Source organism: Methylibium sp. (assembly GCF_965279545.1).
Classification (GTDB): Bacteria; Pseudomonadota; Gammaproteobacteria; order Burkholderiales; family Burkholderiaceae_C; genus Methylibium.
Genome location: NZ_OZ257250.1, coordinates 1519149 through 1632208, shown reverse-complemented (window position 1 = coordinate 1632208; position 113060 = coordinate 1519149). Strand labels below are relative to the sequence as shown.

The window sequence follows — 113060 nt, the reverse complement described above, 5'->3', positions numbered from 1 at the left end:
AGAGTAGCGGGCGCGCCATCGCGACGCGTGCGGAAGCAGTGGAGGCTTGGAGGCACCTGGGCCAGGCGCTGGCTATGTCTGGGGACGTGGCTGACCGAAACCTCGCGAAGTCGATCGCTGCGTTCGTTAGGGACATGCCGTCGACGCCGGCTGCAGAACTGCGGAGGCAGGCGCCCGGGCCCATGCCGCAGGTCAAACCGGCCGAGATCGGGACGCGCCGCTGAGCCTAAGGTCGTGCGGCCGGCCAGGAGTCAGTCGCTTGAGTTGGTAACGAAGATTCGCATCAATCGAGAAGTTGCAAAAATAGTTTGCCACCGCGCGTCTCTTTCAGTTATTATTACGGTATGGCGTTTGATGCAATTAATGTCGTTCTGGCGGAGGTCGCCTCGTTGCAGGCCGGCTACCCCTTCCGCACGACAGTCGAAGAGGTCGTGAACGGCGATGTCCTGGTCGTGCAAATGAAGGATGTCGGGCCTGAAATCGGCGTCGACTGGGCCAGCGCGGTCCGAACTCGCCTTGCCGGCCGCAAGCAGCCTGACTGGATCCAGGATGGCGACATCCTCTTCGCTGCCAAGGGCGCCCGGTTCTACGCTGTGTGTGCTGGAGCGCCGCCAAGTCACGCCGTGTGTGTGCCGGCGTTCTTCCACCTCCGCGTCCATGCCGCAGCTCAGGTCGACCCTCATTTCCTGGCCTGGCAGATCAATCAGTCCCCTTGCCAGCGTCAGCTGCTCCAAGCTGCCGAGGGCAGCAGCCAACTCAGCATTCGCCGGCCCGTGCTGGAGCAACTCGCGCTCTCCATTCCCGCGGTCGCAGAACAGCGTCGCATCGTCGCCCTGGCCGAACTGGCGCAGCGGGAGCGCCGAACGCTGCAGCGACTCATCACCAACCGCGAACAGCAGCTTCAGGCCATCGCCGAAGACTTGAGCGTGCCCGCAACCCATCCCCGCATGCAGGACCAGAAATGAATGACCTCGTTGTGAACAAGACAAGCGTGAGCCAGGACGACATCAACGGCGCCGTCTGGGCCGCGTGCGACACCTTCCGCGGCACGGTGGACCCCAGCATCTACAAGGACTACGTCCTGACTATGCTGTTCCTGAAGTACGTGTCGGATGTCTGGCAGGACCACTACGACAACTACAAGCAGCAGTACGGCGACCACCCCGAGCTGATCGAGGAGATGCTCAAGAACGAGCGCTTCGTGCTGCCCGCCAGCGCCAGCTTCTACGCCCTGCACGCGCTGCGGCACACGCCGGGCAACGGCGAGCGCATCGACAAGGCGCTGCACGCCATCGAAGAGGCCAACCTCGGCAAGCTGCGCGACGTCTTCCAGGACATCAGCTTCAACAGCAATAAGCTGGGCGACGAGCAGCAGAAGAACGACATACTGCGCCACCTGCTGGAAGACTTCGCCAAGCCCGAACTGAACCTGCGCGAGAGCCGCGTCGGCCAGCTCGACGTGATCGGCAACGCCTACGAGTTCCTGATCAAGAACTTCGCCTCCACCAGCGGCAAGAAGGCCGGCGAGTTCTACACGCCGCCCGAGGTGTCCACGCTGATGGCGCGGTTGATGGACCCGCAGCCCGGCGACGAGATCTGCGACCCCACCTGCGGCTCAGGCTCCCTGCTGATGAAGTGCGGCCGGCTGATCCGCCAGCGCACGGGCGCGCGCAAGTACGCGCTGTACGGGCAAGAGGCCATCGGCAGCACCTGGGCGCTGGCCAAGATGAACATGTTCCTGCACGGCGAGGACAACCACCGCATCGAGTGGGGCGACACCATCCGCAACCCCAAGCTGCTGGACGGCGCGGCCAGCCTGAAGCACTTCGACATCGTGGTGGCCAACCCGCCCTTCAGCCTGGAGAAGTGGGGCTTCGAAGGCGCTGAGGCCGACAAGTTCAGCCGCTTCCGGCGCGGCCTGCCGCCGCGCACCAAGGGCGACTACGCCTTCATCCTGCACATGGTCGAGACGATGAAGCCCGGTACCGGCCGCATGGCCGTGGTGGTGCCGCACGGCGTGCTGTTCCGCGGCGCGGCAGAGGGGCGCATCCGCCAGAAGCTGATCGAAGAGAACCTGCTGGACGTGGTGATCGGCCTGCCCGAGAAGCTGTTCTACGGCACCGGCATCCCGGCCGCGGTGCTGGTGTTCCGAAAGCAGAAGACCGACGACAAGGTGCTGTTCATCGACGCCAGCCGTGACTTCGAGGCCGGCAAGAACCAGAACCTGCTGCGCGAAGCCGATCTGCAGCGCATCCTGGACGCTGCCGCAGCGCGCCGGCCCGTGGCGCGTTACGCCCACCTGGCCACGCCCGCCGAGCTCGCCGAGAACGACTTCAACCTGAACATCCCGCGCTACGTCGACACCTTCGAGGAAGAGGCCGTGATCGACTTGATGGCTGTGAAGCGCGAGCGCGAGCAGCTCAAGGCAGAGCTGGCGCAACTCGAGCTACAGATGGATGCCTACCTGAAGGAGCTCGGCTATGAGTGACGGCCAGCCTGTGGAGCGCAAGGGCGCCGTGGCGGCGGAAGCGAGCGCAGCCAACATGGACGACATCGCAGAACTAGAGAAGACCGAACAACCGCTTGCGATGAAGGGCAAACATGACGCTGCCTGAGGGATGGCGATCCAGCACGATCGGTGCGGAAGCGAGGTTCCTTTCGGGAGGGACCCCCAGCAAGGAGAACTCGAGTTTCTGGGGTGGCAAGTTCCCATGGGCTTCGGCGCGAGACATGAAGGCCTTGTACCTGCGGTCTACCTTGCTAGGGCTGACAGACACGGGTCGGACTGCCTCGGCGGTTGCGCCCGCGAACTCCGTACTCGTGCTGACCCGGGGCATGACGTTGTTGAAAGACCTTCCGGTGTGCTTCATAGAAAGGGAAATGGCCTTCAACCAAGACATTAAGGCATTGCTGCCGAAGGGCTCGTTGGACGCCCGATTCCTCGCGTACCAACTGCTCGCTCGTAAGAACGAGATCCTTGACCTTGTAGACACGGCCGGCCACGGCACTGGCCGCCTTGATACCGAGTTACTGAAGGATGTTGCCTTCTCCGTGCCGCCAGTCGGCGAGCAGACTCGTATTGCCGACGCTCTGTCCACATGGGACAGGGCAATTTCGAAGGCGGAACAACTGCTCGCGAACCGACGAGTGCAATGGCAAGGCTTGCTGGCGCGTTGCCTGAGCCTTCCAGCCGCCAATCCCGACGCGCGCGGTTCAGCCGACAACGGTGGCTTCCCGCCCTCGGTGCAGCCTGGAATCCCCAACCTGCCTAGCGCGCCAGCTGGGTGGTCCAGGACACCCCTTGGTCGCCATCTGACCGAAGTGCGCCGGCCCGCACCGTTGAATCCGAACGACACATACCGGCTTGTGACGGTGAAGCGTTCGCGCGGTGGCGTCGAGTTGCGCGAGAGCCTGACTGGACGCGAGATTAAGACACCTACACAGTTCTACGTCCGCACCGGCGACTTCCTGATTTCCAAGCGGCAGATCGTGCACGGCGCTTGTGGCATCGTGCCCGCCGACTTGGACGGCGCCGTCGTTTCCAACGAGTACGCGGTGCTGAACAGCGACGGGCAGATCGATCTGCGCTTCCTGCGCTACCTGTCCGAGTCGCGCTACTTCCAGCAGACCTGCTTTCACTCGAGCATCGGCGTGCATGTCGAGAAGATGATCTTCAAGACCGAGCGCTGGCTGAAGTGGCCGTTCAACATTCCGCCGCTGCCCGAGCAGCAGCGCATCGTCGAGGTGCTGGACACCGCGAGGCGGGAAGTGGAACTCATCGCGGCCCAGATCGAGCGGCTCAAGCAAGAGAAGGCCGCGCTGATGGCCGACCTGCTCACCGGCAAGCGCCGCGTCCGTCTTCCTGCCGCCGAGGCCACGCCATGACCGCCGCCGCACCCAACTCGAAGGAGCAGTACGCCGCGCACTTGCCGGCCCTGCACCAGCTGTGCAACCTGGGCTGGAACTTCCTGACGACGGCCCAGGCGCTGGCGCTGCGTGGCAGCACGCGCGAGGTCATCTTGCGGTCCCGCCTGGTCGAGGTGCTGCAGACCCGGCGCTACGAGTACAAGGGCCAGTGGTACCCGCTGTCCAGCAGCGGCATCGAGCAGGTGGTGCGTGAGCTGTCGGCGGTCAGCTTGGCCGAAGGGCTGCTGCCAGCCAATGAGCGGCTGTACGGCAAGCTGGCGCTGGGCATCACGGTCACCGAGTTCATGCCCGACGGCAAGAAGCACCAGCCCACCATCGCTGTCATCGACTGGGCCGACCCTGCGGCCAACCGTTGGGATGTGACCGAAGAGCTGGAGGTGCTGTCGGCCCAGGGCACGCACCACCGCACACCGGACGTGGTGTGCTTCGTCAACGGTCTGCCGCTGGTGGTGATCGAGGCCAAGCGGCCCGAGTCCACCCATGGCGGCAAGTCGATGGTGGCCGAGGGCATCAGCCAGCACCTGCGTAACCAGCGGCCCGATGAGATTCCGCAGCTCTTCGGCTACGCGCAGCTGCTGATGGCCGTGAGCCAGACCGAGGGCCGCTACGGCACCACCGCCACGGCTGCCAAGTTCTGGGCGCGTTGGCGGGAGGAAGAGTTCGATACGGCCCACCAGGCAGCGGTGAAGAACGCACCGCTGCCGCCGGAGGTTCGCAGCCGGTTGTTCGAGGGCAAGCCTGCCAGCCTGGCGGCGTACTTCGAGTCGCTGTGGTCCCACCCCATGGAACCCACCGACCAGGACCGCCTGCTGTGCAGTCTGCTGACGCCAGCCCGCCTGCTCGAGTTTCTGCGGAGCTATGTGCTGTTCGACCGCAAGGTGGGCAAGATCGTCGCGCGCTACCAGCAGTTCTTCGGCATCCGCGCCTTGCTGGCCCGCATCCGGCAGGTTCGGCCCGACGGCGGGCGCGAGGGCGGCGTGGTCTGGCACACCACGGGCTCGGGCAAGAGCTTCACGATGGTGTTCCTCACGAAGGCGCTGCTGCTGGTCGATGCGCTGGCCGAGTGCCGCGTGGTCGTGGTGACGGACCGTGTGGACCTGGAAGGGCAGTTGTCGTGCAACTTCATCTCGGGCGGCGCTTTCGGCTCGGCCATCGCGTCACAGAAGGATGGTGAGAAGAGCCGCGCGATGACTGGGCGCGACTTGGCCAGGCGCATCGGCAGCGGCACGGAGCGCATCACCTTCACGTTGGTGCACAAGTTCAACTCGGCGTCCAAGCTGCCGGAGTGTCGCAACGACTCGGCCAACCTGATCGTGCTGGTGGACGAAGGGCACCGCAGCCATGGCGGCGAAACGCACGAGCGCATGAAGAAGGCGCTGCCCCGCGCGGCCTACATTGCCTTCACCGGCACGCCGTTGCTGAAGGACGAAAAGACCTCCAACAAGTTCGGTCCCATCGTGCACGCGTACACCATGCAGCGCGCGGTGGAGGACGAGACGGTGGCACCGCTGCTGTACGAAGAGCGCGTGCCCGAGCTGACGATCAACGAAGAGGCTGTCAACCGCTGGTTCGACAAGATCACCGCGGGCCTGAGCGACGCCCAGCGCGCCGACCTGAAGAAGAAGTTCGCCAAGAAGGGCGCGATCTACGGCGCTGCGGGCCGAATCGAGCTGATTGCCTGGGACATTGCCACGCACTTCAGCGAGAACATCAAGGCTCTTGGCCTGGGCCTGAAGGGCCAGGTGGCCACCGATAGCAAGCTCGACGCCATCCGCTACAAGAAGGCGCTGGACGACACGGGCCTGGTCACCAGCGCCATCGTGATCTCGCCGCCCGACACGCGCGAAGGCAACGCCGAGGTGGACGAAGACACGCTGCCCGAAGTGCAGAAGTGGTGGAAGCAGACCGTGCTGGCCAGAGGCTTGGACGCCGAGACTTACGAGAAGCAGGTCGTCGGCGACTTCGGCACCGACGACGGACCGGACCTGCTGATCGTGGTGGACAAGCTGCTCACGGGCTTCGATGAGCCGCGCAACACCGTGCTGTATATCGACAAGCCGCTGAAGGGCCACAACCTGATCCAGGCGGTGGCGCGGGTGAACCGCCTGCACGACGACAAACGCTACGGCGTGCTGGTGGACTACCGTGGCATCCTGAAGGAGCTGGACACAGCCATTCGCGCCTACCAAGACCTGGAGACACGCACCCAGGGCGGCTTCGACGTGGCCGACATCGAGGGCCTGTACCGCAACTTCGGCACCGAGTACAAGCGCCTGCCGGCGCTGCATGACCGCCTGTGGTCGTTCTTCAAGGGCGTGGTCAACAAGCTCGACCGTGAGCAGTTCCGCCAGGTGCTGACGCCGAAGTTCGTGACGGCGGCTGATGGCGAGGAGTACGACGAACGCCAGAAGCTGCGCGACGACTTCTATGCGGCCTTGACCGAGTTCGGCCTGTGCCTGCAGACGGCGCTGTCCAGCCGCAGCTTCTTCGAGGACAAGAGCTTCTCCGAGGCGCTGATTGCCCGCTACAAGGGTGACCTGCGCTTCTTCACCGAGCTGCGCCAGACCGCCCGCCGTGACGCGATGGAGACGGTGGACTACAGCAGCTACGAAGAGCAGATTCGCCGGCTGGTCGACAAGCAGGTGATCGGCAAGGAGGTGCGCGAGCCCGACGGCGTGTACCTCGTGCACCAGCTCGGCCGTTCCGAAGACCCCGAGCAGTGGTCTGAAGAGAAGACGCGTAACGAAACTGACCTGATCCGCACCCGGCTGCGCAAGACCATCGATCAGGAACTGGCTGAGGATCCGTATGCCCAGAAGGTGTTCGGCGAACTGTTGCGCCAGGCCATCGCCGAGGCGGAGGCCATGTTCGACCACCCGCTGAAGCAGTACGCGCTGTTCAAGGACTTCGAGGATCAGCTGGCCGCGCGCAAGACACCGGGCGTGCCTTCGGCGTTGGACGAGAACCCGCACGCCAAGGCCTACTTCGGCGCGATTCGGCTGGTGCTGGGCGACCAGGCCTGCGATGCCATGGACGCGGCAGCGCAAGCCAAGTTGATAGAGCACGCGGTCGCCATTGACGGGGTCGTGCGCGATGCGGTGGCCGAGCACTCGCTCAACCCGCAGAACATCGAGGCCGCGATCCGCAAGGGACTGTTGCCGATGCTGTTCAGCGCGCTGGGCCTGGAGAACGCGCGCCAGGTGGTCGAGCAGGTGATTCAGATCACCCGCATCGGGCTGAGCCGGTCATGACGGAGGTAGCCCGCGGGTTGGCTGGGGAGCAGCGCATTCGCTATGGCGACGAGATCATCCGCTTCCGCGTGCGCGTTCAGCCTGATCGGCGCTTGCCTCGTGTGGCGATCCACGTGGAGCCGGATGGAAGGGTGCTGGTGGACGCACCCAGCGGCGCCACGCCCGCGAGCGTGCTGGCGGCTGTGCGCAAGCGGTCGCTCTGGATCAGTCGGCACATCGAGGCTGCGCGTGTAAGGCATGACGGCTTGCAGGGGCGCGAGTACGTCAGCGGAGAGTCGCTGCTGTATCTGGGGCGACGCTACCGGCTGAAGGTGGCGGTGCAACCGGCGGCGCAGGTGCACGCGGCACTCCGCGGCGCCTACCTTGCAGTGACGGTACCCCAGCGGGCGCCGGAGCCGATCCGCGATGCCCTGGAGGCCTGGTACCGGCAACGGGCGAGGGAAGTTCTTGCGCAGCGCCTCGAGGCCGTTGCCGCGACCTTGCGATGGGTGCGCAGCGTGCCTGAGATGCGGCTGCGAAGCATGACGGTGCAATGGGGCAGCTGCTCCCCGGCCGGACGCATCACGCTGAATCCGATGTTGGTCAAGGCACCCCGTGAGTGCATTGACTACGTTGTGCTGCACGAGCTCGTCCACCTGCTGCACCACAACCACAGTCCGGCGTTCTATCGAACCCTGGACCGGCACATGCCCGCGTGGCCAGCCTTGAAGAAGAAGCTGGATGGTATGGCCGAAGACGTGTTCCGTACCTGACAAGAGAAGGGAGTCTCTATGGGTGTCGCAGAGTGGTTCTCGGGTTTCTGTACGGGTTTGAGGATCGGCCAGGAGCAGCGGGCTTCGGTTGGAGGCCGCACGGGCCGCATCGCGGGGCAGCTGAATCACGACTTTCGGGGTCTCGACTCCAAGACGGCGAATCGCTTCTATGTCGGCTCCTACGGCCGCAGCACGGCCATCCCATCGGTGAGTGACGTCGATCTGCTGTACGAGCTGCCTGCGGCGCTCTATGCCAAGTACAACGCGTACGCCAGCAATGGCCAATCGGCGCTGTTGAGTGCTGTGCGTGACTCGCTTCGCAACACGTACCCGACATCGGCGATCGCTGGCGACGGCCAGGTCGTGGTCATCAACTTCAACGACGGGATCCGGTTCGAAGTACTGCCCGCGTTCTTCAATCGGGATGGCGGGTACACATTTGCAGACTCGAACGGCGGCGGCACCTGGCGCGCCTGCAAGCCAAAGCAAGAGATGGAGGCATTCTCGAGCCGCAATGTCGACTGCAATGGCAACCTGGTCGAACTTGCGCGCATGGTCCGAGCATGGCGCGACTACAACAACGTGCCGATGAGCGGAATGTTGATCGACACCTTGACGTACCAGTTCATCGCGGGCTGGGCACATCGGGACAAGTCGTACCTGTACTACGACTTCATGACACGCGACTTCTTCAACTACCTCGCCGGTCAGGACACCTCGAAGACGTACTGGTTGGCGCCCGGCAGCGGTTCCTATGTCTATCGACAGGGGCCCTTCGAGTACAAGGCGAGGCAGGCAGAGCTCAGGGCGTTGGAGGCAATCGTTCATCAGAATGCGAACCAGGATTGGTCCGCCAAGCAAAAGTACCGGGAGATCTATGGAACCAGCTTCCCCAGCTAACGCAGCCGCCATGACCTCTCTGGAAGGTCAACTGCGCGAGATGTACGGACGCGCTGCGTACACACACAAGACGCACGAGAAGATGGCCGATGGGTACATCCAAAGGTACAGGCGCATCAAATCAGTGGAGATCTGGCTCTCTGCGCTGGCGACGGGCAGCCTGCTTCTGGCCGTGTTTGGTGACTCGCGCGAAGGCACGATTGCGGGCGCGGTTCTTTCCACAATCCTGCTGGGTCTCACGCTCTACTTTCGAGAAGCGATGCTCGGCGAGCAAGCGCAGAAGCACACGGTCGTCGGCTCGAAGCTCTGGGGTGTACGCGAGGCCTTGCTGAGTCTTCTCGTGGACATGCACGATGGACGTGCCGTCGAGGAAGTTCGAAGTGAGCGAGATCGGCTGAACCAGCTGTTGGAGGAGATCTACAAGGGGGCTCCCCGCACCGATAGCAGGGCGTATGAGGCGGCCCAGAAGGCGCTCAAGGCGGACCAAGAACTCTTCTTCACCGACTCCGAGCTGGATCACATGCTGCCGCAGCGCCTCAGAAGCCAAAGCAAGTAGAGAACAGTGACCAGTCGATCCCCACGTTGAACCGCGAGTGGATTCGAAGGAGCTGGATGAAACCGCATACCTCGATCCTCGGGCCCTCACGATCGAAGACGACCTTGCCATCGGCGTCGACTGCCATGCTGCCGCGGAACGTAGCCAGCAGCGGATTCGCCGCCGCGTTGCCGAAGCAAAGCATGTCAATGTCCGGCTTCGCGGCCGTGCTAGAGTTAGTTTGGACTCGCGGACAGATTTTTTGCCATGCTTCATGGCATGTGAAACTAATGTCCGGGGATATGCTCCTCGGCGTCCCTCGTGGTTGCCCTGCGTTCTCGCTGAGCATCCGTGCGATCGCGTAAGAGTGTCCGTGGGTCCGCTTTCTTTCGCTGCCTTCGCGCATGTCCCAACTCAAACAGCTAAGGGCAGCAACCACGCTCTCTGACGTAGCCCGGCTCCTTGAGATCAAGCCTGGGATGCTGTCTTTCCTGCTGTACAAGAAGCCGAAGGCCGCCCTGTACGCGAAGTTCGACGTCCCGAAGCGGCACGGCGGCACGAGAGAGATTTGGGCACCGGACAAGGACCTGAAGCTCGTTCAGCATCGCCTCGCGAACCTGCTGCAAAACTGCGTTGAAGAGATCAATGCCGCGCGTGGGCACGTCGAGGATGGCAAGCGCCACGGCGTTGCGCACGGGTTCAAGCGCAAGCACACGATCATGACCAACGCGCGTGTGCACGTGACGCGCCGGTACGTCTTCAACGTGGACTTGCACGACTTCTTCGGTACGATCAACTTCGGCCGGGTTCGAGGCTTCTTTCTGAAGGACAAGAACTTTGCGCTTCAGGAGAAGGTGGCAACCGTGATTGCACAGATCGCATGCCATGAGAACAAGCTGCCGCAGGGCAGCCCTTGCTCGCCTGTCATCTCGAACCTGATCGGCCACGTGATGGACATCATGCTGGTCCGACTGGCCTCGGCAACAGGCTGCAGCTATTCGCGCTACGCCGACGATCTGACGTTCAGCTCGAACAAGAGCAAGTTCTCATCGCGCGTCGCGACGCAGGACGAAGACGACAAGGACCTATGGCTGCCAGGTCAAGGCCTCAAGCGCCTGGTTGCTAAGGCCGGCTTCAGCTTCAACGACAAGAAGACGCGGATGCAGTACCGGGACTCGCGGCAAGAGGTGACGGGCCTCGTCGTGAACCGGAAGGTCAACGTTCCCGCGGCCTATCGCTACACCGTCCGTGCGATGGTGGACCACGCCCTGAAGAAAGGGGCGTTCGAACGCATCTTCAAGAAAGTGGACACAGCTGGCGTCGAGACGACTTTCAAGCAGCCCGGGACAAACCGTCAACTCATCGGCATGTTGTCGTACATCGATCAGGTCGACCTCTTCAACCGCAAGCTCCGCGAAGACAACGGCCTCGAACCGCACGACACCTCGGGGCGAGCTGATCTGTTCCGCCGGTTCCTGTACTTCGATGCGTTTCACGCGCTCGGATCGCCGGTCATCGTTTGTGAAGGTCCGACCGACAACATCTACCTCCGGCATGCGATCAAGCGACTGGCACCTACTTACCCGATGCTCGCTGCAGGAACACCGCCGAAGCTGAGCGTGCGGTTGTTCAAGTACGGGCAGCGCCGAACCAGCGAGATCACGCAGCTCACCGGAGGGGTGGGTGGGCTGTGCCATTTGATGAAGCACTATCACGCGGACTTCACCAACAAGATCAAGGCACCAGCCCCGAAGTACCCCGTCATCGTTCTCGTCGATAACGACGCAGGCGCGAAGGACATCTACGGCGCGATCTCCGGCATCACCAAGAAGCCGCGCCCGACTGGTACCGAGCAGTTCATCCACGTCGTCGGAAACATGTACGTTGTGCCCACGCCGTTGGGTGCCGGCGGCGCCAAGACAGCGATCGAGGACTTCTTCGATGCGAAGACTCTCGCGGAGACGCTCGGCGCGAAGACCTTCTCGCGAGCCCCGAAGATCGACGATACGAAGCACTTCGGGAAGGCGGCGTTCGCGCGCGAGATCGTCGAGAAGAAGGCCGGGTCGATCGACTTCAGCAGGTTCTCGGAGATCTTGGACGGTGTGGTCGCGGTCATGGCTGACTACGCAAAGCGCCACCCGTCGATGCCGTAGGGCTGGCTGGCATCCTGCGCGCAGCAGATCGGGGACAATTTTGGCGCTGAGACGATCTTGCGCCGGTTGAGCGCTTCCTCGCCGAGCCGATGGCGGACACCGATGCATGAAAACTGAGACGTGTTTGTGCACGATTGGTTGGTCGCCCATCTACACAGCGCTTCGCCATGCGCGAGCGACAGGGCTCCACTTCGACTCGAAGCCACTGCCGAGGCTGCACGCGGCGATCGCCGGATTGAGGAACACGGCAAGGGCGTCAACCACCTCTTCGAGGCTAGTCCATTGAAGGTCTGCCTTCGTCACGAAGGCCCGCCACTGCTGGGCCTTGATCGGGTTCGATGAGAACTCGGCCGTCAGCGCAGCGGGCGTTGATGTCGGCAGCGATGTGTTCCGCCTTACGAACGTCGCGCGTATGGCATCCACCAGCGTGCTCCCTTCGAGCGCCGATGTTCTGGCGATGACTGCAAGGTCGAAGAAGTCCTTCATCCGGCTGTTGTTCATGCCCAGCACGACCATCGCGTGGAGCTTCTCAGCGATCACCGTATATACGGGATACGCCCGCAACGATGGCGCTGCCAGGTCATCGAGCAGGGTGGGGTAGGTGACCGTCTCGGGCGCGGGCGTGATCGCGTCGCCGAATCCAATGTCCACCTGTACTGGCAGGCGTGCACTGCCGATGAACGCGGGAATGGCCAGGCGCAGTCCGCCGTAGACGTTGTCTTCGCGGATCGGCGCGATCCGCATGCCCGCAGTCTCGTACCGGACGCCGTCGTCCGCGTCGATTGAGCAGATCGCGGTGAACGTGCCGCGCAGCGTGTCCGCGTCATCCGCGCCGAAGCCCAGCAGGTCGGCGTCCTTCGTCGGTCGGTGCGGCGTGTCGTACCAAAGTGCAAACAGCAGCGCGCCCTTGAGCACGAAGTTGCCTGCATGCGGGGACACTGAGAGCCGGTACAGCAGCCGCTCGATCGCAAAGCGCGAGAGCAAGAGGTTGTAGTTCTCGCCAGTGCTCCGCGACCGGTTGAGCAGGCGGGCGAGCACCGACGCTGACCGGTCTGCGCTCATCCCGTCATTGCCTCCAGGTACGGGCGCATCACATTGGTCATCCGGTTGACCTTGGCGTAGCGCCACAGGTCGTCCATCGTCACCTTGCGCTGCTGCCACGCTTCGCGCAGGGCTTCGAGCGCCGCGTCGAGGCCCACCTTGCTGCGCAGCTTGAAGCAATCGGTGATGGTCTTGGCCAGGCTGTAGACGCGGACCGGTGCGCCGTCGAGCACGACGGTTTCGATGCCCTCGGTGAAAGCCTCGCCTGACAGGCGGGTGACGCGCAGGGCAACCTGGACGCCTTTCGGTGCGTGCGTACCGGCCGGCAGCGCGATCCAGACCTCGAAGGGAGCCTGAACACCGATGCCGTGGATTTCCAGGGCAGAGAGAAGGCACACCACGGCCTTGGGCGCTAGCCGGGTCACCTCGATCACCGACTGGTGCGCGCTCGGTGATCCCTTAACGCCGGTGTAAAGCCCGCGGCCGACGCGGCGGACTTGGCCACGTGCAGCCATGCGCGAGACCGTGCGCGCAGGAATACCGTGTGCGGACAGCTCGCGCGCGGACACGGCGGGCTGCTTCGAGGCGAGGCGCAGCAGCTTCTCGGCATGGCTTTGGGCAGGCATACCGGTATGGTAGCAAAATGCACTACTTACTGGCAAGTAATGCATTCTATGGTCATCCAGCATGGGCTGGCCGGGTTGTCCGCTGTGCGTGCGTGGGCACCGTCCTGGGCGAATGGTTGCGCGATGGAGGGAAAGTAGGCATCGGCTCGCCAGATCGACGCCACTTCCAGAGCGGTGCGACACCAGGGGCGCCAGTCTCAGAGCCCGGCGAGGCCTCGTCGAGGCCTGCGGGAACGATGAACAGCATCGGCGCCGAACCTTCGCAGTCGGTGAGCGCAGCGCTCGCGATCCCATTGCACCGCCCGAGGTTGTAGTGCAGGCCCTTCACGAACGCGCGGTTCTCGCCTACGAGCCTGTCCAGGAGCTGCTTCTCGAACCCGTCCTCGACCGGCAGCCATTGCCGCGTCACCGGCATCAAGCACAACTCGTTGATCGCCGGAACGCCGGCACTGCTCACGCCGAAGGTGGCGATCATCACCATGTGGATGTCGTCGCTGGCGCCCCACAACGCCAGTTCGGGCTCGAAGCGGCGCCCGAGCCTCCGGTAGAGCTGCTCGTCGATCGCGAAGGCCTGGTCGGGCATGTGCTTCACGATCGCCTTGAAGCCGTAGCGTGCCGGCACGATCTCCTTGACCTCGCAGATCAGCAGCATCAGCTGCTGCGCTTTCCCGGGAGCAGGCACGGCGGTTTGCCACTGCGCCAGGCGCCGGGCGTTGATCGCGTCACGCTCTTCGATGGAAAACGGCTCCGGCACGTAGAGCCGGGCACGTAGGGCGTCGCCGCGGGCGAGCTTGTGCTCGGCTGCGTGAAGCAGGTGCCTTCGTACCGTGGCCCATGTTCGCTTTCCGGCGAAGCCGGGATGCCAGCGCGTCAGCTCGGCCTGGTCCCAAAGGTAGTGCAGCAGGCCGCGAAGCGACAGCTTGGTGCCGGTAGAGGAAACGCTGTCGCCCTCTCCGCCAGTGGGAGGGATCGTTGACCGGCCGGGCATCTTGGTCAGCGGGAAGTCGAGCTTGAGCGTCGTCTCGCCCGTGGCCGGGTCTTCGGTGATCGCGCTGCCCAGTACCTGCCCCAGGCCGGAGAACTCGGCCGGCGGTTCGTAGGAAGGGCAGTCGGGCGCGTGGTGGCTTCCCGTGTCCGGCATGCGCTTGACAATGTAGCCCTCGCCGAGGCGCGCCACGTACATCTCGACGCCGTCGACCCGGCACATGCAGCGGGGGCGCTGGTGGGCCGCGTGGGCTTCGGCGACGGCATCTGCGAATCCTCGCGACCCGATCTCGAAGCGCCGGTCGGCGAGCTCGTAGACCGCAACCGGTGCTGTGATGCCATGAGCCGAAGTCTCCACGGGCGTGGCCTCACCGCACGGGTGCCGGCGCGGCGCGGTCGCGCGAGCGCTGCATCTCGGGCGTCGGGACGACGACAGGGCGCTGCGACGGCGCCGCCTTGTCGTAGACCTTGACCTTGGGCACCTGGCCGTCACGGATGCGTTGCGCCAGCTTCTCGGTCGCGGCGGCCATCACGGCCGCGCGCTGCTTCTCCGGCACCTTCTTGGCGACCAGCACCGCTTCGATGGCGGCGAGCACGGCCTTGCGGCCACCGCCGCCGCGGGCGGATGCCTTCTCGGCTGGCGCTGCCGCAGCACCTTTGCTCGCATCCCGGGCAGGTTCGATGCGGTTGACCTGGCGGGCCTCGCGCTCGCGCTTGAGCACCTCCAGGTCACCGCGGTTCGGCTCGTAGCCCAGGGTCTTCACGCCGCGCACCGACGCCTCGAGCCAGACCATGCGCTTGAAGTCCTCGTTGCCCGAGACGCGCAGCGCCTTCCAGTTGCGCGCTTCAGCCACGTCGACCATCGAGCGCGCAACCGACGGGCTGTTGGTGTCGGTGGCCAGGCGGAAGGTCGACTCGGTGAAGGCCACGCGCGATGTGTCGCCACGGAAACGGTACTCGGTGCGGCCGATGGTCACGTCGCCCATCGTTACCGGAGCCCGCTTGATGATGTAGCGCTCCATCAGCGCCGCTTCGAGGCGCGCGACGAGCACGGCCCGCTCGGCCTGGGCGTCGATCTTCGCGACGGCCTTGGCACCGACCTGTTCCGGCTGCGCCGTGGCCTTGCTGGCACCGGTTGCCGGGGCGGCGCTTGCGGCCTCAGGCACCTCGTCGCGTGCTGGACCCGGGTCCAACAGGCGCTCGGGCGGCGCCGGACGCTGCTCATCGCGTTGCCACGCGCCGTCGACCTTCTGGATCGGTGTGCGCTTGCCGTCTTCCGCCACGGCGACGAAACGAGTGCTGCCCAGCTGGTCCGCCTTCGCGACCATCTCGGGAAAGGTGTTCGCGCGGTAGGTCACCTCGGCGAAGGGGTCACGCAGCTCGTAGCGTTCGCCGGGTTCCTGCTCCGGCGTCTGGAACTTCGCGATGGCCACCGGCGCATGGTTCGCGGGCTCGACGGTGCCGCCTTGGGCCGGCGCGGCCTGGCGGACGGGGGTGTTGTCTGCATCCATGGCGACCTCGCGATGTTGGGTTGGAGATGGCTCAGGGCTGGGCGACGGCTGTCGCGCTCAGCGCAACCGGTAGCGCGCGGTACAGCTCGATCTCGACGCGGCGGTTCAGGCCGCGGCCTCCGGTGCTGGAGTTGTCGGCCACGTGGTCGCCGGCAGGCTGGTAGGTGGCGCGGATGCGTGCCGGGTCCACGCCCGCGGCCACCAGGTAGTCGCGAACCGCCTCCGCCCGCTCCCGGGCGATGCGGCTCTCGGCCGACGCGTCGGTGGTGCCATCGGTGCGCCCGCGCAGCAAGACCAGCGGCGACGCCTTCGCATCTTCGACAAGGGCCGCCGTGACCTCGGGCGGGATGGCCACGCGCGTGCTGCCGAAGTCGAACCGCACGGTGAAGACGCTGTTGGCCTTGACCTGCTGGGTGACCGGTGCCTGCATCGCGGCCAGCAGTTGTTGGCGTGCCGCCATGCTGGCCAGCGTGGCAGCCGTGGTTTCCGCGATGCGGCTGGACTCGGTGGCGAGAAGGCGTGTGTTCTGCAGGTCGTTCTTGCAGACCTGAAGCTCGACGGCCATCTGCGAGTTCACCGGTCGCTTCTGCGACTCGTCGACGGTCGGCGGCTTCGGCGGCGAACTGCACGAGGCCGGGGCGAAGAGCCAGAGCACGAAGGGCGTGAGGGCGATGCTGGTTCGCATGTCGTTACTCCCAGGTCTAGGTGATGTCGGCGCGCTCAATGGTCGACGGCTCGGCGATCTGTACGCCCTCGTCGCCGAGCAGGACACCATCTTCGTCAGCGGCAGCCTCGATCGCACCGCCGGCCACGGCAACGCCTGGCCGAGGACCGACGATGAAGTCGAGGACACCTTCGGCGACTTGGCCGGACTCGCCGTCGACGAGGTCCGGAAGCCGGCTCATGTCGTAGGCCAGTTGCTCGTAGTCCAAGCTGTCGCTTGGTCCCAACTCGTCGTCGGCGTAGCGCCAGCGCTCCTGCACGCGGGCCAGGTGAAGGTCCATGTTCATGCGCGGCACTGCCGGTGCCGGCAGCAGGCGCGAGGTGAAGGCCTTGTCGCGGTAGTAGCGGATCTTCTCGCCCAGGATCGGCTTGCAGTTCTCGAAGATCACCACCAGCCGCTCGCTGCCCAGCTCCTTGAACTCCTGCGGCAGCAACAGCGCGCGGCGCTGCTCGCTTTCGTTGCGGCTGACGGTGCTCGACCCATGGCCGCTGAACGACCGGCTGCGCCCGCGAGAGGTGGCGCGCTCGGTGAAGTGGCCGAGCATGGCGCTGTACTCGTCGGCGTCGCGCTGCTCGCGCGGCGGGTAGAGGATCTGCAGGCCGTGGTTGGTGGCAAAGGTGCGGGCTTCCTTGTCGCCGTAGACGGCATCGAGCTGCGACATGGCTTGCACCACGGTCAGCAGCCGCAGGTTGTAGCCGGCCAGGAAGGCGGCGGCGTTTGTGATGACGCCTACGCGGCCCATGGCCGTGAACTCGTCGTTGACCAGCAGGCACTGCACCTTCAGCGTCAGGTCCTGCTCGGGCAAGTGCTGGGTGTTCAGGCTTACGAGCTGCGAGAAGAAGAGGTTCAGCAGCGGCCGGGCGTTGGCCAGCCGGTTCGGAGGGATGCGCACGTAGACCGACATGCGGCGGCGACGCACGTCCTCGAGCAGGAAGTCATCGGCGCCGGTGGCCGCATCCACCACCGCATCCGCAAAGATCGTCAGCGGCGCGTTGAAAGTGGCGACCACGCTGGACAGCGTGTTCTCGGAGTTCGACAGCAACCGCTGCAGGGCATCGACGCACTCGTCCGACAGTGGATTGCCTTCCTCGCGGCGCTGGGTGATCAGTCCACTCAAGTGGTCCTTCAGCGACCGACCTTTGCCCGAGGACTGGCGCAGCATCTCGCCGATGGTGCGCGGCAGCGCGGGGGTTTCGAGGAGAACGAGGCCCAGGCCCAGGAACAGGTTACGAGCCTGGTCGTTGAAGAAGGCTTCCGACGAGGTGCCGCCGCCGTCGTTGGGGAAGAAGACCTGGCCGACGGTGAGCAGGTCGCCGACGCGGTGCAGCGGGCTGCTGCGCACGGCTGTCAGCGGGTTCCAGCGGTGGCTGCGCGCGTCCTCGTCGAACGGCGAGAAGGCATAGACCGCCTGCCCGTGCGCGGCGCGGTAGCCGGCCGTGATGTCGTAGTTCTCGCCCTTGATGTCGAGAACCACGACCGAGTCGGGCCAGTTGAGCAGGTTGGGGATGACGACGCCGATGCCCTTGCCGCTGCGGGTGGGTGCGGACAGCATCACCGAGAGCTGGCCGGGCAGCGACAGGAACTTGCCCCGATGGCGGCCGATGAGGATGCCCGGCTGCCCGTCGCCGCCCGTGAGTCCCGCGCGATCGACCTCGGCCGGGCTGGCGAATCGGGCATCGCCATACAGCGCCCGGCGCGGCCTTGCCGCAGCGACCAGGCCGGCCGGCAGCAGGATCAGCAGGCCGATCCCCGAGACGCCGATCGCGAGCTGCAACTTCTTGCGCAGCTGGGCATCGCCTGCGTACAGGTCCCAGTAGTGGACGATGCTGGCGAACTGCGCCTGCTTCGGGTTCGCCTTGTTCAGCACCAGGAACAGCACGCCGGCCAGGTAGACCGCGGCACAGGCCAGCGCGGCGTAGCCGATTACGGCGAAGGCGCCCGCCGCGACCTTGCGCCCAGTGGGCCAGGCCGAGAACGGCAGGGTAGCGACGCTGCTCATGCCGCGGCCGCCTGCTGGTCCCAGCGCCCGAGCCGTTGGCGCCGGGGTTCGTAGAGGATCTCGGAGATGAAGCGCCCGCGCTCGTCGCGGTCGAACTGCACGATCACGTCGACCACGACGCTCAGCAGCCACTTGATCTCGTCCATGCGCAGGCCGCCGCCGGCGCCGGTCTCGCGGATCATCAGCGACATCTGCTCGAAGGCCAGCGCGCAACTGCCGGCATGGACGCTGGTGATGCTGCCCGGGTGGCCCGAGGCCGCGAGGCGCACGAAGTAGAAGCACTCGTCGCCGCGCACCTCGGCCAGGAAGATGCGATCGGGCTTCATGCGCAGACAAGCTTCGAGCAGCGACTTGGCCGTCACGCGGGCCGTGCCCTGGGCATCCTTGCTGTAGAACAGGTGAACCACATTGGGGTGGTTCGGCAGCGTCAGCTCGGCCGTGTCCTGGATCGTGATCAGGCGCTCGTGCTTCGGCACCTCCTCCACCAGGCCCTTCATGAAGGTGGTCTTGCCCGAGCCAGTCTTGCCGCTGACGACGATGGTCTGGTGCTTGCGCACCGCCAGGCGCAGGAACTCGGCGTAGCGGCCGGCGTCCTTCAGTTCGACCAGTTCTCGCTCGAAGGGCAGCAGCTCCGCGTTCGGTGTGCGCGTCACGGTGGCCGTGCGCTCGAACAGGCCTTCACGCTCGAAGTCATCGAGCCGCTTGATCAGGTGCGACGGCTTGCGCACCGTGATCGACACCGTGCCGCGCGGCACGGCCGGTGGGATGACGAACTGGATGCGCTCGCCGCTGGGCAGCGTGGCCGAGAGCAGCGGCCGTTCCTGGTTGACCTGCTGGTCGCAGAAGGTGGCCACGGCGGTGGCCAGCGACAGGCAGCGTTCCTGCGTCATCTCGGGCGCCGGCACGGTCTGCCAGCCGCGCACCGTTTCGACCAGCAGTTCGCCGGGCCGGTTGATGCAGACCTCCAGCACGCCGGGCGCATCGAGTTGATCGCGCAGTGGGCGCAGAAATTCGACGACCGACGTGGCGTCGCCGCACCAGCCTTCGCCGAGGTCCTCGTGTTCGCAGGCGTGCTGGTTCATTGCGTGCCCTCGCGAGCCGGTGCGGTGGCGGTAGGCTTTAGTTCGTACACCGACGAGAAGTCCACGTCGCGCGCGACGTAGATGCCGACGATGCCGCCCTGGTTCTGGTAGATCAATGGCGGGATGTTGATGGTGCTGTCCAGCACCTTCTCGGCCAGCTTGCTGGTGCTGGCGGTTGTCGAGGGCAGGACGAAAGTGTTGGCCTGGCCGCTGTTGCCTGTTTCGTTGGCCTGGTTCTGGATGATCAACTTGACCGAGTCGTCGATCAGCGACAGCAGCATGGCTGCGCCGATGCGCTCCCCCCAGCGGTTGTCGACATAGCCGTCGATGCCCGACTCGCCGAGCTGCCCGGTGCCGGGCGAGTCGATGTCGACGGTCACGCCCAGCGGTGTGCGGATGCGGGTCCACAGCACCGGAATTCGCACGGTGCCTGGCCGGACCGAGGCAATGCGGTATTCGCCGTCCATGTGCGAACCGCGTTCGATCAGCAGCACGCGGCCGTCGTCGCTGAAGACGTTGCGCTGCACCTGGCAGCCGACAAGGCCCGACGTGGCGCTGATCACCTTGGTCTTCAGCGCGCAGGTGAAGGCGGTGCCCTTGGGCAGCGTGAGGCTGCGGTTGCCGAGCATCGAGGCCGCCACCTTGGGGGTGGCGGACCCCTGAAGTTGTCCCCCGAACAGGCCGCCCCCGGCAGTGGGCCCACCGACGAGTGCAGTGCCTGCCATCGAGGGCCCGCCGAGAAGTGCCCCTGAAGGCATGGTTCCGGTGGCTTGGCCGGTCGCCAGGGCTGTGGTCTTGGTCAGGCTGTCGAGCATCCCTTGCAGTTGGCGCTGATAGCCCTGCAAGTTGCGCGAGGTCGCCGCGGTGGGATCGTTGGGGTCGGCCGCATCGGGCGTGGCTGTTCCCTCGATGACGGGTGCCGAAGCATCCGCCCTTCGAGTTGAGACCCCTTGCGGCTGCAGTGCGCCCGGCCGGGTCGTGACCAGCAGGACAGGGGCGTCCTCGGGAGGGATCAGCTTGGGGCCGCTCGACGCGGGTGCCCCCGCGCCTGTGCGACGCACGCCGATGGGTTCGGCCAGATCGTCGGCCGTGGGCGTCAAAGCGGGGATGCGCGGCGCAGCGGCCACTGCTGCACTGGCGGTCGGTGCTGGCGGCATTTCGAGCTTGCGCGGCTCCGACGTGGCAGCGGTGGGCTTGTCTCGCACGAGCTTGGACTCTTCGTCGGCCTTCTTGCCGCTCGACGCGAAACGCTGGACCGTGAAGGCCGCGACGGCCATCAGGGAACCGATCAGCAGGGCCACGGCCAGCAGCCCTTTCTTCGACATCGAGATGCGCCGCCGCGCCGCGACGTTGGGGATGCCGTGCTCGCCGGGCAGCGGCGCGATCGTGTTGCCGTCGGGCTCTGGGTGGGCCGCCAGCTCGGGATCACGGTCGCGTGGGTCGTTCGGGTTATGCGTCATGGTGTCGCTCCCTTCCGCGCGTCGGCACGGGTGCCGTCGGCCTTGAGCACGCGCTGCACGCCGGGCACGGTGGTGCCGTCGCCTGGCGGCTTGCCGTCCAGGTCGAAGGCCTCGTTCCACAGGCCGACGACCGCCGAGCCTGCGCGCAGCATCAGCCGCCGACTGACGCGGTCCACCACCAGCAGGTCGTCTTCCATGCGCGCGTTGACAATCGTCTCGCTGCCGTCGCCTAGCACGTGGAACACGGCCGGCACCTCGCGGTTGCCTGGGAAGCGCAAGTAGGTGAAGCGGCCGTCGTCGTAGACCAGCGTCGGCACAATGTCTTGCGAGCCATTGCCCTCAGCGATCGAATACTGCGTGTTCATCACCTGAGGCTTGGCTTGCAGCCGCTCCGCAACGACTTGCTGCGGTGGAGGTGGTGGCGGCACGGCTGGCAACGCGACCAAAGCTGCCGCATCGCGCACCGCGAGGCGCGACGCTGGCGCCACCCGGGCCGGCGCGTTGATCACGAGCCGGTACACCGGCGGCTTGGGATCACGATCGTCCAAAACGACGAAGCGGAACGAATGCGTCCGGCGGTCGGTGACAACGGCCAGGGTGTTCGCCGCGCTTGCCGAACTCTTGGCCTTGACGAAGAGATTCCGCCCGCCAGGCTGCGCGGCCACGCACCAGGCCGCGTCGGCCTTGGTGCAGTCACCACCCAGGCCGGCTGCGACCTCGGTGATCGACTCGTCGGGGCCCAGCACCACCAGCGTTACGACGCCGCGCTTGACCGGCACGGTGACCACCGCACGCGGGTCGTAGACCACCTCGCGCAGGCGCGGGTCAACGGCTTCCGGTGCTGCCGTCGCGATGCCGCACAGCGCTGCACAAGCGAAGGCAGCCAGCCAGGCCAGCGGCTTCATGGCTTGGCTCCCGGTACAGCCGTGTTGATCTCGGGATCGGACCGGTAGGCCGTGACGACGAACCCGAACGGGTTCTCGAGCCGGTCGCGTTCCTTGGCCAGCACCTTGGGTTGGTACTGGAAGACGACGCTGGCCACGTGCCGCGTAGTGACCTCGGGCAGGTTGCGGTCCGTCAGCCGCACCACCTTGTCGTAGGTGACCGTGGCCTCGCCCTTGTTGCCGGCGCGACCGGACGCGGCGAGGCGCACGCCGACGACGTTGATGCGCCAGTCTTCGGCGGCGCCGATCTTTTTCTGCAGCGCGCCGTCGCCCTCGAACTGACGGTTGAAGTCGGCGAACACGGCCGGCACCGCCATGCGTGCCACCTGGTCGAAGTCGCGCTGCAGGAACATCCAGCTGTAGCCCTCGCGTGCGCGGACGAAGGTGGCGAGGTTGTGCTTGTCGAGGGCTTCCATCGGCGGGATGGTTTCGACAGCCAGGCGCTGCTGGATCGTGGCCTCGCCAGTGACCCGGTCCACCACGATGGGGATCTCGACCACGCGCCGCAACGGGCCCTGGACGAACACCGCGGCGATGCCGATCAGGCCCAGCACGAAGCCGGCGATGGCCACCCCCCAGGCCCGGCGCTCCGAGCGTTCCAGCATCAGCGCGCGATCGACTTCCCACGCACGATTAGCGTTGATCGCGCTCGTCTCGGCAGCCGTCTTGCCGGCATCGCGCGAGCGATCCGGCAATGCAGCGGCTCTTCCTGGCGTCAGGACGGCACTCATGGGGGACCTCCGTGGGGCTGCGCCGGGGAGGCGGCGCAGCGGGTCAGGAATTCGGGCGTCAGGGCAGGTAGTCGGCCACCTTGCCCGTACGAACGAGCATCTGGTACTGCCGCTCACGCTCGCGCGACCGGGCGATGCGCTCCTCGCTGTCGGCCATGCCCTGCAGCATCTGCACCTGGGACATCTCGTGCGCCAACAGCGCGTTTTCGGCGCCGATGCGAGCCTGGATCTCCTGCACCGCCTTCTGGTCGGACGTGGCGTTGATCTGGCCCATCAGCGACTGGATTTGCGACAACCGCCCGGCGGCCGATTTCATCGCGTCCTGCAGCAGACCCTTCTGTTGGTAGGGCTGGGCGAGCGTGGCCTGGCAGGCGGTGCGGGCATCGCCGGCAAGGTCCATGCAGTTGTAGAGCATGCCCGCGTCGCGCAGTGCCTTGGCCGTGCCGTTCAGGCCCGAGTACCCCGACGTGTTAATCGCGTTGAGGTAGGTGTAGGCCTCAGCCGGTACGTAGTTCTTCAGCATCGGGTTGTTGAACACGTTGCCTAGGTTGCGGATGCCGTTGATGCTGTTGAGCTGGTCCTGCAGCTGGGTGATCTGCTGGACCTGGTTGCTGATCTCGGTGACATCGTTCAGGACCTGCAGGATGGTCTGGATCAGGTTGGCGATGTCGATGACGGGGATGCCCTGTGCGCGGGCGCTCCCTGCACCGAGGCTTCCGGCAACGAGGACAGCGGCGGCAGCGGCCTTCAGACGAGTCTTCATCTCACGCTCCTTCAACTGGTTGATGACTACGCTCTGCCGCGCAGCGCGGCGAGCTTGTAGGCGGCGGTCTTCACCGCGCCGTATCCCTGTCGGACCACAGTCCCCGCGCCGGCGGCCATGGCACCGGCTGCGCGCCCCGTGGCAGTGGCTGCAGCGCCCGTGGCGTGGCCTGCGGCGTAGGGCAGACCGGCACCGGCACGCACGACTCCGCCGGCTGCACCCGCGGCACCGGCGCCCCTTGCAGCGGAGGCGGAACGCAGGCCCGAGACCATCATGGCGTTCTGGATCATCTGGATGCCCTGCTGGACGGCGGCACCGCCGGTGAGTGCAGAGGCAAGACTCGGCGCCTGGAAGCAGATGATGGCCATGAGGATCATTAACACGCAGTAGCGCGTGGCCTCGCCCAGGACGTTGAAAGTGCCGCCGAGGAACCCACCACCGTCGATGATTGCCTTGAACATGGCCGCACCCATGTACGTGCTCAGGCCGAGCGCAAAGAAGGCAAACCAGGTGAGCACCACGGAGTTGAGAACCATGGAGAGCCAGCTGTCGAAGAACCTGGCCGTAGGTCGCCACGCGAGGCAGAGAATGAAGAGTGGGCCAATCGCGATCACGAATGTGAGGAACAGCTTGGCCAGCGTCACCACGAACAGCCCGATGCACAGGAAGCAAACTGAACCGATGGAGAAGATCGCTGCGGCCAGCACGAGATCGAGGCGAAACATGCTGGCCTCTTTCATGATGTCTGCGACCTGGGCGCTGGCGTCGTCGTTGAACTTGTCGAGCAGCACGTAGGGCGTAGAAACGGTTGCTGGATCAACCCCAGTTGGAACGAAGGTCGACGCAACTCCCATGGCCAGTGCATTGGCGGTGTCCGACACGTTCGAGATGTAGAAGCCGGACTGGAGCGAAAAGGCCAAGACCAGGCCGATCTTGAAGACCTTCCACATGAAGATCGGCAACGTCTCCGAGACCTCGTTGCGCAACACGGCCCAGCCGTACAAGGCGACCCATATGGTCATCGCTGTCAGCGCGATCGGTGCGATGGCAGTCATGAGGGTCGACACCACGCCCAGCACGTAGGTGCTGAGGATGGCGTCGAACTTTGCACCGACCCAGGCAAACATGGCATTGACCTCCTACTGAACAGCGTCGAACGGCAGGTTGGCGGGTGGCCGCGCAAACATGTTCACGCACTTGCTACCCAAGTCGGGGAACTGGCATTGAAGCCAGTTGGTCCCGGACTTGACCACCCAGAGGCGAGACAGCTTTGTAGTTCCATACGTCGACTTGCGGCATGTGCCCGGCCGCGCATAGGCCTCGGTGCACTCGACGAGCCCTTCGTTGGTCTCGACCATGTGCCACGGGCCCGCGTTGCATCCCGCATCGGCGTTGCAGGGCTTCGTGCTTCGGATTGGGCCGGTGGCCGGGAGTGGTGCAGTCTCGACGCGCTTGGTCCCATCGGGCACCACCTTGACGGCCTCGTTGCCCTTGACGAACTGCGCGCTGGCGGTGGTGGCAGCGAGTGCCAGCGCGACCAGCGCGAGGAGATGACGAACAGCTTTCATGCGGCTCTCCGAGAGGTGCGAAACCTCCGATCCTGAACCTCACGAAGCAGCACGGGAAGCCATTGAAACGGATCGTTGCCATGCCGTTCGCGCACGGCGTCGAGCAGGGCCACGTTGTCGGTGGTGGCCGAGAGCACGGTGATGAAATCCTCGAGCCCGGCCAGGTCAAGCTCGCAGATCGCGCTGGAATGACCCTGCTTGACCAGGAAGCGCCGGCCGCCCTGCGCGCCGAGGCTGCGCACGATGTCGAATTCGGCCTGCGTCAGGCCGAAGCCGTCGATGTATTCCTCGCGCACCGCCTCGGGGTTGGCGAGGAAGATCTTGGTCACGCTCTGCTCGATCATCGTGCGGCCGATGGGATGGCGAAGTACGTCGGACGGGCTCTGCGTGTCGAAGATGCCCAGCCCGTTCTGCTTGCGGATCGTCTTCTGCTTCTGCTTGGCGAAGTCGCTGAAGATCTCGTGGTCCAGCGCCTTCCAGAACTCCGAGATCACGTAGATCAGGCGCTCGCCGTTGACGAGTTCCTCCATGACCTGCAGCAGGTACATCATCACCGGCGTTCGGACCTCGGGCAGGTCGAGGAACTCGGTGGTGTCGAAGCCGATGACGCTGGCCGCGTGCAGGTCGAGCAGGCGGTCGTCGGCCTGGTCGAAGACCCACCCGAGCGCACCGCCCTGGCACCAGCGGCCGAGCCGCTCGAACAGGCTGTTCTCGCCCGCCTTGGGCAGGTTCTGCCGCACGGTCGAGAAGCGGCGCAGCGGGGCCGGCATCATCGCCACGGCCTTGACGGCATCGGCGATGGCACGCTCGTCGGCCGGCAGCAGCGGCATGGCCGGTGTGGCGATGCAGGTGCGGATCAATTGCTCCCAGAACTGGATGCGCGCCGGTGTCGGGTCGCGCTGCAGCGGGTTGCAGCCGGTGGGCTTGCCGGCTTCGAGCGTGAAGTAGCGGCCACCCAGGGCTCGAATCGCGATCTCGCAGCCGCGGTCCAGGTCGAAGAGAACCATGCGCGGCGCCGGATCCCACTTGCGCGTGAGCGTCAGCAGGAACATCTCCAGCGTCGTCTTGCCGACGCCAGTCGAGCCGATGATCAGCGTGTTGCCCGGTAGCTTCTTGTCGGCGGAGTCTTCGCCCTCGGGGCTGCTGTGCAGGTTCAGGTAAAAGGGCTGGCCCGAGGGGGTGCGCAGCAGTGCCAGCGCCTCACCCCAGGGGTTGCCGTCGCGTTTTCCTCGCGCGAAGTTGTGGCCGCTGGACAGCGCTGCAAAGGCGCGGGACGACAGCTTGGCATCCCGGGGCCGCCACTGCCAGTTGCCGGGCATCTGGGCGAACCAGGCGGCATCGGCCACTAGGTCGACAGGCGACATCTGCAGGCTGGAGGCTTCGCTGACAGCCCCGATGGCCTGCGCCGCCCGGCGGCCGGCATCGGCCACGTCATCACCGAACACGACCAGACTGTAGTGGTACTCGCCCATGCAGAACTGGCCGTCGCCGAGTTCGTTGAGGGCCACGTCCATCTCGGCAATTTGGCTGGCGACCACGTCGTCGCTGGCGATCAGTTGGTCGCGCTGCAGTTCCAGCGCCCGCATGGCCTCTCGCCGCGGCAGGATCGAGAAGCTCTGGGTCTCGATGAACTCGCTGGCCTCGTAGAGCAGCGCGTTCAGGATGCCCGGCTCGACGGCGTCGGCGTACTCCTTGATGTCGACCAGGGCCGCGTAGCGGCGTTGGTCGCCCTGGCGCAGCTCGAGCTTGTCGCCGCCGAAGGACAGGCGCGTCGTCGGAAGTGTGCGATACAACGGGCCTGCAACCAGGGGGATGGCGCGCCAGCATCCGTTGACGAGGTAGCCGAGGAATTCGGCCACCTCCGAGTAGCTCCGCCCGCGCCGCTGCCGGGTGCCGAGCAACCGAGGTCCAAAGCCACGCAGCACGCGCCCGACCAGCGCCGAGCGCTCTTCCATGACTCGCACCGCATCGGCCTGCGCGTCAGCGATGATTGCGCGCGTCCGCTGGGTCGATTGCAGCGCGCGACTCATGCGCGAGGCGTTCGGCCGGTACACGAGGGTCAGATAGAGTTCGTTGCTCATCATCCGTCGCTCGCCCAGCTTTGCCTGGTAAGCGCGCGAGAGATCGCGGGCAAAGCCGGGCTGCGAGGGATCCTGCAGCGCATCGCCGACGAAGCGGTGCAGCCGATGCGTCCATACGGCCCACTGGCCGCCCGCCAAATTTCGCAGCAGGCTGCAAAGCGCCTCGTGCCGCTCGGCGATGAGGTTCTCGTCCGAGCATTCGAACGGAACGCCCTCCAGCCGCCAGACCCGTAGGTAGTCGCCGCCACGGGTGATCACATCGTGGGGACCGACCAGGGACGAGAACGGCACGAAGCGTGCGAGCGGGTTCTCGGTCCGGGCCTGGGCCCAATGCCGCGGGCGAATACCCCTTCGCGCGAGGCGGGCCGTGGGCCCATTGCCATCAGACATGCCAAGCATCGTGGGCTCCTCGGTAGAGGGTCGGCGCATAGCTGCGCGCACGCCAGAAGCGGCGGTTGCGGTCACGCAGGCGCAGCTTCAGGGCGACGAACATCTGCCTGAACCGCTGGTCGTCCTTGGTCGTCACGAAGCGCATCCATGCCAGCGCGGGCAGGAGGGCTGCGACCACGGCCATAGCGATCCACCAACTCACCAGCGTGCCGCCCCACAGGATCAGTAGCATGCCGCCACCGAACAGCACGACCAACGGCACGAGCGGGATGCCCAGCTTCATGGCGGGCCGGGTGGCACCCTTGTAGATGGCTTCGGCTTGCATGGTCTGGCCTCGGGGGGCCGTCAGGCGACGATGTAGCTCGCGAAGGCCGCCGCGCCGCCGATCAGCGTGCCGCCGATCAGCACATTGGCCACGTCCGCCAATCGGGCTCCCTGGAAGATCATCTTGAAGCCGGCCCAGATGATCGCGATCGTGACCACCGCGATCGAAATCGTCACCAGGATGGCGTTGACGTTGGTGACCGTCGTGTTGATCTTGTCGAAGCCTTGGGCAGTGACGATTGCGGGAACGATCGCAGGCAATGCCGTTGCAGCGGCAAGGCTGCGGCGACGGTTCGGAGCGGTTTGCTTCATGGTGACTCCTTGGGCATGGCGAAACTCGGTGAAGGCCGCGCGGCAGCCGTGGCCACCCGGCGCACGTAGCCGTGCTCGAAGCCGGTGACGAAGTTGCCGCTGTAGTAGCAGGACAGGGCCTGACGCAGCACCGGTTGGGGGACCGATTGCGCGGCGCCTTCGTGCGGCACGACGCGCGTGAAACATTCGACGAGCACCGCCTGCATCGCAGCGAGGTTGGCGCAGGGATCAAAGGCGTCTTCGGTGCTCAGGCCCAGGCGCTCGAAGTTGCGCACGTTGATCTGCGCAAGGCCGAGGCTGAAGTTCCAGCCGCCGGCCTGCAGGGCCCGAGCCGTCGCAACGGCCTCTGCCCGATGCCGCGGTTGCCTGACCAGGGCACCGCCGACCACGCCGATCGCGTACGGGTTGAACGCGCTCTCGACGGCGACCAATGCCCGGGCCGTGCCGACATCGACTTGCGGGGCGCAGGTCGTGGCCAGCGCGAGGAACAGCGTGATGTCCATGGCCGGCCTCAGGGATTCGGGTCTGCTGGCACCGTTGGCGGCCACGAGGCCAGCCACGTGGCGTAGTCATCATCGAAGCGTGTGTCCCAGGTGCCGAGCTGGGTCTTGGCGGCTGGACTGAACTCGGTCACCGAGTCACCGGCCATGCTCCACCAAGTGCGGGCGAACGGAGCGCCGTTGATGGAAACGGACACCGCGCCAGCGTAGTCGCAGGAGTAGATCGGTCGACTCGGGCCTTCGAAGACGCGGGTGTACTGCGGCGGGCAGTTCGACGGCGCGCGCGCCCACGCGTGGCTTGCCGTGTTGCCGGCACCGGCCATCGCGCACGTCGGAAACGGTTTGCCTCTGGCCAGGTCCCTGAGCACCTGGTGGATCGGCGGCACGCACTGCGGGATCGAGCGCCAGCTCGGCGCAGCGAAGCACAGCAGCACGAGGCAACCGTCGACCGCCTTCGCCGGCATCGGGGTCCACGTGGTCACGAAGGTGACGATCGCGAACAGCGCCCTTGCCGATGCGCTTGCGACAAGGTCGCTGCGGGCGCGAAGTCGATTGGCTCGACCCTGCGCGTGGTCTGGATCGGTCAGGAGGTTCATGGCGTCTGATCCGGGTGCAGGTCCGATTGGAGGAGCTTCACTCGACGCCTCGGGTGGCGCCGTGAGGAAACTCTAGGATCGAAATCGCCGAGGCCATGTGCTGGATTCGGGGCCGTTTCTAGCAAGTCGACAGCGGTCAGGCGAGCTGCCGGCCCCCATGACGTCTGCTTGCGCACGCGTGGGCCTGCCACCGATGCATCCCGGCCAGAGCAATCATCGAGGCACTTGCGGCAGTCGATCAGATGAGCCCGTAGAGCTTGCCCAGCCGCACGGCGTCGCGACGATTGGCCACGCCCAGCTTGCCGTTCAGTCGCTGGAATCGACAGTCGATCGTCTTCGCTTCGGTGTGCAGCGCGACGGCGATGACCTTGCTGCTGTGGCCGTGGGCTTCGTACCGAAGCAGCGCGAGGTCGCCATCGGTGATGTGTGCGCGTGCGATCAGCGCCCGCTTGAGCCGCTGATGCCACCAGTCGTGAAGTTCCATCGCCAGGCCCCGCAGCAGTGGCTTGACATAGGCGAAGCCATCGTCGTCGAAGTAGCCGGCAGTCGCGGATCCGATGCACAGGACACCCACTCGCGACTGACCTGCTGACGAGGGGGCGGGAACGATGACGGCCGACCGGAAGCCATACTCGGCGGCAGCCTCGACGACGATCCGTTGGCGGGATTCGTCGGGCGCCATGTCGCTCGTGCGAATCGGGTCGCTGGACTGCATCGCATGGTGCAGCCAGGGATCGTCGGCGCACCAGCCATGACGCGCGTATGCGGCGCCCCACAAGGGGTTGCAGGCCAGCAAACACCGGTACGACGAGAGTGTCGCGTCATCACGGATGAAACTCGTGAACGTCGCCTCGTCGGCACCCAGCCGTTCGATCGTCAACCTGAGCAGCCCGATGGCTTCGGCTTCATCGGCTGCCACTCCGATGCGCGCCACTGTTTCGCAAACCTGTGCAGTGCAGTCCACCGAACGCGTGCGTTCGAGCAGACTGAGCGGCTCACCGTTTGGCGCGCAGGATCTCATCACCGTGACGCCGCAGGCGGCTGTACAGGACAGGGTGGTCGAAGCGAACCGGATCGGCTTCGCACCAGCGCAGGAAGCTGTCGATGCTCTCGAACACGATCGATTGCACGATGTGCGCATGAAGGGGGCGGCGCTGCGTGCGCTCGACGTAGAGGCCTGCGGCGGAAGCCTTCAGCACGAAGGCGAGGGCGCCATCGTTGCTGGTCAGCGCGAGCTGATCGGACCGATGGCGATCCGTGGCCTCGACCACCGCGGCTGCTTTGGCCGAGCCCAGCCGTTGCCGTCGCGCGTGCAGCACCGCTGCCTTGGGGCCGAGCGGTCGTGCCGCATCCGATGCCTGGGCCCGGCGTGGGCGCCGGCGCATGGCGGACGACTCCGTGGACGGTTTCTGCTCGGGGTTCATTCGTGTTGCCATCCTTCGCTGGAGGCGTACGAGCGCTCTGCGCGCCGGCAATGCGTTGACTTGTCGCAGAGATCGGCGCACCGAATGTCGTTGAGAAGAGTGAATGAACTCATCTTGCGCACTCCCGATATCCCATCGCACCCAGGGTAGCGGCTGCGAAGCCGCCATGGCTGAGTCGCTGCGTCGGTCGTCACAGGTCCGACGGTCAGGTCAGCGTAGAGAGGGGGCCAGCAAGCTGTCAACGATTTGCGCCAGCCGCGGCGAAAACTTGCCTCGCTGCAGAAACGCTAAACGGGCGCGTCGCACAGCTCGATGGGATCCGCTCCTGCCTTCGCCTGGCTCTTTCAAGCCGCGCGGTGGGCGCGGCTTGAAGCCGGTCGCGAGTCCGGCCGCACCCTATGCGGTGGATTCCAGGGCTGCGCTTGCCATCAGCGCAGCGAGCAGCGACATGGCCTCGTCGGCTCTGGCCGCGGGCACGAACAGGTGGTCGTGGTGGTAGGCGGCTACCGCGTTGCAGGGGATGCCGGCCTTCGCAAGGCCGGCGGCCACCGTGGCGAGGAAGCCGATGGCTTCGAGTGAGGAGTGAACCATCAAGGTGATGAGCCTGGCCTCGAACACATGCGGCACGTCCGCACGGTCGGCCTGGGATCGCTCGACGATGGCCGTCAGACCTTCCGTCTCCCTGAAGGTGCAGATCGGACTGATGCCTGGTGGGAGGCTGAAGTCCGCAAAGCTGCAATAGACGAATCTCTCCGGGTGCAGTTGCGGCGCCATGTGGCGTTGCAGTCTCGCCAGGTTGCATTCACCAATCATCCGACGTCCTCCTAAGGCGGCTCAGGTGTCATCCGGCTTGTACTGTTGATTATCGTTATTCGCTGGCGCTGCGAAGCGCCGCTCGGACACCGCAACCCGGTGCGTCGGCGGGCTGACGGCGTCACCCGCCGCCGGCATGTTTAGCGAAGTTGCCGGGCCTGCAAAGTTCCTAAACGTGGTCGGACGGGACAGATCGCCTGATACGGTTTGGTCCGAGATGGAACTTGCGGGTCAACCGACCTCACGGTTTCTGCACCAAGTCGCGTTCGGCGTGTCGAGCGGGAAGGGAGTTTCCAGAATGGATCCGCATTCGGAAGTCCTGGCGGACCTGGCTGAGCTACGGTCCCAGTTGCGAAACCGCGGCGGTGCGCACCGCGACCTGCTTCGATTGAACCCGGTGCGTCCGTTGCTGGACCTCGGCGTCGACTGGCTCAGCATCCTCGCCAGTGTCGCCGTCGTCCTCTGGCTGGGCCCCTGGTTGGCGCCGCTGGCGGTGTGCGCGATCGCCAATCGACAACGCGCCCTCGGGAACATCCTGCACGATGCAGGTCATCGCAACCTGTGGCGCGACCGAAGCCGCAATGACCTGTTGGCGCGCGCCCTGGTCGCACCATTCCTGTTTGCGAGCCTGACGAGCTATCGGGCGACCCATTTCAAGCATCACCTTGCGCTCGGGGACCGCCGCAACGACCCGGACTTCCTGCCCATCCAGGCCCCTCCACCACAGCACTGGCTCGGCAGCTACGGGCGCAACCTGTGTTCATGGCGCGCCTGGTCGGGCTCCGTCACTGGCCATCTGGCCGCGCGCGACGTGCGGACTTCGAGCAAACTGTTCATCGTCGGCTGGTGGGGCGTCGGGCTGGCCTTGATGACGGCATTGACGAGCAACTCGTTCACGACCGACTTCGTGTCCCTATGGTTCGTGGCCAGGGCGACGGTCTTCCACCTGATCACGACGTTTCGCGAGATGTGCGACCACTTCGGATTGCGGCCCGGGGGTGTCTTCACCTACACCCGTGACATGGCCAGCCACAGCTTCTGGCGTCCGTTCTTCCACCCGCGCAACAACGGCTACCACCTGACGCACCATCTGATGCCGGCCGTTCCCTACTACCGGTTGCCGGCAGCCCACCGCCTGTTCCGCGAGACGCCGGCATACCGGTCCAGAGCACAGGTCTGCCATGCCTACTTTTCGGGAGAGGGTGCAGTGACCCGCGCTTGGCAGGCTGGGGCGCGCAGATGACGCAGCGGGTGCTGGGCAGCCTGCAAGTGGCGGCTTTGCTGGTCTCGGCCAGCTACGGCATCGGCTTTCTGTTCGGCTCGGGCGAACTGGCGATCCGGCACGGAATGGCCGGCAGCGTTTACGGGGTCGCGACGGCACTCGGGATGCTGGTCCTTGCCTTGTTCGCCAAGAAGCTCTGGACGGCCGGCGTTCCGGTCTGGGACCTGTTCGGCCAGGCCTATGGCCAGCGGATTCAACGCGTTGTCGCGCTGCTGTCCCTGGTCTGGATGGCCGGTGTCCTCGCCGCGCAGATCCAGGGCGGCGTGGCCGTGGTCCGGTTGCTAGGACTGTCGGGTCCGTTCGGCTGGGTCGTGGTCCTGGGGCTCATCTATGCGGCCTCGCGCCTGGATCTGAGAATCGTGTCCGGTGTGTTTGCCATGTGCCTGCTGGCGAGCGGCTTGGTGCTCGCCTATGCGCTATGGGCCGCCGATGGGATGGACCGCTACGTCCACGCCGTGCCGGCGTTTGTGCGCGACCTGGTGACCTTCAGTCCGATGAGACTGGCAGCCATGTCACTGGCGGTGAGCATCCTGGTCTGCACCGGGGCCGACTATCACCAGTTCGTGCTCGCGGCGCGCCGCCCCTCGGCCGCGATCGTGGGCTGCATCCTGGCCGGTCTGGGCCTGATCCTGATCGGTTTTTTGCCGCCGACCGTCGTCGTGGCCATGAGCCGCGCCGGCGCGCTTGACGGTCTTGCCGACGCCAAGCAGGCGGTGCCGTTTCTGCTGGCCCGGATGGCGGGATCCATCGGCCCGGGGATCGACAAGCTCATGCTCGTCGCACTGTCGGCGGCGGCCCTCGGTTCGGGTGCGGCAATCCTGCGCGCCATGAGCAGCGCGCTCGCATCGGCGCTGCCCGGACAGCGCCGAGCGTCGCATCCGGCGCTCGCGACGGTGGCCCTCGCCATCGGCGCCAGCGTCGCTGCACGTGAGCAGGGCATTGTCGAGACGATGGTGTCGGTCAACGTCATCTACATCGCGAGCATCGCTGTCACCTTTGCGGCCTTGCTTCGAGGTGCGGTGATGCCGAGCGCCCAGGCCGGCGCCGTCATGGCGGCGGGGTTCTCGCTATCGTTTGCTGCTTACCTGGCGGGTTGGGCCGGGTGGCTGACCGACGGCGCCGATGTGATCTCGCTCGGAGGTGGGCTCGGCGCGTCGGCGGTGGCTTACCTCGTCTGGCCCGGCAGTGGCCTCATCGGCGTCTCCGGCTCTCGACGCTGACGGTCGCCGTGGTACCGGGCAGAGGGTGGCCCCGAGTGCTCCGTGGGCAGGAGTTGACGGCGGGCCTCGCTCACGACCAAGGTGGTGATCTCGCGTGCCAGGGATGGTTCCAGGTCCCAGTGATGCCAGTACAGGTCGACCATCACGGGCTCGTCCGGTGCGATGTCGACCAGGCGCCCATCGTCCACCAGCGAACGGGCCTGCGAGTTGGGCACGAGGCCGTAGCCCACCCCCATGCCGATGCCTTCCAGCAAGGTCAGCGGGGAGGGCAGGTAGTGTCTTGCATAACTCTCGATGGAGAAGCCGAAGCGCCGCTGCAGGAACTCGTCGTGCAGCGAGTCCTTGCGGTTGTAGAGCACCGCTGGCGCGGCGAGGACGGCCGGCACGGTGAGACCCTCGGGGAAGAACTCATGCGCAAACGCCGGATTGGCGTAGCAGCGGTACTCCATGGCGCCGAGGCAGTCGGCTAGGAAGCCGGCGGCGGCCCGCGCGCCGGTGGAGATGCAGCCGACGACTTCCCCTCGAGCCAGGCGAGCGGAGGTGTGGTCCTGATCGTCCGTGACGACCTCGAGCGCGACACGGCGCTCCAGCAGCAGTTTCTGGAGCACCAGGGGGAACCAGGTCGCCAGCGAGTCCGCATTGACGGCGATGGCCATCGACACGGGAGCATGGGGCTTGGGCGTCGGCATCAATTCCTGCAATGCCGCGCCTTCGAGCATGCGCAGGGCCTTGACGTGGCGCAGCAGGATCTCGCCCGCCGGCGTCGGGGTGATCGGCTTCTCGCGCAGCAGAAGTACCGTTGCCAGCGATTCCTCCAGCGCCTTGATGCGCTGCGATACCGCACCCCGTGTGACGTTGAGTACGCTGGCCGCGCGCTCGAAGCTCTGCTCCTCGGCCACCGTTGCGAACGTCTCCAGCTGATCGCGATCGAGCATTTGAGTCCCTCCCGGAGTCGCAGTGGGTGTATGCCAATGCGTCCCTCGATTCGGAACGCCGATGCTGTCGTTGTCTACCAGCGGGGTGTATCGAGCATGTGACGATGGTTACCGTGTGGTCCACCTGCGGGACACGGTGGGCGGTTGGATGCATGAGGGCCCCGCCTCGCGGGCCCTGGCCATCGGCCGCTCTTCGGGATGCCTCCCTTCGATCGGCCGCAATCCGCGTCGGACTCGTTGAGTCGCCGCGCATTCGCCGCTCGCCTTCCGTGCGAACCGTAGCGCCGCGCGCGTGGGCGCCAGGGCCTTTCGCGGCATAAACGGCGGCCTTCCCGCCGCGGTTTCACTCTGGCGGGCCCCTGCCATTTATTCCACGCTGCCCTGGCGCCCGCGCTGCAGCGCGGCGCTGTCGGTCACGCACGGCGACCGACGAATGCGGGGCAGAACTCAGCTCAACACCGCACCAAACGCCGAGGGATCAACAGCCGAATCCGGCTCCCTCGGAAATTAGGGCAGGTGCCGTTGATGTTGGAAGGGCCACCAGATACTGACACCAATCGAGTCGGACACGAAACGTGCGGGGACGAGGGCATCGAGGACGCAAGGGCTCGCGGGAAGGCGCTGCTGCCGGCGGCGTGGCGCTACCCGCCAGGTTGACAGGATCAGGCGGGCGGATTGAAACGCCCGCCAACATCAAGGGGAGGTGAATCATGTGGCTGCTGCTTGCACGGGCGCCACCAGCAGACGTGCCGTACTGGCCCGGCCGGCGCTGGCTTGCGGCTGTCGATGCACTTGCGTGGCCACTGCTGTGGGTGCTGGTGTTCAGCCACGCACCGACGCCGGTGGGCGTTGCTGGGCCGTTCGTGGCTGCGACGGCGGTGCTGTGTACCTTGGGGCGATTGCGCAGGGCGCTGTGGGCTAACCATCGCTACCGGTTCACGACCTGGCGCTGGGGTCGGATCGTGGCCGGTTTGCTGTTGCTGGGCGTGGTGCAGAAGCTGATGCTGTCGGCGTGACGGTGTCTCTGGGTGTCGCACTGCCGAAGCGAGCCGGGTCGTGCAGCGGCGCAAGCGTATTGCGCCACACCTTGCGTCGCCGACTGCGGGGGTGCTTGGTTGGGAAGGCGTACCGCGGTCGGTAGATGCCGGCTCGGCTGTGGCCGAGTGGGCTGCTGCCGGTTCGATGGACGCCGATCTAAGCTTTTCGAGCTTTCTCGAACTCTACCGGGCACCCATGCCGAGCTCTTCAAGTGAAGTTGGAATCCGAAGCACCTCGCATGCCGCGTTCGCCAGCGTGATGCAAATAGCTCTAAGCAAGGCCCATTTGGCTGGCACGCGCTACCGCTGCGCCGCGACTGCGGACGCCTAGCTTGCTGTATAGATTGTGCAGATGCCATTTGACGGTGGCCTCTGAAACCAGCAGCGCATCGGCCAGCGTGCGATTGTCGAGGCCCGATTGCAGCAGTCGCAGCAGTTCCACCTCGCGGCCGGTCAGCCGCTCCGCCCGCTCCTTCGGGACGTCAGCGACCGTGATTGAGCCTGGTCGAGGGCTGTGGGATTCTCCTCGCAGATGGCACGCGAGCCACGTCTGGAGCTCGAGCTTCTGTCGCAGGTCCGCAGCCGCTGCATCCGGCCGACGTACGATGATGGACTCGAGAACGGGCAGGAGCGCACGTCCTGCCGTGACGATCGGATAGGCATGGAACTCCGCAGCGGCTGAAGTCAACGCGCAATCGAGCTGACGTGCCGCTTCCTTCCGCTGGCCGCCGTTCCAAAGCGACACGGCGCGATTCGCGGTGACGGCGAGGAAGAAGCCACCGCGAGTCTCTGCGCCGCGGGCCTGTTGCAGCAGCGTCAGCATGCGCGTGGCGGAGCGCGGATTCTCTTCCGCAATCCAGAAGCGTGCCTCGAGCAGCTTTAGAGCGTCGCGCTGCGTCCGGAATATGCCGGTACGGTCGGCAGCGTCGCCTCGCAGCTTTGCTCTTTGTGCCGTGTCGTTGGCACCGGCGATGTCGCCGGCCGTCAACTGCAGCGAGGCCTCCTCGATCGATAGCGCAAAGTACAGGCGGAGGTGCTGCTCGCGCAAAGCTGCATCCTGGCCCTGCTGGAGTATCTGGCGCGCAAGGTCGAGATGACCCAGGTGCGCGTGCAGCCGCGCCTCGTTGCGCACTGCGACGAGTTGTGGTTCCACCGGACCGAAGATCTCCTTGAAGGCCCGACCGCCTCCAATGAAATTCGGAGCTTTCTCGAAGTCGCAACGCTGGATAGCGATTTCGGCATTGAGCAGCGCCGCAAGACCCGCCACATAGCTCTTCTGGCCCAGCCCGAGCCCTTGCGAGTCTTGCTGGACACGTTGGCCGAACCTCTCGGCCTCGTAAAGCCGACCGAGTTCGACATCGACCAGGCCGTGGAGAAAATCGCCCCAGGCAGAGAGATACGCCGCGTCTGCGCGATGTCCGTACTCATGAGCCGCCACTGCCGCTTCCCTGCTGCGCTCAAAGTCGCGCTTTGCGAAATAGCCGTAGCTCAGGCAGTTGGAGAGTGTTGCGATAAGGAATGGCTCGGTTTCAGGAACCTTTGGGCGCAATTCGGTCGCGCGAGCTAGGCAGTCCTCGATGTCGTCCGCGCAGGCATGAGTGGCTGCCTGCAAGTTTCGGGTCCAGAGCTCGAAACGGTCTCGCTCGGCCTCCGACAGGTCCCAGCGATCGGGGTGGTTTCCGGAAAGTTCGGCCAGGACCTGTTGCGAGATTTGCATGGCTCGAGCGGTGTCGCGCGAAAACGCGCAAGACCAAGCGTGACTCAGGAGGATCTCCGGCCGGCGGCCGTGAAACTCCGGCGGCAATCTGCGCATCCAGTCCAAAACGGTGTAGTGATCGCCGCGAAAAAGCGAAGCGGTCGGGGCATGTCGGGCGATGAGTATGGCCGCCTCATCGAAATGCTCCGCGTCCAGGGCGTAGCGGATGGCTTCTGCCGCCTGCCCGTTCGCTTCGCACCATTTCGCAGCCCGGTGACAGATCTGACGATACTCGTCGGGCTCCGTCCTTCGGAACTCGCTCTGGAGGAACTCCGCGAACAGGTGATGGTATCGATACCACTGGCCGTCGCGATCCAAGGCGATCAGGAAGAGGTTGGCCCGGCCAACGTATTCCAGCAACTCGTCGCTATCCGGCTGACCGGTTGTGTCTCGGCAGAGGTCCCGGCACATACGACGCAGGGGTGAGGTCTTCAAGAGAAACGAGCGCACGGATTCCGGTTGGGCGTGTATCACACTCTCAACCAGATAGCGGGTCAGATCCCGGTCACGGCCGGAGAAGGTCTTGATCAACTCGCCCGCCGGACCCTTGTGCCGGCGCAGAGCGAGCGCAGCGAGTTGCACGCCGGTAGGCCAGCCCTCGGTCGATTCGAGCAAAGCGCCAAGGTCTTCCGGTGACAATTCAAGTCTGTGATACCGCCTCAGGAATTGATCTGTCTGAGTCGTGTCGAAATAAAGCTCCTCTTGGCCGACTTCGGTCAGTGCGCCAGAGACTCGCAGCCGAGCCAGCTGCAGCAGCAAGCTTGAGCGACTAGCAATCACCAGGCGCATGGTGCGCGGGAGGTGCGTGATCAGCTTGTCGAGAAAACGCAGAGTGCGTTCGTCGGTAATGTGTTGGAAATCATCGATGAACACGGCGCCCGTAGCGGCCACGCTGGCAAGGCGACCCACCAGGCGATCGAAGAGCCGATCGAAATCCCGGACGGGGTTGGCCTCCAAGGCGGTTAGCTCGTCTCGTGCGAACGAGGGCTCGATCGAGTTGAGTGCGCTGATGAAGTAGATCGCGAACGTGGCGGGGTCGTTGTCCTCAGCTTCCAGGCTCAACCAGCACGTGCCGATCCGGCGTTCCTCGAAGGCTGAGTGAAGTTGCGTCATCAGGGTTGACTTGCCCGAGCCAGCTGCCGCAACGATGGCGGTAACCGAGCTGTGGCGTGCATCGTCGACCTGCTTGGCGATCAAGGACTCTCGAAAGATCGCACGCGGGTCTTGAGCTGGCGGGACGAGTTTGGTCGCGACCAAGCCATCCAACAGCAGCCCTGCAGCCGATGTCGACATATCCCGCCTCCTTCCGGCAATGTGGGGACACATCTGATCCCCGTCCATGATGTGCATCCATCTGATCCCGACACGAGGCAGTTTACCCAACCTTTGGTGGGGGAAAATGGCATAGATGGCGGCCTTTCGTTACAGGATGCCCCATCGAAAGATTGGTTTTTTACAGAGTGCCATGCGGACAATTGGAGGCATGCGGCGAATCGATCGCGGCCTTCGGCCCGGAGTCTTTCGGGTGTAGAGGTACTACATGGCACTGCTTGATTGGATGGACGGGCCGGAGACCACCAGGAACTGGATTCCTGAACTTTTGGAGGTGGATCGCCAATCCCCGCTGGGGATGTCCGGCGGGTTGGGAGCGCTTGGCCTGCCACGTCCCGAAGCACGTCGTGCATCCCCTTCGGCAATCGGGATGCCCCTTGGTATTCACGTTGGCTTGCCGCAGGGTCTCCCGCCGGCAGCTACGCATCCGCTGCACTTGATCGATAGGCTGGTGGAGAAGGCTTTGCGCGATGCGGGAGACTGGCAAGGGGCCTTCCATGACCAGGTCGACGATCGTTCAATCCGCCCCGCCCGCTTGATCCGCGCCGTACTGCTGCAAGGTCTGTATTCATTGCGCTGCGACCACCAGCTGACGGAACAGCTTACCTACAACCTGCTCTATCGCTGGTTTGTTGGCTTGAACATTGACGATCCCATCTGGGATGCGGCGGCTTTCGCGCAAGCCCGCAAGGCCTTGCAAGGTTCCGCCGCCGGCGGAGCGGCATTTCGCAGCGTACTGAAGCAGGTGCGTGCGGTGGCCTTGCTGTGGTCCGTGCATTTCAACGTCGACGAAGGCTTCTTTGGTGTGTGGCTCGGACCGATTTCCCCACCGGTCCGCAAAGATCTTCCGCCCATCATTGCTGAGCAGACGGAAGCTTTGAGCGCCGCAGGTATATCCGTCATGCGAGGCTCGCGCAACAACCGGCTCGACAAGGCGCTCGCGGTGATCCTTCGACGAATCGGAGATTCCACCCTGACACCCGACGCGATCGCGTCAGAGGTTTGCGTGTCTAGACGCGCGCTCTATTCCTTGTTCAAGGAGCAGGGACTGACTCCGACCAAAGCAGTTCGCGATATTCGGCTAGAGCACAGTAAACGGGTTCTGTGCGACCCAGGGCAGCAGTTTCGCAAGATCACCGACGTTGCGCTGGACTTTGGTTTTGGTGACGTTGCCACGTTTTGCCGTCAGTTCAAGCATCGCTATGGGCTGTCTCCGCGAGATTTCCGCGCCACGGCATCCAGGCTCCAGGGAGGGGGTTGAACGACCCTGGGCCGCTGTCGGTCTGCGCAGCAGAGACAGCCATTCGTGGTTGCCGACACCGAGTACCTCGCTCATCAGGCCTCGACCATGCAAAAGTCGGACTTCGGTGCTCCGCAATCCCGGCAAGTCCAGGACTCGGGAATGTCCTCCCAGCGGGTGCCCGGCTCGATTCCCTCCTCCGGTAGGCCCAGAGCTTCATCGTATTCAAAGCCGCACACGAGGCAATACCACTTCTTCATCACAGTTCCTTCTCGGTGGGCTTACTTGCCAACCGAGCTGCCCTGCATGGGCAGGGTCGAGAGTTGGCTCTTGAGGTCATGCGAGCGCTTGACAAGGTACTGATGAACGGCTTCCACGTCCTCGAGCGTCAGCACATCCATCATTGCCGGCATGCCCTGGGATGCGTAGGCGCCTGCGAGGATGCCGGCGAATATCCGGTGCTTCTCCGCAGTGAGATAGCGCAAGTCGGGCAGTACGGAGCCCGCGATGGCATTGGGGCCGTGGCACATGCCGCAGTGGCCGTTATAGATGCTGCGGCCCCTGGCGACGGTCTCGTCGTCAGCCTTGAGCGCTGGCGGCTCTGGCAGTGTCGTGGGCGCGTCATTCGGCGGTGGTAGTGTCGCCATGCCGCCGAGCTTGTAGGTCAGGACACGGGCTTCCGGCCTTACTTTGGCTGGTTCGGAGAGCCCGCCGAGGATGACCGGAAACGCACCGCCCCAGCCCGCTGCGACGCTGACGTATTGCTCGCCTTTTATTTCGTATGTGATGGGCCCGGCCATGACACCAGTATTGGCCCGAGTCTCCCAAAGCTTCTCACCCTTCTCGGCAGAATAGGCGACGAATCGACCGTCGGCCGTGCCTTGGAACACGAGGCTACCCGCAGTACTCAGCGTGCCGCCGTTCCAGACGGTGACATAGCTCTGACGCCAAACTTCCTTTTGCGCGATGGGGTCCCAGGCCACGAGATGGCCCTTGTGAAGATCGACGATGCCCTGAAACTCCTTGGGATTCTCGGGGAACGCGATAGGCTGGGTTCCCATATGCCAGTTCCCTTTGCCGGAATAGGTCTGCGTCGGATCCGGCACGAACAGCGCGGCTGCTTCCTGCATCGGGATGTAGACCAGCCCGGTCTGAGGGTTGTAAGACATGGGCTGCCAGTTGTGCGCGCCCAGTGGTCCGGGCGAGACCAGCGCGGGTTTGGTCTTCCAGTCCGCTTCCGGGTTCTCTACCGGGCGGCCGGTCTTCATGTCGACGTGCGAGGCCCAGTTTGCCGGCGCGAATTTCTCCGCCGACAGCAACTCGCCCGTGACGCGGTCTATCACGTAGAAGAAGCCGTTCTTGGGTGCCTGCATCAGCACCTTGCGCACGCCCTCGCCGATCTTGAGATCGGCGAGGATGATGTGCTGGGTGGCGGTGTAGTCCCAGGTGTCGCCGGGCGTGGTCTGGTAGTGCCAGACGTATTCGCCACTGTCAGGCCTGAGCGCAACGATGGACGAGAGAAAGAGATTCGCTCCGCCGCCCGGGCTGCGAATGTGGCGGTTCCAGATAGAACCGTTGCCGACGCCGATATACAGAAGATCAAGTTCGGGATCGTAGGCCATCGAGTCCCACACCGTGCCGCCACCACCAAACTTCCACCACTGCTCGCCCTTCCAGGTGGGCAGTGCGATTTCCATGGCCTTGCCTTCGGCCGATTGCGTCGGGTCGCCCGGCACCGTGAAGAAGCGCCAGAGTTTTTTGCCGTTCTCGGTGTCGTAAGCAGTGACGTAACCGCGCACGCCAAATTCCGCGCCGCCGTTGCCAATAATCACCTTGCCCTTGATGATGCGCGGCGCGCCGGTGATGGTGTAGCTGCGGGTTCTGTCGACAACAGTGTCAACTTCCCAGGCTCTTGCGCCGGACTTCGCATCGAGCGCGATCAGGCGGCCATCGTAGGCACCGAAGTAGACCTTACCCTTCCATACAGCGACGCCGCGGTTGGCCACATCGCAACAGCCGTCACGGTCCTTGTCGCGCGGAACCTTGGGATCGTACTTCCACAGCTCTTTGCCCGTGACAGGATCGAGTGCGCTGACGATGGAAAACGCGCCGCTCACGTACATCACGCCATCGACGACGATGGGTGTGGCTTCGGTGGCGCGGTCCACATCGAGCTTGTAGGTCCACGCCAATCCCAGCTTGCCGACGTTGTCCTTGCTCACCTTCTTCAGCGGGCTGAAGCGCTGTTCACTGTAGGTGCGACCGTGGCTCATCCACGAGCCGGACTCCTTGTCTGCGTCAGCCATGCGCGCGCTGTCCACATCTGCAGCCATTGAAGCAGCAGCCGGTGCCGCGTCGGCCGATGACAGCTTGTCTACGTTCCTATTGCTGCTGACGCAACCGCAGAACATCGCGCAAGTCACCGGCAGCGTGAGGAGGGACCGAAACGTCATCATGCTTTCCTGAGAAAATGCTAAAAATTTCATGCACCAAATCTCCCTTCATTTCCACGTACGTTCGAGCGAAGTAAGGTCCCGCCGAGCGGCACCTTGGTACTGCATCCTCGGCTGCACCTGCGCGATTCGCGCGTTCCTCTACGGGGCGATCGGCCGTCGGCCGATCAGGGACTTTTGGGGCATCAGGTCGGTATAAGTGTCGCGAGCGAGATGGTCTCGTCCACGAGCTGCGCCGGATCGACCAGGGACCCAGCCGCCACCAATTTCTTCGCGATCAGGAACTCCTGCGTTCGGTTGACGGTGGTCGCGGCGACAACCTTGCCATCGCGAAGGCAAAATGCGGAAAAGTTGTGGCCCGCTGCGATGTCGCCGCGCACCACGAGATGGTCGAATCCCTCGGCTATGCCAACCATCTGCAGCTTCAGGTCGAACTGGTCCGACCAGAACCATGGCACGGCGCGATAAGGCTTCGCTTGACCCATCATCACATGGGCGGCTGTGCGCGCCTGCTCGATCGCATTGGGCACCGATTCGAGTCGAACGCGACGGCCAAGGAACTCGTTCGGATGGTTAGTGCAGTCGCCGGCAGCGTGTACATGCGGATCCGCGGTCTGCGTGAATTCGTCTACGACGATGCCATTCTCGACCGCAAGTCCCGCTTCGGCAGCGAGTTCAACATTCGGCAGAACTCCAATGCCAAACACCACGAGATCGGCTTCTAGGCGCGTGCCGTCACTGAGTCGAACGTGCGTTACACGCGGATCACCCTCGAGATCCAAAATTGTGGAACGCGTGCGCACGTCAACCCCACGTTCGCGGTGGACGCGTTCATAGAATGCGGACACCTCAGGAACCGTCGCGCGGGCCAGCACGCGATCAAGGCTTTCGAGCACGGTAACTTTGTGACCCATCGCGGTTGCGGAGGCCGCGACCTCCAGGCCAATGTATCCCCCACCAACGACCACAATCCGGCAAGTCTCTGAGCGGTTGCGGCGTATGGCATCAACGTCGGAGATCGTGCGCAGCGGAAACACGTTGGGCCGATCGGCGCCCGGCAAGGTGAGTGGCCGCGGGCGGCTGCCGGTCGCCAGCAAGAGCTTCGTGTACGGCAGACGTCCGCCACCCGAGAATTCGACATCTCGGGCAACCCGGTCAATGCAGATTGCACGTGCGGAGCTGAGGAACTTGATGTTGGCTTTGTCGAGACTCACCTGCGACACGAGTGTCAGTGAGTTGCGATCTGCCGCACCGGAGAAATAGGTCTTGGACAGCGGCGGGCGCCTGTAGGGCAGGTGCGGTTCGTCGCCGACAACAGTTACTTGCCCGGCGAACCCCAGCCGACGCAACTCGATCGCAGCCTCGCAACCCGCTTGGCCGGCGCCGATGATGACCACAGTGTCTTTGGCCTGCAATGAATTCATGTTGATTGGCGGCTGTTGGCGAAGTAGCGGCTGTGGGCGGCAAGCCCGCGCAGAACAAGACTCTTTGATGATGGGCCCGGCAAGCCATCCGCCAAAGTCGGTTCCGCGCGTCGTCATGCCAATCGCTCAGCCGTCGAGGCGGCACCTCGCGTAACGGCGGCAGCCCCTCGAAAGCAGAGCAGTTTCGCGATGCAGACGCAGACTGACTAGCTGTCGGCCTGCTGTGCTTGTGCGGCGCTGTCGGCGTCCAGCCTTACGAAGTCGGCCTTGTCGCGCACCGAGCAATCGGCGCAGGACCAATCCTCGGGCACTTTTTCCCACCGCGTTCCCGGCAAGAAGCCCTCGTGCTTGTCGCCGCGCTGTTCGTCGTACACATAGCCGCAGCCTGGGCATTGGTAGCGCGCCATATCAGCCTCCCGGCGGGACGTTTTCCCGAACGCCATACCGCGCGAGAATCTTTGCCCGCTTTGACGGCTCGATGTTGGCCTTGGTGATGTCACCGCCGTAGACCTCTAGCACTCGAGGATCCATCACTGTGCGCCACAGCGGCGGGAAGTAGGACAGGATGAAACAGGTCGGATAGCCGCCTGGCAGTTCAGGCGCCTTGTCGCTGCGCAGTACTTGGTAGCGCCGAGTAGGACGGGCGTGATGGTCGGAGTGGCGTTGCAGGTGGTACACCATGAGATTGGAGATCACGTGGTCGGCATTCCAAGAATGCTCCGGCCTGCAGCGCTCGTAACGACCATCAGGCATCTTTTGGCGCAGCAGGCCGTAGTGCTCGATGTAGTTGGAGGTGGAGAGGAACTGCCAGCCCCAGAACGTAGAGATCAGCAGGAACGGAATGAGGACAGCACCGAAGTAGGCCAGCGCGGTGCCGTAGAGCACGACGGTAACGGCGAAAGATTGAAGAAGTTCGTTCTCAATGCTCCAGGCACCTTTGCCTTTGCGCTCCAGGCGGACCTTCTCGTCGTGCCAGGCGCGGCCGAGGGCGCCGGGTATTTCCCTCAGCACGAAGCGGTACAACGACTCGCCGAAACGCGAGGATGCCGGGTCGGACGGCGTTGCCACGTCCTTGTGGTGTCCGCGGTTGTGTTCCGCTGAGAAGTGGCCGTAGGCTGGAACGGCCAAGACGATCTGGGCGAGGCGCTTCTCGAAAGGGTTGGTCTTGTGGCCGACCTCGTGGCCGACAACGAGCGCAAGCCCGTTGGTGAGTGCTACGCCCAGAGACACGCCAAGGTAGCCGACCCAGGAGTACTCCAGAGTCGCGACCGCCCAGGCGCCCACGATCCAAGTCACATAGAACAGTGGGATGGAAGCGTAGACGAGATATCTGTAGTATGGGTCCGATTCGATTTTTGCAATCGCATCTTCAGGCGGGTTCCTGGTGTCACGACCAACCAAGAAGTCCGCGATCGGCAGGAACACATACCACAGGAAGGGTGTGAACCAAGCGTAAGCCTCGTGGCCGGTGACATGTGCCACGTAGATGCCGATTACAGGCGAGACGGCGACAAACAGCGGTAGCCACCACCAATGGCGCTTTTCGTCTTTGTAGTCGTCTGCAGGGGATTCGGTGCCGACAGTCAATTTATCTTCGCTCACAGTGGTTTCCTCTAGCCAGGTCACATCCGACACAGGCTCAAGCAGCATCGATGCTGAACTGGCCCAGTCAGGGCTAAGTATGGGAGCCGAACGCTGGAAAGAATTGACGGAGCATGCATTTCACTGCGCAGCACGTGCACATCGAGCGATGCTTTCCAGTGCAGTTGTTTCGCAAGCATCTCGCCAAGTAAGATAGAGCGGAACCTGACCCGGAGCTCAGTGCATGTCGCAACATTGCACCACCGGCGTCGACAGTTCGCGTCCGATCAGCGCTCGCGCGTAAAGGTAGCTGCTGCGCGCACGGTCACTGAGGGCGTCCATGTTCACCCGGCCGGACGCGTCGCATGGGAAGCTGAATCCACGCCCCTCGTCGAAGAGAGAGCGAAAGCGCAACTCGAAGCCGTTGAGTGCCGTGAGAGGCAGTGGGTAAGCGCACATGGTGAACTCCGTCGCAGGGGGTGGTCAACTCGATCAGGCGGCGAAACGCATCGCCCAAAGACAAGGCAGGTGGGCCGAGAGGGCGCCGAGAAACAGTGCGTGAATGCGCATGTCCACCTTGCATCGACCTGCGGCATCTCGGCGGCGTACCGGAGTCTCTGACGGCGTCTTCACAGCCGCAGGATCGGGGCGACCTCCGTGAGGCCGGCTACGCGGAGTCAGTTGGGGATCACTGAGCGTGTTGCAACTCTCGAGCTGTCGGTCGGTTGCCTGCACGCCGAACCGGCAGTCCATGGGCGCAGGGCTGGGATCGTGCTAGGCAAACTGGACTTCATACCTCCGGCAGAAGACTCCATTCCTGAAGAGAGCCAACGAGAAGAAATGGGGTCTTTCCGGAATAGGAACGAGCCTGCATATTCATCGTGTCTCACTCAGAACCTGCAGGATTGGCTAGCACACGCAAGAGTTTCTGATCCGACTCAACTCATTGTCTCTTCCGTAGCAAGTTGTTGAAAAGCTCCCTTGTGGAAGAGCAGTGGGCGGCGCTCGAACGTGCTGAACTTTTCAACCTTACCGACGAAGATCAGGTGATCACCACCTTCATACACATGCGCGCGACTGCATTCGAAATGCGCAATGGCATCGACAAGCAGTGGAAGGCCATGTGTGCCGAGTTCCGATTCAACTCCAGCGAACTTGTCCTTGGCGGGCGTCGCAAACTGGCGCGCGACGCCATGCTGCTCTTCGCTCAACACGTTAATGGCGAAATACGGTGCATCGCAGAACACCTGTAGGCTCGGTGAATGCTTAACCAGACTCCACAGGATCAGTGGCGGATCGAGTGATAGCGATGAGAATGAGTTGACGGTCAGACCGACCTTTCGACCGTCTGCTGTGCATGTGGTCACCACAGTGATGCCAGTGGCAAACTGACCGAAAGCGGCCCGCAGTTCCCGCGGCTCGAAGCTCGCCATGGATCGGGGTGACTCTGTTGCAAACTGAGCGCTCATGGCGTACTTCTCCTTTGCCTAGTGGGGTGCCAGCACTTCTTCCGAGGTGTGGCGTTCAATGAATCGATTGCATTCCTTTGCGTCGGTCCACCAAGGAAACAATGACGGTGGGTGGTCGAATCCATTGACAGTTGCACGCGCGATCGCTGGCACTTGACCGGCAACCCCAAGCAGGTTCAAGATATGTGGTTCAGGAGGGCGCAGCATCGCGCTGGTCCAGGTCACAACGTATTCGGCATAGCTCCAGAAGCGCTCAAAAGCCTGCTGCATCCACTCCGGTGTCGGTTGCCGGTTCTCGAGCTCGAGGATCGACTGCAGGTACGACATCGCGCATTTGGCGGCGTTGTTGGATCCTTGCCCATTGATCGGGTCATTGACGACGACCACGTCCGCCATACCCAGAACGAAGCGACCAGAGGGAAGTCGCACGACCGGTTTGCGCACGGTCGGCGCGAGGCGACCGCTCAAAATGCCGTTGTCATCGGTCAGTTGCGCGTCGCGGCAGCGCTCTGCTCCCCATGGCAGGTAAGTCTCCAGAATTGACAGACTCTTCTCCAGATGCTGCTCGGGGGTCTTCACGTCAGCCCAGCAATCAAGCGGGCCACCGGGAATTCCGAAGAACGACATGATTTCGCACGGGCCGCTGGTAGTCAGTCCAGGAAACATGACCCATTCACCGATCCCTGGAATCACGTTGAAGGTGACGCCGGGCAACGGTGAACGCGGCACTGTCCCGGTTACATACGTGAGCGCCAAAGCGCGTTGTGGGCAATCGAACACCGAGCGTGTCGCATCACGTTCGAACAGTTTCACGATGTCGCCTTTGCCGGCGGCAACGACCACCAGATCGTGGCAGAGGCTGAGCTCCTCCAACTCATCAACGCCGGCATCCTTGATCACGAGCTGACCGCCACGCCGCTCGAATTCATCCATCCATGCCGGCATCTTCAGCCTTTGATCCACTGATTGCGCATGAACATTCAATGGTGCGACCCAATCGATCAATGGTGTCGCAGGCTGTTCAAGGTTGGCGACAGTGATCCCGAATCCCTCGATGGGTGGGCAGTCCTGATCCCATGAGTTCAGTCCGAGCTCGCGTTCGGTCTGCAGCGAAGCGCCGAACATGCACTGACTCGACATGACCTTGCCGGCGCGAATCTGCTCAGCCGTTCGGTTTGAAATGACAGTGACCTCGTAGCCGCGGTCTTGCAGGGCCAGAGCGAGCTGCAAGCCAGATTGCCCGGCGCCAACGATTGCGATCGATTTCATCTCTTGTCTCCTAGTGGTAATTACCTAATGGTTTTTGCTGATGGCGGCAACTGATTTGCAGAATCAAGACTTTGCACAAGCTTGCTGACGCCGCATCTGATCTATCCAGGGCGCGCACGTCCTAAAATTCCCATCTCCGCGAACCGTTTGCTGTTGGGCGCATTCCCTTTGTCTTCCGTCGAGCACATCGCAAACCCTGTAGTGAACCACCGAGACTGCGCTGGTCATTGGTTCACGCGTGATCAAAGGCGACTTCATAGGGGCGTGTGGTCGCTCTTGAGAACTGTTGTCTCAATTGTTCCGACGGGGTGGTTTCACGCCATACAAAAAGCGCAGGCACCGTCCCTTAAGCGAAACTATCGGAGCCTCGCCGTCGCCCAGCGGTGTGGAACCGAAGAGAGCGGGGAGGGGCTGTGAGCGGCTTGATCGACAGCAAACGGCTAACGAGCTGCCTGTCGGCTCATCCGTTATTCCGCTGCAAAGACGACGTCGAAGAGACGAGTAGTCAAGTCGGACAAATCTTCAGGCCGCACCAGCTCGGAGTCGTCGGTACGCGTCAGCGGCTCAGTGCGGATATGAACCATACGTTGATCGGCGGCATATCTTTAAGTCGCCTGCGCTACCGAGCGGACGTTGTGATCGAATCGGATCCGCTCACGACTTTCCTGCTGGTGATGATGCCGCTGCGTGGCTCGGCAGAGATCAGGCACGGACAGCAGTGCATCGTGTCGACGCCGGGTTTGGCCTCTGTCGTGGGCCCCACCGCTCCTCTGTCAATGCGTTGGGAAGCAGAGTGCCATCAGCTGATCGTTCGCATTGATCGCAAAGCGATCGAAACCGCATGCGCCTCGCATCTCGGTCATGAGCTTTCCCGGCCACTTGAGTTCGAGCTTGGTATGGATCTGTCCGAGAGCCGCACGACGAGTCTGCAGAGCGTGATCTCGTTTTTGGCTTCTGCTGATCCATTCGTTCAGAGCGCAAGCGAGTTCCCGTTGGTCGTGGCTCAAACGGAGCAGCTACTTTTCGCTGCGTTGTTGAGCGGCCAGCAGCACAACTATCGTGAGGAACTGCTATGCCCGGCACGGTCGATTGCGCCGTACTACGTTAGGCGTTGCGAGGAGTACATCGTTGCACATGCGGACGAGCCGATCACCATGCAAGATTTGGCGAGATATGCGGGCATCAGCTCACGAAGTCTCCAGGCAGGGTTCCGACACTATCGCAATACAACGCCCATGGCGTTTCTCAAGAATGTGCGTCTGCAACGCGTCCATGAGGAACTTCTGAGCGCAAAGCTGCAGAATAGAATGGAAACAGTGACACGAGTGGCGTTGGAGTGGGGGTTCAGTCACCTTGGTCACTTCACGAAGGCTTACGCGGACAAGTTCAAGGAATTGCCTTCCCAAACTTTGCGACGATAGGTCGGAGCTTTCTTCGCCGCATTCTGAAATGGACATCACTGATCGGGTTGAAGAGTGGTAGGCTGCATACGAGCTTGGCGAGCGCGGCCATTGGGCGCCCCAGCCGCTGAAGGTGTTCATATGGGAGGTGCTGGGCACGCGCAGCAGACCGAAGTGGGCAAGCTCTTAGCGTGGGTCACGCGTGAGCCGCTGGTTGCTGCCCGAGGATGCCCGCAATACGGCCGCACGCTCCTCCCGGTTCTCGTCACCGGGATTGAGTCAAGCTAGCTTGAAATGATCAACAGTACGGACCAGCGCGCTGGAGCGTGTTTGCACGGTCTCAGCAGCCGATGCCGACTGCTCGGCCATGGCTGCATTGTGATGGGTGCTCTCGTTCAACTCTCGCATCGCGCGATCAATCTGGTCGATTTCACGCTCTTGCGACGATAGATTGGCAGCTACTTGGGTGATCACGAACGAGACATGTCGAACAGACTCGACAACCAGATCAATGGTTTTGCCGGTCTCTCTGACCGCTACTGCACCGCTCCCCACCTTTTCCACAGTATCAGAAATCAATAAGGCAATTTCTTTTGCGGCACTGGCGCTCCTTTGGGCTAGTTGGCCAACTTCACTGGCCACCACTGCAAACCCACGGCCTTGCTCACCTGCGCGGGCTGCTTCCACAGCTGCATTGAGCGCCAGTATATTGGTTTGAAAGGCAATACCATCAATGACACTCGTGATGTCCGCAATGCGATGCGAGGCCACGAGCATATCGTCCATGCGATTGATGACTTGCGCAGCAGAAGATCCACCAGCGATGGCTAGTTGGCGCGCCTGGCCAGCAACGATATCAGCATTGCGGATCTGCTCTCCGTTCTGAACAATGGACTGGCTAAGCTTGGTCACGCTTGAAGCAATGTGGTGTAGTGAAGCGGCCTGCCGCTCCGTGCGCACCGACAGATCGTTACTGCTATCGCTGACTTCAACCATGCTGGCGGCCACAGCGCCAGATTGCTGGCGAACATCGCCCACCAGTCTGGCGAGATTGCATTTCATCTCGTCCAGTGCTTGATTCAAGCGTCCGACCTCGTCAGCCGCGTGATTCCCATTCGGACTACTCAAGTCGCCACTTGCTACACGCTGCGCAAAGTCAATAGCATTTTGAAGTGGAGTCAGCGTTGCTCGGCGAATCACCAGGAATGCCCACAACACTGCGCCAATGCACGTAAGGTTGACCACTAAGACGGAGATCTTCACGAAATTGACTGCATCCGCCACCAAGGGTCCGAAGCGGTTGGAGTTAATTATCACTGCCGTCATATCACTCGTTAGGCGATTCACGAGCTCGATCGTGACTACAGGAGATTTATCATTCTGGATTATAGAAATAATTCTCGTCAAGTCTTCGATGTCGTTCTTCGGCAGTTGAATGACGTCACCAAAACCGAGCTCGATGAAAGCTTGCTTTTCAACCTCCGTGAGTTCGACGCCGACGCGTTCGGCAATCGCTCGTGCCTCGATCAGAGGTTCGGTTAAAGCCGAAGGTTTCACGCTTCTTGCGTCGTGACCGCCCTCAAGCACGCGGGCTAGTTCATTCGATGCGTGAAGCACAAGGGTCACGTGTTCACGCTCTAGATAGTGGAACAGCGCTGCCTTCCCCAACAGCCGCGTACCAACCATTACGGCCAGCGCGGCGACCGCGACTGCGGCTAGCCCAACACTGAACTTCTGACTGAGGTTGAGCCTGATCATCAACTCTCCAAGATGTACGACGATTCTCAATCGAAAGGCCGGAAAATGTGTTCTTCAATAACGTAAGTTCTCGTCCGGCAGAGACTTGAGACTTTTAGAAGTGTTTCCGAATGGCGGGATTTCGTCTCAATCCCATTGTCAGAGTGCGCAGCATTGGGTGACTGTCGAGAAATATTCACCGTGTGCCTAGATTTCGCGACTGGGCGATTCACTGCCGATGCTCCAAGCAGGGGGGCGCTTCGCAAGGAATGCGCGAAAGCCTTCGATTGCTTCTTGCGTAATCCGCACGCGACTAATGGTTGACGCAGTGAGTTCTTGAACCTGTGCAGTTATTTCACCGGGGGCGAGCTGCCTAAAGAGTTTTTTAATTTCACCTTGTGCGCGAGGGCCATTGGCGAGCAAGGCAGTGACCTGGCGCTCAACGGCGTCGTCTAAGCTCGTGTCTTCCACGACGTCATGCACCAGTCCCATTGCGAGGGCTTGGCTGGCGTTGACGGGTTGGCACGTCAGGGCCAGTCGACGCGCTTGGCGTTGACCAACAGCATTGATCACGTAGGGACCGATAACGGCCGGAAGAATGCCGAATCGTGCTTCGCTCACCGCAAAACGGGCACGAGTTTCTGCCACCACAATGTCTGCCGTGCACAGCAAGCCAAAGCCACCGCCGTATGCGGCGCCTTGCACGCGGGCAACTATTGGTTTGGAGCACTCACCAAGCCTGCGCATCATTTCTGCGAACTTGCGTGCATCTGCCAGGTTCGTCACTTCGTCATGAGCGGCAGCGCGCTGCATCCAGCCGATATCGGCGCCTGCACAGAAGTGTCTTCCGGCTGAAGCGAGCACGATGACTCTAACGGCGTCATCGTGGTCAAAGCCATCGATGGCGGCATGGAGTTCAGCGATCAGTGCTTCGTCGAAAGCATTGTGAACAGCGGGGCGATTGAGGGTGACATATGCGACCCCTCGCGCGTCTTGCTTTAGGGTCAAAACGGACTGACTCACAGGCGATATCTCCAGGAATGGTTGAGGCAGCGGGATCATCCACGCTTGGTCGCTATCAACGACTGAACCGATGGCGCTTTCAGCCGAGGGCGATCCGGTTCGATCGCCGCTAGGGGCAGGACTTCTTGCAGAGAGCTCAGGCTGCGCCGGGTGAGGTCGTGGTAGGTCTTCGTTCCTTCGAGCTTCCACGCCAGTTCGTCATCCGTTAGCGCTCGGATCGTCTTTGCCGGAACGCCAGCAACCAGGGTGCGCGGCGCGACCCTGGTTCCTGCCGGCACGAAGGCGCAAGCGGCCACGACGGCCTGTGCACCGATCTCAGCTTCGTCCATGACAACCGCGTTCATGCCGACGAGCGCATCGCGTCGCACGACACAGCTGTGCAACACCGCACCGTGTCCGATATGCCCGTTCTCCTCGACCACCGTGTCCTGGTCGGGAAAGCCATGGATCACGCAGGTGTCCTGCACATTGGCACCCGCTTCGATCACGATGCGGCCGAAGTCACCCCTCAAGCAGGCGCAGGGGCCGATGTAGCAACGCGCCTTGATGATGACGTCTCCGATCAGCACCGCCGTGGGATGCACGTAGGCGCTCGGGTCGATGACCGGAACGACTCCCTCGATGGCAAAACAAGGCATCAGGTTCTTTCAGACGTGTTCACGTCGCTGAACCACGACGAATCGATCGGCCACGAAGGCGGGCGTCGTATAGCTCGCGGTCGAGGCTGGGTTGCCGCCGGTTGCGTGGAAATCGGAGAAGCCGGCGGACTGATTGACGAACACACCTTGCGTCAAATTGATTGACAACGCCACCCGGGCTCGCCGGCTGGCGCTGGTGACTGCATCGAGGAACCGTCGATTCGTCGAGTAGACGGATAGCGTCAGCGCACCCCGCTCGATGGCTAGGGATTCCGCCAGTCGCACGGATGCGTCCGCAGAGTCCGTGGCGACTAGATAGGAAATCGGTCCGAAGCACTCGCGTTCATAGATCGACGCGTCCGCTTGCTGCACGGCCAGAACAAGCGGTGTGCGCACGTTCGCGTTCGGGAACTCGGGGTGCTCCAGCGCTCGCGAGGCGTGTACGGTGCGTCCGGTCGATGCGGACACCTCGAGTCTTTGCAACGTCGCGTCAGAGCCTATCGCGCCCAGGATCGTCGTCGCCACTCGCGGATCCGCAAGCAACTGGTCGATCGCTTCGGCTAAATCCTGTCCGAACTGATCGAAGCTCTTGTAACCTTGGTCGGTTTCGATACCGTTGCTCGGCACGAAGATGTTTTGGGGGGTCGTGCACATTTGTCCGCTGTAAAGGGACAGTGAAAACGCCAGGTTGCGCAGCATGCCGGCGTACTGGTCCGTCGATTCGACAATGACGGTGTTGACGCCAGCCATCTCGGCGTAGATCCGGGCTTGACGGGCATGTTCTTGCAACCAGCCACCGAATACGTCGCTTCCGGTGAAATCGATGGACGCAATGCGTCGGTCGGTGGCCAATCGCTGGGTCGACTCGGATTGATCGCTCACGGCAAGGAGCACGGTATTGGGGTCCAATCCCTGTTCGGCGAGCACCTCGCGAAGGATGCTGACGGTCTGCGCTGCAGGCAGGACGGCATTCGGATGTGGCTTGACGATGACAGGATTGCCAGTGGCTAACGCAGCGAACAAGCCTGGGTAGGTATTCCAGGTCGGAAAGGTGGCGCAGCCGATGACCAGCGCAATGCCGCGTCCCACCACCTCGAAGTGTTTGCGCATGACGATCGGCGGATTCTTGCCCTGTGGCTTCTCCCAAAGGGACTGAGACGGCACCTCCGACATGAGTTTCCACGCCTGCGCAATGGCTTCCAGGGCGCGGTCCTGGGCATGAGGGCTCCCCGCTTGGAAGGCCATCATCGATCCCTGGCCGGTCGTCAGCATGACCGCGTGGGCGACTTCGAAGCTGCGCTTGTGGATGCGGCCCAACGCTTCCAGCAGGATCCCTACGCGACCCTCGGGCCCGGCAGCTTGCCAGGCCGGCTCTGCCGCGTTGGCTGACACGAGCAGTGACTCGGTGTCGCAGACCGGATAGCGGATATCCAACGCGACGCCGTACGGCGACCGCTCGGTCGCGAGCCGGCGCATCTCTCCGGGCTGTTCGAGCGGATAGTCGCAACCGAACAGCGCTTCGACTGCCGAGCGCCCGGCCACCTGCGCGGTCTCTCCATACAGTTTTGGCGAAGGCATCTCCGGAAAGGGCGTCCAGAACGTACGTCTCGTCAGGGCGGCCACCGCGTTGTTCAGCAGGGCGCTGTGGTTGTCCATGTGCTGCATCGCGCCAACTCCAAGGGTTAATACTGAGTCATCTTGATTTGCATCAAGGGAAGTGCAAGTTTATAGTCTACCGACTGGTCGGTCAATCTGCAAAGGGACCAAGACAGTGACCTGTTTCAGCGGGAGAGCTTTGATGGCTGAACTCACTGTCTTGGCCGTGCCACTTGGCTCGCGGCCAAAGGTCGTGGTCAAGTGGTTGGTAGTTTTGAAGAACTGCATTGGCGAGATGCCGACGCGTGTCTTAAGAGAATTCGAGTCTGTTGCCAAGCTATCGCCAAGCTGCGTATTGTTTGGGCCCGCGTGGGCCGCGCATTCTGCTCTGGTTTTGGTGGTGGCGTTTTATGGGTTATGAGATGAATAACTATATTTGTCAGGAGACTTTGCGCTATGCCCAGTAATCTACAGAGGAAGATGTCCGGCCACGGCATCCTGATGATCCTTTGCACCTTGTTGTTTGGAGTCGGCCTTTGGGTGAATTTGCTGGGAGGATTTGAAATAGTTCCTGGCTATATCATCAAATTCCAGATTCCTGGAACCCCAGAGGGTTGGGCTCGGGCGCATTCCGGTCCTGCGCTCAACGGAATGATGGTCATTGCGGTGGCGTTCGTTCTTCCTAATCTGCGGTTTTCGGAGAGAGCAGCCAGTATTCTTGGTTGGATCGTGGTTGGTGACGGATGGGCCAATGTCATTTTCTATTTCTTCTCGAATTTCAGTGCCAATCGAGGGCTCAGTTTCGGCTCTAACAATTTCGGTAGCGGAGGATTTTTCAGTGCGATTGCTCTCGCCCCCGCCTACGTATTTGGGGTGCTCGCGATTGGTGCTTTGTTCATGATTGGCTGGCGGGCCCTCAGCCTAAAAGGCAGTGAATGAGGCGACCTTCAGCGCTACCAGGGTGCGCGTTCAAGGCTGGCGACGCGTCGACACGCTGCGTTTGACTTCGTACTGATCAGGAGACTCCTAGATGACGATTCCCCACCGGGCGAGCCCAACGCCCCCCGGTCGAGCCGCTGCATGCGCTGGCGTCGGGCTCGAGCGTCAAGCGCGGCGGCTGCTCCGCACGGCGCTGCTCAGTGCCGGCGTCACGCTGCTGGGCTGCATGCAGGCGCCCGACCTCGGTGCGGTGCAGGCCGAACGCCAGAAGGCGGTGCTGCACACCGACAGCTTCCAGTCGGCCGCGAGCAACGGCGCGGTGCTGGCCGCCGGCACGGCCGGCGGCGCGCTCGTCACCTCGTCGGACGGCGGCAAGACCTGGGCGCGCCGCCTGTTCGCATCGCCCGCATCCGTGATCGCGCTGAGCACCTGCCCCGACGGCAGCTTCGTCGGCATCGACTTCTACCGCAAGGTGTGGATCGGCGACAGCGCCGCCAAGAACTGGGTGGCGCACCCGACCGACCCTGCCGTCAACCCGCTCGCGGTGACCTGCGACGCCGCCCAGCGGATCTGGGTCGCGGGCAGCAACACCACGCTGCTGTCGAGCGCCGACCACGGCAAGACATGGAAGACGACCAAGCTCGGCGGCGACGCGATGCTCACGACGATCCAGTTCATCGACGAGCGCCACGGCGTGAGCACCGGCGAGTTCGGCATCGTGATGACGACCGATGACGGCGGCGCGACCTGGACCAGGCAGACGCCCATCCCCGAAGACTTCTACCCCTACTCGACCGTCTTCACCGACGCACGGCACGGCTGGACCAGCGGCCTGGGCGGCGTGATCCAGCACACCACCGACGGCGGCAAGAGCTGGACGCCGCAGGAGAACCACTCGGGCGCACCGATGTACACGCTGCTCCACCAGGGCGGCGAGGTCTACGGCCTGGGCGGCGGCGGCGCGATGGTGGTGCTGCGCGGCGACGAATGGGTGCGCTTCGACCACGGGCTGCAGTTGCCGGCCTACCTGGCCGCCGGTGCCGTGCTCAACCCGCAGTCGCTGCTCGTCGCCGGTGCGGCGGGCGCACTGCACGTCGTGGCGGCGCCGGGTCGGCTGTCCGTCGCGGCGCATCAATGAACGGGATGGCCGAGATGAAACTGCGCCAAAGAATCGTGGCCGTGCTGATGCGCGGCGAAGAGTGGCTGTTCGCCAACCCGAAGTACGTGCTGGGCATGATCCTGGCGGTGACGCTGGGCTTCGCCACCCAGCTGCCGTCGCTGAAGGTCTACACCGACTTCAGCGACCTGCTGCCGCAGAAGCACCGCTACATCCAGACCTACAACCGCATCAAGGAGAACTTCGGCGGCGCCAACATGATCGTGATGGCGATCGAGGTCGACGACGGCACGATCTTCAACGACGAGACCCTGGCCCTGATCTTCGAGGCCACGCAGGGCATCGACAACCTGCCCAGCGTGAACCACAACCTGGTGTCGAGCCTGACCCACCGCACCTCGCGCAAGGTCTACCTCACCTCGGACGGCAACTTCGCCTCCGAGTCCTACTACGACCCGGCCAAGACCGCACGCAGCGCCGAAGAGCTCGAGCAGCTGCGCAAGGACGTGATCGCGAACCCGCGCATCTACGGCCTGCTGGTCTCGCCCGACCTGAAGGCCGCGCTCATCAAGGCCCAGCTCAACGAGAGCGAGCTCGACTACGCCAAGACCTTCGCCGCGCTGCAGCAGGTGCGCGAGCAGGTCTCCACGCCGGGCCACCACGTCTACATCACCGGCAACCCGGTGCTCACCGGCTACGTCTACACCTACCTCGAGCAGATCATCGCGATCATGTTCTCCACGCTGGCCCTGCTGGCGCTGCTGCTGATCGTCTACTTCCGCCGCTTCTACGGCGTCGCGCTGCCGCTGCTGGGCATCGCGCTGTCCTCGATCTGGGGCCTGGGCTTCATGGCGCTGCTCGGCTACAACCTCGAGCCGCTGTCGATGCCCATCCCCTTCCTGATCGCGGCACGGGCCACCTCGCACGGCGTGCAGCTGGTGGCGCGCTACTACGAAGAACTGGCGATCACGAAAAGCGGCAAACAGGCCGCGCGCAACGCGCTCGACGCGCTGTTCCGGCCCGGCTCGCTGGCCATCGTGGTGGACGCGCTCGGCCTCGCGGTGCTCATGCTCGGGGCGGCGCCCTTCAACTGGAAGCTCGGCATCTCGGCCGGCTTCTGGGGCCTGGCGGTGATCTTCACGGTGCACTTCATGGTGCCGCTGGCGCTCACCGTGCTGCCGCAGCCGAAGAAGACCGAGAACAAGAACCAGGGCATGCGCAGCTTCCTGGCCGCGCTGATGGCCCGCACCGGTGGCACGCAGGCCGGGGCCACGGCGATCCTCGTCATCGCCGGCGTGCTGATGGCCGGTGGCGCGGTGTTCGCGTCGCGCGTGCAGATCGGCGAGTCCGAGCCCGGCTCGCCCATCTTGAAGCGCGACCACGACTTCAACCTTTCCACCAAGGCCATCAACGAGCGCTTCCCCGGCTCCGAGGAGCTGCACATCGTCGCGCGCACCGCCGAGAAGGGCGGCATCAAGCGCCCCGAGGTGCTGCAGGCGATGGAGGCCTTCCAGGCGCACATGCAGTACGACCCCGCGCTCGGCGGCGTGAAGGCGCTTCCCGCGGTGGTGCGCGTGGTCAACCGCCTGACCCACAGCGACGACCCGCGCTGGATGCAGCTGCCCGACAACGCCGCCGAGGTCGGCGGCCTGATGTTCGCCTACATGGCCTCCAGCCCGATCCCCGGGGCCCTCAAGGAGTTCGTCAACGCCGACGAGGACGAGGCCAACATGGTCTTCTTCTACAAGGACCACCGGGCCGAGACCATCAACCGCGCGATCGCGCTGGCCCAGGAAGGCGCTGCCCAGGTGATGGCCCGAGTGCCCGGCCTGACGATCGAGATCGGCGGCGGCCTGATCGGCGTCACCGCGGCGGCGAACGAGGCGCTGCACGCCGACCACATGGTCATCATCCCGCTGGTCATGGCGGTCGCCTTCGTGCTGGTGATGCTGTACTACCAGTCGCTGCACGCGGGCTGGCTGATGGTGCTGCCGATGCTGTTCTCCACCGTCATGACCTATGCCTACATGGGCATCCAGGGCATCGGCATCAGCGTCAACACCGTCCCCGTGATCGCCGTCGGCGTGGGCGTGGGCATCGACTACGCGGTGTACTTCATGGACCGCATCCGCGAGGAGTTCGCCCACACGCGCGACATCCGCCAGGCCGCCATCAACGCCTTCAGCACCACCGGCTATGCGGTGAGCTTCACCGCGCTGACGCTGATCGCCGGCGTCGTGATGTGGATCTTCCTGTCCGACCTGCGCTTCCAGTCGGACGCTGCAGTGCTGCTGTCTTTCATGCTGATCGTCAACGCCGTCGCCGCGATGCTGATCGTGCCGGCCTGGTGCGTGGTGTTCAAGCCGCGCTTCGTGACGGGTGAGGCGGACGCGGCGAGCGAGGGCGCCTTGCAGCCGGCGTGAGGGCGGGCGTGAGGGCGGCGCGAGCCATCGAGAGTCCAGGAGCAACGCGCGGGCAGGGGACGGCCCGCCTTTCGAGCAGGTGTGCATTCGATTCCATCCAAGGAACCCACGGAGTGAGGAGACAACGATGAAGAACAGACAGGACAAGCACGGAGCACGGCTCCACAAGCAGGGCAGCCCGCGCCGCCTCGGCGGCGCCGCACTGGCATCGGCGCTGACGGTGTGCGGCGCGGTCCACGCGCAGGACGCCGCCGCACCCGTCGACCCGTGGAAGGTCGACATCTACTACGAGAACGACACCCGCTTCAGGGGCAAGGACGCCACCGGCGAGACGGTGGGCCTGTCCAAGTTCCGCAACACCCTGCAGGTCGAAGCCGACAAGAAGCTCGAAGGCGGCTGGAAATTCCGCAGCATTCTGCGCGGCAGCTTCGACGGCGTGTACCGCCTGAACGACGACCAGTACGGCCGCAAGGCCGGCGGCGGCGTGCTGCTCGAGTCCCAGGGCGGGCCGCCCCCGGTGCCGCACGGCAGCGGGGCGGTCAACAAGACGGTCGTCGACGGCCTCGGCTTGGTGAACAACACCTTCGGCTTCAACTCCACCAACCCCGGCGCGCCCAACTACAACCCCAACGAGGGCCTGCGCCTGCTGGGCGACCGCTGGCACGACTCGCTCAACGGCGGCGTGGAGTTCGCCGTGCCGGTGCGCCCCTGCGACACCGACCGGCGCGGCTGTGCCGACTTCGGCGGCTACGGCGACAAGAAGCGCAGCGAGCTGGAGATGCCCGAGTTCAACGAACGCTGGGACGTGATCCGCGAGGCCTTCGTCACCAACACCGTTGGCCTGGCCGACGGCAAGCAGCTCTTCCTCAAGCTGGGCAAGCAGCAGGTCGTCTGGGGCCGCACCGACCTGTTCCGCGTGCTCGACGTCATCAACCCGGTCGACTACTCGCGCAACAACATCTACGACGAGCTGCAGGACATCCGCATCCCGATGTGGATCGCCCAGGCCGAGTACCGCATGGGCGCCAGCGAGACCATGCAGGACCGCAACCTGCAGGTGGTGTGGAACTTCGACAAGTTCCGCCCCAACAACCTCGGCCAGTGCGGCACCGCCAACGTCATCCTCGACGCCGGCTGCTTCTTCCGCGGCATGAAGAACCTGTGGGACAACGGCGGCACGGTGTCGAATTTTGCGAACGTCGCCCCGGGGGTGCTGCTCGCCACCGACTTCGGCCCGGGCCAGATCGGCCTGCGCAACGTCGACCTGCCGAACTGGAGCTTGAAGAACACCCAGCTCGGGCTGAAGTACGAGGGCATCACGCAAGGCGGGCTGTCGTTCTCGCTGAACGCGCTGACCTACCGCTCGCAGCTGCCCTCGCTGCACGGCGGCAAGGGCGCGCAGAACGCCTTCACCGGCCAGCCCTGCGCGGATGCGAACGGCAACTGCCCCTACCTGATCGCCTTCGACATGCACTTCCCGCGCGTGAACCTGCTCGGCGGCTCGGTCGACCTGCAGTGGGAGGCGGCCAAGGCGGCGGTGCGCGTGGAGGCCGCCGTCACCAGCGGCGAGGAGTTCGCCAACACGCTCAAGCCCGAGCTGTACTCGAAGAACCGGGTGTTCCGCTCCGTGGTCGGCATCGACCGGCCGACCTTCGTGCCCTTCATCAACCCGAACCGCACCACGCTGTTCTCGGCGCAGCTGTTCTACCAGCACATCTTCGACCACGAGTGGGAGCAGCGCCAGTTCGGCCCGGCGGGCATGCCCGACTGGAAGGACAACGTGATCGGCACGCTGCTGATCAAGGCCTTCCTGGCCGGCGACCGCGTCAGCCCGCAGCTGATCACGGCCTACGACGTGAAGGCGCGTGCGCTGGTCACGTCGCCGCAGATCGACTGGCTGGTGACGAACAAGCTCAAGCTCAGCTTCGGCGGCAACTTCAAGCTGCGCAACGGCGACGACCGCTGGAAGTTCGACGACTGCCGCGGCTGCAACCCGTTCGCGCCGTTCACCGCGCCCGCCGGCGACACCGACCCCATGACCGCCTACTCGCGCGGCCTCGGCGGCCTCGAGCCCCTCGGGCGCTTTCGCGCCGGCCCCATCGGCGCAGCTTGGAAGGAGAACGAGGTGTTTTTCACCGCGCGCTATCAGTTCTGAACCTTGACAGCAGGTGAGCCCCGCCGAACCGACGTGGCTCGACGCACTGAATTGATTCCTCTTGGAGGTGAAACATGAAACTAACGAAAGTCTCGGTCGGCTTTTCTGCGATCGTTTTTGCAGGCCAGACGATGGCATTGACGGATGTCGAGATCGATGCATCCTTCAACCCCTATCAAGGCGCCGCAGTTTCTTACCCGGGGATCGCTCCCGGAGTCAAGATCGACAAATCCAATGTCCAGAAATTCCGCGACCTCATCGATCCGGCCACCTACGCGCTCATCGAGCAGGGCAAGCTCGATTTTCCGATCGAGGAAACGCACCCCATCCCCCTGCACGCCAACTACATTGCCGCGACCAAGAAGTACGCCTCGCAGGTCAAGCTGGGCAGCACGAAGGGCACGATCGAAGCTTATGTGGCGGGGCGCCCCTTCCCGGCCAAACCGGACAAGTCGGATGCTCGGGCCGGCGAAAAACTCGCCTTCAACTACAAGTACACGCAGATCGTGGGGGACAGTGGCCGTATCTATCCATTCATCTGGCAGTACAAGGACGCGAAAACCGGCAAAGTCGAACGGCAGCTCGAGTTCGATTTCAACTTCCTGAGCTACAAGCACCGAACGACACAAACGCCGGTGGCCGATATCGAGCCCAACCCCTCCAAGATCTACCGGGGCATCTATCTGAAAGTGCTCAACCCCCAGGATCTGAAGAACACTCAGTTGTTGATCCAGCGCTTCGACGACGACACGAAGCTGGACGACTCCTACCTCTATCTTGGCTTTCAGCGCCGCGTGCGTCGACTGGCGGCGGGCCAGACGACCGACTCGTTCCTCGGGTCGGACATCATGATCGAGGACTTCGAAGGCTACAACGGCCGCGTCCTCGACATGGACTGGAAGTACATCGAGACCAAGCTCATGCTGATGCCGGTCTATCGGCACAGCGAATGGAAACAGACGGAACCGAAAGACCAGGACGGCTACGGGCAGGTCAAGTTCGGCGGTCAGGCGGCCTGCTTCCCGAATATTCCCTGGTCACTGCGCATCGTTCATGTCATCGAGGGAACGCCCATTGAAGCGAGAAACCCCATTGGCAAGCGGGTGCTCTATATGGATGCGCAAGTCTCGACTTTCCCGATGATCCTCGCCTACGACCGCAAGGGCGAGTTGTGGAAGCGCTGGGGGATCGGCTTCTCGGATTCCGCGTACCACGCGCCGGCCAACAAGAACGCGGGGATTGCGATTTACACGTCCGCCTCGATGTTCGACCTGCAAGCGCAGCACTGCACCACCTTCCAGCCGCGCATGATGAGCGATCCGACGTTGAATCCGGCCTCAATCTTCTCGGTACAGAATTTGCGCGGAGGCGACTAATAAATATTTGTGACTGGATTGCTTAATAATAATATGGTCACTAATTTTATGATGACGATGCCATTTTGGAAGAATATAGATTGATCTGTTTTTAGGGTTAACACTAATTCAGCTCAAGTTGCATCGAGGACTGCTTTGATCTATAGTCAACCGACCGGTCGGTCGAATTTATGATGACCAACAACAAGCGCACTGTTTCAGCAAGCAGCTACTACCGATGTCCGAATCCACCGTTCTCGTCACGCAGCGGGGCCCTGTCCGAACGCTGACCCTCAATCGGCCAGCGTCGCTGAACAGCTTCACCGGCGAGATGCACGATCGCCTGCTGAGCGAGCTCAACGCAGCCGCCGACGATCCCGGCGTGCGCTGTGTCGTATTGACGGGCGCCGGCCGTGCCTTCTGCGCGGGGCAGGACTTGGCTGATCCGGCCGTCGCCGTCGATCCGAAGGCGGAGGGTGCGGCCAAGGATCTCGGAGCCATGATCGAGCGCTACTACCGGCCGCTGGCACTCCGTCTGCACTCCATGCCGGTGCCGGTGGTGGCCGCGATCAATGGTGTTGCAGCCGGTGCTGGCGCCAACTTGGCGCTGAACTGCGACGTCGCGCTGGCCGCGCGCTCGGCCGTACTGATCCAGGCCTTCGCGAAGATCGGATTGATTCCGGACACTGGAGGTACTTGGCTGTTGCCGCGACTTGTCGGCCGTGCGCATGCGCTGGGACTGTCTCTGCTGGGAGGCAAGCTGCCGGCCGCCGAGGCGGAGCGACTCGGCCTGATCTGGCAGTGCGTCGACGATGAAACGTTGCAAGTCCAAGCCCAGACCTTGGCGGAACGGCTGAGCGAGATGCCAACGAAGGCATTGGTCGCGACAAGGAACGCGCTCGACGCGGCGCAGTTGCTCGACTTCGACGCCGCGCTGTTGCAAGAGCAGCGGCTGCAGCGCGAACTGGGCTTCTCAGGTGACTACCGGGAAGGCGTGAGCGCCTTCACCGAGAAGCGTTCGCCTCGATTCACCGATCGTTGAAAGCACGCACGCATGTCATACGAGCTTTCTTCTTCCACCCGGGTCGCGGTGATCGGCGCCGGGAGCATGGGTTCCGGAATCGCGCAGTTGGCGGCGCAGTCTGGGCATCAGGTTCTACTGCACGACGCGCAGCCTGGAGCAGGCGAGCGAGGTCTGGAGCGCATCGCCGCTGACTTGGACGGGGCTGTGAAGCGCGGCAAGTTGGCAGATCTGGACCGCACGATGATCCTCGGAAGAATCCGCGTCGCCGGATGCCTGGAGGAACTGGAAGGCTCTGGCCTTGTGGTCGAGGCGATCGTCGAGCGGCTTGAGCCAAAGCAGTCGCTTTTCCGTACCTTGGAGCCGCTGTTGTCTTCGCAAGCGGTCCTTGCAACCAATACTTCTTCGATCTCGGTCACTGCAGTCGCTCAGGGGTTGCATCATCCCGAGCGCGTGATTGGATGGCACTTCTTCAATCCTGCGCCGCGTATGAAGCTGGTCGAGATCATCCGGGGTGTCGAGACCGACCCGGCTCTCGCTTCTGCCTTGCGTGACTTATCGAATGCATGGGGCAAGACGGCGGTGGACGCGCCGAACACGCCGGGGTTCATCGTGAATCGGGTCGCGCGCCCCTATTACGCCGAGGCTTTGCGGCTGTTGGCTGAAGGCGTCGCAGAGGCGTCCGTCGTTGATCGTCTTCTCCGCGAGGCAGGGGGATTCGCCATGGGCCCGTTCGAGCTGATGGATCTCATCGGCCTGGATGTGAATCTGTCAGTGTCCGAGTCCGTGTTCCATGCGACAGCCTACGATCCTCGGTATGCGCCGAGCATCCTTCAGCAGGAACTGGTGCGCAGCGGGCGCCTTGGGCGCAAGTCGGGCTGCGGCTTCTACCGTTATGGTGACGCTTCTGAACCAGGAATTGTCGACACCATAGCACCGACGACAGCGATAGAACCTATCCGCGTTCCCACGGAACTTGGGTTGCTGGATCCGTTGGTCGAGCGGCTGAGGTTGGCGGGCAGTGTGATCGTGCAGCATTCGCAGTCGATTCATGAGGGGCTCGAATTCGGCTCGGTACGCGTAGCGTTGACGGATGGGCGCACGGCCGCGGAATGCAGCGCGCAAGACGGTCCGGGATTGATCCTGTTGGATCTCGCTCTTGATTTCGGCAAAACGGCGCTGATCGGCGTCACGGCCGATGCCGCCGCTCTGCCTCACGTTGGTGCCCTGGCGGCGTCCCTGGCGCCTGCCGGAATCGCGCTGGTCGCCTTGGAGGATGTGGCCGGTCTGGTGGTCATGCGAACCGTGTGCTGCCTGGCAAACGAGGCGGCTGACGTCATGACGTGGACGGGCGCGAAGGCCGCCGATATCGACACGGCGATGCAGCTCGGCACCGCGTATCCGCGGGGGCCGCTCTCCTGGGCAGATGGTCTAGGTTGCTCCCGCGTCGCTGCTGTGCTGACTCATCTACAGGCTCACTACGGTGAGACCCGGTACCGCCGTGCGCCGGCGCTCTCGCGTCGCCACTTCTCGCGCGGAGCCTTCCATGAGTGAGCAGTCTTCTGCGCAACGCGTTGCCGAGCAGGTGCGGGACGGCCTGTTCGCCAGTGACCGGGCGTCGCAGTCCCTGGGCATGCAGGTGATCGAGGTTGCCCCTGGACAGGCGGTGCTCACGATGAGCGTGCGCGAAGACATGCTCAACGGCCATGGTCTGTGCCACGGCGGCTTCATTGCGGCACTGGCGGATTCCGCCTTCGCCTTCGCGTGCAACTCCTACAACGAGCTGACCGTGGCGTCCGGCTTCTCCATCGACTTCATCGCACCAGCGCGACGGGACGATGTCCTCGAAGCCCGTTGCACCCAAGTCTCTCGTGCCGGACGCACGGGAGTCTACGACGCGACCGTCAGCAACCAGCAGGGTGAGCGCCTCGCCGTGTTCCGCGGTCGCTCCTACGCCATGCGCGGGAAACCCGCCGTAGCTGCTTCTGACAGCTGATTTCAGGAGGAAATAAACGTGCCCGTCAACCGACCCCGCCCCGGTGACCTCGAGCCGATCGAAATCGCGAGCCGCGACGAGATCGCCGCTCTCCAGCTCACGCGTCTGCGCAACACGCTGCAGCATGCATACAACAACGTGCCGCACTACCGAAGGTCGTTCGACGCCAAGGGCGTCCATCCGAGTGACCTGAAGACCCTGAGCGATCTCGCTAAATTTCCGTTCACGGTCAAGAAGGATCTGCGCGACAACTATCCCTTCGGGATGTTCGCAGTCCCGCGCGAGCAAGTGGCACGCATTCATGCTTCATCGGGAACGACGGGTAAACCCACGGTGGTGGGTTACACGTTGAATGACATCGACACCTGGGCCGATCTGGTGGCACGCTCGATCCGCGCGTCGGGCGGGCGCAGAGGTGACATCGTGCACATCTCGTACGGCTACGGGCTCTTTACTGGCGGCCTGGGTGCGCACTACGGGGCAGAACGGGCGGGGTGCACCGTGATACCGATGTCTGGCGGGCAGACCGAGAAACAGGTGCAGCTCATCTGCGATTTCAAGCCCGACATCATCATGGTCACGCCCAGCTATATGCAGGTGGTGATCGAGGAGTTCGTGCGCCAGGGCATGGATCCAGTGGACAGTTCGCTGAAAGTGGGCATCTTCGGTGCGGAGCCTTGGACGGAAGCGATGCGCAAAGAGATCGAAGGCCGCGCCGGCCTCGACGCGGTTGACATCTACGGCCTGTCGGAGGTCATGGGGCCCGGAGTGGCTAGCGAGTGCATCGAGACCAAGGATGGTCCGGTGATCTGGGAAGATCACTTCTATCCGGAAGTCATCGACCCTGAGACTGGTGAAGTGCTGCCTGATGGCTCCGAAGGCGAACTCGTCTTCACGTCCCTGACCAAGGAAGCGCTGCCGATCATTCGATACCGCACCCGCGACCTGACGAGGCTATTGCCGCCTACCGCACGGTCTTTCCGTCGCATGGGCAAGATTGTCGGTCGCTCGGATGACATGCTGATCATTCGTGGCGTGAACGTGTTTCCAACTCAAGTTGAGGAGCTCGTTCTGAAGGAGGCACAGCTGTCGGGGCAATACCAGTTGGTGGTGTCTCGTTCCGGCCTGCTGGACGAGGTCGAAGTGCGCTGCGAGGTGCTGCCCGCACATGCTGGAGTCGACCGCGTGGCCATTGCCAAGCACCTGCAGCACCGCATCAAGACGCTGATCGGCGTGAGCACGACGGTGAATGTCGGCCTACCAGATTCGATCGAACGAACACTGGTCGGCAAGGCCCGCCGCGTCATCGACAAGCGACCCAAGTAAGGAGCCCGAATCGTGTATACACAAGCCATGGACACCGCGCCGAGCGACGAGCGCAAGGCCGTGCGGTCGCTCGAGGAGGCGCAACTCGAGCAGCGCTTCGAAGAGCGTATTGATGCCGGCGAATTCATCGAGGCCAAGGATTGGATGCCCGAGCACTACCGCAGGACGCTGGTGCGCCAGATCAGCCAGCACGCGCATTCCGAGATCGTTGGCATGCTGCCCGAAGGCAACTGGATCGGCCGCGCGCCCACGCTCAAGCGCAAGGCCATCCTACTGGCCAAGGTACAGGACGAGGGCGGGCACGGCCTCTACCTATATGCCGCGGCTGAAACGCTGGGCACCTCGCGCGACCAGTTTCTCGATGCGCTGCACACCGGCAAGGCCAAGTACAGCTCGATCTTCAATTACCCCACGCTGACCTGGGCCGACATGGGCACCATCGGCTGGCTCGTCGACGGTGCGGCCATCATGAACCAGGTGCCGATCTGCCGCTGCTCGTACGCGCCGTATGCGCGTGCCATGGTGCGCATTTGCCGCGAGGAGAGCTTCCATCAGCGCCAGGGCTTCGAAGCGCTGCTCACGATGATGCAGCAGGGCACCGATGCGCAGCGAGCGATGGTGCAGGACGCGGTGAACCGCTGGTGGTGGCCGTCGATCATGATGTTCGGCCCGCCGGACGACCAGTCGCCCAACTCGGCGCAGTCGATGCGCTGGGGCATCAAGCGGGTCAGCAATGATGAACTACGCCAGAAGTTCATCGACGCGACCGTGGACCAAGCCAAGGTGCTGGGCGTCACGCTGCCCGATCCCGCGCTGAAGTGGAATGCAGAGCGCGAGCATTGGGACTACGGGACTATCGATTGGAGCGAATTCTGGCGCGTGGTGGGCGGTGACGGCCCTTGCAACCGGGAGCGCCTCGGCGCACGGATCGAGGCCTGGGAAGACGGCGCTTGGGTGCGGGAGGCGGCGCTTGCCTTCGCAGCCAAGCAGACTCCGGCCGAGCAGGCCGCGTGAACAGACATGGAATGAATATGAGTAACGTCAGCACTCAGTCCACGGCACAAGATTGGCCACTGTGGGAAGTTTTCGTGCGCAGCAAGGCCGGCTTGGATCATAAGCATTGCGGCAGCCTGCATGCCACCGATTCCAAGATGGCGATCCAATTCGCGCGCGACGTCTACACCCGCCGGCAGGAGGGCACCAGCATCTGGGTCGTTCGCTCGGACCAGATCATCGCCAGCGATCCCGCCGATAAGGACGCTTACTTCGATCCGATGGAGGACAAGGTCTATCGGCACCCGACCTTCTACCGGCTTCCCGGTTCCGTGGACCACATGTGAGGTCAGTGATGCAAGGCTCCATTCCCCTGCGGAGAACACCCGACGTGCAGTACCTGCTGCGTCTGGGTGATACCTGCCTGATCCTGGCGCAGCGGCTCGGCGAGTGGTGCGGCCACGCGCCCATCCTCGAAGAAGACATCGCCTTGACGAACATGGCGCTGGACCTCGTGGGTCAGGCCCGCGCCGTGCTCACCCGCGCCGGTCAACTTGGCGGGCAAGGCCACGATGAAGATCAGCTCGCCTTCTTGCGCGACGAACGCGACTACTTCAATCTCACCCTGGTCGAGCTGCCGCGGGGCGACTTCGCGTTCGCCGTGCTGCGCAACCTCATGGTCGCGACCCTGCTGAAGCTGCTGTGGGCGCGGCTCGCCCGGAGTAGCGACGCGGAGCTGGCGGCCATAGCTGGCAAGGCGATCAAGGAAGCCCGTTACCACCAGCAACATGCCGGCGACTGGGTGATTCGCCTGGCTGATGGGACGTCGGAGTCGCTTCGGCGCGTCGAGACCGCACTGGGTCAGCTGTGGCGTTATGTCCCCGAGTGCTTCGAGAGCGACGTGGTGGACGAGCATGCGCGCGCCAGTGGTCTGGGGCCCGGGTGGGCAGAGCTACGGGAGCCGTGGCTGGCAGAGATGACGGTGGTGCTTTCCGAAGCTGGGCTTGTGCCGCCGGCAGATGCGGCATTCCGAAGCACCGGCAAGTGTGGTGTACACAGCGAGTACATGGGCACGATTCTCGCGGAAATGCAGCATCTGCAGCGGGCTTATCCAGGAGGCGTGTGGTGATGGTCGTCGCGACCGGTGATGCGGTGCGGTGCGAGCAGGCCTGGGCGGTGCTGGACGGCGTGCTCGACCCGGAAGTGCCGGCGCTGTCGGTCTGCGACCTTGGCATCGTTCGCGAGGTCCGCCCTGACGGCAACGGATTGGAGGTCGTGCTCACGCCCACCTACTCGGGTTGCCCGGCAACCGAGGTGATCGAGCAGAACGTGCTTGCCGCGATCAACGCTGCAGGCCTGGGTCCGGCTCATGTGACGCTGCAGAGGGCACCGGCATGGACGACCGACTGGATCAGCGAAGCTGGCCGCCGCAAGCTGGCTGAGTACGGCATTGCGCCGCCCGGGCCGGCCGCTAGGGCAGACGGTGCTGTCCCAGTCCGCTTCTTCGGCCGCAGCCCCCATCTACGACTGGCCTGCCCACGGTGCGGGAGCGACAACACCGAGCGCCTGTCGGCCTTCGGGTCGACTGCCTGCAAAGCCCTGTACCGCTGCTTGAGTTGCCAAGAGCCATTCGAGCACTTCAAGCCCATCTAAGCGCGCAGTCACGGCCCCTGTCGCCGTTCGCCCGGAACCCCTACCCATGAGTGTCATCTTTCATCCGCTGCGCGTGCGCACCATCGAGCCCGACACGGCCGAGGCTGTCGTGGTGTCGTTTGACGTGCCGCAAGCGCTCCGCGAAGTCTTCGGCTTCACGCAAGGCCAGTACCTCACATTGCGCAAGGAAATCGAAGGCCAGGACCTGCGCCGGTCGTACTCGATCTGCGCTGGTGTGGACGACGGCCAACTCCGCGTGGGCGTGCGCAAGGTTCGCGGGGGTGTGTTCTCGAACTGGATTAACGAGCATCTGCGCGCTGGCGATGTCATCCAGGTCATGGCACCCCAGGGGCGGTTTTTCGTACCGCTCGACGCCGCCTCGAAGCGCCACCATGTCGGGATCGCGGGCGGCAGCGGCATTACCCCCATCCTGTCGATCATGAAGACGGTGCTGGCGCGTGAACCGCACAGCCGCTTCACACTCATCTATGGAAACCGCCTCCTGAACTCGACGATGTTCAAGGAGGAGATTGAGGACCTGAAGAACAGCTACCTCACGAGGTTGGTGCTGCATCACGTCTTCTCCGACGAGCACACGGACGCACCGCTGAACCGCGGTGTGATGGACCGCCAGAAGATCGGCGAGTTTCTTTCCACCTTAGTACCTGCTGACGGCATCGACCACGTCTATATCTGCGGGCCGTTCCAGATGAACGACGAGGCCGAAATGGCGCTGCTCACCGCGGGTGTGCCCGAGGACCGGATCCACATCGAGCGCTTCGGCATCGCTCAGCAGCCCACAGGGCAGGCGGACGCGGTCGTCCACGAGGCCCGTCCCGAGGACGCCGAGCGGGCGCGTATCGTGATTGTGCGTGACGGGCTGCGCCGCGAGATCGAGTTCCGGCGTGACCAGCCCAGCATCCTTGACTGTGCCTCCGCCGCCGGTCTGGAAGTTCCCTTCTCGTGCACCTCCGGCGTCTGCGGCACCTGCCGCGCCAAGGTGATCGAGGGGCAGGTGCGTATGGAGCGAAACTTCGCGCTGGACAAGAAGGAGGTCGCCGCTGGCTTCGTCCTGACTTGTCAGGCGCACCCGTTGACCGAACGCGTGGTGCTCTCCTTCGACGAACGCTGAAAGGAAGCCCAATGGCCCGCGGCCGCTTACCCGGATATGAAGACCACCTCGACACAATCCTCGAACATGCGGCACACCTGTTCGCACGGCGCGGCTACTCCGCCACGACGATGAACCAGGTGGCCGAAGCCTGCGGTGTCTCCAAGGCGACGCTGTACCACTACTACCGCGACAAGTACGCCTTGCTGGTCAGCATCGCCGACGGCCACGTTTCTCGCCTTCAGACCCTCGTCGAAGAGGTGGATGCGAATAAGACCTTCTCACCCGAACAGCGCGTGCGGGAGTTGATCGCTCGTTTAGTGAGCGAGTACGCGGGCGCACAGGACGCACATCGGGTCTTGACTGAGGACGTGAAGTTCCTAGAGAACGAAGACCGCGAGCGCATCCTTGGCAAGGAGCGGCTGGTTGTCTCGGCGTTTGCAAAGGCCGTCGTGGCTTTGCGGCCAGACCTGACGAAGGCAGCGCTTGCCAAGCCGCTGACGATGCTGCTGTTCGGCATGGTGAACTGGATGTTCACTTGGATGAAACCGGGAGGACGCTTCGATCACGCCGCGATGGCGCCGATCGTGGCCGATCTCTTCCTTGGCGGCCTGCCGGCGGTGATGCCTCCGGAACAGGTGTTCGCCGAGACCGACTGAGACGGAGAATTGCATGTCATTGACCCGAAATGTCTGGATCGTAGACGGTGTGCGGACTCCGTTTGGTCGCTACGGCGGTGCGCTCGCGGCCGTGCGCGCCGACGATTTGGGCGCGGTACCGATCCGGGCGCTTGTTGACCGCAACCGCGGTGTGGACTGGTCTGCGGTGGACGACGTTCTCTACGGCTGCGCTAACCAGGCCGGGGAAGATAACCGCAACGTGGCCCGGATGGTCGCCTTGCTGGGCGGACTGCCGGTCGACGTGCCCGGCGGCACCTTGAACAGGCTATGCGGTTCGGGAATGGATGCTGTGGCCTTGGCTGCGCGCACGATCGCGGCTGGCGAAGCCGAACTCATGATTGCGGGCGGTGTCGAAAGCATGACCCGTGCGCCCTTCGTCATGCCCAAGGCAGAGTCAGCGTTCTCTCGCTCATCGAGGATCGAAGACACGACGATCGGCTGGCGCTTCGTCAACCCGAAGATGAAGAGCGACTTTGGTATCGACTCGATGCCCGAGACGGCCGAGAACGTCGCGGTGGATTTTGCTGTGTCGCGGGCCGATCAGGACGCCCTGGCGCTGCGCTCTCAGCAGCGCTGGAAAGCAGCGCACGAGGCCGGCTTCTTCAAGGACGAAATCGTGCTGGTTGTCGTTCCGGCGAAGAAGGGTGAGTCGATTGCCGTGTCGGTAGACGAGCACCCCCGACCCGACACCACCTGCGATCAGCTGGCAAAGCTCAAAGGCGTCGTGCGGCCGGACGGCAGCGTCACGGCGGGGAATGCCTCCGGGGTCAACGACGGTGCCTGTGCGCTGCTGCTGGCCTCTGACGAAGCGGTCAGGCGCTACGGGCTCAGGCCGCGTGCGCGCGTGCTGGGCTCGGCCGTGGCGGGCGTGCCGCCGCGCATCATGGGCATGGGGCCGGCACCCGCCAGCGAGAAGCTGATGCAGCGCCTGAAGCTGTCCATCGGCGACTTTCACACCATCGAGCTGAACGAAGCGTTTGCGGCGCAGGGTCTGGCGGTGCTGCGCCGACTGGGTCTGCCGGATGACGCGGCGCACGTCAACCCGAACGGTGGTGCGATCGCCATCGGGCACCCGCTCGGCGCTTCGGGTGCGCGCCTGGTGCTGACCGCCTTGCGGCAGCTCGAACGCACGGGCGGACGGCGTGCACTGACCACCATGTGCATTGGTGTGGGGCAGGGCATTGCACTGGCTCTCGAACGCGCCTGATTCGACAAGACGAAGAGGATTCTTCATGACTGCGACCTTGCAGAGTTTCATCGCAGGCAAGTGGCTGGGCAGCGAGGGAGCACAGGTGCTCGGCAGCGCGGTCAATGGTCGGCCCGTCGCGTTCACGCATGCCGAACGAATCGACTTTGGCGAAGCGGTTTCCCATGCCCGACGCGTTGGCTTGCCGTCGCTGCTGGCGCTCGACTTTCAGCAACGGGCTGAGCGCTTGAAGACGCTGGCCAAGTACCTTGCCGAGCACAAGGAAGAACTCTATGCGATCTCGGTCCACACGGGAGCGACACGCTCGGACAGCTGGATCGACATCGAAGGTGGCATCGGAACGTTGATGGCGTACGCCAGCATCGGCGGCAATGAGCTGCCCTCGGGCAACTTGATCCACGAGGGGCAGGTTACGTCGCTGGGCAAGAAGGGCGGCTTTGTCGGCACGCACATCCTCGTGCCGCGCGGTGGCTTGGCTGTGCACATCAATGCCTTCAACTTCCCGGTGTGGGGCCTGCTCGAAAAGTTCGCTCCCAGCTTTCTCGCGGGCATGCCATGCATCGGCAAGCCAGCGTCGGCCACCAGCTACCTGACGGAAGCACTGATGCGGCTCATCGTGCAATCCGCTGTTCTACCGAAAGGCAGTCTGCAGTTGGTAATCGGCAGCACGGGCGACCTGTTGGACCGACTGGAGGGGGTGGATGTTGTCAGCTTCACCGGTTCGGCCGACACCGCGGCGAAGCTTCGGATTCATCCGAACTTGGTGCGGCAGTCCGTTCCGTTCAACGCCGAGGCGGACTCGCTGAACTGCGCCATCCTGGCACCCGATGTGACGCCCGACGATGCGGAATTTGACCTCTTCGTGAAGGAGGTGGCGCGGGAGATGACGGTCAAGGCGGGTCAAAAATGCACTGCCATCCGCCGCGCCCTGGTGCCCCGGCAGCAGATCGCCGCAGTGGCCGAGCGGCTGCGAGCAAGGCTCGCGAAAATGGTCGTCGGGGATCCTGCGCTCGAGACGGTACGCATGGGTCCGCTGGCCACGCGCGACCAACGCAAGGACGTTTCGGAGCGGGTCGCAGCGCTTCTTCTGGATGGCGCCGAGCTGGTCTACGGCGAGCGCGATGGCTTCGCGCCCCAAGGTGAGGGAGTGAGTGAAGGTGCCTTCTTTGCGCCCACCCTTCTGCTGAGCCACCAGCCGCTGGAACACGCGGCGATTCACGATGTGGAGGCCTTCGGCCCCGTCAGCACCCTCATGGCCTATGACGGCCTGGACGAAGCCTTGGCGCTGGCCGCTCGCGGGCGCGGCAGCTTGGTCGGCACACTCGTGACTCGCGATCCGCAGGTGGCTGCCCGGGTCATCCCGGTGGCGGCGGCATGGCATGGCCGGCTGCTGGTACTCGACCGGGAAGCCGCAGTCGAATCGACTGGCCATGGATCGCCGCTGCCCTCACTGAAGCACGGCGGGCCGGGCCGCGCCGGCGGTGGCGAGGAGCTCGGCGGCGTGCGCGCGGTCAAGCACTACCTTCAACGCGCCGCCGTACAAGGGTCGCCCACGATGCTGTCGGCCATCACCGGTGAGCACGTGCGAGGGGCCAAGGTGCGCGAGTCAGAGGTGCATCCGTTTCGCCGCTGGTTCGAGGACCTTCAGGTCGGCGACTCGTTGCTGACCCATCGCCGCACGGTCAGCGAGGCGGACATCGTCGCCTTCGGCGGTATCTCGGGCGACTACTTCTACATGCATTTCGATGAAGTCGCGGCCCGAGAGAGCCCATTCGGCAAGCGGATTGCGCACGGGTACTTCGTTCTTTCGGCCGCTGCCGGGCTGTTCGTCTCGCCAGCCCCGGGGCCGGTGCTCGCCAACTACGGGCTGGACACGCTGCGCTTCATCAAGCCGGTCGGCATCGGTGACACGATCCAGGCGCGCCTGACCTGCAAGCGCAAGATCGACCGGAACAAGAAAGACGTGAAGGGCGTCGGGCAAGGCGTGGTGGCGTGGGACGTGGAGGTCACGAATCAGCTGGGTGAGCTGGTTGCGAGCTACGACATCCTGACCCTCGTGGCGAAGCGCGGGACGCCGTAGCGGTTCTCGCTTCCCGAACGCCGGCGCGCCATGGACGACGAAGAACTGTTTAACACGCAGCGTGGGTTGCGCCGGCGACTGTTGGACCAGGTCGGTGCCATCCGATGGGGGCCTGCGCGAGACCTGACGGCCCACTTGCTCCTTCGCCTCGACGATCCGACCGCCTGCTGGCAGCTGACCACGCGGTGGCTTCGGGACGCGCTGGACGCCGACCGAGTCGACGGTGGCTACAGTCACCCGACGGATGCCGTTTACACACCTCAGGCGGAGTCGCTGCGCGGAGACCGCGTCGTTCCGTCGCTGGTGCACACGGCCATCGATGCGTGTGATCCCGGGGTGCGGTATGTCTGGCGTTCGAATCGCGTCGTGGTGCTGAAGGACGTTGGCCAGGATCGCCGCCTGGGGGCGGATTTGCGTGTGCAGATGCTGCAGCTGGGCACACAAGTCAAGATGGCCGTGCCCATAAGCGACGACGGCCGCCCTGTGGGGCTGTTGTGCGCCGATTGGATGGACGACTGCAGTCCCGCGGGGGACGAGCGCTGGGTCTGGTTTGACGAGGTGGCGCGTAGCGTCTTGGGACCGATTTTCGGTGCAGCCTCGCGTGTTGCCCGCGGATGCGCGGGCGCGGCCAGCGTGGTCGGTTGTTCGGCCTCGGTCCTCGATGGGCTCACGCCGGCCGAGCGCAACGTCGCCGCGCTGGCCGGCAAGGGGTTGAGCTACAAGGAGATTGCGCGGCAGCTCAACCGCTCGCTCTCGACGGTCGATCATCAGCTGCGCAGCGTGCGCGACAAGCTGGGGGTGCACTCGAAGGGACGACTCATGCACGTTCTTTCCGAACGGCTGCCAAGCGCCGCGAACTGAAACGGCTGTCCGCAACGAAGGAAGGAGCCGGCAGTAGCGGCTTCGAGTCGCGCAGGCATCCATCTCCCGTCGTCCGCTTCGGGGAGGACAAACCCTACGCGAATTCACGCGATGGAATGCCGAACATTCTGGCGGCAGAGTGCGTGCTGTGTGACACCCACGCGTGGCACTCCTCACTTTCAGGACAGCGCATGATTCCGACGTTTCAACACTTCATCAATGGGCAGGCGCATACCGCATCCGATGGCGGCTTGATGGAACTGTTCAGCCCCGTGAACGAGCAGGTACACGCAAGAGCCGCGCGCGGGACAGCGGCAGACGTCAGCGCGGCCGTAGCAGCGGCGCGGCGTCAGCTGGATGGGGGTGCTTGGAGCAAGCTGTCCGGTGCAGACCGCGGACAGTTGATCCATCGACTGGCCGATCTCGTCGAACGGGACGCAGGGAAGATTGCCGACATGGATGCGACCTGCATCGGTCGACCGCCGATCGAACCTCGCTTGCTGGACTTGCCCAACGCCATCGGCACGTTGCGCACAAGCGCGGGTTGGGCCGACAAGATCGAGGGTCGCACGATCCCGACGCCCGGCTACATGGGTGTGAAGACCTTGTCCTACACGCAGCGCGAGCCGGTCGGCGTTGTCGGTGCCATCGTGCCGTGGAACACGCCGTTCATGATCACTTGCTGGAAGGTCGGCCCCTTGTTGGCTGCGGGATGCACGGTCGTCATCAAGCCTTCCGAGGAGACGCCATCTTCGGCGTTGCACCTCGCGGCATTGTGCAAGGAGGCCGGCATTCCGGATGGCGTGGTGAATGTGGTCACCGGGACGGGTGAAGTCGTGGGTCAGGCACTCTGCTCGCATCCCGGTGTTGAAAAGATCACCTTCACCGGCAGCACCGAAGTCGGCCGGATCATTCAGCGTACCGCCGGGCCGCTGTTCAAGAGGGTGTCCCTGGAACTGGGTGGCAAGAGCCCGCAGATCGTTTTCGAGGACGCCTCCATCGATGCAGCTGTACGTGGCTGCGCCATGGGCTTGTTCTTCAATCAGGGCCAGGTATGTGCGGCTGGGACACGAATACTCGTTCAGCGCTGGATCGCGGAGAAGTTCTCCGCCGCGCTGGCTAGCGCGGCGAGCGCTATCAAGGTGGGTGATCCTTCAAAGGAAGGCGTCACCATGGGCCCGGTCGCAAAAAAGGAACAGTTCGAAAGAGTGAATCGCTACATAGATGCAGGTCTTGCCGAGGGCGCCAAACTGCTGGCAGGCGGTCTGGCCGAGCGCGGCAAAGGCTACTTCGTCAAGCCGACCATCTTTGCCGAGGCCAGCAACGATATGTCGATTGCGCGCGAGGAAATCTTCGGGCCTGTCGGCACGATCATTCCCTTCGACACCGAGGAGGAAGCCATTGCGCTGGCCAATGACACCGACTATGGCCTGGGTGCGACGGTATGGACGAGCGATGTTTCGCGGGCACACAGAGTGGCTCAGGCCGTCAAAGCGGGGGCCATCGGAGTGAACTGCTGGGCGCCGATTGATCCGAGACTCCCCTGGGGTGGCATGAAGACCAGTGGCATCGGCCGCGAGTGCGGGCTGTCGGGCGTGCTGGCCTATACCGAAGAGAAGGTCATCACCGTGCTGGTTGGCTGAGCGATCGCCGCGCGATCACTTCTTTTCGGCGTCTGCTTACACTCACATCTTGCGCCGCTTGTTTGGCAGAAGCGCGGGTGTGGGGCTCACCAGATTGGCTTCTCGCTGACTTGAGCCGTTGAGTCGGTTGACCCGTCTGGATGATGGAAGACAGCGGCCTTTCCCGTGTCTGGGCTCGTGGGCCTTGTCTCCTTCACGCGTGGTCGAGCTCGATCATCGGCTGATCGGCGCGTTTTGCATCAGTGTCATGAATCACGAAGTCCGGTCTGCCAGGGCGTGGCGTTCGACTCGTAAAACATTGCCATGTCCGGTCAATGCGTGACGATCGGCCGCGCCTCGCTCCAGCGGTCCAGGTCGGACCGACGCCATGCGACTGCGCGCAGACCCAGGCGGACCGGGCAGGGGAACTTCTGTTCGGCAATCAACCGGTAAATGGTCGATCTGCCGAGGCCGGTCATGCGCATGACGGTGGGCATGCGCAGGAACACGGGGGCGGACGTGTCGGCGCGGGCCGGTTCGTTCTCGGGCGGGAAGCGTTGCATGTCTCTGACCTCCGGTGGAGCCGCCATGCAAACTCTAGACGCCCGTTCCGACGAGCGGCTCGCTGGATTCCGGGCCGAATCCGGCACAGAACGTCTCCCACAGCAGCGCCATGGACCCGGAAGCGGCTGCGCGGCGATCTTGGGTTGAAGTCGGAGCGGCCGAAACCGGTGAAATTGATCCGGCGTCGTTCTGCACGGCGCCACAAGCCCCGCGAGCCCAAGCAGATCGATGTGGCCTTGCGGTACGTCTCTCGTCGGGACTGCGCCATGTATCTGCAATCGATCCTCGCGAGACTGCCGAGCGCCTCAATACAGACTCTTCAGTCCAGTTCGAATCACCTCGGGCAGGTTCGGCTGTTGCGCGATGCTTGCCAGAAAACGGAGATCGTCCGCTACTGTCAATGGATCCAGCTCGATGGCTTCGAGAATCGTTGAAAGCGGACTCGCCGCTGCGCGCGGCGCAGCTCGATCCGGCCCGGTGAAATCCTTCGGCCCATTGAACGGCAGCCGTGGCCTCAGGTCCATGCCGGTCTCTTGAATCTCGTCGAGTGCCAGCGACCAGACGACCGGCTGCGGTGCGTCGAGCGCGGTTCGGATGGCAGCACGCGGCGCTGGCCTTTCCAACTCACCCGCGAGATCGGCCAGGTCGTGGAGCGCCGTGCGCAGCGTCTTTGTGGCTGCTTTCAGCGACACCTGGGCCACATCGGGATCGCCACTCTCCTGCTCGAGAAACAGCTGGCGCGTTTTGCCGGCCACACGCAGCGTCTCGCCCTTCGCCCCGAGGCTGTTCATCAGCGAGGGCATCCCGTAACGCGCCACGCCGTTGATCATGACCAGCCGGATCGATGACTCCTTTGACCTGATCAGCGCCTCATACGGGTCACCGACCTTCCCATCGACGACGATCAAGTCGGCACGCTTGCCGGCCTCGATCGTTCCGATCGATTTGTCCCACTTGAGGATGGCTGCGGCGTCCTTGGTTGCCATGGCCACCAGGTCTCGGGCCGTGAACAGTCCGTCCAAGAGGTGTCGTGAACACAGCCACGCGACCTTCAGTTCACCAAGCAGGTTTTTGCTGCCGGAGGGCGACCAGTCGCTGCCCAGGGCAATGCGCACCCCAGCCTGCTTTGCGGCGTCGACACGGGCGGTCGCGCCGTACAGCAGCAGGTTGCTCAATGGCGACCAGACCATGGAGCCGCCGCGTCGGGCGAGGACCTCGAAGTCCTCCTGCAGCAGACCTGCTGCGTGAATGGCCGTCAATCGGTCGTTGATCGCCCATTCGTTCGGTGCCACCTGGAGCGCCAGAAAGTGCCGCCGTGCCACCGAATCGGTCTGGCCCGACGGGGTCACCCCCTCGCTCAGGTGCAGCAGGAAGCAGCTGTCCTCCTTCTTCAGCCGTCCCCAAAACGCGCGCGCGTCCTTGGCATCGACGTCGGCGATGCGTCCCTGCGCTTCGGACAGGTCGGGGTCGTCCGTGCTCTCGACGTTGCGAAGCAGCCCGCGGTAGAAACGCTGTATGCCGGCATTGCTGTTGAGCATGATGCCTTGGCTCGTCGTCACGCCGCCCAGGAGACACTTGCATTCGACGTAGCGGACCAGCGGAGCGAGCAGCGACGGCTTGCCCTGGGCGTCGCGGTACTTGCCGATGACTGTCATCGGACCACTGATCAGCTTGCGATAGTCCGGATGGTCGGGCCACTGGCCTCGGTGCTGGAACAGCCTGGGCACGGGACTCCACAAGGGCAGCGCGTTGTAGCTGAGATGGTTGTGCAGTTCGATCAAGCCGGGTAACAGCGTCCCTGCGGTGTCCACCACCGGCACGCCCTCGAAGCCGGACGGGGGTGCTGCGCCACGCGCTTGCACTGCAACAATGACGCCCTTGTCGATGTAGACCACGCCGGCGGGCACAACCGAGAACGTGTCGTCCATGGTGACCACGCGGCCAGACAAGGCCAGTTTCGGTCCGGTGAGCGGATCGACAGGGCCGGGCTTCGTCGCGGCACGTGCAGTGGCAGGCGCTGTTTGACCTGGCTCGAGGCCGCTTAGCGGATACCAGTGGCGTTGAACGCTCTTCATGCCACGACACCCCTTGGAGCCGTGATCGTGATGTTGCGTCGTTTGGCCAGGGCGTCCTTCCCGGCGCGCCTGGCCCAGCCATCCTGCTCGTGCATCCAGGCCGGCAGGCCGGCGGGGAAATCGGACTCTGGTATCGCGACACGATCGCCGTCGGCCCACGCGTCTCCATAAAAGTGGAGTGTGGCAGGCATCGGTTCATCCGGATGGTGAATGTGGGGCGAGACGGCCTGCAGCGCGACATTCCAGTTCTGAAGCAGCTTCTTGGTCGCTGCTGCCAGCTTGGTGGTGTCGCCCTTGGAAAAGCTTTCGGGTTGCGTCGGGTGCGTCACGGCGGCATAGGCGATGTTCGCGGACTGAGCCGGCTGGGTCGCCTTCCGCAATTGCCAAGCTTCGTCGGCTGCCTGCCCGAGCGCCAGGACTGCTTCGACACGCCTGCCGACCAGCAGCGCGTCCAGCCAGCGATTGCGGTAGTCGACGAGGGTAGGGTTCCTTCGGGTCTTGGTCTTGACGCTGCCATAGACGCTGTAGAGGTAGGTGTTGATGAAGACATAGCTTCGAGTGACCCCGAGCTTGGCCAGAAGACCCTGGACGCGACGCCCGGCCTCGCCAACGAGGATGCGTCGCACGACGGTTTCGTGCTGCGCGGGATCCTGACCGATCACGAGCATGCGTGCCGAACCGTCGAGGCGGCCCCGATGGAAGATCGGCCCCCACTCGAGGCGGAACTGGCTTGCCGGGTACGCGTCTGCTTCGGGATACGCGGCGCACAAGGAGAGAAACGGCTCGGCGACATAGCCTGGGTCAAACACGTGGGACATGTGCAAACCCCCTTGGGCGGCGAGTCCGGGTGCCGCCGTGTTCAGCAGTTCTAGCGCGTGCCTTCGCGTGACACCAGACCTATGTTCGTGGGTGTCGCGTGTGTCCGCGAGGGGCTGCCTGCTCCGGGCGTGACGGGCGCCAATGTTGCGCCGCATGCCGAAGAACTCCAGCAGGCGGCTGGCACGGGTGACGGGGACGGTAGTTCGGGCGCATGGGAGCATGCGGGCGCGAATGCGGATCGTGACCCCCCTGAAGCGGGATGGGTCACGGTTCGCCGCGATCCTATGCTGGCCGGCATGAGCTACTCGACCTTCCTGTCCTTCAACAACCGCGGGGCGCTGGCGCGTTCGAGCGTCACTGGCTGCTACTCCTGCCTGGGCAGTTTCAAGCCCGAGGAGGTGCACGACTGGGTGCACGACGACGCCACCGCGGTCTGCCCGATGTGTGGTGCCGATACCGTGCTGCCCGGCGTGAGCGACGTGCGAACCCTGCACGCTGCGCATGCCTCCCAGTTCGATGAGGCGCAGACGGTGCCTGCGGCGCTGTCGATCTCCCCCGAGTGGCTGTAGGTCGGACGCGTGCATTCGAGGAACGGGACTGCGGCCGACCTGCGCATCTATGGGGGTGCGCTCGACGCGCCGGGCGGAGGCTTCCTGGCCGCGGTTGTCGTCATGCAGGTGCGTGGGATCCAAGGCGAGGTGACTGTCGTGATGCGTGACGAGAGCTTGTCGGGCGGGTATCGCTTCAAGGATGCCGCAGCGGCGTTGCGGTTTGCGATGGATGTGGGGATGAAGGCCGCACGACAGAGCGCCCAGCCCGTTTTCTCGTGACGACCCGAGACCGATCAAGCTCCGCGTGCACGATTTGCGCAGACGAACTTCCTGGTCGCCGTGCGGCCCCGACATTGACGCCGTGGTCAAGTCGCCCGGCGCTCGATCAGCAAGTGTCTTTCAAGGATGTCGTCGCTGTTCACACACAACGCATCTCTTGCCGCAGTGGCAAAGATTCAATCGCCGCAAAACTGGCACCAGACTGGCACCAACGCCGATCAGAAAACAAAAAAGTCAGCAGACGATAACCTGCTGACTCTTGTCTATCTTGGCTCCCCGACCTGGGCTCGAACCAGGGACCTACGGATTAACAGCGATTGTTCAAGCCGGGCGGAGTTTGCGAGAGGTCGGGTTTCTGGGTGACAGGCCAGTGCGCAGTCGGTCCACGTGGTCAGCCCATGACTGGAGCAAGTCGCGGCGTTCGGCCTGATAGGCGTGGCGGTTGTATGCAGCACGCACTCGATTGCCAGGCACATGAGCCAGGCAATGTTCGATGACGTCGATGCTCGCGCCGATCGCGTTGAAGTGCGTGCTGAACGTGGCGCGCATGCCGTGTGGGGTGCCGTCACCGCTGAAGCCCAGACGCTCCATCAGTGCATTGAGACTTCGGTCGGCCATCGGCCGATCAGGATCGAGTCGATTGGGAAACAAGTAGACGCTGCCCTCGGGAACGAGCGCCCGCAGTTCCTGGAGCAGCGTCACGCACTGCCGAGAGAGCGGCACCCAGTGGGCGCGGCCAGCCTTCATCCGGTCAGCAGGGATCTCCCATTCGGCTTCTTTCAGGTCGATCTCGCTCCACTTGCCACCGGTGACTTCGGCCTTGCGACAGGCCGTCAACACGACAAGCAGCATCGCGATCCGGGTCTGCTCGTGGATGGTGTCGATGGCATCCAGCTTGCGCAGGAACTCCCCGAGCAGGTCGGGCGACAGGGCAGGGTGGTTCTCTTGACTGCGCTTGCGAAGCACGCGAACCGGCGGCACGGGGTTGTCCCCGATCAGCCCGGAGTCGATGGCGTACTCGAAGATGCCCCACAGGTAGTTGCGCAGGTTCCTCGCGACCTCAGGTGCTCGCGCCTCGACTTCCTTCAGCGCAGCGGTCAGTTCGAGCCGCGTGAATTTCGAGATCGGACGGTCTTTGAATCGGGGCGTCAGGTCCTTCTCGATCTCCCGGTTGCGCTGCAAGACGGTCGCTGGCCGCAGGTCCGCGCCGGTCGCTGCATTCCAGTCGGCACACACAGCGCCGAAGCTGCCCTTGACCCGATGTAGCTCCGCCTGGACGCGGCTCTCGCGTTCTTCGCGCCGAGCCTGGACAGGGTGGATGCCCTTGGCGACGAGCTTGCGCGACTCCGCATGCACGTGTCGCGCGTCGGCCAGCGAGACCTCGGGAAATGCGCCAAGTGCTTGCAGGCCCTCGACGCCGTTCAGCCTGAACTTGTAGCGCCAGAGCTTCGAGCCGTTTGGCTGAACAAGGAGAAACAGGCCTCCCGTGTCGGCTAGCTTGAAGGCGCGTTCCGCCGGCTTCGCCGACTTGATCTGGAGGGTGGTCAGCACTGGGTATCGGTCGGTCCGTACCCCCAACCATACCCCCAGCCGATCGGGATCTCAAGAAATAGACCGGAACGACTTGAGACAAGGTGTGTTGCTAAGTCGTTGTAGCGTATAAGGTATTCAGCACAACCTGGGACATCCTAAAATCGCCCGGGACCCCCATGCACAGTTCAGGTGGCGAGTTTCAAAGCAGTCCTAAGTCACGGTTGCGGCCGCCGCCGATAGGCCACGACCTGGTGCCGCCATCCTACAAGGCAGGGGCTGCGCTGGCTTTCCGGGGCCTGGGCAAGGCAAGGCTCGCGAACAGGCGCGTCGGGCCGAGAAGCCGCCGCCCGCCTGAGGCCGAGATCCGAGCGGCGGCCGCGCGGTGGAATCCGCTACGCAGGTCAACGCCGCTGCAGGGCTCGCTCCGCGGCCGGATCCCACGATGCGATCACCGCCCCCAGGATCCGCAGTCCTTGTTCAATCTGTTCGGGCGTCAAGCTCGCATATCCCAGCACCAACCCGCCAGGGCGGGGAATCTTGCCTGACTGTGACTTGGCGAAGAGCGGCGACACAGGGTAGACGCCCACGCCCCGGGCACGGGCGGCAGCTACCAGTGCCGGCTCATCCTGTGGCCGCAGCAGCGGCAACCAGAGAACCACATGCAGACCAGCTGCCGTGCCCGCCACGCGCGCATCCGTTGGCAAGTGCCGCCCGATAGCGTCGAGCAACATGGCGCGGCGTCGTTCGTTCTCGCGCCGGCTGCGCCGGACGTGGCGCTCGTAGGCTCCGCTGTTGATCAGCGATGCCAGCACCCGTTGCTCCAGCACGGGCGCGTGCCGGTCGGCCATGCGCTTGGCTTGGCGAAATACGGCGACCAGTTCAGTGGGCAATACCAAGTAACCCAGCCGAAGCTGCGGTGACAGCGCCTTGGAGAAGGTGCCCATGTAGATCACGCGGCCGTCGGCATCGATGGACTGCAGCGCGTCGATCGGGCGCTGGCCGTAACGAAACTCGCCGTCGTAGTCGTCCTCGACGATCCAGGCGCGGTGCTGCTGCGCCCACTGCAGCAGCGCCATACGCCGGCCGATGGGCAGCACGCCGCCCAGTGGAAACTGGTGCGACGGCGTCACATACGCCAGACGCGCCCGGTCATCCCTTGGCAAACGGGCAGTATCCAGGCCTTGCGCATCGACCGGCACGGCCAACAGATCGGCGCCGGTCGCCTCGAAGCAGCGGCGCGCCATCAGGTACCCAGGTTCCTCGAAGACGAATGCATCGCCGGGGTCCAGCAGCAGGCGTGCGCACAGGTCGATGCCTTGCTGTGAGCCGTGCACGACGAGGATTTGCTCGGTATCACAGGTCAGCCCGCGCGCGCGTCGCAGATAGCCTTGGAGTGCGCGGCGCAAAGCGGTATCGCCTTCGGGCGGGACGTAGTACAGGCTGTGCTGGTGGCACAGCAGTTCGGCTTGGTATGCGCGACGCCAGCTCAGCGCCGGGAAGTCGCGCGAGGCCACTGCGCCGTACAGGAAGTCGATGCGGGCCGGCTCCGCGTGAGGCAGTCCTGGCATTTCCATGCCCGCCACGCGTCGACCGAAGGCTGACAGAGCCAGGGCTGCCTTGCCGCGGCGGTCGGAGGTTGCGGAGTGGTTTGCCACCGTGGCCGGCGGATTGGCGACCCGGGCGGCCCGCCCCGCGGACGTGACCAGAAAGCCTTCCGCGGCCAGTTGCTCGTAGGCCGCCGTCACCGTGGTGCGCGACACCCCGAGATCGGCTGCCAAGGCACGCGTGGACGGTGCCCGCGCTCCTGCCGCAAGCGTGCCATCAGCGATCTGCGCGCGCAGAAGGTCGTAGATGTGGCGGCCGGCGCCATGATTGGTGCGAGGATGGAACTGGCCCATTGAGAAACAAAGAAACTGGCACTTCCGATTGTGCCGGTCTTGAGCAACAGTCTGCGATGGAGCGTCATTGCAGAGCAAAGCCCATGTACATCCCACCTCATTTCGCCGAGAGTCGGCCCGAACAGTTGCACCGCATCATCCGCGAGCACCCCCTGGGCACGCTCGTGACGCAGGGGACGGGCGGGCTGGATGCCGACCACCTGCCTTTCGAGTTCGATCCTGAAGTGGGAGAGCACGGCCTGCTGTCGGCCCACGTTGCCCGCGCGAACCCGCTGTGGCAACGCTGCCCCACGGGAAGCCCGGTCATGGTGATCTTTCGCGGTGCGCAGGCCTACATCTCGCCGAACTGGTACCCGAGCAAACAGGAGTCGCATCGCCTGGTTCCGACCTGGAACTACGAGGTGGTGCATGCGCACGGCGTACTGACCGTGAGCGACGATGAGCGCTTCGTGCGCCGTATCGTTGCGCGCCTGACGCGGCGGCACGAGGCGGCCGAACCCAGGCCGTGGAAGATGGGCGACTCGGCGCCGGAGTTCATCGATAGCATGCTGAGCAACATCGTGGGCCTCGAGGTCGCCATCACCTCGCTGGTGGGCAAGTCCAAGCTGAGTCAGAACCGCGAGGCGCGTGATCTCGTCGGCGCCGCCGACGCATTGCAGGCGCGGGGCCACGGCGAACTGGCTGAACTGATGCGCCCCGCCCGCTGAACAGACGAGATCGCGCGGGCTCCATCCCGGACAACTCATGTACACATCGACCTTCACGTTCGCCAAGCGTCAGTACGACGACGAGTTCCACACGTTGGACAACGTCATTGCGCAGATTGCCAAGTCCATCCCTGGCTACCTGGGCGAAGAGAACTGGGAGAACCCGGTGACCGGCTTGATTTCCAACGTGTACTACTGGGACACGATGGATTCACTTCGTGAGCTCATCGACCACCCGGAGCACATCAAGGCAAAGCAGCAACAGGCACGTTGGCTCGATGGGTATCAGATCGTCATCGCACAGGTGCTCAGGTCCTATGGCGACGGTGGAATCGCCCACCCGCTGGCTCAATCCGCACAGGCCGCGAACCACCCAGACTCGCGCAGCGAGTAGCTCTGCGGCCCGGCCGGGGGAGTGAAGCCGCGCGAGAGGCGCCGCAAGGCGCTCGGCCCAAGCTTCAATCGGATGCGCGTGAATGCAATGCCGTATCAGACGTGCAGAAAGGCCAGCGCACCCAGCACGATGCCGATGCCGCTGAGCCCGAAGACGCCGTACTCCAGCCACTTGCGCCTGGTCAGCAAGGCGATCGCCGCCATCGCGATCGCGATCTGCAAGGCGGTCGTGGCCTGGGCCCAGCGGTGGTGTTCGTGCATCTGGGCTTCGCTTTGCGCGTCCCAGTCCGTGGCTTCGGCTTCCAGTTTCTCGGCGGCCAGCTTGATCTCGGCCTTCTCGCTCTTGTAGCGCTTGACCTCGTCCTCGTGAGCGGCGCGGTGCGAGTCGGGACCCAGCTCGGCCGCCAGTTCGGCGAGGTTCTGCTTGCCGCTCTTGGCCTGGTAGTAGCTCCACTGGTTCGAGGCCTCGGTCTTCCTGATCGCGGCGTTGTTCTTGTACAGGACGGCGTTGGCCTGGGTCGCACCCCCCTGGTAGGAGAAGATGGCGCCCACGGTCGCCAGGATCGCGGTCACCACCGCGAGCCGGCCGGCGCTGCTTTCGGGCGCATGCCGGGCAGCGTGTTCGAGTTCGTGGTCGTGCGGACCGTGGACATGGAATCCGGCTTCGGACATCTCAGGCTCCCGGCAATCGTCGGTAGGTGACCCAGTGATAGCGCCAGCCGGCCTCGCTGGCGTGACTCTCGCGTGCAAGCTCGGCGAACGCGCTGCGGTCCCACGGCGGGAAGAAGGTGTCGGCCTCGAAGTCGGCATCCACCTCGGTCAGCACCATCTCGTCGGCCCGCGGCAGCGCCTGCGCATAGAGCTCGCCGCCACCGATGACGAACACGCGCTCGGCTTCGTGCAGGCGATCGAGCGCCGCGTCGAGCGAAGGCGCCGGCTCGGCCCCATCCGCCGCCCACGCCGGATTGCGCGTGACCACCAGGTTGCGCCGGCCCGGCAGCGGCTTGAAGGCCGGCGGCAGCGAGTCCCAGGTCTTGCGGCCCATCACGACCGGGCAGCCCAGCGTCGTGCGCCTGAAGTGCTGCAGATCGGCCGGCAAGCGCCACAGCAGCGCGTTGTCCTTGCCGATCGCGCCATTGCGCGCGACCGCGGCGATGAGGGCCAGCTTCATCGCCTCACACCGCCACCGGTGCCTTGATCGCCGGGTGCGGGTCGTAGCCCTGCACCTCGAAATCCTCGTAGGCGTAGTCGAAGATCGACGGCGGCCGGCGCAAGATGCGCAGCGTGGGGTAGGGCCGCGGCGCGCGCGAGAGCTGCAGCTCGACCTGCTCGCGGTGGTTGCTGTACAGGTGGCAGTCGCCGCCGGTCCAGATGAAATCGCCGACCTCCAGGTCGCACTGCTGCGCCAGCATGTGCGTCAACAGCGCATAGCTGGCGATGTTGAACGGCACACCGAGAAAGATGTCGGCGCTGCGCTGGTAGAGCTGGCACGACAGTCTGCCGTCGGCCACGTAGAACTGGAAGAAGGCGTGGCAGGGCATCAGCGCCATCTTCGGCAGGTCGGCCACGTTCCAGGCGCTCACGATGATGCGGCGTGAATCGGGGTTGGCCTTGAGCTGCTTCACGACTTCGGCGATCTGGTCGATGTGGCCACCATCGGGCGTGGGCCAGCTGCGCCACTGCACGCCGTAGACCGGCCCCAGGTCGCCGTCCGGCTTGGCCCATTCGTCCCAGATCGTCACGCCGCGCTCCTGCAGCCAGCTCGCGTTGCCGTCGCCGCGCAGGAACCACAGCAGCTCGAGGACGATGCTCTTGAGGTGCACCTTCTTGGTCGTCACCAGCGGGAAGCCTTCGCTCAGGTCGAAGCGCATCTGGTGGCCGAACACGCTGGTCGTGCCGGTGCCGGTGCGGTCGGCCTTGAACACGCCGTGCGTGTGCACGTGGCGCATGAAGTCTTCGTACTGGGAGCGGACAGGGGGTGTCTGGAGGGTCATGTCAGTAGGCGCCGAACAGCGCATCGAGGGCTTCGGCGATCAGGGCCTGCTGCGGTCGCAGATTGTCGACCGGCCGGCGCAGTTCGCTGGCGACGATGGCACCGAGCGCCGCCGTGTCGAGCACCAGTTCCGCGTCGCCGGTGCGCAGCAGCGGGTTCAGATGGCTTGCGCGCGGGCCGAAGGCGGTGGCGGTGCGCAGGGGGATCACGACGCGTGTCGCAAGGGCATCGATGAAGTCGTTCTGCACGTCCAGCAGATAAGGGGTGTGCCGCCGCTCGCCCGCGGTCGGGTTGGCGTACAGGTCGTAGCGCGCCACGGCTACTTGCCTTGCGCGAAGCTGCGGTACTTGGCGAGCGGCAGTCCGTCGCGCTCGATGCGGATGTTGTAGGCCTCGATCGCTTCGCGGTTGTCCTCGTTCCAGCGCTGCCAGTAGCGGCGCTGCACCTCGGCGGCCAGCAACTCGTCGACCGTCTGCGACAGGTTCATGCCCAGCTCGCGTGCCGCATCGAGGACCTTCGCATTCAGGCTGAGGTTGGTGGCCCGCTTCGGGGCATCGTCGGAGCGACGCATCACTGCCTCCATGATCGATGCGCATCAACCATGCGCATCGGGATTGTAGTGGCGGCCAGACCCCCGCGGGGGTGGCTGCGGCAAGCCGCAGCGGGGGCACCCCTCAGGACTTCGGTTGCGCCGCCGTGCCCGCCTGCTCCGGCTCGCGCAGCAGGATCTCGACGCGGCGGTTCTTCGCGCGTCCTGCTTCACTGCTGTTGTCGGCGATCGGTTCGTGCGAGCCGCGGCCCGAGGTCTCGATGCGGGTCGGCTGGATGCCGCGGCCGGCCAGGTAGTCACGCACGCTCTGCGCACGGTCGACCGACAGCGGGTTGTTGATCGCGTCGCTGCCGGTGCTGTCGGTGTGGCCGATCACGCGCACCTGCAGCGCCGGGTCGTTGGTCAGGCCGTTGGCGAAGCTGTCGAGCACGGTGCGCAGCTCGGGCTTGATGGCCGACTTGCCGGTGTCGAAGGAGATGTCGCTCGGCACGTTGAGCTTGAGCTGGTTGTCGGCGGTGCGCGTGACGTCGACGCCGGTGCCTTGCGTGGACTGCTCCATCGCGCGGCGCTTCTCTTCCATCTTCTTCGACCAGACGTTGCCGGCCACCGCACCGCCGATCGCGCCGATGGCCGCACCGGTGGCGGCGCCGCGCTTGCTGTCGCCGATCAGCACGCCGGCCACCGCGCCGACGGCCGCGCCGATGCCGGCGCCCTTGGCGGTGTCCTGCTGCTCCTGGTTCATGTTGGCGCAGCCGGCCAGCAGGGCCGTGGTGGTCAGGGCGATGATCGCGAGACGGGTGTTCGCAGTGTGTGCATTCATGGCAATTCCTTCGGTGAGAGTGGCCGCTTTGTACCTGCAGCCGGCCCTGGTCTTGCAAGCAGTCGTATCGGGGGCCTGACGGCTCAGTCGCCGCCGGCCGCCGGCGATGCGTCGGAGAACTGCGACGCCGCCAGCCGCTGGTAGAGCCCGCTGCGCGCCAGCAGTTCCGTGTGCGTGCCGCTGTCGACCACGCGCCCGGCATCGAGCACGACGATGCGGTCCGCGTGCATCACGGTGCCCAGCCGGTGGGCGATGACGAGCGTCGTGCGCCCGCGCATCGCCACGTCGAGGGCGGCCTGTACCGCGCGCTCGCTTTCGCTGTCGAGCGCGCTGGTGGCCTCGTCCAGCAGCAGCAGCGGCGCGTTCTTCAGGATCGCCCGCGCGATCGAGATGCGCTGGCGCTGCCCGCCCGAGAGCCGCACGCCGCGCTCGCCCAGGAAGCTGGCGTAGCCCTCGGGCAGCGCGCGGATGAAGCCGTCCGCGTGCGCGGCGGTCGCGGCGGCCACCACCTCGTCGTCGCTCGCCTCGGGCCGGCCGTAGCGGATGTTCTCCAGGGCGCTGGTCGAGAAGATCACGCTGTCCTGCGGCACCAGGCCGATGCGCGAACGCAAGGCGCCCAGATCGGCCTCGCGCACCGGCACGCCGTCGATCGCGACCGTGCCGCCCTGGGCATCGTAGTAGCGCAGCAGCAGCTGGAACACCGTGCTCTTGCCGGCGCCGCTGGGGCCCACCAGGGCCACCGTCTGGCCCGGCTCGACCTCGATCGTCACGCCGTCGAGCGCCGCCGTCAGCGGGCGCGACGGATAGCGGAACGCCACCTCGCGCAGGCTCACGCGCGAGCCGATCGGCGCCGCGGCCAGCGCCTTCGGCTGCGCCGGGTTCTGGATCGGCGAGCGTGTGGCCAGCAGCTCCATCAGCCGCTCGCTGGCGCCGGCGGCGCGCAGCAGGTCGCCCCACACCTCGGCCAGCACCGCGACCGAGCTCACCAGCAGGATCACGTAGACCACCGTCTGGCCCAGGTGGCCGGCCGTGATCTGGCCGCTGATGACCGCCTGCGTGCCCTGGTACAGCCCCCACAGCAGCGCGCCGAAGGTGGCCGTGATGATGAAGGCCACCAGCCCGGCGCGCATGCGCGTGCGCCGCACCGCGGTGGCGAAGGCGCGTGCGGTGGACTCGTCGAAGCGCTTCGCCTCGCGCGCTTCCTGCGTGTAGCTCTGCACCACCGGCACCGCGTTCAGCACCTCGGCGGCGATCGCGCTCGAATCGGCCACGCGGTCCTGGCTGGCGCGCGACAGGCTGCGCACCTTGCGGCCGAACCACAGCGCCGGCAGCACCACCCCCACCAGGATGCCGAGCACCTGCGCCATCACCACCGGGTTCGTGACCACCAGCATGGCCAGCGCGCCCAGCCCCATGACCGTATTGCGCAGGCCCATGCTGAGGCTGGAGCCCACCACCGTCTGCACCAGCGTCGTGTCGGTGGTCAGGCGCGACAGCACCTCGCCGGTCTGCGTGGTCTCGAAAAACTGCGGGCTCTGCTTCACCACGTGCGCGTACACCGCGTTGCGCAGGTCGGCCGTGATGCGCTCGCCCAGCCACGTGACCATGTAGAAGCGCAGCGCCGAGAACACACCCAGCGCCGCGCCCACGCCGAACAGCGCGAAGAAGTGCCCACGCAGCGCCAGCACGCGCTCGCCGGGATCGGTGCTGATCAAGCCCTGGTCGATCAGCGCCTTCAGCGCCACCGGGAACACCAGCGTGGTCAGCGCCGCACCCACCAAAAACAGCCCGGCCAGCGCGATGCGGCCGCGGTAGGGCTTCAGGAAAGGCAGCAGGCTGCGCAGCGGGCGGACCGAGCGCGCCTTGGCGTCGGCGGATGCCGTGCCGCCGCTGACTGCTTGAGCCATCGTGGAAGTGGAGGAGGCCATAGGGCCCGCAGTGTAAGCAGCGCCCCGTGTCGGCCGCTGACGCTGCGGCCCTGCACGGTGTGGGGCCACGGCCGCTGCAGCCGGGCATGCGCTGCACGAACCGGCCCCGACGACACCCGACTAGAGCTGCAGCCGGCTCGCGTAGCCCGTCATTTCCAGGTAGCCGCGGCCCACGCGTGCACCGCTGCGCTCGTCGAGCAGCTCGCTCAGGCCTTCCCAGTACACCGAGCCGGTCGAGCCGCGGCTGTCGAGTTCCTGCGCGTCGAGCCGGGCGCGCACGCGGTGCGCTCCGGCCGGGGTGTCGAGCCGCCATTCCACCGGGTACTCGGCCTGCGTGGCCGGGCTGCGCCAGCGGCGCAGCGGTGTGAAGCGCACTTCGTCCGGGCCGAAGGTGCGCACCGCGCCGCCGCGCGGCCGGAAGCTCCCACCGGCCCATAGCGCCGAGCCGTCGGCGCGGCGCAGCCGGAAGGCGGTGAGGGCGCCGCCGTCGTCGAGGTTCATGCCGGTCCAGTCCCAGCCCACCGCGTCGGGGTGCAGCAGCGCTTCGCTCCACTCGTGATCGAGCCAGGCGCGGCCGGTCACCGCGAGCGCCTTGCCGTCCAGGCGCAGCGTGCCGCCGACGGCGAGTTGCGGCTCGCTCAGGTAGTGGCTGGCCTGCTCGGGCGCAGGGCCCTTGCGCGAATGGCCGGCGTCGCCCTGCAGCAGCACCGGCTGCGTGGCGTCGCAGCGCAGGTCGAAGGCGAAACCCTGTGCGCCGGCGTCGACCACGGCGCGGTAGTGGTGCTGCGGGACTTGCGCGTCACCGCCGCTGCGCACCAGCTGCCAGCCGCGCAGCCTCACGTCGGTGTCGTCGAGCGCTGCCTCGGCAATGCCGAAACCGGCGCGGGCGATGCGCTGGTCGTGCCGCAGCCGGCCGGCGCGCGGATCGGTCAGCGCCGCGTGTGCGAACAGCAACTGCTGCGCCGCGAAGCGGCTCGGATGCCCGGCCGCCACGTCAGTCCGCGAGCGGAAGAAGGTCACCTGAAACCCAAACGGTTCGGCGAAGCCAAACCGTTTGGGTTCGGCGGAGCCAAACCCGAAGGGTTCGGTGGCAGCCGAGCCGGCAGGCGCCGCCGAGCCAAAGCCTCCTGGCTTTGTCGTCCCCGCGGCGTCGAGCCAGCCCGTCACGTACCACCACTCGGTGCGGAAATCGGGATGAGAGCCGAAGTCGCGCGGCAGCGTGATCGGCGTGCCGGCGCGCACCACCGGCGCGGCCGGTGCCGCCGTGCTCCACAGGCCGAGGGCCGGCGCGAACAGCAGCGCGCGGCGCGACAGGCGCAGCGCGTTCACCAGTCCTCCTTCACCGCCAGCACCGCGTCCTGCGACACCGCGCGGCGCGCCGCGATTGCCGCGGTCAGCGTGCCGGCGGCCACCACCGCGGCACACAGCGCGGCGAGCCGGCCCCACGGCGCCAGCAGCTCCATCGTCCAGTGAAAGCTCTGCGGGTTGACCACGTGCACCAGCACCACGCTGACGGCCAGGCCGAGCGCCAGGCCGAGCAGCGCGCCGGCCGCCGTCCACGCCACGCCTTCGCCGGCCACGATGGCGAGCACCTGGCCGCGCGTGAAGCCCAGGTGCGCCAGCAGGCCGAACTCCTTGCGCCGCGCCAGCACCTGCGCCGAGAAGCTGGCCGCGATGCCGAACAGCCCGATCGCGATCGCCACCGCCTGCAGCCAGTAGGTGACCGCGAAGCTGCGGTCGAAGATGCGCAGCGAGCTCGCACGGATCTCGCCGGCCTGCGCGAACTCGATCAAGGCCGGGTCGGGCGCCAGCGCGCGCAGGCCGCGCTGCACGGCCGCGAGGTCGGCGCCGGCTGCGAGCGTCAGCGCGAGGTCGTTGACGCGCGTGTCGCCGGTCAGCGCCACGAAGTCCTGCGCGTCGATCGCCACCGCGCCCTGCTGGCGCGCGTAGTCGCGCCACACGCCGCGCACGAAGAAGGCGGTGCGCAGCGGGCTGCCGTCGCGGCGCGCGAGCGGCAGCATGAGGCGCGTGCCGGGCGCCGCCTGGTAGAGCGCCACCATCGCCTCGCTGACGTAGGCGCTGGGCTCGCCGGGCGCGGGCGGCAGCAGTTCGCCCACCAGCGGCAACGTGCGCTGCGCATCGGCCAGCGGCCGGGCGATCAGCACCGGAGAAGGCCGCGCCGGATCGAGCGACACCGGCATCGCGCGCAGCGTCTCGACGCGGCGCACGCCGGGCAGGGCGCCGGCGCGCGCGACGAAGTCCGGCGGCAGCCAGGCCGCGTCGCTGCTGGCGCTGACGGTGGCGGTGCGCACATACAGGTCGGCCGGCAGCACCGTGTCGAGCCAGCGCGTCACCGCGTCGCGAAAGCTCGCGACCATCACCGTCAGCGCCACCGCCAGCGCCAGGCTCGCCACCACGCCGGCCACCGCCACCGTGGCGCTGGCGCGCAGGTGCCGCGCACGCTGCGTGGCCAGCAGCCAGGCGGCGTTCGTCGTCGGCCGCACCGCGCGCAACAGCAGGCCCACGCCGGCCGGCACGCAGGCGATGCCGCCGACCAGCAGCAGCGCCACCGCCCCGTAGGCGGCGAGCGGCAGGCCGGCGATCGGTGGCGCCAGCGCCAGCAGCGCGCCGGCGATCATCAGCAGCGGCCCGAGCCAGGGGTGGCGCGTGCGCGCGCCGGCATCGCCCAGCCCCTTGAGCGCCTGCGCGGGCGCGAGGCGCTGCGCGGCGCGCGCCGGCAGCCAGCCGCCCACCAGCGCGGCGACGACACCCAGGCCGCCGTACACGAGTGCCGCGACCGGCCCGAACTGCAGCCGCGGCGCGACGCCGGCGAAATAGCCGCCGCCGAGGTCACCACCCAGCCAGCGCAGCGCGAGCTGCGCGAGCGCCGTGCCGAGTGCGATGCCCAGCACGCTGCCCGCCAGCCCCAGCAACGCCGACTCGGCCAATACCAGTTGCAGCCGCTCGCGCGCGCCGAGCCCCAGCACGCCGAGCAGCGCGAACTGCGGCTGCCGCTTCGCGACCGACAGCGACAGCACCGAGAACACCAGGAAGGCCCCGGTGAACAGCGCCACCAGCGCCAGCACCGTGAGGTTCACGCGGTAGGCGCGCGACACGTTGCTGAGCCGCTGCGCCGATTCACCGGGCGTCGCGGCCCGCACGTCGGGCGGCAGCGCCAGTTCGCGCAGCACGCGTTGCGGGTCGGCACCGGCCGTGAAGCGCAGGTCGATGCGGCTCAGCCGGCCGAGCCGCTCGAAGCTCTGCTGCGCACCGGCCAGGTCCATCACCGCGAGCGGCGCGCCCGGCGCGCTGCTGCCGCCGGCGATGCGCAGCGTGACGAGCCGCAGGCCGCTTTGCACGCGCAGGCGGTCGCCGCTGCGCAGCTTCAGCACGGCCTGCGCAGCCGGGTTCAGGAACACGGCGCCCGGGTCCAGCATCGCGTAGCGGCCGGCGCCGCTGGCCGGCTCGGGCAGCAGGGAAGGGGAGAGCGCCGGCGCCACCAGCGCGTCGAGGCCCAGCACGCGCAGCGGCACGCGCTGGCCCTGCGCATCGAGCGCATAGGTGTCGACCTCGATCACGGGCGACGCCAGCGCCACCTGCGGATGCACCGCCACGCGGCCGTAAACCGTTTCATCGAAGCCGCTGCCGGCGCTGGCCCGCAGGCTCAGGTCGGGCTCGCCGTTGACGCCGCGCACCGCCGCGCCGAACTCCGACAGCGCCGACGCATTGATCAGCTGCACCGAGAACGCCAGCGCCACGCCCAGCATCACCGCGAGCACGGCGACGGCGTGGCGTGCGGCGTGGTGGCGCAGTTCGGGCCATGAGAGATGGCGCAGGAGGGTGGGCACCATCATCGCGGTTGCTGTACTGTGCTGTGCGCGAACGGTAGCGCATGAGGCGAAGCTTCGGCGGCGAGGGGCTGCCTGCGACCCTCAGCTGCCGCTGAGACCATCGAATTGCCGACCGTTAAGCTGACATCTCCGGCGTCGCCCTCGAGCGTTCGATTTGCTGAATAGGGCGTCTGGCATGCAGCGACATTGTTCAGTCGCGTGCGCGGCTGGCCGGCGCTCCTCATCAGGAAATGTCTCCCGCGTCTGCGCTGCAAGGTGGGCAAGGCGCACAGCACCCGAGCAAGCGGATCGCTTGCAGCCAAGTCCAAGCACTCCAGAATTCGAACCTGGGTCCGGAGGTACTTCAACTACCACGCGGTGCCAACCAACACTGAGAGCCTGGCGGCGTTCAAACACCGTGTGACGGACATCTGGCGGCGTGCGCCCCGGCGGCGCAGTCAGAAGGATCGGACGACTTGGGAACGCATGACCCGGCTCGCCGCCGACTACTTGCCTGTTGCACGAGTCCTTCACCCGTGGCCCGATGCACGCTTCGACGTCAAATACCCGAGGTAGAAGCCCAGTGCGTTAATTGCGCACGCTGGGATCTGTGCGGGGGCGCTCAGCAATGGGCACCTCTACCGCGATCGCGCGCCGGCACGAAGCCCGTGGGACACATTTGCTTTGTCCTACGGCGGCCCGTTTGAATCGCCCTGGGTTTTCTAGACACCTCTGAGCCTCAAACGTGAGGCCCAATAGGAGGTGCCATGAGTAATCAGAGATACCCCGAAGAATTCAAGATCGAGGCGGTCAAGCAGATCACCGAACGCGGGCACAAGGTGGCTGACGTGTCGGCGCGGCTCGGCGTGAGCCAGCACAGCCTGTACGAGTGGATCAAGGCGCGCCGAACGCCGCCTGGCGAGCGTCAGGCCCAGCTGTCGCAAACCGATGAGCTGCGCCGCTTGAAGGCCGAGCTCAAGCGTGTGACCGAGGAGCGCGACATCTTAAAAAAGGCCGCAGCGTACTTTGCCAAGCAGTCCGGGTGAAGTACGCATTTATCGAGCGTCACGAGCATGAGCACAGCGTGCGGCGCATGTGCAAGGTCATGAGGGTGCACCACAGCGGCTACTACGCCTGGAAGGCGGAGCCCGCGAGTCCTCGCGCCCAGGACGATCAGCGGCTGCTCGGCTTGCTCAAGCACGCCTGGCTGGAGAGCGGTGGCGTCTATGGCTACCGCAAGCTCACGCTGGACATGCGCGACCTGGGCGAGAGCTGCGGCAAGCACCGCGTGGCCCGATTGCTGAGGCTCGAAGGACTGCGCTCGCAGACCGGCTATCGCCGCCGCCGCGACATGCGTGGCGGCAAGCCGGCTGTCGTGGCGCCCAACCACTTGCAACGCCAGTTCACCGTGGCCGAGCCCAACCAATCCTGGGTGACAGACATCACGTACATCCGCACCCATGAAGGCTGGCTGTACCTGGCTGTAGTGGTCGATCTGTTCTCGCGTCAGGTCGTCGGATGGTCAATGGGCAGCCGCATCGATACCGGCTTGGTGCTTGACGCGCTGATGATGGCCTTGTGGCGTTGTCAGCCCAAGGAGCCGGTGACGGTGCATTCCGACCAGGGCAGCCAGTTCACTGGTCACGACTGGCAAGACTTCCTGCGCGACCACAACATGGTCTCCAGCATGAGCCGTCGCGGCAACTGCCATGACAACGCCGTGGCCGAAAGCTTCTTCCAGTTGCTCAAGCGCGAACGCATCCGCCGCCAGACATACCCGACACGCGACGACGCGAGAGCCGATGTCTTCAACTACATCGAGATGTTCTACAACCCCAAGCGGCGCCACGGCACTGCCGGAGATACTTCGCCGGCGGAGTTCGAGCGACGCCATTCCCAACGGCTCAAAAGCGTCTAGGGAATCCGGGGCGATTCAGTTATCACGATCGGCGCGATGGTGAAAATCCCCAAGAGTGATAAGTTGGGGAAAGCTCACAATCCCACCGCCCCATGGGAGAAAGCGAGCGTTGCGTCCACCACCTGATGTCAAAATCGACACATGGGGAGTGCGAACACATTGATGTTTGCTGCACAACAAATGGCACCCGCCAGGGTAGCCGGATAAGGAGTACTTGCGCATGTCGTGCGCGTTAAGCGCCGATCGTGGTGCCAAGTAATTTCATTCGCGGGCGCGTTTTCGCCACAGCGACCCGTTCAACCGCTCGATTTTTCGAGACGTAGCGTCTCAACGATTGTCATCGTCCTGGCCCGCCTATACGCGCCAGCTCTTGGCTTCGCCGCGGATGGCGTTTGCACAGGCGCTACGCGATGAGCGGCCTGCCAACTGTCTTTTGGATTTAATTTAATTACGACCGGTCTCGAACATGCCTTTCAACTTTCCGCTGGCCCGTCGCCTGGCCTACCTGATCTCCTTCGTTGCCATATCGGTTCACGTGTCTGCCTGCGCGCAGACCACCGTCTACGGCAACACTGTTTCCATCGGCAAGACGGTCCCCGAGACGGTGAAAACCGTCAAAGCACCCAACATGGATCCGGCGCACTACCGAACACTCAAGAACACCCAGTTCAGCTACAGGTGCTACGTTCCTTATGTACTGAAGACGGGGCAGGCCGCGGTGGAAGTCTGTGAAATCAACCCGGTGAAACTGCAGATCATCAACTGGCCTGAAACCGAGGTGATTCATCTGGTGTCCGGTCACGTCACGATCACTCACAACGATGGGTCGATTCATCGGTACTCGGCAGGCGACATCTTTGTCCTGCCCGAGGGATTTAAGGGCGTCTGGGACCAGCCAGAGATCCTGTCAAAGGTGGTAGTCCGTCATCCGCTTTACTGGAAAGAATGATGACGGAAGTTCAGACGACGCGCGCCGACGCATCGGCTGCGCAGCGCCAGCATGTTTACCTGGGCGCAATCCGATATGCCGCCGGCGGTCTTCAACCGGTCGAGACCGAGATCGCTGACTCCTCGGTCTGTGCGGCATTGCGAGCCATAAAGCACGGCGCCGACACCTTCGCGAAGCATGAAGGTGATTTGATGGAACTCTCGGAAGCGGCCATCGGCGCTTGCCTGGCGAGCTGTGCGGGCGGCGCCGGGGAAATCGACGCCGTGCTGTTTGTGTCCTGCATACTCGATGCGACCGACAACCTCCACCCGACGTGGCTCGCACAGCTTGCGGGTCGGCACGGCCTCGACCAGGTTCCCCACTATCACCTTGGCATCACTGGCTGTGCCGGATTCCATTGGGCTGCACGTATGGCAAATGCGCTCGTTGCCTCCGGGTCTGCACGTAGCGTCTTGATCGTGACCTTCGACAAAGTCGGTCCGCCGCTCCAACGGCTCTACGGAGCGGGCTCTGATTTCATGTACGTGACCGGTGACGCCGCCGCGGCTTGCGTTGTCAGCGGCAGCCCAGCAGGCATGGACTATCGAGTTGTCGGGGACGTTGAGAACGTCTTCGACAGCCGCCAGTACCTTGTACCGTCGATGGATGGCGAGATCAACAAGATTGCCGACCTTTTTGCGCTGACATACAAAGGAGCCAAGAAGACCTGCCGAGATGTCGATCACCTCGTGACGAACAATTACTCGCTTGAGATCAGTCGCCTGTTCGCCCAATTGGCAGGGGTGAGCTTTTCAACCGTGTTCACCTCATCTATCGGCAAGTACGCCCACTGTTTCAGCTCGGACAACCTAATCAACCTGTCAGAACTAGGGGAGCAGGCTTTGGCGGGGCAAACCGTCCTGTGCTTTAGTGCCGGGCCGTCCCAATGGGGTGCGTGCCTACTGGAGCGTATGGAGGCGTCTGGAGCGATTCAGTGATGGTGACCGTCTTCGAACAGTTCCAGCGCATCGCTCGGCTGCACCCGGATCGGTTCGCGCTGATTTCCGATGTGGAGTCCTTGAGCTATCGTCAGCTTGCCGGGCGTGCAACGCGGATTTCCAGTTCTATCCGTCACTGGTCCCTCGATCGGCTCGGACGGGACTTGCGTGCGACTGACGTCGTCGGCGTTTCGCTCCCCAAATGTGCCGACCTCTACGCCGCCATCCTCGGCATCCTCGAGGCTGGCGGGAGCTATCTACCGCTCGACCCCGAACTCGGGCCAGACATCCGCCGCCATATCGCTGAGCGTTGTCGTTGCGTGCTGAGCCTGGTGGGCGAGAGTGCTCAAACAGAACCCGACCTCGATCGAAGCTATTCGAGACTCCAGGTCAGTGCGCCGGATGAGCGCCTGGCTGTCGCCGGCGATCGCGCTCCGACAATTCCGACCGACCTTTGCTACACCATCTTCACCTCGGGTTCGACCGGCGCGCCCAAGGGCGTTGCCGTCCAGCACGGTAGCCTGATGAACCTGGTGAGCTGGACTCGCGCGGAATTCGGCATGGGTGTCGCCACGCGCGGCCTGCAGTATTCAACGATCAACTTCGACGCTTCGGTGTTGGATATATTCCCGACGCTCCTGAGCGGTGGCGCGTTGTGCATTCCGACTGCAGAACAACGGCTCTCGGCCACCGGTCTCAGCGACTTCTGCCGTCGCCACAGGGTAAATCACGCCTTTTTGCCGCCTTCGCTGCTGACGGTGCTTGAGCCTTCCGCTTTCGAATCGATCTCGGTGCTGCTCACCGGTGGGGAGGCTTGCAGTCCGGAAGTCGTCGATCGCTGGTCGGTGGGCAGACGACTCTTCAACCTGTACGGTCCCACCGAGTGCACGGTGCTTGCCAGCTTCAAGCCGATGCAGTACGGGGAAAATCCGCGCAATATCGGGAAGGCGATTCCCGGCGTCCGCTTGCACGTCCTCGACGACAGTGGCGAACCTGCTGTCCGCGGCGAGTTGCACATCGGCGGCCTCGCGGTGGCACCGGGCTATGTGTCGGACGCAGTGACGACCGCTTCCCGCTTTGTACGACTGCCGTGCGTCGACGCCAGCGTCCTCTATAAGACAGGAGACGTTGTAGAGGTCGATCAAGCTGGTGACCTGCATTTCATCGGGCGACGTGATCGCCAAGTCAAGCTACGCGGGTTTCGCATCGAGCTGGAGGAGATCGAAGGCGCTTTGCTTGCTCTCGGGTGCAGGGAGGCCGCTGTCAAAGTCTCTGCTCGCGAAGCGTTGATTGCCTACGTCAGTGCAGATTCACCGATGTCGGACGCTGAACTCAAGGCGGCTTTGATCGAACGACTCGGAGCCTTTAAGGTGCCACAGCATGTGGTGCGCCTGCCGTTGTTGCCCATTCGCAGTAGCGGCAAGATCGACTACCAGTCACTTCCTGACCCCGGCGCCGTTGAAGCCCCTACGGCTGCGCCGCTTCCGGCTTGTCCCGCCTATGCGGCGCTGGCTGAGCTGTGGGCCGGCGAACTGGAGTTCGATTCCCGGACGCTCTCGGTCACATCCAACTTCCGTGATCTCGGCGGAACCTCTCTCAATTTTGTTTCATTGCTGAGTGCGATCGACAGCCGATTCGGCGTCGGAATCGCATTCATCGATTTCTTCCGGAACCCCACGCTGGAATTCCTTCATCAATCGCTTCAACAACATCAGGGAAAAACATGCTGCCTGCGCTAAATCATGTCGGCCTCACCGTGCTGAGCATCGAGGACACCATCGGCTTCTACAAGAAGCTGACTCAAGTGGAAGTGTTCGAAGAGACGGTCCACATCACTGGTGATGGTGTCGGAGAAGTCATCAACGTAAAGCAGCCGGATTACAAGTCCTGCATGGTCCGAATTGGGAATCGGGCCTTCGAACTCATCGAGCACCTGGGTTCCAAGGGCAGGCATCTCGTCGCGAACCACAATGACGTCTGCGGCATCCACCTCGCGTTCATGGTCAGCGACATTGAAGACATCTACCAGCGTGTAAAAAACATGGGCTTGCAGCCGACCACCGCGCGCCCGTACAAGGCGCCCGACCTGGGCGGCTACCAAGCATTCTTCTTCCGAGACCTGAACGGCGTTCAGATCGAAATCGGCCAAGTGCCCTGAGGTATCCAGAATGAACATCGTCCAAGCCACCATCGCGCACGTCGCGCCGACCGCTGATCTCTTCAATAAGTACCGGATGTTCTACGAGCAGCCGAGCGACCTCGAAGGCGCCAAGGCGTTCATCCAAGCCAACATCGAAAACAACCGCTCGCAGATTTTTCTGCTGCTGGACGACGCCGGTCGTGCGGTCGCGTTCTCACAGCTGTATCCGATGCAGTGCTCGACGGCCATGCGACCCATCATGTACTTGTCGGATCTGTTCGTGGATCTGCCGGCGCGTCGCCATGGCTATGCGAAAGCCTTGATGCAGTTCCTGATGAAGAACTTCGGCGAACAGGCAATGCACCGGCTGACGCTCGAAACGGCCCACACCAACTTGGCCGGCCAAGCGCTCTACGAGTCGCTGGGGTACGAGAAAGACAAGGTCTTCATCACTTATCACAGGATGCTGTGAGCGAGCACAAGCGCGTCTCGCAACGTAGCCGGCTTCGCTGACGGCCCTCAGACGCGTTCCAACAATCAAGACTGACTAGGACGGAGTTCCGTCCAGGCAGTCCACGTTCAGGTTTGATGGCTGCAATTGTTGGCCAGGGAGACCTGCGAGTGAGCATCCATGGATTCAACAATCGCATCGCAACCGCTGGACCTCGTTGGGGTTGGCGTCGGCCCATTCAACCTGGGACTGGCTTCTCTTCTTCAACCTGTTGATTCAATCAAAAGCAGGTTCTTCGAGGCCAAGGAGCACTTCGAGTGGCATGGTGGGTTGCTGATGGAGGACTGCACGTTGCAAGTGCCGTTCCTCGCCGACCTTGTGAGCATGGTCGACCCCTGCAATCGCCTGAGCTACTTGAACTATCTCCATCAGCACGGGCGCATGTATCAGTTCTATTTCCACGAGAAGTTCCACATCCCTCGTGTCGATTACAACCGCTACTGCCGTTGGGCGAGTGAGCAACTGCCGGGCATCCAGTTCTCCCAACATGTCTTGGGTGTGACCCGTCGCGGATCGTTGTTCGAAGTTGAGACCAAGGACACGATATCGGGTGCGGTCGAGAAATGTCTTGCCCGCAACATCGTTGTCGGTGTTGGAACGACTCCCTCATGGCCAGCCGCGGCCCGCGACTACCAGCGTGACCCCAATTGCATTCACTCGGCGAGCTACCTGCTCAATAAGAAGCGGCTGCAGGAGAAAAAGAGCATTACCGTCATCGGTAGCGGTCAAAGCGCTGCGGAGGTACTGCTAGATCTGCTGAGGGAGCAACCTCAACACGGCTACGAACTCAACTGGCTGTCACGCAGCAATGGTTTCCTGCCGATGGAGTACTCCAAGCTCGGCCTCGAGCACTTCTCGCCGGACTATACCGAGCACTTCCACCGGCTGCCTGAAGCCAAGCGGAACACCATCCTGGCGGGGCAAGGCAATTGGTACAAGGGGATTTCCTTTTCCACCATCGCTGAAATCTACGACGAACTGTACCGACGATCCGTTGTTGAACGGGCTAGAGCGACCCTTCAATGCCGCAGTGATCTGCGCTCAATGGCGCCGACGAATGAGGGTTATCGACTCAGCTTTCAGCACCTTGAGCTTGATACCGCCTTCGACGTGTTGAGTGAGGCTGTCGTGCTTTCCACCGGCTACCAATACTCGTTCCCTCGGTGCCTCACACCGCTGCGAGACCAGATCCGCAAGGACTTGGTGGGTCGACCCATAGTGCGACGGGACTACAGCCTGGAGATGGAGAGCGAGGACTCGGGCCGCATCTTCATGCAGAACGGGGAAATGCATACCCACGGTATCAGCGCGCCTGACCTCGGGCTGGGGGCGCACCGCAGCGCAACCATCATCAATTCGGTCTTGGGGCGTGAGCAGTACCGTGTCTCAAACCACAACGTTTTCCAGACCTTCGGCATCTCGGACAAGTGGCGGACCTCAAGCGCCAAGAACCCCGAAGCCGTTCACATCCTACAGTGAGATCTGTCATGGACACTCTGCTCTCTTCCGTAACTTCAGACTCTCGCGTCGTGGACGCGTTTCCAGGCCGTTTTGGACAATACGAATTTCCCGTCGATAAGGTTCTGTCGAATCAGGCGCGACTGGAGTCGAACGTGCGGTCCTATCCGCGTCGGTTCCCCATTGCCATCAAGCGCGCGTCGGGTGCGCAAATAGAAGACACCAACGGGCAGGTCTATCTTGACTGCCTATCGGGGGCCGGCGCGCTTGCACTTGGACACAACCATCCTGAGGTCAATCAGGAGATCGTGAACCAGCTGAGCGCAGGTCTCCCATATCAGACGTTGGACATCACGACACCGGTGAAAGACGGCTTTGTCAACGAGCTGATGGCCTTCCTTCCCGCGGCGTTCGCCGAAGATTCGTGTATTCAGTTTTGCGGTCCTTCCGGCTCGGACGCCGTCGAGGCGTCCCTCAAGCTTGCGAAGCTCGCCACCAGCCGTAGCAACATCTTCTCGTTTCATGGCGCCTATCACGGCATGACGAACGGCTCTCTTTCGCTGATGGGGAACCTGAATGCAAAGGCGCGCCGCAGCGGCCTGATGCCCGACGTCCACTTCTTCCCGTTTCCCTACAGCCTGCGCTGCAAGTTCGGTTCCGGCGGCGAGGCCGGTGAGCGCGCATCGATTCGCTACATCGAATCGGTTCTGCACGACCAGGAAAGTGGCATCGTGAAGCCGGCGGCCATCATCTTGGAGCCGATTCAGGGTGAGGGTGGGGTGCTGCCGGCTTCAGCGATGTGGCTACGTGAAATCCGCCGCATCACCTCTGAGCTCGGCATCCTGCTGATCTTCGACGAAATCCAATGTGGCATTGCTCGATCGGGGCGGAACTTCGCGTTCGAACACGCAGGCATCGAGCCAGACATCTTGGTGCTGTCCAAGGCGGTTGGCGGTGGACTTCCGCTGTCCTGCCTTGTCTTCAAGAAGAAGTTCGACGCTTGGGACGCTGGTGAACATGCCGGAACTTTTCGCGGTAACCAATTGGCCATGGCGGCGGGAATGAAGACGCTGCAAATCATCCGACGCGACGGCTTGGCGCAGAACGCTTTGAACATGGGGGAAATCCTCACGGCCAAGCTGCGCAACTTGCAGCAGCGTCAACCATGCATTGCCGAGGTGCGCGGCCGCGGCCTGATGCTCGGGGTCGAGGTCGTCAAGGCCGACGTAATGGATGTGCTGGGGCAACCCCTGGCAGACCCGGAACTTGCCAACAACATCCAGCGAGCTGCTTTGCGGCACGGACTCATCATCGAGAAGGGCGGGCGCCACGGGGCGGTTCTGCGCTTCCTGCCACCGCTGAACATCACAGAGAAGCAGGTGAACTACGCGGCGTGGGCCTTCGAACAGGCCGTTGGGGTATGTGCGCGATGAGTACTTGGCATCAACACTTCGTCTCCACGGGTCCTGACCAGACCCGTGAGTACCGAGATGCAATGAACAGGTGCACCGACCGTTTGAGCGAGCTCCTCGCGGATGCAAGGTCACCGTACTCTGGCATCGACCCACAGGTCCTTCGGCAGAAGATATTCGACTTCCCGCTGACCCAGTCGAACGCTTTGCCCTTGGCGGAAGCGATTGACGAAGCTTGCGAAACCATCGCGCGCCACTCGATACTCGTTCAGCATCCGAGCTGTATCGCCCATCTTCACACCCCGCCGATGATTAGCGGGATCGCTGCCGAGCGATTCATCTCCCTGTTGAACCCATCCATGGACTCGTGGGACCAGTCCGGGTCGGCCACATTCGTCGAGGAGCGGGTCGTCGCCTGGTTGACAGAGCTTTTCCAGCTCGGTTCCGATGCGGACGGCGTTTTCACCAGCGGTGGGACGCAGGGCAACATCATGGCCTTGCTGATGGCCCGAGACTCAGCCATACAACAGCGCTCAGGTCACAACGTGCAACAGGACGGTCTGCCGGACTACTTCTCGACGCTGCGGATCGTCGGTTCGACCAAGAGCCACTTCACGCTGAAGAAGGCGGCGTCCATCATGGGCCTGGGTGAGAAGGCGGTGGTGGATGTCCAATCGCTACCCGACGGCAGCATGGACATCCAGGCACTCCGCGCGAAGATGGTCGACCTCGAGCGAGCCGGTTTGATTCCGTTTGCCATCGTCGGGACCGCTGGAACGACTGACCACGGTGCGATTGACGATCTCGAAGCGTTGGCGCTGGTCGCACAGCGGCACAATGCTTGGTTCCATGTCGATGCGGCGTACGGTGGTGCGCTGATGCTGAGCGGAGCGAAGCATCGCCTGTCCGGCATTCAGCGGGCCAATTCCGTTGTTGTCGACTTCCACAAGCTGTGGTTTCAACCGATCAGCTGCGGTGCATTGCTGCTGAAGGACAAGCGGAACTTCTCACACCTGCGGCACCACGCCGACTATCTCAATCGTGAGACTGACGACTTGCCAAACCTTGTTGACAAGGCGATTTCGACAACGCGTCGGTTCGATGCTTTGAAAGTCTGGATGATGCTTCGCTCAGTCGGAGACCTGACTATGGGGGAGATGGTGGACCACCTTCTGATGCAGACAAAGGCGGTCGCAGCGTTGGTGCAGAAGTTGCCCGCGTTCGAACTATTGGCCAAGCCGAACTTGTCAACGGTCCTTTTTAGATTTATCGGACGGTCGGGCCAAGCCGGAGACGTAAACGACTTCAACCGGTGCCTGCGTGCACGACTCCTTAAGAGCGGCGTGGCTGTGATCGGAGAAACCACACTGGACGGGCGCGCAGCGCTAAAGCTGACAATACTCAACCCCTGCCTGCCGATGCGCCACTTTGAAAGCCTCTTCCAGTTGATCGAAGAGGTTGCGCTGGAGCTTTGATTGCACACGACTAGACATCATGGTCGCTCGCTGAGCGAAGCGAGGGGCTCATGCTGATCGTTTGGGACGGCGCGGCGCAGGACAAGGCCGCATCCGTGCGCGAGTACTTGGAAAGCACGCGCGGTGCCGTGCAGATGGCTGGACGCAGGCCGAGCGTGGTGATGTCATGGATTACGTAAAACTCAATAGATGAATTGTGGCGGTGAACAGGTCTGCTTGTCGCAGACGGCTCGTTTCACAGCTGGTCGTGACGTTACTCTGCAGCAAGACAGTGAGCTCAGGACAAAGCTGGTAGACCAGAAAGCCGCCACTGGTGAACGGCTCCTGATGGCCGATTGCCGTCGACTCAGTTCAAACATTCAAACGCTCTGCAACCCTTGCGGCGTCAGTCTCAGCACCCGATCCGCCCGCCCTGCCGCCGCAGTCGAATGCGTCACCAGCACGCATGCCGCGCCCTCCTGCCGCACCTCGCTCGCCAGCAGGTCCATCACGCGCTCGGCGGTGCTGGGGTCGAGGTTGCCGGTCGGCTCGTCGGCCAGGATCAGGCGGGGCCTGTGCACCACGGCGCGCGCGATCGCGACGCGTTGCAGTTGCCCGCCCGACAGCTGCTGCGGCAGCCGCTCGCCCAGGCCGGCCAGGCCCACCGCGGCCAGCACCGACTGCACGCGCGCCGGGTCGGGGCGGCCCAGCAGCAGCAGCGGCAGCGCCACGTTGTCGGCCACGCTCAGGTGCGGCAGCACGTGGAAGGCCTGGAACACGAAGCCGAGCTTGGCGCGCCGCAGCAGCGCCAGCGCGCGCTCGGGCAGGGCGGTCACGTCCTCGCCGTCGAGTTCCACGCGGCCGGCATCCACCGTGTCCAGCCCGGCGATGGCATTGAGCAGCGTCGACTTGCCGACGCCCGATTCGCCGAGCAGCGCGACGAACTCGCCCGCCTCCACGCGCAGCGACACGTGCTCGAACACGGTGCTGTCGCCGTAGCGCTTGGCGAGGCCGTCGATGCGGAGCAGGCTCATCCGCTGCCCTCGACCAGCCGCCGTGCCAGCGCCACCACCTGCGCGGTCGCGTCCGGCGCGTCGCAGGCCACCACGTGCCGCCACGGCATCCCTCGCAGCCAGGTGAGCTGGCGCTTGGCGAGCTGGCGGGTCGCCGCGGCGCCTTGCTCCTGCAGGCGTTCGAGGTCGGGCGGATCGCCGGCGTCCAGCGCGGCCCAGCCTTGGCGGTAGCCCACGCAGCGCATAGCCGGCAGCTCGGCGTGCAGGTCGCTGCGCGCGCGCAGCCGCCGCACTTCGTCCACCAGGCCGGCGGCCAGCATCGCCGCGAAGCGCTCGCCGATGCGCGCGTGCAGCCAGCCGCGGTCAGCGGGTTCCAGCGAGATCAGCGCGGTGCGGGGCGGGGCCGCGGGCGCCGCGTCGAAGCGCCCGCTGTGCAAGCTCGACAGCGGCTGTCCGGTCGCGCGCCACACCTCCAGCGCGCGCTGCACGCGCTGCGCGTCGTTCGGCGCCAGCCGCGCGGCCGTCGCCGGGTCCACCACTGCAAGCTCGGCGTGCAGCGCCGGCCAGCCGCGTTCGCGGGCCTCGGCGTCGAGTGCGGCGCGGATCGCCGGGTCGGCGACGGGCAGGGCGTCGATGCCGTCGAACAGTGCCTTGAAGTAGAGCATCGTGCCGCCCACCAGCAGCGGCAGCCGGCCGCGCGCGCGAATCTCGCTCATCGCGCGCCGCGCGTCGGCGATGAACTGCGCGGCCGAGTAGGCGGCACAGGGCTCGATCAGGTCGATCAGGTGGTGCGGGACCAAAGCGCGCTCGGCCGCGCTGGGTTTCGCGGTGCCGATGTCCATGCCGCGGTAGACCAGCGCGGAGTCCACGCTGACCACCTCCACCGGCAGCACTCGCGCCAGCGCCAACGCCGCCGCGGTCTTGCCCGATGCGGTGGGGCCGGCCAGGCAGAGGCAGTCGAGGCCCGCCGGGGCAGCGGCGGCGGCGGCCGGCCGCCCCGGTGCCACCGCGCCTGCGGGCCCCGGCATCACAGGAAGGACTCGAAGGGCCCGAGGTAGCGCCACTGCCCCGGCGGCAGCTCGCCCAGGCCGACACGGCCGATGCGGATGCGCTTGAGCGCCAGCACCTGCAGCCCCACCAGCTCGCACATGCGGCGGATCTGGCGCTTCTTGCCTTCGCGCAGCACGATGCGCAGGTGCTGCTCGTTCTGCCACGACACCTTGGCCGGCTTGAGCGCTTCACCGTCGAGTTCGATGCCGTGGCGCAGGCGCTCCAGCTGCTCGGCCGGAAACGCTTCGTTCAAGGCGGCGAGTTCGGGGTGCGCGGTCCAGGCGACGTGCACCACGTACTCCTTCTCGACCTTGCTGTCCTCGCCGATCAGCTGCTTGGCGACGCGGCCGTCCTGCGTCAGCACCAGCAGGCCGGTGGAGTCGAGGTCCAGGCGGCCGGCCGGCACCAGGTGCTTCAACTGGCTGGCGTTGAAGCGCTGCTTGCTGCCGTCGCCCGGCCAGCGGTTGGCCGCCGTGACCAGCGTGAAGGCCGGTGCGTGGCCATCCTCGGCCTGGCCGCTCACATAGCCGAGCGGCTTGTGCAGCAGCACCGTCACGCGCTGCGCCTGTTCCAGCCTGGCCTGCGGGTCGATGGTGATCTGTTGCTCGGGCCGCACGCGGGCGCCGAGCTGGTCGACCACCACGCCGTCGACGCGCACATAGCCCTGCTCGATCCACTCGTCGGCCTCGCGGCGCGAGGCCAGGCCCAGTTCGCTCATGCGCTTGGACAGGCGCGGGTTGAGCTCCTGAGGCGGTGTGGCGGCGGTGGCGCGAGCGGGGGCCGGGCGGGGTGGCGGGCGCTGCGAGGGCCTGGCCGATGGGCGGGGCGGCGGTGCACCACCCTCCGCGGCGCGGGGGGAGCGGCGGTCTGTGTTCGGCCCGCGGGCCGGGTCGCGTGGGGCGGGGCGCTCGGAGGCGCGGTTCGGGTCACGTGGCGAGCGGTCGGCGCCGAGCCGGCCGGGGTCGCGCGGCGGCCGGCCGGTCTCCGTGCGAGGTGCTTCGCGGCGTGGTGGCGGGCGCGGTGCGTCGCTGCGCGGGTGGCGCGGCGCGGCGGGTGCAGCGCGGCCGGCGCGCGGCGGGGCGTCGGCCCGCTCGGGCCGCGGTGGTGGCGCGCTTTCCGCGCGTTGCCTGGCGCGCTCGGCCTCGGCCTGCGCCAGTGTCGGGCGCGCGGGTTTCACGCCGCCGCTGCGCAGCGGCGCGCGGCGTTCGGCCGAGGGAGAGGAGGGCGTGCCGGTCGCCGGCTTCTTGAGCTTGAGGGTGGCCATGTCGGTGTCGATTGGATCATGGCGCGCATGGGGGCGCTTCTCTCCACGCAGCGGCCCGTCACGGCGCTTCGATACACCGCGGACTGCTGGGGTTTAAAGACCTTTGCACGCAACGGTGGTTCGTGCGACCAGGGCGTCGGGTGAATGGCGAAGTGAGGTTAAGGAGGAGCGGTTGGCCCGAGGGGCCGGCCGCGGGGGACACGAACGGAGCTGTTTACCCGGCGGCCTGATCAGCAACGCTCGGTCCTTGCAAGCGTTCTCGCCGACCGCGTGATCGGTACTCAGCGCCTGAATGTCACTGTCGCGGCGTTCAGCGGCCGCGCATGAAGCGCTGGTCCAGCTCCTTCAGTGTGAGCTGGCGCCAGGTCGGGCGGCCGTGGTTGCACTGGTCGGCGCGCTCGGTGCGTTCCATGTCGCGCAGCAGGGCGTTCATTTCCTCGATGCTCAAACGGCGGTTGGCCCGCACCGCGCCGTGGCAGGCCATGCTCGACAGCAGTTCGTGCTGGGCGCGCTCGATCGCCTGCGTGGCGTCGTAGCGGGCCAGTTCGGCCAGCACCGAGCGCGCCAGCGCGACCATGTCGCCGCCGGCCAGCGCCGCCGGGTGCGAGCGCAGTGCCAGCACGCTGGGCGACAGCGCGGTGAGGTCGAGGCCGATCAGCGCCAGCGTGTCCGCCTGGGCCTCGGCGGTGGCCACCTCGGCGGCCGTGGCGGGGAAGATGGCGGGAATGAGCAGCGGCTGCGCTTCGATGCGGGCGTTGGCGAGCCCGGCCTTCAGGCGCTCGTAGACGACGCGCTCGTGGGCCGCGTGCATGTCGACGATGACCAGCCCATCGCGGTTCTCGGCCAGGATGTACACGCCGCCGAGCTGGGCCAGCGCACGGCCCAGCGGCCAGTCGTCGGCGCCTTTCTCGGCGGCCGGCGGGGCGAGTTCCACCTGCAGCAGCAGGTCCACCGCACCGGTGGACGTGGCGGGCCAGGCGGGCGAGCGCTCGGCAACGCCGAGCCGGCTGCCTGCCTCGCCGAGTCCGAGCCCGGCCTGCGTCGGCAGCGAACTCCAGACCGCGGGCATGGTGGGTTCGAACAGCGCTGGCCGGGTTTCGTCGGCGCGCGGCAGTGCGAGCGCGTCCTCGGCCGCGTGGCGCACCGCCTGGTGCACCTCGCGGCCGTCGCGAAAGCGCACCTCGATCTTGGTCGGGTGCACGTTCACGTCGACGCGCGACGGCGCGATCTCGATGAACAGCAAATAGCTCGGCTGGCGCCCGCCGTGCAGCACGTCGGCGTAGGCCGAGCGCAGGCCGTGGGCGATGAGGCGGTCGCGCACGTGGCGGCCGTTGACGTAGACGTACTGCTCGTCGGCCCGCGCCCGCGCCGCATCGGGCAGGCCGATGCGTCCGCTGATGCGCAGGCCGGTGGGCTGGGCCGTGAGCTCGCGGCTGTGCGCCATGAAGTCCTCGCCCAGCGCGTCGCGGATGCGCTGCTCCAGCGGCGCGCGGCGCCACTGCGCCAGCAGCTTGCCTTCGTGCCAGACCGTGAAGCCGACGTCCGGGCGGGCCAGCGCGTGGCGGCGCACCGCCTCCAGGCAGTGCGCGAGTTCGGTGGCGTCGGTCTTCAGGAACTTGCGGCGGGCGGGGGTGCTGAAGAACAGCTCGCGCACTTCCACGCTGGTGCCCACGCCGCGGGCGGCCGGCGACAGCTCGCCGGAGCGCGCGTCGAGCCGCTGCGCGTGGGGCGCGTCGGCGCTGCGGCTGGCGATCGACAGCTCGGACACCGCGGCGATGGCGGCTAGTGCCTCGCCGCGAAAGCCCATCGTCGTCACGTTCTCCAGCTCGTCGAGCGAGCCGATCTTGCTGGTCGCGTGGCGCTTCAAGGCCAGCGGCAGCTCGTGGGCCGGGATGCCGGCGCCGTCGTCCTCGACCACGATGGAGCGCACGCCGCCGGCCATCAGCTTGACCGCGATCTCGCGCGCGCCGGCGTCGAGCGCGTTGTCGACCAGTTCGCGCACCACCGAGGCCGGCCGCTCGACCACCTCGCCGGCGGCGATCTGGCTCACCAGCTCGTCGGGCAGCTCGCGGATCTGCCGGCGCGGACCGGCGTGGGACAGCACTGCATTCATCGAAAAGATTGTAGAAGGGCAGGACTTCTTATCGGCCTGTTATGGTCCGGGGAATAGCTCCCGTCGACCCTGGAATCCCTGCAGCGCATGCACGACCTCACGCTGATCGTCACCCTGGCCGGCGGCCTGGCTTTCGCACTCCTGCTGGGGGCGCTGACCCGCCGGCTCGGGCTGTCGACGCTGGTGGGCTACATGCTGGCGGGCATCGTGGTCGGGCCCAACACCCCGGGCTTCGTGGCCGACCAGTCGCTGGCCTCGCAGCTGGCGGAGATCGGCGTGATCCTGCTGATGTTCGGCGTGGGCCTGCATTTCCACCCGCAGGAGTTGCTGCGCGTGTGGCGGCTCGCGGTGCCGGGCGCGGTGGCGCAGAGCCTGGTGGCCGGCGTGGCCGGCTGGGCCGCGGCGCGCGCCTTCGGCTGGTCGCACGCGGCCGGTGCGGTGTTCGGCATGGCGCTGGCGGTGGCCAGCACCGTGGTGCTGATGCGCATGCTGGTCGAGCGCGACCGGCTCAGTTCGCGCGACGGCCACGTGGCGGTGGGCTGGCTGATCGTCGAGGACTTCTTCACCGTCGCGGCGCTGGTGGTGCTGCCGGTGCTGGCCAGCGACACGGCGGACGCCCGGGGGCTGGGCAGCGCGCTGCTGCTGGCGCTGGGCAAGGTCGCGGCCTTCGTCGCGATCGTGATGCTGGTCGGCACCCGGCTGGTCAGCCGGCTGCTCGAACGCATGGCCGGCACGCGCTCGGCCGAGCTGTTCACGCTGACGGTGTTCGTGGTCGCGCTCGGGGTCGCGGTGCTGGCGTCCGAGGTCTTCCACGTGTCGGTGGCGCTGGGCGCCTTCTTTGCCGGGTTGGTGGTCGGGCAGTCGCGCTTCGGTCCGCAGGCCGCCGCCGACATGGCGCCTTTTCGGGATGTCTTCACCGCGCTGTTCTTCGTCTCCGTCGGCATGCTGTTCAACCCGGCGCTGGTGATGCAGCAGCCGGCGCTGGTGCTGACCGTGCTGGGCATCGTGCTGCTGCTCAAGCCGCTGGTGGCGGTGGTGATCGTGCTGCTGCTGCGTTCCAACTGGCGCACCGCCGCCACCGTGGGCGTGGGGCTGGCGCAGATCGGCGAGTTCTCCTTCATCCTCGCGAGCCTCGGGCTGAGCCTGGGCGTGCTGCCGAAGGAGGCGCTCGACGCGCTGGTGGTGGCGGCGATCGTTTCGATCGCGCTCAACCCGGTGCTGTTTCGCCTGGTCGAGCGCTGGCTGCCGAAGGAGCGGGCGCCGTCCGACGAGGAGCCGCCGCTGGCGTCGGCCTTCTTGCCGGGCGAACCGGTGGCCGCGGTGGTGCTGGCCGGCTACCGCTCGCTCGGCCGGCGCGTGGTGCAGCGCTGCGCGCAGGCGGGCATTCCGCTGTGCGTGGTGCAGCACGAGGCGAGCGAGGCCCTCGAGGGCCTGCCGGGCGGCGTGGCCCAGGTCTACGGCGATCCGGGGCGGGCCGACGTGCTGGCCGCCGCCGGCCTGGCCCAGGCGCGCGTGCTGGTGGTGGCCGACATGCCGCTG

General features: G+C 64.7%; 103 protein-coding genes (2 of these 103 cut by a window edge). 49 read left to right on the top strand and 54 right to left on the bottom strand.

All coding sequences use genetic code 11. The annotated features are described in order from the left end of the window. The 9 genes from ACQY9S_RS07600 to ACQY9S_RS07560 all read left to right on the top strand — a co-directional run. On the top strand, window positions 1-224 hold the 3' end of the coding sequence (locus tag ACQY9S_RS07600; protein WP_428424460.1) for a relaxase/mobilization nuclease domain-containing protein. The gene continues 751 nt to the left of window position 1, outside the view; the window shows 224 of its 975 coding nt (coding positions 752-975); its start codon lies off the left edge, out of view; the stop codon is at window positions 222-224. 120 nt (window positions 225-344) lie between these two features. Then, complete coding sequence (locus tag ACQY9S_RS07595; protein ID WP_428424458.1) at window positions 345-965, top strand: restriction endonuclease subunit S; 621 nt, start codon at window positions 345-347, stop codon at window positions 963-965. Then, entirely contained in the window at window positions 962-2488 is a 1527-nt protein-coding gene (locus tag ACQY9S_RS07590) for a type I restriction-modification system subunit M (protein WP_428424456.1), read from the top strand. The genes ACQY9S_RS07595 and ACQY9S_RS07590 overlap by 4 nt, the downstream gene beginning before the upstream one ends. Beyond that, window positions 2481-2615: a hypothetical protein gene (locus ACQY9S_RS07585; RefSeq protein WP_428424454.1), complete on the top strand. Its 135-nt coding sequence runs from the start codon at window positions 2481-2483 to the stop codon at window positions 2613-2615. Before ACQY9S_RS07590 ends, ACQY9S_RS07585 begins: the two co-directional genes overlap by 8 nt. Beyond that, on the top strand, window positions 2602-3885 hold the full coding sequence (locus tag ACQY9S_RS07580) for a restriction endonuclease subunit S (RefSeq protein WP_428424452.1): 1284 nt from the start codon (window positions 2602-2604) through the stop codon (window positions 3883-3885). The genes ACQY9S_RS07585 and ACQY9S_RS07580 overlap by 14 nt, the downstream gene beginning before the upstream one ends. Next, window positions 3882-7178 carry a type I restriction endonuclease subunit R gene (locus ACQY9S_RS07575; protein WP_428424450.1) on the top strand — a complete coding sequence of 1099 codons (3297 nt, stop codon included), beginning with the start codon at window positions 3882-3884 and terminating at the stop codon, window positions 7176-7178. Before ACQY9S_RS07580 ends, ACQY9S_RS07575 begins: the two co-directional genes overlap by 4 nt. Further along, window positions 7175-7930: a M48 family metallopeptidase gene (locus ACQY9S_RS07570; protein WP_428424448.1), complete on the top strand. Its 756-nt coding sequence runs from the start codon at window positions 7175-7177 to the stop codon at window positions 7928-7930. The genes ACQY9S_RS07575 and ACQY9S_RS07570 overlap by 4 nt, the downstream gene beginning before the upstream one ends. 18 nt (window positions 7931-7948) lie before the next feature. Next, entirely contained in the window at window positions 7949-8830 is an 882-nt protein-coding gene (locus tag ACQY9S_RS07565; protein ID WP_428424446.1) for an SMODS domain-containing nucleotidyltransferase, read from the top strand. 10 nt (window positions 8831-8840) lie between these two features. After that, the gene (locus tag ACQY9S_RS07560; protein WP_428424444.1) at window positions 8841-9386 is read left to right on the top strand and encodes an SLATT domain-containing protein; all 546 of its coding nucleotides are present in this window, start codon (window positions 8841-8843) and stop codon (window positions 9384-9386) included. Here the strand turns inward: ACQY9S_RS07560 and ACQY9S_RS07555 are convergent. Continuing rightward, entirely contained in the window at window positions 9367-9570 is a 204-nt protein-coding gene (locus tag ACQY9S_RS07555; protein WP_428424442.1) for a hypothetical protein, read from the bottom strand. The genes ACQY9S_RS07560 and ACQY9S_RS07555 overlap by 20 nt on opposite strands. 199 nt (window positions 9571-9769) lie before the next feature. On the opposite strand from ACQY9S_RS07555, the gene ACQY9S_RS07550 reads away from it, so the two are divergent. Next, entirely contained in the window at window positions 9770-11518 is a 1749-nt protein-coding gene (locus tag ACQY9S_RS07550) for a retron Ec67 family RNA-directed DNA polymerase/endonuclease (protein ID WP_428424440.1), read from the top strand. A 150-nt stretch (window positions 11519-11668) separates the two neighbouring features. Here ACQY9S_RS07550 and ACQY9S_RS07545 read toward each other — a convergent pair whose 3' ends face one another. From ACQY9S_RS07545 to ACQY9S_RS07445, 21 genes are all read right to left on the bottom strand, one after another. Continuing rightward, on the bottom strand, window positions 11669-12580 hold the full coding sequence (locus tag ACQY9S_RS07545) for a nucleotidyl transferase AbiEii/AbiGii toxin family protein (RefSeq protein WP_428424438.1): 912 nt from the start codon (window positions 12578-12580) through the stop codon (window positions 11669-11671). After that, entirely contained in the window at window positions 12577-13185 is a 609-nt protein-coding gene (locus ACQY9S_RS07540) for a type IV toxin-antitoxin system AbiEi family antitoxin domain-containing protein (RefSeq protein WP_428424436.1), read from the bottom strand. Before ACQY9S_RS07540 ends, ACQY9S_RS07545 begins: the two co-directional genes overlap by 4 nt. A 52-nt stretch (window positions 13186-13237) precedes the next feature. Then, window positions 13238-14527, bottom strand: coding sequence for a DUF1173 domain-containing protein (locus tag ACQY9S_RS07535; protein WP_428424434.1), 1290 nt, complete (start codon window positions 14525-14527; stop codon window positions 13238-13240). Window positions 14528-14537: 10 nt separating this feature from the next. Then, window positions 14538-15680, bottom strand: coding sequence for an LPD7 domain-containing protein (locus tag ACQY9S_RS07530; RefSeq protein ID WP_428424432.1), 1143 nt, complete (start codon window positions 15678-15680; stop codon window positions 14538-14540). Between the two features lie 31 nt (window positions 15681-15711). After that, window positions 15712-16365, bottom strand: coding sequence for an OmpA family protein (locus ACQY9S_RS07525; protein WP_428424430.1), 654 nt, complete (start codon window positions 16363-16365; stop codon window positions 15712-15714). 16 nt (window positions 16366-16381) lie between these two features. Then, window positions 16382-18403: a type IV secretory system conjugative DNA transfer family protein gene (locus tag ACQY9S_RS07520; protein ID WP_428424428.1), complete on the bottom strand. Its 2022-nt coding sequence runs from the start codon at window positions 18401-18403 to the stop codon at window positions 16382-16384. Next, complete coding sequence (gene virB11 / locus ACQY9S_RS07515; RefSeq protein WP_428424426.1) at window positions 18400-19485, bottom strand: P-type DNA transfer ATPase VirB11; 1086 nt, start codon at window positions 19483-19485, stop codon at window positions 18400-18402. The genes ACQY9S_RS07520 and virB11 overlap by 4 nt, the downstream gene beginning before the upstream one ends. Then, window positions 19482-20945: a type IV secretion system protein VirB10 gene (virB10, locus tag ACQY9S_RS07510; protein WP_428424424.1), complete on the bottom strand. Its 1464-nt coding sequence runs from the start codon at window positions 20943-20945 to the stop codon at window positions 19482-19484. The genes virB11 and virB10 overlap by 4 nt, the downstream gene beginning before the upstream one ends. Next, complete coding sequence (locus tag ACQY9S_RS07505) at window positions 20942-21850, bottom strand: TrbG/VirB9 family P-type conjugative transfer protein (protein ID WP_428424422.1); 909 nt, start codon at window positions 21848-21850, stop codon at window positions 20942-20944. The genes virB10 and ACQY9S_RS07505 overlap by 4 nt, the downstream gene beginning before the upstream one ends. Continuing rightward, window positions 21847-22620 (bottom strand): virB8 family protein, encoded by a 774-nt coding sequence (locus ACQY9S_RS07500; protein ID WP_428424420.1) that lies wholly within the window; start codon window positions 22618-22620, stop codon window positions 21847-21849. The genes ACQY9S_RS07505 and ACQY9S_RS07500 overlap by 4 nt, the downstream gene beginning before the upstream one ends. 58 nt (window positions 22621-22678) lie before the next feature. Then, the gene (locus ACQY9S_RS07495; protein WP_428424418.1) at window positions 22679-23383 is read right to left on the bottom strand and encodes a type IV secretion system protein; all 705 of its coding nucleotides are present in this window, start codon (window positions 23381-23383) and stop codon (window positions 22679-22681) included. Window positions 23384-23409: 26 nt separating this feature from the next. After that, window positions 23410-24510, bottom strand: coding sequence for a type IV secretion system protein (locus ACQY9S_RS07490; RefSeq protein WP_428424416.1), 1101 nt, complete (start codon window positions 24508-24510; stop codon window positions 23410-23412). A gap of 12 nt (window positions 24511-24522) precedes the next feature. Further along, complete coding sequence (locus ACQY9S_RS07485) at window positions 24523-24951, bottom strand: hypothetical protein (protein WP_428424414.1); 429 nt, start codon at window positions 24949-24951, stop codon at window positions 24523-24525. Beyond that, the gene (locus tag ACQY9S_RS07480) at window positions 24948-27431 is read right to left on the bottom strand and encodes a VirB4 family type IV secretion/conjugal transfer ATPase (RefSeq protein WP_428424412.1); all 2484 of its coding nucleotides are present in this window, start codon (window positions 27429-27431) and stop codon (window positions 24948-24950) included. Before ACQY9S_RS07480 ends, ACQY9S_RS07485 begins: the two co-directional genes overlap by 4 nt. Beyond that, the gene (locus tag ACQY9S_RS07475) at window positions 27415-27747 is read right to left on the bottom strand and encodes a type IV secretion system protein VirB3 (protein WP_428424410.1); all 333 of its coding nucleotides are present in this window, start codon (window positions 27745-27747) and stop codon (window positions 27415-27417) included. The genes ACQY9S_RS07480 and ACQY9S_RS07475 overlap by 17 nt, the downstream gene beginning before the upstream one ends. Window positions 27748-27767: 20 nt before the next feature. Next, window positions 27768-28058 (bottom strand): TrbC/VirB2 family protein, encoded by a 291-nt coding sequence (locus tag ACQY9S_RS07470; protein ID WP_428424408.1) that lies wholly within the window; start codon window positions 28056-28058, stop codon window positions 27768-27770. Beyond that, a complete protein-coding gene (locus tag ACQY9S_RS07465) occupies window positions 28055-28561 on the bottom strand; it encodes a lytic transglycosylase domain-containing protein (RefSeq protein WP_428424406.1) in 507 nt (168 codons plus the stop codon). Before ACQY9S_RS07465 ends, ACQY9S_RS07470 begins: the two co-directional genes overlap by 4 nt. Before the next feature lie 8 nt (window positions 28562-28569). Next, entirely contained in the window at window positions 28570-29154 is a 585-nt protein-coding gene (locus tag ACQY9S_RS07460) for a hypothetical protein (protein ID WP_428424404.1), read from the bottom strand. A gap of 238 nt (window positions 29155-29392) precedes the next feature. Continuing rightward, window positions 29393-30175, bottom strand: a complete 783-nt coding sequence (locus tag ACQY9S_RS07455) for an autoinducer binding domain-containing protein (protein WP_428424402.1) — start codon at window positions 30173-30175, stop codon at window positions 29393-29395. Next, the gene (locus ACQY9S_RS07450; RefSeq protein WP_428424401.1) at window positions 30150-30578 is read right to left on the bottom strand and encodes a hypothetical protein; all 429 of its coding nucleotides are present in this window, start codon (window positions 30576-30578) and stop codon (window positions 30150-30152) included. Before ACQY9S_RS07450 ends, ACQY9S_RS07455 begins: the two co-directional genes overlap by 26 nt. 396 nt (window positions 30579-30974) lie before the next feature. Next, entirely contained in the window at window positions 30975-31352 is a 378-nt protein-coding gene (locus tag ACQY9S_RS07445) for an ACT domain-containing protein (RefSeq protein WP_428424399.1), read from the bottom strand. Between the two features lie 175 nt (window positions 31353-31527). Here ACQY9S_RS07445 and ACQY9S_RS07440 point away from each other — a divergent pair, with 175 nt between their 5' ends. Both ACQY9S_RS07440 and ACQY9S_RS07435 read left to right on the top strand, forming a co-directional pair. Beyond that, window positions 31528-32634: a fatty acid desaturase family protein gene (locus ACQY9S_RS07440; RefSeq protein WP_428424397.1), complete on the top strand. Its 1107-nt coding sequence runs from the start codon at window positions 31528-31530 to the stop codon at window positions 32632-32634. After that, window positions 32610-33893, top strand: a complete 1284-nt coding sequence (locus ACQY9S_RS07435) for a hypothetical protein (protein WP_428424395.1) — start codon at window positions 32610-32612, stop codon at window positions 33891-33893. The genes ACQY9S_RS07440 and ACQY9S_RS07435 overlap by 25 nt, the downstream gene beginning before the upstream one ends. Here the strand turns inward: ACQY9S_RS07435 and ACQY9S_RS07430 are convergent. Beyond that, entirely contained in the window at window positions 33839-34828 is a 990-nt protein-coding gene (locus ACQY9S_RS07430) for an HTH-type transcriptional regulator ArgP (RefSeq protein ID WP_428424393.1), read from the bottom strand. The two genes, ACQY9S_RS07435 and ACQY9S_RS07430, sit on opposite strands and share 55 nt — an antisense overlap. Before the next feature lie 710 nt (window positions 34829-35538). Between ACQY9S_RS07430 and ACQY9S_RS07425 the strand changes: the two genes are divergently transcribed. Continuing rightward, window positions 35539-35844, top strand: a complete 306-nt coding sequence (locus ACQY9S_RS07425; protein ID WP_428424391.1) for a hypothetical protein — start codon at window positions 35539-35541, stop codon at window positions 35842-35844. 292 nt (window positions 35845-36136) lie between these two features. On the opposite strand, the gene ACQY9S_RS07420 is transcribed toward ACQY9S_RS07425, so the two are convergent. After that, a complete protein-coding gene (locus ACQY9S_RS07420; RefSeq protein WP_428424389.1) occupies window positions 36137-38914 on the bottom strand; it encodes a LuxR C-terminal-related transcriptional regulator in 2778 nt (925 codons plus the stop codon). Window positions 38915-39161: 247 nt separating this feature from the next. Between ACQY9S_RS07420 and ACQY9S_RS07415 the strand changes: the two genes are divergently transcribed. Then, window positions 39162-40214 (top strand): helix-turn-helix domain-containing protein, encoded by a 1053-nt coding sequence (locus tag ACQY9S_RS07415; protein ID WP_428424387.1) that lies wholly within the window; start codon window positions 39162-39164, stop codon window positions 40212-40214. Window positions 40215-40288: 74 nt separating this feature from the next. Here the strand turns inward: ACQY9S_RS07415 and ACQY9S_RS07410 are convergent, their stop codons facing one another. The 8 genes from ACQY9S_RS07410 to ACQY9S_RS07375 all read right to left on the bottom strand — a co-directional run bounded on the left by ACQY9S_RS07410 (window position 40289) and on the right by ACQY9S_RS07375 (window position 48389). After that, complete coding sequence (locus ACQY9S_RS07410) at window positions 40289-40453, bottom strand: rubredoxin (RefSeq protein WP_428424385.1); 165 nt, start codon at window positions 40451-40453, stop codon at window positions 40289-40291. Between the two features lie 21 nt (window positions 40454-40474). Then, on the bottom strand, window positions 40475-42679 hold the full coding sequence (locus ACQY9S_RS07405) for a PQQ-dependent dehydrogenase, methanol/ethanol family (protein ID WP_428424383.1): 2205 nt from the start codon (window positions 42677-42679) through the stop codon (window positions 40475-40477). Window positions 42680-42831: 152 nt separating this feature from the next. Further along, complete coding sequence (locus ACQY9S_RS07400; RefSeq protein WP_428424381.1) at window positions 42832-44070, bottom strand: NAD(P)/FAD-dependent oxidoreductase; 1239 nt, start codon at window positions 44068-44070, stop codon at window positions 42832-42834. A gap of 206 nt (window positions 44071-44276) precedes the next feature. Further along, complete coding sequence (locus tag ACQY9S_RS07395) at window positions 44277-44477, bottom strand: rubredoxin (protein WP_428424379.1); 201 nt, start codon at window positions 44475-44477, stop codon at window positions 44277-44279. A 1-nt stretch (window position 44478) separates the two neighbouring features. Continuing rightward, window positions 44479-45672 carry an alkane 1-monooxygenase gene (locus ACQY9S_RS07390; protein ID WP_428424377.1) on the bottom strand — a complete coding sequence of 398 codons (1194 nt, stop codon included), beginning with the start codon at window positions 45670-45672 and terminating at the stop codon, window positions 44479-44481. 216 nt (window positions 45673-45888) lie between these two features. Further along, window positions 45889-46110 carry a hypothetical protein gene (locus tag ACQY9S_RS07385; RefSeq protein ID WP_428419697.1) on the bottom strand — a complete coding sequence of 74 codons (222 nt, stop codon included), beginning with the start codon at window positions 46108-46110 and terminating at the stop codon, window positions 45889-45891. A 479-nt stretch (window positions 46111-46589) separates the two neighbouring features. Continuing rightward, window positions 46590-47120 carry a flavin reductase family protein gene (locus ACQY9S_RS07380; RefSeq protein ID WP_428424375.1) on the bottom strand — a complete coding sequence of 177 codons (531 nt, stop codon included), beginning with the start codon at window positions 47118-47120 and terminating at the stop codon, window positions 46590-46592. A gap of 18 nt (window positions 47121-47138) precedes the next feature. Then, a complete protein-coding gene (locus ACQY9S_RS07375) occupies window positions 47139-48389 on the bottom strand; it encodes a styrene monooxygenase/indole monooxygenase family protein (RefSeq protein ID WP_428424373.1) in 1251 nt (416 codons plus the stop codon). 413 nt (window positions 48390-48802) lie between these two features. On the opposite strand from ACQY9S_RS07375, the gene ACQY9S_RS07370 reads away from it, so the two are divergent. Then, entirely contained in the window at window positions 48803-49810 is a 1008-nt protein-coding gene (locus ACQY9S_RS07370; protein ID WP_428424371.1) for an AraC family transcriptional regulator, read from the top strand. A gap of 258 nt (window positions 49811-50068) precedes the next feature. Here the strand turns inward: ACQY9S_RS07370 and ACQY9S_RS07365 are convergent, their stop codons facing one another. The 4 genes from ACQY9S_RS07365 to paaN form a co-directional block, all read right to left on the bottom strand. Then, window positions 50069-51547: a methyl-accepting chemotaxis protein gene (locus tag ACQY9S_RS07365; RefSeq protein WP_428424369.1), complete on the bottom strand. Its 1479-nt coding sequence runs from the start codon at window positions 51545-51547 to the stop codon at window positions 50069-50071. 186 nt (window positions 51548-51733) lie between these two features. After that, complete coding sequence (locus ACQY9S_RS07360; protein WP_428424367.1) at window positions 51734-52588, bottom strand: enoyl-CoA hydratase-related protein; 855 nt, start codon at window positions 52586-52588, stop codon at window positions 51734-51736. Then, window positions 52585-53187: a phenylacetic acid degradation protein PaaY gene (locus ACQY9S_RS07355; protein WP_428424365.1), complete on the bottom strand. Its 603-nt coding sequence runs from the start codon at window positions 53185-53187 to the stop codon at window positions 52585-52587. The genes ACQY9S_RS07360 and ACQY9S_RS07355 overlap by 4 nt, the downstream gene beginning before the upstream one ends. A gap of 9 nt (window positions 53188-53196) precedes the next feature. Further along, a complete protein-coding gene (gene paaN, locus ACQY9S_RS07350; protein WP_428424363.1) occupies window positions 53197-54852 on the bottom strand; it encodes a phenylacetic acid degradation protein PaaN in 1656 nt (551 codons plus the stop codon). A 411-nt stretch (window positions 54853-55263) separates the two neighbouring features. Here paaN and styC point away from each other — a divergent pair, with 411 nt between their 5' ends. The 19 genes from styC to ACQY9S_RS07255 all read left to right on the top strand — a co-directional run bounded on the left by styC (window position 55264) and on the right by ACQY9S_RS07255 (window position 77343). Next, window positions 55264-55722, top strand: coding sequence for a styrene-oxide isomerase StyC (gene styC / locus ACQY9S_RS07345; RefSeq protein WP_428424361.1), 459 nt, complete (start codon window positions 55264-55266; stop codon window positions 55720-55722). A 91-nt stretch (window positions 55723-55813) separates the two neighbouring features. Then, window positions 55814-56860, top strand: a complete 1047-nt coding sequence (locus tag ACQY9S_RS07340; RefSeq protein ID WP_428424359.1) for a YCF48-related protein — start codon at window positions 55814-55816, stop codon at window positions 56858-56860. Between the two features lie 14 nt (window positions 56861-56874). Continuing rightward, complete coding sequence (locus ACQY9S_RS07335) at window positions 56875-59262, top strand: efflux RND transporter permease subunit (protein WP_428424357.1); 2388 nt, start codon at window positions 56875-56877, stop codon at window positions 59260-59262. A 127-nt stretch (window positions 59263-59389) separates the two neighbouring features. Beyond that, window positions 59390-61417: a DUF1302 family protein gene (locus tag ACQY9S_RS07330; protein WP_428424355.1), complete on the top strand. Its 2028-nt coding sequence runs from the start codon at window positions 59390-59392 to the stop codon at window positions 61415-61417. Between the two features lie 74 nt (window positions 61418-61491). Next, complete coding sequence (locus ACQY9S_RS07325; protein ID WP_428424353.1) at window positions 61492-62793, top strand: DUF1329 domain-containing protein; 1302 nt, start codon at window positions 61492-61494, stop codon at window positions 62791-62793. Window positions 62794-63010: 217 nt separating this feature from the next. Then, on the top strand, window positions 63011-63814 hold the full coding sequence (locus tag ACQY9S_RS07320) for an enoyl-CoA hydratase-related protein (protein WP_428424352.1): 804 nt from the start codon (window positions 63011-63013) through the stop codon (window positions 63812-63814). Window positions 63815-63826: 12 nt separating this feature from the next. After that, complete coding sequence (locus ACQY9S_RS07315) at window positions 63827-65347, top strand: 3-hydroxyacyl-CoA dehydrogenase (RefSeq protein ID WP_428424350.1); 1521 nt, start codon at window positions 63827-63829, stop codon at window positions 65345-65347. Further along, complete coding sequence (gene paaI, locus ACQY9S_RS07310; RefSeq protein ID WP_428424348.1) at window positions 65340-65789, top strand: hydroxyphenylacetyl-CoA thioesterase PaaI; 450 nt, start codon at window positions 65340-65342, stop codon at window positions 65787-65789. Before ACQY9S_RS07315 ends, paaI begins: the two co-directional genes overlap by 8 nt. Window positions 65790-65807: 18 nt before the next feature. Next, window positions 65808-67115: a phenylacetate--CoA ligase PaaK gene (gene paaK / locus ACQY9S_RS07305; protein WP_428424346.1), complete on the top strand. Its 1308-nt coding sequence runs from the start codon at window positions 65808-65810 to the stop codon at window positions 67113-67115. Window positions 67116-67127: 12 nt separating this feature from the next. Continuing rightward, complete coding sequence (gene paaA / locus ACQY9S_RS07300; RefSeq protein WP_428424344.1) at window positions 67128-68129, top strand: 1,2-phenylacetyl-CoA epoxidase subunit PaaA; 1002 nt, start codon at window positions 67128-67130, stop codon at window positions 68127-68129. Window positions 68130-68146: 17 nt separating this feature from the next. Next, window positions 68147-68455, top strand: a complete 309-nt coding sequence (gene paaB / locus ACQY9S_RS07295; RefSeq protein ID WP_428424342.1) for a 1,2-phenylacetyl-CoA epoxidase subunit PaaB — start codon at window positions 68147-68149, stop codon at window positions 68453-68455. Window positions 68456-68463: 8 nt separating this feature from the next. Then, complete coding sequence (gene paaC / locus ACQY9S_RS07290; protein WP_428424340.1) at window positions 68464-69237, top strand: 1,2-phenylacetyl-CoA epoxidase subunit PaaC; 774 nt, start codon at window positions 68464-68466, stop codon at window positions 69235-69237. Next, entirely contained in the window at window positions 69237-69761 is a 525-nt protein-coding gene (gene paaD / locus ACQY9S_RS07285; RefSeq protein ID WP_428425630.1) for a 1,2-phenylacetyl-CoA epoxidase subunit PaaD, read from the top strand. Before paaC ends, paaD begins: the two co-directional genes overlap by 1 nt. Window positions 69762-69807: 46 nt before the next feature. Further along, window positions 69808-70893 carry a 1,2-phenylacetyl-CoA epoxidase subunit PaaE gene (gene paaE / locus ACQY9S_RS07280; protein ID WP_428424338.1) on the top strand — a complete coding sequence of 362 codons (1086 nt, stop codon included), beginning with the start codon at window positions 69808-69810 and terminating at the stop codon, window positions 70891-70893. Window positions 70894-70904: 11 nt separating this feature from the next. Then, window positions 70905-71531 carry a TetR/AcrR family transcriptional regulator gene (locus ACQY9S_RS07275; RefSeq protein ID WP_428424336.1) on the top strand — a complete coding sequence of 209 codons (627 nt, stop codon included), beginning with the start codon at window positions 70905-70907 and terminating at the stop codon, window positions 71529-71531. A 13-nt stretch (window positions 71532-71544) separates the two neighbouring features. Beyond that, window positions 71545-72759, top strand: coding sequence for a 3-oxoadipyl-CoA thiolase (pcaF, locus tag ACQY9S_RS07270; protein WP_428424334.1), 1215 nt, complete (start codon window positions 71545-71547; stop codon window positions 72757-72759). Between the two features lie 25 nt (window positions 72760-72784). After that, window positions 72785-74839, top strand: a complete 2055-nt coding sequence (gene paaZ / locus ACQY9S_RS07265) for a phenylacetic acid degradation bifunctional protein PaaZ (RefSeq protein ID WP_428424332.1) — start codon at window positions 72785-72787, stop codon at window positions 74837-74839. A 30-nt stretch (window positions 74840-74869) separates the two neighbouring features. Beyond that, complete coding sequence (locus ACQY9S_RS07260) at window positions 74870-75700, top strand: LuxR C-terminal-related transcriptional regulator (RefSeq protein ID WP_428424330.1); 831 nt, start codon at window positions 74870-74872, stop codon at window positions 75698-75700. 191 nt (window positions 75701-75891) lie between these two features. Beyond that, the gene (locus ACQY9S_RS07255; protein WP_428424328.1) at window positions 75892-77343 is read left to right on the top strand and encodes an aldehyde dehydrogenase family protein; all 1452 of its coding nucleotides are present in this window, start codon (window positions 75892-75894) and stop codon (window positions 77341-77343) included. A gap of 311 nt (window positions 77344-77654) precedes the next feature. On the opposite strand, the gene ACQY9S_RS07250 is transcribed toward ACQY9S_RS07255, so the two are convergent. The 3 genes from ACQY9S_RS07250 to ACQY9S_RS07240 all read right to left on the bottom strand — a co-directional run bounded on the left by ACQY9S_RS07250 (window position 77655) and on the right by ACQY9S_RS07240 (window position 80779). Then, window positions 77655-77885: a helix-turn-helix transcriptional regulator gene (locus ACQY9S_RS07250; protein ID WP_428424326.1), complete on the bottom strand. Its 231-nt coding sequence runs from the start codon at window positions 77883-77885 to the stop codon at window positions 77655-77657. A 306-nt stretch (window positions 77886-78191) separates the two neighbouring features. Continuing rightward, a complete protein-coding gene (locus ACQY9S_RS07245) occupies window positions 78192-79961 on the bottom strand; it encodes an amidohydrolase family protein (protein WP_428424324.1) in 1770 nt (589 codons plus the stop codon). Continuing rightward, window positions 79958-80779 carry a uracil-DNA glycosylase family protein gene (locus ACQY9S_RS07240; RefSeq protein WP_428424322.1) on the bottom strand — a complete coding sequence of 274 codons (822 nt, stop codon included), beginning with the start codon at window positions 80777-80779 and terminating at the stop codon, window positions 79958-79960. Before ACQY9S_RS07240 ends, ACQY9S_RS07245 begins: the two co-directional genes overlap by 4 nt. 297 nt (window positions 80780-81076) lie before the next feature. On the opposite strand from ACQY9S_RS07240, the gene ACQY9S_RS07235 reads away from it, so the two are divergent. Together ACQY9S_RS07235 and ACQY9S_RS07230 are read left to right on the top strand one after the other, a co-directional pair. Next, complete coding sequence (locus ACQY9S_RS07235) at window positions 81077-81349, top strand: hypothetical protein (protein WP_428424320.1); 273 nt, start codon at window positions 81077-81079, stop codon at window positions 81347-81349. Window positions 81350-81358: 9 nt separating this feature from the next. Next, window positions 81359-81610 (top strand): hypothetical protein, encoded by a 252-nt coding sequence (locus tag ACQY9S_RS07230; protein WP_428424318.1) that lies wholly within the window; start codon window positions 81359-81361, stop codon window positions 81608-81610. 321 nt (window positions 81611-81931) lie between these two features. Here the strand turns inward: ACQY9S_RS07230 and ACQY9S_RS07225 are convergent, their stop codons facing one another. Both ACQY9S_RS07225 and ACQY9S_RS07220 read right to left on the bottom strand, forming a co-directional pair. Then, complete coding sequence (locus ACQY9S_RS07225; protein ID WP_428424316.1) at window positions 81932-83161, bottom strand: tyrosine-type recombinase/integrase; 1230 nt, start codon at window positions 83159-83161, stop codon at window positions 81932-81934. 383 nt (window positions 83162-83544) lie between these two features. Then, entirely contained in the window at window positions 83545-85041 is a 1497-nt protein-coding gene (locus ACQY9S_RS07220; protein WP_428424314.1) for a PLP-dependent aminotransferase family protein, read from the bottom strand. 83 nt (window positions 85042-85124) lie between these two features. Here ACQY9S_RS07220 and ACQY9S_RS07215 point away from each other — a divergent pair, with 83 nt between their 5' ends. Beyond that, window positions 85125-85748: an FMN-binding negative transcriptional regulator gene (locus ACQY9S_RS07215; RefSeq protein WP_428424312.1), complete on the top strand. Its 624-nt coding sequence runs from the start codon at window positions 85125-85127 to the stop codon at window positions 85746-85748. A 37-nt stretch (window positions 85749-85785) separates the two neighbouring features. Beyond that, window positions 85786-86142: an antibiotic biosynthesis monooxygenase family protein gene (locus ACQY9S_RS07210; RefSeq protein ID WP_428424310.1), complete on the top strand. Its 357-nt coding sequence runs from the start codon at window positions 85786-85788 to the stop codon at window positions 86140-86142. Window positions 86143-86237: 95 nt separating this feature from the next. On the opposite strand, the gene ACQY9S_RS07205 is transcribed toward ACQY9S_RS07210, so the two are convergent. The 9 genes from ACQY9S_RS07205 to ACQY9S_RS07165 form a co-directional block, all read right to left on the bottom strand. Continuing rightward, the gene (locus ACQY9S_RS07205) at window positions 86238-86813 is read right to left on the bottom strand and encodes a DUF4337 domain-containing protein (RefSeq protein ID WP_428424308.1); all 576 of its coding nucleotides are present in this window, start codon (window positions 86811-86813) and stop codon (window positions 86238-86240) included. A 1-nt stretch (window position 86814) separates the two neighbouring features. Continuing rightward, on the bottom strand, window positions 86815-87312 hold the full coding sequence (locus ACQY9S_RS07200) for a dihydrofolate reductase (RefSeq protein WP_428424306.1): 498 nt from the start codon (window positions 87310-87312) through the stop codon (window positions 86815-86817). 4 nt (window positions 87313-87316) lie between these two features. Further along, window positions 87317-88135 (bottom strand): thymidylate synthase, encoded by an 819-nt coding sequence (locus ACQY9S_RS07195; protein WP_428424304.1) that lies wholly within the window; start codon window positions 88133-88135, stop codon window positions 87317-87319. A gap of 1 nt (window position 88136) precedes the next feature. Further along, entirely contained in the window at window positions 88137-88451 is a 315-nt protein-coding gene (locus ACQY9S_RS07190; protein WP_428424302.1) for a CcdB family protein, read from the bottom strand. A gap of 2 nt (window positions 88452-88453) precedes the next feature. Continuing rightward, complete coding sequence (locus ACQY9S_RS07185; RefSeq protein ID WP_428424300.1) at window positions 88454-88705, bottom strand: type II toxin-antitoxin system CcdA family antitoxin; 252 nt, start codon at window positions 88703-88705, stop codon at window positions 88454-88456. A 103-nt stretch (window positions 88706-88808) separates the two neighbouring features. Then, window positions 88809-89504, bottom strand: coding sequence for an OmpA family protein (locus ACQY9S_RS07180; protein WP_428424298.1), 696 nt, complete (start codon window positions 89502-89504; stop codon window positions 88809-88811). Between the two features lie 83 nt (window positions 89505-89587). Then, the gene (locus ACQY9S_RS07175; protein ID WP_428424296.1) at window positions 89588-91411 is read right to left on the bottom strand and encodes an ABC transporter transmembrane domain-containing protein; all 1824 of its coding nucleotides are present in this window, start codon (window positions 91409-91411) and stop codon (window positions 89588-89590) included. 141 nt (window positions 91412-91552) lie between these two features. Beyond that, window positions 91553-92761 (bottom strand): lipocalin-like domain-containing protein, encoded by a 1209-nt coding sequence (locus ACQY9S_RS07170; RefSeq protein ID WP_428424294.1) that lies wholly within the window; start codon window positions 92759-92761, stop codon window positions 91553-91555. Continuing rightward, the gene (locus ACQY9S_RS07165; RefSeq protein ID WP_428424292.1) at window positions 92758-95286 is read right to left on the bottom strand and encodes an FtsX-like permease family protein; all 2529 of its coding nucleotides are present in this window, start codon (window positions 95284-95286) and stop codon (window positions 92758-92760) included. Before ACQY9S_RS07165 ends, ACQY9S_RS07170 begins: the two co-directional genes overlap by 4 nt. 743 nt (window positions 95287-96029) lie before the next feature. Between ACQY9S_RS07165 and ACQY9S_RS07160 the strand changes: the two genes are divergently transcribed. The 10 genes from ACQY9S_RS07160 (at window position 96030) to ACQY9S_RS07115 (ending at window position 106281) form a co-directional block, all read left to right on the top strand. Further along, window positions 96030-97180, top strand: a protein-coding gene (locus ACQY9S_RS07160) for an IS3 family transposase (protein WP_428424290.1) whose coding sequence is annotated in 2 segments (ribosomal slippage) — window positions 96030-96276 and window positions 96276-97180 — 1152 coding nt in all. Because the reading frame shifts where the segments join, the coding sequence is not laid out codon by codon here. Between the two features lie 466 nt (window positions 97181-97646). Continuing rightward, window positions 97647-98129, top strand: a complete 483-nt coding sequence (locus tag ACQY9S_RS07155; protein ID WP_428424288.1) for a cupin domain-containing protein — start codon at window positions 97647-97649, stop codon at window positions 98127-98129. Then, entirely contained in the window at window positions 98129-99106 is a 978-nt protein-coding gene (locus ACQY9S_RS07150) for a 3-oxoacyl-[acyl-carrier-protein] synthase III C-terminal domain-containing protein (protein ID WP_428424286.1), read from the top strand. The genes ACQY9S_RS07155 and ACQY9S_RS07150 overlap by 1 nt, the downstream gene beginning before the upstream one ends. After that, window positions 99106-100845: a non-ribosomal peptide synthetase gene (locus tag ACQY9S_RS07145; protein ID WP_428425628.1), complete on the top strand. Its 1740-nt coding sequence runs from the start codon at window positions 99106-99108 to the stop codon at window positions 100843-100845. The genes ACQY9S_RS07150 and ACQY9S_RS07145 overlap by 1 nt, the downstream gene beginning before the upstream one ends. Beyond that, window positions 100830-101264, top strand: a complete 435-nt coding sequence (locus tag ACQY9S_RS07140; protein ID WP_428424284.1) for a VOC family protein — start codon at window positions 100830-100832, stop codon at window positions 101262-101264. The genes ACQY9S_RS07145 and ACQY9S_RS07140 overlap by 16 nt, the downstream gene beginning before the upstream one ends. 10 nt (window positions 101265-101274) lie before the next feature. Beyond that, window positions 101275-101718 (top strand): N-acetyltransferase family protein, encoded by a 444-nt coding sequence (locus ACQY9S_RS07135; protein WP_428424282.1) that lies wholly within the window; start codon window positions 101275-101277, stop codon window positions 101716-101718. Between the two features lie 159 nt (window positions 101719-101877). Next, window positions 101878-103236: a lysine N(6)-hydroxylase/L-ornithine N(5)-oxygenase family protein gene (locus ACQY9S_RS07130; protein ID WP_428424280.1), complete on the top strand. Its 1359-nt coding sequence runs from the start codon at window positions 101878-101880 to the stop codon at window positions 103234-103236. A gap of 8 nt (window positions 103237-103244) precedes the next feature. Continuing rightward, window positions 103245-104648 carry a diaminobutyrate--2-oxoglutarate transaminase family protein gene (locus ACQY9S_RS07125; protein ID WP_428424278.1) on the top strand — a complete coding sequence of 468 codons (1404 nt, stop codon included), beginning with the start codon at window positions 103245-103247 and terminating at the stop codon, window positions 104646-104648. 83 nt (window positions 104649-104731) lie between these two features. Further along, on the top strand, window positions 104732-106102 hold the full coding sequence (locus tag ACQY9S_RS07120; protein ID WP_428424276.1) for a pyridoxal phosphate-dependent decarboxylase family protein: 1371 nt from the start codon (window positions 104732-104734) through the stop codon (window positions 106100-106102). A 50-nt stretch (window positions 106103-106152) separates the two neighbouring features. Further along, entirely contained in the window at window positions 106153-106281 is a 129-nt protein-coding gene (locus ACQY9S_RS07115) for a hypothetical protein (protein WP_428424274.1), read from the top strand. Between the two features lie 180 nt (window positions 106282-106461). Here ACQY9S_RS07115 and ACQY9S_RS07110 read toward each other — a convergent pair whose 3' ends face one another. From ACQY9S_RS07110 to mutL, 4 genes are all read right to left on the bottom strand, one after another. After that, window positions 106462-107115: an ABC transporter ATP-binding protein gene (locus ACQY9S_RS07110; RefSeq protein WP_428424272.1), complete on the bottom strand. Its 654-nt coding sequence runs from the start codon at window positions 107113-107115 to the stop codon at window positions 106462-106464. Further along, a complete protein-coding gene (gene miaA / locus ACQY9S_RS07105; protein ID WP_428424270.1) occupies window positions 107112-108122 on the bottom strand; it encodes a tRNA (adenosine(37)-N6)-dimethylallyltransferase MiaA in 1011 nt (336 codons plus the stop codon). Before miaA ends, ACQY9S_RS07110 begins: the two co-directional genes overlap by 4 nt. Continuing rightward, window positions 108122-109408, bottom strand: coding sequence for a pseudouridine synthase (locus tag ACQY9S_RS07100; protein ID WP_428424268.1), 1287 nt, complete (start codon window positions 109406-109408; stop codon window positions 108122-108124). Before ACQY9S_RS07100 ends, miaA begins: the two co-directional genes overlap by 1 nt. A 310-nt stretch (window positions 109409-109718) precedes the next feature. Continuing rightward, the gene (gene mutL, locus ACQY9S_RS07095; protein ID WP_428424266.1) at window positions 109719-111521 is read right to left on the bottom strand and encodes a DNA mismatch repair endonuclease MutL; all 1803 of its coding nucleotides are present in this window, start codon (window positions 111519-111521) and stop codon (window positions 109719-109721) included. Between the two features lie 87 nt (window positions 111522-111608). Here mutL and ACQY9S_RS07090 point away from each other — a divergent pair, with 87 nt between their 5' ends. Next, window positions 111609-113060: the 5' portion of a cation:proton antiporter gene (locus ACQY9S_RS07090; RefSeq protein WP_428424264.1), read on the top strand. 180 nt of this gene lie beyond the right edge of the window; 1452 of the gene's 1632 nt are visible here — the first part of the coding sequence; it begins with the start codon at window positions 111609-111611; the stop codon falls past the right edge of the window.

What these genes read in the sequence shown, in the direction of transcription:
- ACQY9S_RS07200 (WP_428424306.1), bottom strand. Translation starts at nt 87,312, where the DNA reads ATGAAGCTGGCCCTCATCGCCGCGGTCGCGCGCAATGGCGCGATCGGC.
- ACQY9S_RS07135 (WP_428424282.1), top strand. Translation starts at nt 101,275, where the DNA reads ATGAACATCGTCCAAGCCACCATCGCGCACGTCGCGCCGACCGCTGAT.
- ACQY9S_RS07525 (WP_428424430.1), bottom strand. Translation starts at nt 16,365, where the DNA reads ATGCGAACCAGCATCGCCCTCACGCCCTTCGTGCTCTGGCTCTTCGCC.
- ACQY9S_RS07575 (WP_428424450.1), top strand. Translation starts at nt 3,882, where the DNA reads ATGACCGCCGCCGCACCCAACTCGAAGGAGCAGTACGCCGCGCACTTG.
- ACQY9S_RS07240 (WP_428424322.1), bottom strand. Translation starts at nt 80,779, where the DNA reads ATGTCCCACGTGTTTGACCCAGGCTATGTCGCCGAGCCGTTTCTCTCC.
- virB11 (WP_428424426.1), bottom strand. Translation starts at nt 19,485, where the DNA reads ATGAACCAGCACGCCTGCGAACACGAGGACCTCGGCGAAGGCTGGTGC.
- ACQY9S_RS07115 (WP_428424274.1), top strand. Translation starts at nt 106,153, where the DNA reads ATGCTGATCGTTTGGGACGGCGCGGCGCAGGACAAGGCCGCATCCGTG.
- virB10 (WP_428424424.1), bottom strand. Translation starts at nt 20,945, where the DNA reads ATGACGCATAACCCGAACGACCCACGCGACCGTGATCCCGAGCTGGCG.
- ACQY9S_RS07375 (WP_428424373.1), bottom strand. Translation starts at nt 48,389, where the DNA reads ATGAAATCGATCGCAATCGTTGGCGCCGGGCAATCTGGCTTGCAGCTC.
- ACQY9S_RS07455 (WP_428424402.1), bottom strand. Translation starts at nt 30,175, where the DNA reads ATGAGATCCTGCGCGCCAAACGGTGAGCCGCTCAGTCTGCTCGAACGC.
- ACQY9S_RS07565 (WP_428424446.1), top strand. Translation starts at nt 7,949, where the DNA reads ATGGGTGTCGCAGAGTGGTTCTCGGGTTTCTGTACGGGTTTGAGGATC.
- ACQY9S_RS07175 (WP_428424296.1), bottom strand. Translation starts at nt 91,411, where the DNA reads ATGGCTCAAGCAGTCAGCGGCGGCACGGCATCCGCCGACGCCAAGGCG.
- ACQY9S_RS07520 (WP_428424428.1), bottom strand. Translation starts at nt 18,403, where the DNA reads ATGAGCAGCGTCGCTACCCTGCCGTTCTCGGCCTGGCCCACTGGGCGC.
- styC (WP_428424361.1), top strand. Translation starts at nt 55,264, where the DNA reads ATGTCCGGCCACGGCATCCTGATGATCCTTTGCACCTTGTTGTTTGGA.
- miaA (WP_428424270.1), bottom strand. Translation starts at nt 108,122, where the DNA reads ATGCCGGGGCCCGCAGGCGCGGTGGCACCGGGGCGGCCGGCCGCCGCC.
- ACQY9S_RS07480 (WP_428424412.1), bottom strand. Translation starts at nt 27,431, where the DNA reads ATGCTTGGCATGTCTGATGGCAATGGGCCCACGGCCCGCCTCGCGCGA.
- ACQY9S_RS07335 (WP_428424357.1), top strand. Translation starts at nt 56,875, where the DNA reads ATGAAACTGCGCCAAAGAATCGTGGCCGTGCTGATGCGCGGCGAAGAG.
- ACQY9S_RS07425 (WP_428424391.1), top strand. Translation starts at nt 35,539, where the DNA reads ATGTGGCTGCTGCTTGCACGGGCGCCACCAGCAGACGTGCCGTACTGG.
- ACQY9S_RS07125 (WP_428424278.1), top strand. Translation starts at nt 103,245, where the DNA reads ATGGACACTCTGCTCTCTTCCGTAACTTCAGACTCTCGCGTCGTGGAC.
- ACQY9S_RS07365 (WP_428424369.1), bottom strand. Translation starts at nt 51,547, where the DNA reads ATGATCAGGCTCAACCTCAGTCAGAAGTTCAGTGTTGGGCTAGCCGCA.
- ACQY9S_RS07155 (WP_428424288.1), top strand. Translation starts at nt 97,647, where the DNA reads ATGCCTTTCAACTTTCCGCTGGCCCGTCGCCTGGCCTACCTGATCTCC.
- ACQY9S_RS07540 (WP_428424436.1), bottom strand. Translation starts at nt 13,185, where the DNA reads ATGCCTGCCCAAAGCCATGCCGAGAAGCTGCTGCGCCTCGCCTCGAAG.
- paaD (WP_428425630.1), top strand. Translation starts at nt 69,237, where the DNA reads ATGGTCGTCGCGACCGGTGATGCGGTGCGGTGCGAGCAGGCCTGGGCG.
- ACQY9S_RS07220 (WP_428424314.1), bottom strand. Translation starts at nt 85,041, where the DNA reads ATGGGCCAGTTCCATCCTCGCACCAATCATGGCGCCGGCCGCCACATC.
- ACQY9S_RS07245 (WP_428424324.1), bottom strand. Translation starts at nt 79,961, where the DNA reads ATGAAGAGCGTTCAACGCCACTGGTATCCGCTAAGCGGCCTCGAGCCA.
- ACQY9S_RS07485 (WP_428424414.1), bottom strand. Translation starts at nt 24,951, where the DNA reads ATGAAAGCTGTTCGTCATCTCCTCGCGCTGGTCGCGCTGGCACTCGCT.
- ACQY9S_RS07255 (WP_428424328.1), top strand. Translation starts at nt 75,892, where the DNA reads ATGATTCCGACGTTTCAACACTTCATCAATGGGCAGGCGCATACCGCA.
- ACQY9S_RS07440 (WP_428424397.1), top strand. Translation starts at nt 31,528, where the DNA reads ATGTTTAGCGAAGTTGCCGGGCCTGCAAAGTTCCTAAACGTGGTCGGA.
- ACQY9S_RS07570 (WP_428424448.1), top strand. Translation starts at nt 7,175, where the DNA reads ATGACGGAGGTAGCCCGCGGGTTGGCTGGGGAGCAGCGCATTCGCTAT.
- ACQY9S_RS07165 (WP_428424292.1), bottom strand. Translation starts at nt 95,286, where the DNA reads ATGATGGTGCCCACCCTCCTGCGCCATCTCTCATGGCCCGAACTGCGC.
- ACQY9S_RS07340 (WP_428424359.1), top strand. Translation starts at nt 55,814, where the DNA reads ATGACGATTCCCCACCGGGCGAGCCCAACGCCCCCCGGTCGAGCCGCT.
- ACQY9S_RS07490 (WP_428424416.1), bottom strand. Translation starts at nt 24,510, where the DNA reads ATGTTTGCCTGGGTCGGTGCAAAGTTCGACGCCATCCTCAGCACCTAC.
- ACQY9S_RS07495 (WP_428424418.1), bottom strand. Translation starts at nt 23,383, where the DNA reads ATGAAGACTCGTCTGAAGGCCGCTGCCGCCGCTGTCCTCGTTGCCGGA.
- ACQY9S_RS07405 (WP_428424383.1), bottom strand. Translation starts at nt 42,679, where the DNA reads ATGAAATTTTTAGCATTTTCTCAGGAAAGCATGATGACGTTTCGGTCC.
- ACQY9S_RS07560 (WP_428424444.1), top strand. Translation starts at nt 8,841, where the DNA reads ATGACCTCTCTGGAAGGTCAACTGCGCGAGATGTACGGACGCGCTGCG.
- paaI (WP_428424348.1), top strand. Translation starts at nt 65,340, where the DNA reads ATGAGTGAGCAGTCTTCTGCGCAACGCGTTGCCGAGCAGGTGCGGGAC.
- ACQY9S_RS07185 (WP_428424300.1), bottom strand. Translation starts at nt 88,705, where the DNA reads ATGCGTCGCTCCGACGATGCCCCGAAGCGGGCCACCAACCTCAGCCTG.
- ACQY9S_RS07215 (WP_428424312.1), top strand. Translation starts at nt 85,125, where the DNA reads ATGTACATCCCACCTCATTTCGCCGAGAGTCGGCCCGAACAGTTGCAC.
- ACQY9S_RS07465 (WP_428424406.1), bottom strand. Translation starts at nt 28,561, where the DNA reads ATGGACATCACGCTGTTCCTCGCGCTGGCCACGACCTGCGCCCCGCAA.
- ACQY9S_RS07550 (WP_428424440.1), top strand. Translation starts at nt 9,770, where the DNA reads ATGTCCCAACTCAAACAGCTAAGGGCAGCAACCACGCTCTCTGACGTA.
- ACQY9S_RS07150 (WP_428424286.1), top strand. Translation starts at nt 98,129, where the DNA reads ATGACGGAAGTTCAGACGACGCGCGCCGACGCATCGGCTGCGCAGCGC.
- ACQY9S_RS07420 (WP_428424389.1), bottom strand. Translation starts at nt 38,914, where the DNA reads ATGTCGACATCGGCTGCAGGGCTGCTGTTGGATGGCTTGGTCGCGACC.
- ACQY9S_RS07180 (WP_428424298.1), bottom strand. Translation starts at nt 89,504, where the DNA reads ATGAATGCACACACTGCGAACACCCGTCTCGCGATCATCGCCCTGACC.
- ACQY9S_RS07260 (WP_428424330.1), top strand. Translation starts at nt 74,870, where the DNA reads ATGGACGACGAAGAACTGTTTAACACGCAGCGTGGGTTGCGCCGGCGA.
- paaC (WP_428424340.1), top strand. Translation starts at nt 68,464, where the DNA reads ATGCAAGGCTCCATTCCCCTGCGGAGAACACCCGACGTGCAGTACCTG.
- paaZ (WP_428424332.1), top strand. Translation starts at nt 72,785, where the DNA reads ATGACTGCGACCTTGCAGAGTTTCATCGCAGGCAAGTGGCTGGGCAGC.
- ACQY9S_RS07585 (WP_428424454.1), top strand. Translation starts at nt 2,481, where the DNA reads ATGAGTGACGGCCAGCCTGTGGAGCGCAAGGGCGCCGTGGCGGCGGAA.
- ACQY9S_RS07395 (WP_428424379.1), bottom strand. Translation starts at nt 44,477, where the DNA reads ATGGCGCGCTACCAATGCCCAGGCTGCGGCTATGTGTACGACGAACAG.
- ACQY9S_RS07140 (WP_428424284.1), top strand. Translation starts at nt 100,830, where the DNA reads ATGCTGCCTGCGCTAAATCATGTCGGCCTCACCGTGCTGAGCATCGAG.
- ACQY9S_RS07380 (WP_428424375.1), bottom strand. Translation starts at nt 47,120, where the DNA reads ATGAGCGCTCAGTTTGCAACAGAGTCACCCCGATCCATGGCGAGCTTC.
- ACQY9S_RS07530 (WP_428424432.1), bottom strand. Translation starts at nt 15,680, where the DNA reads ATGGATGCAGACAACACCCCCGTCCGCCAGGCCGCGCCGGCCCAAGGC.
- ACQY9S_RS07410 (WP_428424385.1), bottom strand. Translation starts at nt 40,453, where the DNA reads ATGAAGAAGTGGTATTGCCTCGTGTGCGGCTTTGAATACGATGAAGCT.
- ACQY9S_RS07210 (WP_428424310.1), top strand. Translation starts at nt 85,786, where the DNA reads ATGTACACATCGACCTTCACGTTCGCCAAGCGTCAGTACGACGACGAG.
- ACQY9S_RS07195 (WP_428424304.1), bottom strand. Translation starts at nt 88,135, where the DNA reads ATGACCCTCCAGACACCCCCTGTCCGCTCCCAGTACGAAGACTTCATG.
- ACQY9S_RS07205 (WP_428424308.1), bottom strand. Translation starts at nt 86,813, where the DNA reads ATGTCCGAAGCCGGATTCCATGTCCACGGTCCGCACGACCACGAACTC.
- ACQY9S_RS07400 (WP_428424381.1), bottom strand. Translation starts at nt 44,070, where the DNA reads ATGAATTCATTGCAGGCCAAAGACACTGTGGTCATCATCGGCGCCGGC.
- paaB (WP_428424342.1), top strand. Translation starts at nt 68,147, where the DNA reads ATGAGTAACGTCAGCACTCAGTCCACGGCACAAGATTGGCCACTGTGG.
- ACQY9S_RS07580 (WP_428424452.1), top strand. Translation starts at nt 2,602, where the DNA reads ATGACGCTGCCTGAGGGATGGCGATCCAGCACGATCGGTGCGGAAGCG.
- ACQY9S_RS07595 (WP_428424458.1), top strand. Translation starts at nt 345, where the DNA reads ATGGCGTTTGATGCAATTAATGTCGTTCTGGCGGAGGTCGCCTCGTTG.
- ACQY9S_RS07275 (WP_428424336.1), top strand. Translation starts at nt 70,905, where the DNA reads ATGGCCCGCGGCCGCTTACCCGGATATGAAGACCACCTCGACACAATC.
- ACQY9S_RS07450 (WP_428424401.1), bottom strand. Translation starts at nt 30,578, where the DNA reads ATGAACCCCGAGCAGAAACCGTCCACGGAGTCGTCCGCCATGCGCCGG.
- ACQY9S_RS07355 (WP_428424365.1), bottom strand. Translation starts at nt 53,187, where the DNA reads ATGCCTTGTTTTGCCATCGAGGGAGTCGTTCCGGTCATCGACCCGAGC.
- ACQY9S_RS07505 (WP_428424422.1), bottom strand. Translation starts at nt 21,850, where the DNA reads ATGAAGCCGCTGGCCTGGCTGGCTGCCTTCGCTTGTGCAGCGCTGTGC.
- ACQY9S_RS07385 (WP_428419697.1), bottom strand. Translation starts at nt 46,110, where the DNA reads ATGTGCGCTTACCCACTGCCTCTCACGGCACTCAACGGCTTCGAGTTG.
- ACQY9S_RS07130 (WP_428424280.1), top strand. Translation starts at nt 101,878, where the DNA reads ATGGATTCAACAATCGCATCGCAACCGCTGGACCTCGTTGGGGTTGGC.
- ACQY9S_RS07470 (WP_428424408.1), bottom strand. Translation starts at nt 28,058, where the DNA reads ATGAAGCAAACCGCTCCGAACCGTCGCCGCAGCCTTGCCGCTGCAACG.
- paaN (WP_428424363.1), bottom strand. Translation starts at nt 54,852, where the DNA reads ATGCAGCACATGGACAACCACAGCGCCCTGCTGAACAACGCGGTGGCC.
- ACQY9S_RS07250 (WP_428424326.1), bottom strand. Translation starts at nt 77,885, where the DNA reads ATGCAACGCTTCCCGCCCGAGAACGAACCGGCCCGCGCCGACACGTCC.
- ACQY9S_RS07100 (WP_428424268.1), bottom strand. Translation starts at nt 109,408, where the DNA reads ATGGCCACCCTCAAGCTCAAGAAGCCGGCGACCGGCACGCCCTCCTCT.
- ACQY9S_RS07415 (WP_428424387.1), top strand. Translation starts at nt 39,162, where the DNA reads ATGGCACTGCTTGATTGGATGGACGGGCCGGAGACCACCAGGAACTGG.
- paaE (WP_428424338.1), top strand. Translation starts at nt 69,808, where the DNA reads ATGAGTGTCATCTTTCATCCGCTGCGCGTGCGCACCATCGAGCCCGAC.
- ACQY9S_RS07145 (WP_428425628.1), top strand. Translation starts at nt 99,106, where the DNA reads ATGGTGACCGTCTTCGAACAGTTCCAGCGCATCGCTCGGCTGCACCCG.
- ACQY9S_RS07315 (WP_428424350.1), top strand. Translation starts at nt 63,827, where the DNA reads ATGTCATACGAGCTTTCTTCTTCCACCCGGGTCGCGGTGATCGGCGCC.
- pcaF (WP_428424334.1), top strand. Translation starts at nt 71,545, where the DNA reads ATGTCATTGACCCGAAATGTCTGGATCGTAGACGGTGTGCGGACTCCG.
- ACQY9S_RS07545 (WP_428424438.1), bottom strand. Translation starts at nt 12,580, where the DNA reads ATGAGCGCAGACCGGTCAGCGTCGGTGCTCGCCCGCCTGCTCAACCGG.
- ACQY9S_RS07325 (WP_428424353.1), top strand. Translation starts at nt 61,492, where the DNA reads ATGAAACTAACGAAAGTCTCGGTCGGCTTTTCTGCGATCGTTTTTGCA.
- ACQY9S_RS07430 (WP_428424393.1), bottom strand. Translation starts at nt 34,828, where the DNA reads ATGCTCGATCGCGATCAGCTGGAGACGTTCGCAACGGTGGCCGAGGAG.
- ACQY9S_RS07500 (WP_428424420.1), bottom strand. Translation starts at nt 22,620, where the DNA reads ATGAGTGCCGTCCTGACGCCAGGAAGAGCCGCTGCATTGCCGGATCGC.
- ACQY9S_RS07320 (WP_428424352.1), top strand. Translation starts at nt 63,011, where the DNA reads ATGTCCGAATCCACCGTTCTCGTCACGCAGCGGGGCCCTGTCCGAACG.
- ACQY9S_RS07235 (WP_428424320.1), top strand. Translation starts at nt 81,077, where the DNA reads ATGAGCTACTCGACCTTCCTGTCCTTCAACAACCGCGGGGCGCTGGCG.
- ACQY9S_RS07110 (WP_428424272.1), bottom strand. Translation starts at nt 107,115, where the DNA reads ATGAGCCTGCTCCGCATCGACGGCCTCGCCAAGCGCTACGGCGACAGC.
- ACQY9S_RS07590 (WP_428424456.1), top strand. Translation starts at nt 962, where the DNA reads ATGAATGACCTCGTTGTGAACAAGACAAGCGTGAGCCAGGACGACATC.
- ACQY9S_RS07460 (WP_428424404.1), bottom strand. Translation starts at nt 29,154, where the DNA reads ATGAACCTCCTGACCGATCCAGACCACGCGCAGGGTCGAGCCAATCGA.
- mutL (WP_428424266.1), bottom strand. Translation starts at nt 111,521, where the DNA reads ATGAATGCAGTGCTGTCCCACGCCGGTCCGCGCCGGCAGATCCGCGAG.
- ACQY9S_RS07330 (WP_428424355.1), top strand. Translation starts at nt 59,390, where the DNA reads ATGAAGAACAGACAGGACAAGCACGGAGCACGGCTCCACAAGCAGGGC.
- ACQY9S_RS07445 (WP_428424399.1), bottom strand. Translation starts at nt 31,352, where the DNA reads ATGGCGCCGCAACTGCACCCGGAGAGATTCGTCTATTGCAGCTTTGCG.
- ACQY9S_RS07360 (WP_428424367.1), bottom strand. Translation starts at nt 52,588, where the DNA reads ATGATCCCGCTGCCTCAACCATTCCTGGAGATATCGCCTGTGAGTCAG.
- ACQY9S_RS07475 (WP_428424410.1), bottom strand. Translation starts at nt 27,747, where the DNA reads ATGCAAGCCGAAGCCATCTACAAGGGTGCCACCCGGCCCGCCATGAAG.
- ACQY9S_RS07555 (WP_428424442.1), bottom strand. Translation starts at nt 9,570, where the DNA reads ATGCTTTGCTTCGGCAACGCGGCGGCGAATCCGCTGCTGGCTACGTTC.